At 70.7% G+C, this 111,843-nt stretch carries 108 protein-coding genes, 4 tRNA genes and 1 riboswitch (2 of these 113 running past the window's edge); of the genes, 70 read left to right on the plus strand and 42 right to left on the minus strand.

Features of this window, described 5'->3' with window-relative positions:
- The 4 genes in view from nadB to AC4D2E_RS04305 are tightly spaced (at most 36 nt apart) and all read left to right on the plus strand, a layout consistent with a single transcriptional unit that may run on beyond the window.
- Positions 1 to 1,530, plus strand: the 3' portion of a protein-coding gene (nadB, locus tag AC4D2E_RS04290) for an L-aspartate oxidase (RefSeq protein ID WP_490951753.1). 129 nt of this gene lie to the left of the window's left edge; only the last 1,530 of its 1,659 coding nucleotides appear in the window; its start codon lies off the left edge, out of view; it ends in the stop codon at positions 1,528 to 1,530.
- Positions 1,527 to 2,468: a carboxylating nicotinate-nucleotide diphosphorylase gene (gene nadC, locus AC4D2E_RS04295; protein ID WP_490951754.1), complete on the plus strand. Its 942-nt coding sequence runs from the start codon at positions 1,527 to 1,529 to the stop codon at positions 2,466 to 2,468. The genes nadB and nadC overlap by 4 nt, the downstream gene beginning before the upstream one ends.
- On the plus strand, positions 2,465 to 3,634 hold the full coding sequence (locus AC4D2E_RS04300; RefSeq protein ID WP_490951755.1) for a cysteine desulfurase family protein: 1,170 nt from the start codon (positions 2,465 to 2,467) through the stop codon (positions 3,632 to 3,634). The genes nadC and AC4D2E_RS04300 overlap by 4 nt, the downstream gene beginning before the upstream one ends.
- 36 nt (positions 3,635 to 3,670) lie before the next feature.
- A complete protein-coding gene (locus tag AC4D2E_RS04305) occupies positions 3,671 to 4,456 on the plus strand; it encodes a hypothetical protein (RefSeq protein ID WP_490951756.1) in 786 nt (261 codons plus the stop codon).
- Between the two features lie 20 nt (positions 4,457 to 4,476).
- Here the strand turns inward: AC4D2E_RS04305 and AC4D2E_RS04310 are convergent, their stop codons facing one another.
- From AC4D2E_RS04310 to AC4D2E_RS04340, 7 genes are all read right to left on the minus strand, one after another.
- Positions 4,477 to 5,400 carry an oxidoreductase gene (locus AC4D2E_RS04310; protein ID WP_490951757.1) on the minus strand — a complete coding sequence of 308 codons (924 nt, stop codon included), beginning with the start codon at positions 5,398 to 5,400 and terminating at the stop codon, positions 4,477 to 4,479.
- A 51-nt stretch (positions 5,401 to 5,451) separates the two neighbouring features.
- A complete protein-coding gene (locus tag AC4D2E_RS04315) occupies positions 5,452 to 5,973 on the minus strand; it encodes a MarR family winged helix-turn-helix transcriptional regulator (protein ID WP_104165579.1) in 522 nt (173 codons plus the stop codon).
- Between the two features lie 86 nt (positions 5,974 to 6,059).
- Positions 6,060 to 9,233 (minus strand): efflux RND transporter permease subunit, encoded by a 3,174-nt coding sequence (locus tag AC4D2E_RS04320; RefSeq protein WP_490951758.1) that lies wholly within the window; start codon positions 9,231 to 9,233, stop codon positions 6,060 to 6,062.
- A gap of 51 nt (positions 9,234 to 9,284) precedes the next feature.
- Positions 9,285 to 10,769, minus strand: a complete 1,485-nt coding sequence (locus AC4D2E_RS04325) for a malate:quinone oxidoreductase (RefSeq protein WP_490952317.1) — start codon at positions 10,767 to 10,769, stop codon at positions 9,285 to 9,287.
- 119 nt (positions 10,770 to 10,888) lie between these two features.
- Positions 10,889 to 12,619, minus strand: a complete 1,731-nt coding sequence (locus AC4D2E_RS04330; RefSeq protein WP_490951759.1) for an ABC transporter substrate-binding protein — start codon at positions 12,617 to 12,619, stop codon at positions 10,889 to 10,891.
- A 206-nt stretch (positions 12,620 to 12,825) separates the two neighbouring features.
- Positions 12,826 to 13,527 (minus strand): fasciclin domain-containing protein, encoded by a 702-nt coding sequence (locus tag AC4D2E_RS04335; protein WP_104165574.1) that lies wholly within the window; start codon positions 13,525 to 13,527, stop codon positions 12,826 to 12,828.
- Positions 13,528 to 13,826: 299 nt separating this feature from the next.
- Positions 13,827 to 14,489 carry an ANTAR domain-containing protein gene (locus tag AC4D2E_RS04340; protein ID WP_490951760.1) on the minus strand — a complete coding sequence of 221 codons (663 nt, stop codon included), beginning with the start codon at positions 14,487 to 14,489 and terminating at the stop codon, positions 13,827 to 13,829.
- A 112-nt stretch (positions 14,490 to 14,601) separates the two neighbouring features.
- Between AC4D2E_RS04340 and AC4D2E_RS04345 the strand changes: the two genes are divergently transcribed.
- From AC4D2E_RS04345 to AC4D2E_RS04360, 4 genes are all read left to right on the plus strand, one after another.
- A complete protein-coding gene (locus AC4D2E_RS04345) occupies positions 14,602 to 15,204 on the plus strand; it encodes a DUF3263 domain-containing protein (RefSeq protein ID WP_490951761.1) in 603 nt (200 codons plus the stop codon).
- Positions 15,205 to 15,526: 322 nt separating this feature from the next.
- Positions 15,527 to 15,757 (plus strand): DUF3263 domain-containing protein, encoded by a 231-nt coding sequence (locus tag AC4D2E_RS04350; protein WP_490951762.1) that lies wholly within the window; start codon positions 15,527 to 15,529, stop codon positions 15,755 to 15,757.
- Positions 15,758 to 15,768: 11 nt separating this feature from the next.
- A complete protein-coding gene (locus tag AC4D2E_RS04355; protein ID WP_490951763.1) occupies positions 15,769 to 16,554 on the plus strand; it encodes a hypothetical protein in 786 nt (261 codons plus the stop codon).
- Positions 16,551 to 16,745: a hypothetical protein gene (locus tag AC4D2E_RS04360; RefSeq protein WP_490951764.1), complete on the plus strand. Its 195-nt coding sequence runs from the start codon at positions 16,551 to 16,553 to the stop codon at positions 16,743 to 16,745. Before AC4D2E_RS04355 ends, AC4D2E_RS04360 begins: the two co-directional genes overlap by 4 nt.
- Before the next feature lie 49 nt (positions 16,746 to 16,794).
- Here AC4D2E_RS04360 and AC4D2E_RS04365 read toward each other — a convergent pair whose 3' ends face one another.
- From AC4D2E_RS04365 to bcp, 4 genes are all read right to left on the minus strand, one after another.
- Positions 16,795 to 17,454, minus strand: coding sequence for a tyrosine-type recombinase/integrase (locus AC4D2E_RS04365; protein ID WP_490952318.1), 660 nt, complete (start codon positions 17,452 to 17,454; stop codon positions 16,795 to 16,797).
- Complete coding sequence (locus AC4D2E_RS04370) at positions 17,396 to 17,905, minus strand: hypothetical protein (protein WP_490951765.1); 510 nt, start codon at positions 17,903 to 17,905, stop codon at positions 17,396 to 17,398. Before AC4D2E_RS04370 ends, AC4D2E_RS04365 begins: the two co-directional genes overlap by 59 nt.
- Positions 17,906 to 17,993: 88 nt before the next feature.
- A tRNA-Leu gene (locus tag AC4D2E_RS04375) sits at positions 17,994 to 18,075 on the minus strand.
- Between the two features lie 83 nt (positions 18,076 to 18,158).
- Positions 18,159 to 18,632 (minus strand): thioredoxin-dependent thiol peroxidase, encoded by a 474-nt coding sequence (gene bcp / locus AC4D2E_RS04380; protein WP_490951766.1) that lies wholly within the window; start codon positions 18,630 to 18,632, stop codon positions 18,159 to 18,161.
- Positions 18,633 to 18,801: 169 nt separating this feature from the next.
- Between bcp and AC4D2E_RS04385 the strand changes: the two genes are divergently transcribed.
- The 4 genes from AC4D2E_RS04385 to AC4D2E_RS04400 all read left to right on the plus strand — a co-directional run bounded on the left by AC4D2E_RS04385 (position 18,802) and on the right by AC4D2E_RS04400 (position 21,197).
- Positions 18,802 to 19,320, plus strand: coding sequence for a MarR family winged helix-turn-helix transcriptional regulator (locus tag AC4D2E_RS04385; RefSeq protein WP_490951767.1), 519 nt, complete (start codon positions 18,802 to 18,804; stop codon positions 19,318 to 19,320).
- Between the two features lie 290 nt (positions 19,321 to 19,610).
- The gene (locus AC4D2E_RS04390) at positions 19,611 to 19,958 is read left to right on the plus strand and encodes a hypothetical protein (RefSeq protein WP_490951768.1); all 348 of its coding nucleotides are present in this window, start codon (positions 19,611 to 19,613) and stop codon (positions 19,956 to 19,958) included.
- A 97-nt stretch (positions 19,959 to 20,055) separates the two neighbouring features.
- Positions 20,056 to 20,736: an SGNH/GDSL hydrolase family protein gene (locus tag AC4D2E_RS04395; protein ID WP_490951769.1), complete on the plus strand. Its 681-nt coding sequence runs from the start codon at positions 20,056 to 20,058 to the stop codon at positions 20,734 to 20,736.
- Positions 20,733 to 21,197, plus strand: a complete 465-nt coding sequence (locus AC4D2E_RS04400; protein WP_490951770.1) for a GNAT family N-acetyltransferase — start codon at positions 20,733 to 20,735, stop codon at positions 21,195 to 21,197. The genes AC4D2E_RS04395 and AC4D2E_RS04400 overlap by 4 nt, the downstream gene beginning before the upstream one ends.
- Positions 21,198 to 21,375: 178 nt before the next feature.
- On the opposite strand, the gene AC4D2E_RS04405 is transcribed toward AC4D2E_RS04400, so the two are convergent.
- The gene (locus tag AC4D2E_RS04405) at positions 21,376 to 21,792 is read right to left on the minus strand and encodes a VOC family protein (RefSeq protein ID WP_490909572.1); all 417 of its coding nucleotides are present in this window, start codon (positions 21,790 to 21,792) and stop codon (positions 21,376 to 21,378) included.
- 281 nt (positions 21,793 to 22,073) lie between these two features.
- Here AC4D2E_RS04405 and AC4D2E_RS04410 point away from each other — a divergent pair, with 281 nt between their 5' ends.
- Entirely contained in the window at positions 22,074 to 22,901 is an 828-nt protein-coding gene (locus tag AC4D2E_RS04410; RefSeq protein WP_490951771.1) for a sigma-70 family RNA polymerase sigma factor, read from the plus strand.
- Here the strand turns inward: AC4D2E_RS04410 and AC4D2E_RS04415 are convergent.
- Positions 22,898 to 23,926, minus strand: coding sequence for a glycosyltransferase family 9 protein (locus AC4D2E_RS04415; protein WP_490951772.1), 1,029 nt, complete (start codon positions 23,924 to 23,926; stop codon positions 22,898 to 22,900). The genes AC4D2E_RS04410 and AC4D2E_RS04415 overlap by 4 nt on opposite strands.
- Before the next feature lie 117 nt (positions 23,927 to 24,043).
- On the opposite strand from AC4D2E_RS04415, the gene AC4D2E_RS04420 reads away from it, so the two are divergent.
- The 7 genes from AC4D2E_RS04420 (at position 24,044) to AC4D2E_RS04450 (ending at position 30,796) form a co-directional block, all read left to right on the plus strand.
- Complete coding sequence (locus tag AC4D2E_RS04420) at positions 24,044 to 24,592, plus strand: D-glycero-alpha-D-manno-heptose-1,7-bisphosphate 7-phosphatase (protein WP_104165556.1); 549 nt, start codon at positions 24,044 to 24,046, stop codon at positions 24,590 to 24,592.
- Positions 24,589 to 25,692: a glycosyltransferase family 9 protein gene (locus tag AC4D2E_RS04425; RefSeq protein ID WP_490951773.1), complete on the plus strand. Its 1,104-nt coding sequence runs from the start codon at positions 24,589 to 24,591 to the stop codon at positions 25,690 to 25,692. The genes AC4D2E_RS04420 and AC4D2E_RS04425 overlap by 4 nt, the downstream gene beginning before the upstream one ends.
- Positions 25,689 to 26,690: a glycosyltransferase gene (locus tag AC4D2E_RS04430; RefSeq protein WP_490951774.1), complete on the plus strand. Its 1,002-nt coding sequence runs from the start codon at positions 25,689 to 25,691 to the stop codon at positions 26,688 to 26,690. The genes AC4D2E_RS04425 and AC4D2E_RS04430 overlap by 4 nt, the downstream gene beginning before the upstream one ends.
- Complete coding sequence (locus tag AC4D2E_RS04435; RefSeq protein ID WP_490951775.1) at positions 26,687 to 27,979, plus strand: glycosyltransferase; 1,293 nt, start codon at positions 26,687 to 26,689, stop codon at positions 27,977 to 27,979. Before AC4D2E_RS04430 ends, AC4D2E_RS04435 begins: the two co-directional genes overlap by 4 nt.
- 29 nt (positions 27,980 to 28,008) lie before the next feature.
- Positions 28,009 to 28,632, plus strand: a complete 624-nt coding sequence (locus AC4D2E_RS04440) for a D-sedoheptulose-7-phosphate isomerase (RefSeq protein ID WP_258069795.1) — start codon at positions 28,009 to 28,011, stop codon at positions 28,630 to 28,632.
- On the plus strand, positions 28,629 to 29,996 hold the full coding sequence (locus AC4D2E_RS04445; RefSeq protein WP_490951776.1) for a PfkB family carbohydrate kinase: 1,368 nt from the start codon (positions 28,629 to 28,631) through the stop codon (positions 29,994 to 29,996). The genes AC4D2E_RS04440 and AC4D2E_RS04445 overlap by 4 nt, the downstream gene beginning before the upstream one ends.
- 89 nt (positions 29,997 to 30,085) lie before the next feature.
- On the plus strand, positions 30,086 to 30,796 hold the full coding sequence (locus tag AC4D2E_RS04450; RefSeq protein ID WP_104166716.1) for an SDR family oxidoreductase: 711 nt from the start codon (positions 30,086 to 30,088) through the stop codon (positions 30,794 to 30,796).
- On the opposite strand, the gene AC4D2E_RS04455 is transcribed toward AC4D2E_RS04450, so the two are convergent.
- A complete protein-coding gene (locus AC4D2E_RS04455; protein WP_490951777.1) occupies positions 30,762 to 31,913 on the minus strand; it encodes a glycosyltransferase family 9 protein in 1,152 nt (383 codons plus the stop codon). The two genes, AC4D2E_RS04450 and AC4D2E_RS04455, sit on opposite strands and share 35 nt — an antisense overlap.
- A 223-nt stretch (positions 31,914 to 32,136) precedes the next feature.
- On the opposite strand from AC4D2E_RS04455, the gene AC4D2E_RS04460 reads away from it, so the two are divergent.
- The 4 genes from AC4D2E_RS04460 to AC4D2E_RS04475 all read left to right on the plus strand — a co-directional run bounded on the left by AC4D2E_RS04460 (position 32,137) and on the right by AC4D2E_RS04475 (position 36,219).
- Entirely contained in the window at positions 32,137 to 33,546 is a 1,410-nt protein-coding gene (locus AC4D2E_RS04460; RefSeq protein WP_490951778.1) for an aldehyde dehydrogenase family protein, read from the plus strand.
- On the plus strand, positions 33,546 to 35,105 hold the full coding sequence (locus AC4D2E_RS04465) for a PfkB family carbohydrate kinase (RefSeq protein ID WP_490951779.1): 1,560 nt from the start codon (positions 33,546 to 33,548) through the stop codon (positions 35,103 to 35,105). The genes AC4D2E_RS04460 and AC4D2E_RS04465 overlap by 1 nt, the downstream gene beginning before the upstream one ends.
- Positions 35,102 to 35,962 (plus strand): glycosyltransferase family 2 protein, encoded by an 861-nt coding sequence (locus AC4D2E_RS04470; RefSeq protein ID WP_490951780.1) that lies wholly within the window; start codon positions 35,102 to 35,104, stop codon positions 35,960 to 35,962. Before AC4D2E_RS04465 ends, AC4D2E_RS04470 begins: the two co-directional genes overlap by 4 nt.
- 68 nt (positions 35,963 to 36,030) lie before the next feature.
- Positions 36,031 to 36,219, plus strand: coding sequence for a DUF2795 domain-containing protein (locus tag AC4D2E_RS04475; RefSeq protein WP_490951781.1), 189 nt, complete (start codon positions 36,031 to 36,033; stop codon positions 36,217 to 36,219).
- Between the two features lie 71 nt (positions 36,220 to 36,290).
- Here the strand turns inward: AC4D2E_RS04475 and AC4D2E_RS04480 are convergent, their stop codons facing one another.
- From AC4D2E_RS04480 to AC4D2E_RS04490, 3 genes are all read right to left on the minus strand, one after another.
- Positions 36,291 to 36,761, minus strand: coding sequence for a VOC family protein (locus AC4D2E_RS04480; protein ID WP_490951782.1), 471 nt, complete (start codon positions 36,759 to 36,761; stop codon positions 36,291 to 36,293).
- A 98-nt stretch (positions 36,762 to 36,859) separates the two neighbouring features.
- Positions 36,860 to 37,570 (minus strand): hypothetical protein, encoded by a 711-nt coding sequence (locus AC4D2E_RS04485; RefSeq protein WP_490951783.1) that lies wholly within the window; start codon positions 37,568 to 37,570, stop codon positions 36,860 to 36,862.
- A 110-nt stretch (positions 37,571 to 37,680) separates the two neighbouring features.
- Positions 37,681 to 37,753: transfer RNA gene (locus AC4D2E_RS04490), tRNA-Lys, on the minus strand.
- 152 nt (positions 37,754 to 37,905) lie between these two features.
- Between AC4D2E_RS04490 and AC4D2E_RS04495 the strand changes: the two genes are divergently transcribed.
- Entirely contained in the window at positions 37,906 to 38,874 is a 969-nt protein-coding gene (locus tag AC4D2E_RS04495) for a 2-hydroxyacid dehydrogenase (protein ID WP_490951784.1), read from the plus strand.
- 52 nt (positions 38,875 to 38,926) lie between these two features.
- Here AC4D2E_RS04495 and AC4D2E_RS04500 read toward each other — a convergent pair whose 3' ends face one another.
- Complete coding sequence (locus AC4D2E_RS04500) at positions 38,927 to 39,379, minus strand: hypothetical protein (RefSeq protein ID WP_104165534.1); 453 nt, start codon at positions 39,377 to 39,379, stop codon at positions 38,927 to 38,929.
- Between the two features lie 232 nt (positions 39,380 to 39,611).
- On the opposite strand from AC4D2E_RS04500, the gene ilvD reads away from it, so the two are divergent.
- From ilvD to metG, 7 genes are all read left to right on the plus strand, one after another.
- The gene (ilvD, locus tag AC4D2E_RS04505; protein WP_490909558.1) at positions 39,612 to 41,315 is read left to right on the plus strand and encodes a dihydroxy-acid dehydratase; all 1,704 of its coding nucleotides are present in this window, start codon (positions 39,612 to 39,614) and stop codon (positions 41,313 to 41,315) included.
- 350 nt (positions 41,316 to 41,665) lie between these two features.
- Positions 41,666 to 43,546, plus strand: a complete 1,881-nt coding sequence (locus AC4D2E_RS04510) for an acetolactate synthase large subunit (protein ID WP_104165531.1) — start codon at positions 41,666 to 41,668, stop codon at positions 43,544 to 43,546.
- A gap of 2 nt (positions 43,547 to 43,548) precedes the next feature.
- Positions 43,549 to 44,061 (plus strand): acetolactate synthase small subunit, encoded by a 513-nt coding sequence (ilvN, locus tag AC4D2E_RS04515; protein ID WP_104165529.1) that lies wholly within the window; start codon positions 43,549 to 43,551, stop codon positions 44,059 to 44,061.
- 53 nt (positions 44,062 to 44,114) lie between these two features.
- Positions 44,115 to 45,140 carry a ketol-acid reductoisomerase gene (gene ilvC, locus AC4D2E_RS04520; protein ID WP_104165528.1) on the plus strand — a complete coding sequence of 342 codons (1,026 nt, stop codon included), beginning with the start codon at positions 44,115 to 44,117 and terminating at the stop codon, positions 45,138 to 45,140.
- Between the two features lie 137 nt (positions 45,141 to 45,277).
- Positions 45,278 to 46,867 carry a phosphoglycerate dehydrogenase gene (serA, locus tag AC4D2E_RS04525; RefSeq protein ID WP_490909557.1) on the plus strand — a complete coding sequence of 530 codons (1,590 nt, stop codon included), beginning with the start codon at positions 45,278 to 45,280 and terminating at the stop codon, positions 46,865 to 46,867.
- Positions 46,868 to 46,893: 26 nt separating this feature from the next.
- The gene (locus tag AC4D2E_RS04530) at positions 46,894 to 47,823 is read left to right on the plus strand and encodes an acetamidase/formamidase family protein (RefSeq protein ID WP_490951785.1); all 930 of its coding nucleotides are present in this window, start codon (positions 46,894 to 46,896) and stop codon (positions 47,821 to 47,823) included.
- Between the two features lie 59 nt (positions 47,824 to 47,882).
- Positions 47,883 to 49,457, plus strand: a complete 1,575-nt coding sequence (gene metG / locus AC4D2E_RS04535; RefSeq protein WP_104165522.1) for a methionine--tRNA ligase — start codon at positions 47,883 to 47,885, stop codon at positions 49,455 to 49,457.
- Positions 49,458 to 49,475: 18 nt separating this feature from the next.
- Here the strand turns inward: metG and AC4D2E_RS04540 are convergent, their stop codons facing one another.
- From AC4D2E_RS04540 to AC4D2E_RS04565, 6 genes are all read right to left on the minus strand, one after another.
- On the minus strand, positions 49,476 to 50,015 hold the full coding sequence (locus tag AC4D2E_RS04540) for a hypothetical protein (protein ID WP_490951786.1): 540 nt from the start codon (positions 50,013 to 50,015) through the stop codon (positions 49,476 to 49,478).
- 30 nt (positions 50,016 to 50,045) lie between these two features.
- Positions 50,046 to 51,764 (minus strand): sensor histidine kinase, encoded by a 1,719-nt coding sequence (locus AC4D2E_RS04545; RefSeq protein WP_490951787.1) that lies wholly within the window; start codon positions 51,762 to 51,764, stop codon positions 50,046 to 50,048.
- Positions 51,765 to 51,825: 61 nt separating this feature from the next.
- Entirely contained in the window at positions 51,826 to 54,402 is a 2,577-nt protein-coding gene (locus AC4D2E_RS04550; protein WP_490951788.1) for an ABC transporter permease, read from the minus strand.
- A gap of 1 nt (position 54,403) precedes the next feature.
- Positions 54,404 to 55,180 (minus strand): ABC transporter ATP-binding protein, encoded by a 777-nt coding sequence (locus AC4D2E_RS04555; RefSeq protein ID WP_490951789.1) that lies wholly within the window; start codon positions 55,178 to 55,180, stop codon positions 54,404 to 54,406.
- Positions 55,181 to 55,328: 148 nt separating this feature from the next.
- Complete coding sequence (locus tag AC4D2E_RS04560; protein ID WP_490951790.1) at positions 55,329 to 56,078, minus strand: response regulator; 750 nt, start codon at positions 56,076 to 56,078, stop codon at positions 55,329 to 55,331.
- Between the two features lie 62 nt (positions 56,079 to 56,140).
- Positions 56,141 to 57,346 (minus strand): sensor histidine kinase, encoded by a 1,206-nt coding sequence (locus AC4D2E_RS04565; RefSeq protein WP_490951791.1) that lies wholly within the window; start codon positions 57,344 to 57,346, stop codon positions 56,141 to 56,143.
- Positions 57,347 to 57,457: 111 nt separating this feature from the next.
- Here AC4D2E_RS04565 and AC4D2E_RS04570 point away from each other — a divergent pair, with 111 nt between their 5' ends.
- Positions 57,458 to 58,510, plus strand: coding sequence for a 3-isopropylmalate dehydrogenase (locus AC4D2E_RS04570; RefSeq protein ID WP_490951792.1), 1,053 nt, complete (start codon positions 57,458 to 57,460; stop codon positions 58,508 to 58,510).
- A gap of 97 nt (positions 58,511 to 58,607) precedes the next feature.
- Positions 58,608 to 59,714, plus strand: coding sequence for a branched-chain amino acid aminotransferase (locus tag AC4D2E_RS04575; RefSeq protein ID WP_490909549.1), 1,107 nt, complete (start codon positions 58,608 to 58,610; stop codon positions 59,712 to 59,714).
- A 102-nt stretch (positions 59,715 to 59,816) separates the two neighbouring features.
- Here AC4D2E_RS04575 and AC4D2E_RS04580 read toward each other — a convergent pair whose 3' ends face one another.
- Both AC4D2E_RS04580 and AC4D2E_RS04585 read right to left on the minus strand, forming a co-directional pair.
- Positions 59,817 to 61,394 carry a putative bifunctional diguanylate cyclase/phosphodiesterase gene (locus AC4D2E_RS04580; RefSeq protein ID WP_104165506.1) on the minus strand — a complete coding sequence of 526 codons (1,578 nt, stop codon included), beginning with the start codon at positions 61,392 to 61,394 and terminating at the stop codon, positions 59,817 to 59,819.
- A 284-nt stretch (positions 61,395 to 61,678) separates the two neighbouring features.
- Positions 61,679 to 62,710 carry a hypothetical protein gene (locus AC4D2E_RS04585; protein ID WP_490909548.1) on the minus strand — a complete coding sequence of 344 codons (1,032 nt, stop codon included), beginning with the start codon at positions 62,708 to 62,710 and terminating at the stop codon, positions 61,679 to 61,681.
- Positions 62,711 to 62,920: 210 nt separating this feature from the next.
- Between AC4D2E_RS04585 and AC4D2E_RS04590 the strand changes: the two genes are divergently transcribed.
- From AC4D2E_RS04590 to AC4D2E_RS04625, 8 genes are all read left to right on the plus strand, one after another.
- Positions 62,921 to 63,061, plus strand: a complete 141-nt coding sequence (locus tag AC4D2E_RS04590) for a hypothetical protein (RefSeq protein WP_156135178.1) — start codon at positions 62,921 to 62,923, stop codon at positions 63,059 to 63,061.
- Positions 63,062 to 63,240: 179 nt separating this feature from the next.
- A complete protein-coding gene (locus AC4D2E_RS04595) occupies positions 63,241 to 64,014 on the plus strand; it encodes a fumarylacetoacetate hydrolase family protein (protein ID WP_490951793.1) in 774 nt (257 codons plus the stop codon).
- Positions 64,015 to 64,095: 81 nt separating this feature from the next.
- Entirely contained in the window at positions 64,096 to 65,604 is a 1,509-nt protein-coding gene (gene gltX, locus AC4D2E_RS04600) for a glutamate--tRNA ligase (protein ID WP_490951794.1), read from the plus strand.
- Positions 65,604 to 66,419 (plus strand): HAD family hydrolase, encoded by an 816-nt coding sequence (locus tag AC4D2E_RS04605; protein WP_490951795.1) that lies wholly within the window; start codon positions 65,604 to 65,606, stop codon positions 66,417 to 66,419. The genes gltX and AC4D2E_RS04605 overlap by 1 nt, the downstream gene beginning before the upstream one ends.
- Positions 66,420 to 66,488: 69 nt before the next feature.
- Positions 66,489 to 66,560, plus strand: a tRNA-Gln gene (locus AC4D2E_RS04610).
- A gap of 65 nt (positions 66,561 to 66,625) precedes the next feature.
- Positions 66,626 to 66,698: transfer RNA gene (locus AC4D2E_RS04615), tRNA-Glu, on the plus strand.
- A gap of 134 nt (positions 66,699 to 66,832) precedes the next feature.
- On the plus strand, positions 66,833 to 68,623 hold the full coding sequence (locus tag AC4D2E_RS04620) for a dynamin family protein (protein ID WP_490951796.1): 1,791 nt from the start codon (positions 66,833 to 66,835) through the stop codon (positions 68,621 to 68,623).
- Positions 68,620 to 70,581 carry a GTPase gene (locus tag AC4D2E_RS04625; protein WP_490951797.1) on the plus strand — a complete coding sequence of 654 codons (1,962 nt, stop codon included), beginning with the start codon at positions 68,620 to 68,622 and terminating at the stop codon, positions 70,579 to 70,581. The genes AC4D2E_RS04620 and AC4D2E_RS04625 overlap by 4 nt, the downstream gene beginning before the upstream one ends.
- A gap of 20 nt (positions 70,582 to 70,601) precedes the next feature.
- Here AC4D2E_RS04625 and AC4D2E_RS04630 read toward each other — a convergent pair whose 3' ends face one another.
- Positions 70,602 to 71,162, minus strand: a complete 561-nt coding sequence (locus tag AC4D2E_RS04630) for a potassium channel family protein (RefSeq protein ID WP_490909542.1) — start codon at positions 71,160 to 71,162, stop codon at positions 70,602 to 70,604.
- A gap of 183 nt (positions 71,163 to 71,345) precedes the next feature.
- Here AC4D2E_RS04630 and AC4D2E_RS04635 point away from each other — a divergent pair, with 183 nt between their 5' ends.
- Complete coding sequence (locus AC4D2E_RS04635; protein WP_104165495.1) at positions 71,346 to 71,738, plus strand: SHOCT domain-containing protein; 393 nt, start codon at positions 71,346 to 71,348, stop codon at positions 71,736 to 71,738.
- Positions 71,739 to 71,824: 86 nt separating this feature from the next.
- On the opposite strand, the gene AC4D2E_RS04640 is transcribed toward AC4D2E_RS04635, so the two are convergent.
- From AC4D2E_RS04640 to AC4D2E_RS04650, 3 genes are all read right to left on the minus strand, one after another.
- Positions 71,825 to 72,472 (minus strand): MBL fold metallo-hydrolase, encoded by a 648-nt coding sequence (locus AC4D2E_RS04640; RefSeq protein ID WP_490909541.1) that lies wholly within the window; start codon positions 72,470 to 72,472, stop codon positions 71,825 to 71,827.
- 76 nt (positions 72,473 to 72,548) lie between these two features.
- Entirely contained in the window at positions 72,549 to 73,100 is a 552-nt protein-coding gene (locus AC4D2E_RS04645; protein WP_490951798.1) for a DUF1697 domain-containing protein, read from the minus strand.
- Between the two features lies 1 nt (position 73,101).
- Complete coding sequence (locus AC4D2E_RS04650) at positions 73,102 to 73,821, minus strand: IclR family transcriptional regulator (protein ID WP_104119862.1); 720 nt, start codon at positions 73,819 to 73,821, stop codon at positions 73,102 to 73,104.
- Positions 73,822 to 73,965: 144 nt separating this feature from the next.
- Between AC4D2E_RS04650 and leuC the strand changes: the two genes are divergently transcribed.
- The 6 genes from leuC (at position 73,966) to AC4D2E_RS04680 (ending at position 80,654) form a co-directional block, all read left to right on the plus strand.
- A complete protein-coding gene (gene leuC / locus AC4D2E_RS04655) occupies positions 73,966 to 75,450 on the plus strand; it encodes a 3-isopropylmalate dehydratase large subunit (RefSeq protein WP_104165489.1) in 1,485 nt (494 codons plus the stop codon).
- A gap of 9 nt (positions 75,451 to 75,459) precedes the next feature.
- Positions 75,460 to 76,059: a 3-isopropylmalate dehydratase small subunit gene (gene leuD, locus AC4D2E_RS04660; RefSeq protein WP_104165487.1), complete on the plus strand. Its 600-nt coding sequence runs from the start codon at positions 75,460 to 75,462 to the stop codon at positions 76,057 to 76,059.
- Positions 76,060 to 76,287: 228 nt separating this feature from the next.
- Positions 76,288 to 77,637: a UDP-N-acetylglucosamine 1-carboxyvinyltransferase gene (gene murA / locus AC4D2E_RS04665; protein ID WP_104165486.1), complete on the plus strand. Its 1,350-nt coding sequence runs from the start codon at positions 76,288 to 76,290 to the stop codon at positions 77,635 to 77,637.
- Between the two features lie 13 nt (positions 77,638 to 77,650).
- Entirely contained in the window at positions 77,651 to 78,457 is an 807-nt protein-coding gene (locus AC4D2E_RS04670; protein ID WP_490951799.1) for a lysophospholipid acyltransferase family protein, read from the plus strand.
- Entirely contained in the window at positions 78,454 to 79,497 is a 1,044-nt protein-coding gene (locus tag AC4D2E_RS04675) for an NAD(P)H-dependent glycerol-3-phosphate dehydrogenase (RefSeq protein ID WP_490909537.1), read from the plus strand. Before AC4D2E_RS04670 ends, AC4D2E_RS04675 begins: the two co-directional genes overlap by 4 nt.
- A gap of 5 nt (positions 79,498 to 79,502) precedes the next feature.
- Entirely contained in the window at positions 79,503 to 80,654 is a 1,152-nt protein-coding gene (locus AC4D2E_RS04680) for a D-alanine--D-alanine ligase family protein (protein WP_490952319.1), read from the plus strand.
- 62 nt (positions 80,655 to 80,716) lie between these two features.
- Here the strand turns inward: AC4D2E_RS04680 and AC4D2E_RS04685 are convergent, their stop codons facing one another.
- Positions 80,717 to 81,763: a YeiH family protein gene (locus AC4D2E_RS04685; protein ID WP_490951800.1), complete on the minus strand. Its 1,047-nt coding sequence runs from the start codon at positions 81,761 to 81,763 to the stop codon at positions 80,717 to 80,719.
- A gap of 69 nt (positions 81,764 to 81,832) precedes the next feature.
- Positions 81,833 to 81,901, minus strand: coding sequence for a hypothetical protein (locus AC4D2E_RS04690; RefSeq protein WP_490952320.1), 69 nt, complete (start codon positions 81,899 to 81,901; stop codon positions 81,833 to 81,835).
- Here AC4D2E_RS04690 and AC4D2E_RS04695 point away from each other — a divergent pair.
- Positions 81,877 to 82,989 (plus strand): glycosyltransferase, encoded by a 1,113-nt coding sequence (locus tag AC4D2E_RS04695; protein WP_490951801.1) that lies wholly within the window; start codon positions 81,877 to 81,879, stop codon positions 82,987 to 82,989. The genes AC4D2E_RS04690 and AC4D2E_RS04695 overlap by 25 nt on opposite strands.
- A 39-nt stretch (positions 82,990 to 83,028) precedes the next feature.
- Here AC4D2E_RS04695 and AC4D2E_RS04700 read toward each other — a convergent pair whose 3' ends face one another.
- The gene (locus AC4D2E_RS04700) at positions 83,029 to 86,562 is read right to left on the minus strand and encodes a bifunctional proline dehydrogenase/L-glutamate gamma-semialdehyde dehydrogenase (protein ID WP_490951802.1); all 3,534 of its coding nucleotides are present in this window, start codon (positions 86,560 to 86,562) and stop codon (positions 83,029 to 83,031) included.
- Between the two features lie 144 nt (positions 86,563 to 86,706).
- Here AC4D2E_RS04700 and AC4D2E_RS04705 point away from each other — a divergent pair, with 144 nt between their 5' ends.
- Positions 86,707 to 87,636 (plus strand): LysR substrate-binding domain-containing protein, encoded by a 930-nt coding sequence (locus tag AC4D2E_RS04705; protein WP_490951803.1) that lies wholly within the window; start codon positions 86,707 to 86,709, stop codon positions 87,634 to 87,636.
- 73 nt (positions 87,637 to 87,709) lie between these two features.
- Positions 87,710 to 89,098: a GTP cyclohydrolase II gene (gene ribA / locus AC4D2E_RS04710; protein WP_490951804.1), complete on the plus strand. Its 1,389-nt coding sequence runs from the start codon at positions 87,710 to 87,712 to the stop codon at positions 89,096 to 89,098.
- Between the two features lie 96 nt (positions 89,099 to 89,194).
- Here the strand turns inward: ribA and AC4D2E_RS04715 are convergent, their stop codons facing one another.
- Positions 89,195 to 89,422, minus strand: coding sequence for a DUF3072 domain-containing protein (locus AC4D2E_RS04715; protein ID WP_490951805.1), 228 nt, complete (start codon positions 89,420 to 89,422; stop codon positions 89,195 to 89,197).
- Positions 89,423 to 89,641: 219 nt separating this feature from the next.
- Here AC4D2E_RS04715 and AC4D2E_RS04720 point away from each other — a divergent pair, with 219 nt between their 5' ends.
- Entirely contained in the window at positions 89,642 to 90,481 is an 840-nt protein-coding gene (locus AC4D2E_RS04720; protein WP_490951806.1) for an SDR family oxidoreductase, read from the plus strand.
- Between the two features lie 50 nt (positions 90,482 to 90,531).
- Here the strand turns inward: AC4D2E_RS04720 and AC4D2E_RS04725 are convergent, their stop codons facing one another.
- Both AC4D2E_RS04725 and AC4D2E_RS04730 read right to left on the minus strand, forming a co-directional pair.
- Positions 90,532 to 91,389, minus strand: coding sequence for an SMP-30/gluconolactonase/LRE family protein (locus AC4D2E_RS04725; RefSeq protein WP_490951807.1), 858 nt, complete (start codon positions 91,387 to 91,389; stop codon positions 90,532 to 90,534).
- Between the two features lie 40 nt (positions 91,390 to 91,429).
- Positions 91,430 to 91,918, minus strand: coding sequence for a DUF3515 domain-containing protein (locus AC4D2E_RS04730; protein ID WP_490909529.1), 489 nt, complete (start codon positions 91,916 to 91,918; stop codon positions 91,430 to 91,432).
- Between the two features lie 213 nt (positions 91,919 to 92,131).
- Between AC4D2E_RS04730 and AC4D2E_RS04735 the strand changes: the two genes are divergently transcribed.
- The 11 genes from AC4D2E_RS04735 to rsmD all read left to right on the plus strand — a co-directional run bounded on the left by AC4D2E_RS04735 (position 92,132) and on the right by rsmD (position 103,396).
- Positions 92,132 to 92,893, plus strand: a complete 762-nt coding sequence (locus AC4D2E_RS04735) for a hypothetical protein (protein WP_490951808.1) — start codon at positions 92,132 to 92,134, stop codon at positions 92,891 to 92,893.
- 104 nt (positions 92,894 to 92,997) lie between these two features.
- Complete coding sequence (gene rfbB / locus AC4D2E_RS04740) at positions 92,998 to 93,996, plus strand: dTDP-glucose 4,6-dehydratase (protein ID WP_490951809.1); 999 nt, start codon at positions 92,998 to 93,000, stop codon at positions 93,994 to 93,996.
- 4 nt (positions 93,997 to 94,000) lie between these two features.
- A complete protein-coding gene (locus AC4D2E_RS04745) occupies positions 94,001 to 95,419 on the plus strand; it encodes a sugar nucleotide-binding protein (protein ID WP_490951810.1) in 1,419 nt (472 codons plus the stop codon).
- Complete coding sequence (locus AC4D2E_RS04750; RefSeq protein ID WP_490951811.1) at positions 95,394 to 96,467, plus strand: thiamine-phosphate kinase; 1,074 nt, start codon at positions 95,394 to 95,396, stop codon at positions 96,465 to 96,467. The genes AC4D2E_RS04745 and AC4D2E_RS04750 overlap by 26 nt, the downstream gene beginning before the upstream one ends.
- Before the next feature lie 22 nt (positions 96,468 to 96,489).
- On the plus strand, positions 96,490 to 97,434 hold the full coding sequence (locus AC4D2E_RS04755; protein WP_104165437.1) for a DAK2 domain-containing protein: 945 nt from the start codon (positions 96,490 to 96,492) through the stop codon (positions 97,432 to 97,434).
- Positions 97,435 to 97,447: 13 nt separating this feature from the next.
- Positions 97,448 to 99,679 (plus strand): ATP-dependent DNA helicase RecG, encoded by a 2,232-nt coding sequence (locus AC4D2E_RS04760; RefSeq protein WP_490951812.1) that lies wholly within the window; start codon positions 97,448 to 97,450, stop codon positions 99,677 to 99,679.
- A 36-nt stretch (positions 99,680 to 99,715) separates the two neighbouring features.
- Positions 99,716 to 100,120 carry a TOBE domain-containing protein gene (locus AC4D2E_RS04765; protein WP_490951813.1) on the plus strand — a complete coding sequence of 135 codons (405 nt, stop codon included), beginning with the start codon at positions 99,716 to 99,718 and terminating at the stop codon, positions 100,118 to 100,120.
- A gap of 14 nt (positions 100,121 to 100,134) precedes the next feature.
- Positions 100,135 to 100,911 (plus strand): molybdate ABC transporter substrate-binding protein, encoded by a 777-nt coding sequence (gene modA / locus AC4D2E_RS04770; protein ID WP_490951814.1) that lies wholly within the window; start codon positions 100,135 to 100,137, stop codon positions 100,909 to 100,911.
- Complete coding sequence (locus tag AC4D2E_RS04775) at positions 100,901 to 101,746, plus strand: ABC transporter permease (protein WP_490951815.1); 846 nt, start codon at positions 100,901 to 100,903, stop codon at positions 101,744 to 101,746. Before modA ends, AC4D2E_RS04775 begins: the two co-directional genes overlap by 11 nt.
- The gene (locus AC4D2E_RS04780) at positions 101,743 to 102,786 is read left to right on the plus strand and encodes a sulfate/molybdate ABC transporter ATP-binding protein (RefSeq protein ID WP_490951816.1); all 1,044 of its coding nucleotides are present in this window, start codon (positions 101,743 to 101,745) and stop codon (positions 102,784 to 102,786) included. The genes AC4D2E_RS04775 and AC4D2E_RS04780 overlap by 4 nt, the downstream gene beginning before the upstream one ends.
- 37 nt (positions 102,787 to 102,823) lie before the next feature.
- A complete protein-coding gene (gene rsmD / locus AC4D2E_RS04785; protein ID WP_104165430.1) occupies positions 102,824 to 103,396 on the plus strand; it encodes a 16S rRNA (guanine(966)-N(2))-methyltransferase RsmD in 573 nt (190 codons plus the stop codon).
- Between the two features lie 68 nt (positions 103,397 to 103,464).
- Here rsmD and AC4D2E_RS04790 read toward each other — a convergent pair whose 3' ends face one another.
- From AC4D2E_RS04790 to AC4D2E_RS04810, 5 genes are all read right to left on the minus strand, one after another.
- Complete coding sequence (locus tag AC4D2E_RS04790; protein ID WP_490951817.1) at positions 103,465 to 104,235, minus strand: YcnI family copper-binding membrane protein; 771 nt, start codon at positions 104,233 to 104,235, stop codon at positions 103,465 to 103,467.
- Between the two features lie 120 nt (positions 104,236 to 104,355).
- A complete protein-coding gene (locus AC4D2E_RS04795) occupies positions 104,356 to 104,958 on the minus strand; it encodes a hypothetical protein (protein ID WP_490951818.1) in 603 nt (200 codons plus the stop codon).
- A 176-nt stretch (positions 104,959 to 105,134) separates the two neighbouring features.
- The gene (locus AC4D2E_RS04800; protein ID WP_490909519.1) at positions 105,135 to 105,476 is read right to left on the minus strand and encodes a hypothetical protein; all 342 of its coding nucleotides are present in this window, start codon (positions 105,474 to 105,476) and stop codon (positions 105,135 to 105,137) included.
- Positions 105,477 to 105,599: 123 nt separating this feature from the next.
- Positions 105,600 to 106,424: a spermidine synthase gene (locus tag AC4D2E_RS04805; RefSeq protein ID WP_490951819.1), complete on the minus strand. Its 825-nt coding sequence runs from the start codon at positions 106,422 to 106,424 to the stop codon at positions 105,600 to 105,602.
- On the minus strand, positions 106,421 to 107,656 hold the full coding sequence (locus tag AC4D2E_RS04810) for an aminotransferase class I/II-fold pyridoxal phosphate-dependent enzyme (RefSeq protein ID WP_490951820.1): 1,236 nt from the start codon (positions 107,654 to 107,656) through the stop codon (positions 106,421 to 106,423). The genes AC4D2E_RS04805 and AC4D2E_RS04810 overlap by 4 nt, the downstream gene beginning before the upstream one ends.
- A 77-nt stretch (positions 107,657 to 107,733) precedes the next feature.
- On the opposite strand from AC4D2E_RS04810, the gene coaD reads away from it, so the two are divergent.
- Positions 107,734 to 108,204 (plus strand): pantetheine-phosphate adenylyltransferase, encoded by a 471-nt coding sequence (gene coaD, locus AC4D2E_RS04815; protein WP_490951821.1) that lies wholly within the window; start codon positions 107,734 to 107,736, stop codon positions 108,202 to 108,204.
- Between the two features lie 22 nt (positions 108,205 to 108,226).
- Here the strand turns inward: coaD and AC4D2E_RS04820 are convergent, their stop codons facing one another.
- Positions 108,227 to 108,811, minus strand: a complete 585-nt coding sequence (locus AC4D2E_RS04820) for a YdcF family protein (RefSeq protein WP_490952321.1) — start codon at positions 108,809 to 108,811, stop codon at positions 108,227 to 108,229.
- 117 nt (positions 108,812 to 108,928) lie between these two features.
- Here AC4D2E_RS04820 and AC4D2E_RS04825 point away from each other — a divergent pair, with 117 nt between their 5' ends.
- From AC4D2E_RS04825 to AC4D2E_RS04845, 5 genes are all read left to right on the plus strand, one after another.
- Positions 108,929 to 109,495 (plus strand): YceD family protein, encoded by a 567-nt coding sequence (locus AC4D2E_RS04825; protein WP_104165416.1) that lies wholly within the window; start codon positions 108,929 to 108,931, stop codon positions 109,493 to 109,495.
- A 2-nt stretch (positions 109,496 to 109,497) separates the two neighbouring features.
- Positions 109,498 to 109,701, plus strand: a complete 204-nt coding sequence (gene rpmF, locus AC4D2E_RS04830; RefSeq protein WP_043445822.1) for a 50S ribosomal protein L32 — start codon at positions 109,498 to 109,500, stop codon at positions 109,699 to 109,701.
- Positions 109,702 to 109,774: 73 nt separating this feature from the next.
- A complete protein-coding gene (gene rnc, locus AC4D2E_RS04835; protein WP_104165414.1) occupies positions 109,775 to 110,521 on the plus strand; it encodes a ribonuclease III in 747 nt (248 codons plus the stop codon).
- On the plus strand, positions 110,522 to 111,484 hold the full coding sequence (gene mutM, locus AC4D2E_RS04840) for a bifunctional DNA-formamidopyrimidine glycosylase/DNA-(apurinic or apyrimidinic site) lyase (RefSeq protein WP_490951822.1): 963 nt from the start codon (positions 110,522 to 110,524) through the stop codon (positions 111,482 to 111,484). It abuts the gene before it with no gap.
- 110 nt (positions 111,485 to 111,594) lie between these two features.
- Positions 111,595 to 111,802: riboswitch (cyclic di-AMP (ydaO/yuaA leader) on the plus strand.
- A 2-nt stretch (positions 111,803 to 111,804) separates the two neighbouring features.
- On the plus strand, positions 111,805 to 111,843 hold the beginning of the coding sequence (locus AC4D2E_RS04845; RefSeq protein ID WP_490951823.1) for a C40 family peptidase. It continues 804 nt past the right edge of the window; 39 of the gene's 843 nt are visible here — the first part of the coding sequence; it begins with the start codon at positions 111,805 to 111,807; its stop codon lies off the right edge, out of view.

Below are 111,843 nucleotides of genomic sequence, written 5' to 3' on the forward strand. Positions count from 1 at the left end.
GAGAGCAACACCCGGTACGCGCAGGGGGGTATCGCCGCCGTCGTCCCGGACGCGGCTGCCGCCGGCGCGCACGACTCCGTCGCCGATCACATCGCCGACACCCTGGCCGCGGGTGCGGGCCTGGCCGAGCCCGAGGCCGCCGCCGTGCTCTGCGAGGGGGCGGCACAGGGGATCGCCGCCCTCCAGGCCGCGGGCGTCGTCTTCGACGCCTCCCCGGCCGACGCGGCGGTGCCGGCCAGGGGCCGGGAAGCCGCCCACTCCGCGCCGAGGGTCCTGCACCTCGGCGGCGACGCCACCGGGGCGGGGCTCGTCGCGGCGCTCACCGCCGCGGTGCGCCGCGACGCCGGCATCGAGGTCCTCGAGGACACCCTCGTGACGCACGTGCTGCTGCACGACAGTTCTACCCAGGACGGCGATGGCGGCGAGGCGGCCCCGTCCTCCAAGGACGACCGGCGCGCCTCGGGCGTCGAGGTGCTCCACGGCGGAGTCGCGCGGACCCTCCGGGCGGACGCCGTCGTCCTTGCGACCGGCGGGGCGGGTCAGCTCTTCGAATCCACCACCAACCCGCGGATCGCCACGGGCGACGGCGTCGCACTGGCCTGGCGTGCCGGGGCCGCGGTGACGGACCTCGAGTTCTTCCAGTTCCATCCCACCTCCCTCGACGTCCCCGGCAACCCGCTGATCTCGGAGGCGGTCCGGGGCGAGGGGGCACGCCTGGTCGACGCCGACGGTCACCGCTTCATGGCCGACTACCACCCGGACGGAGACCTCGCGCCGCGGGACGTCGTCTCGCGCAGCATCGCGCAGCACCTCGTCGGGAGCCGCTCCCGCAACGCCTCCGGCGACGGCACACCGGAAGGGCGTCGGCGTACCGGCGTCTACCTGGACGCAACGGCGCTCGGCCGTGCGTTCCTGACCCGGCGCTTCCCCACCCTCACGGCCCTGACCGTGCAACACGGCTTCGACTGGTCCTCCGCGCCCGTCCCGGTGGTGCCGGCCGCCCACTACTGGATGGGCGGCGTGCGGACGGACACCTCGGGGCGGACGTCGGTCCCGGGCCTCTTCGCGGTCGGTGAGGTGGCCCGCACCGGAGTGCACGGCGCGAACCGGCTCGCCTCCAACAGCCTGCTCGAAGGAGTGGTGTTCGGTGCCCGCTGTGCCGCCGCGCTGGCCGCCGGCGGAGGGAGGGCGCCGTCCTTCGACGTGGAACACCTCGACCTCGAGGCGGAGGAGACGGCCACGCAGTCGTTCACGCGCGGCGACCTGCAGGCCGTCATGACCGACCACGCGGGAGTGCTGCGCACGGGCACCGGCCTCGACCTCGCCCGCAAGCACCTCGCCTCCTACCGTCCGGACACCGACCCCGAGCTGGCCAACCTGCTGCTGTGTGCGCGGCTGCTCGTGCACGCGGCGTCCCGACGCTCCGCGTCCTGCGGGGCGCACCACCGCTCGGACCAGCCCGATGCCGCCCCTCCGGCTCCCGCCCCGAGCCGGTCCTACGTTCGAGCCACCGAAGGAACCCACCCATGACCGAGACCGCCACCGTCCCACCCGTCCGGCAGGACGCCGTCGAGCCCGTGCGGCCACCGCAGCACCTGATCGACGCCGTCGTCGCCGCCGCCCTCGCCGAGGACGCGCCGTGGGGGGATCTCACCTGCCAGGCCCTGATCGGCCCGGACCAGCGGGCGACGGCGACCATTACGGCCCGCGAGCCGGGCGTCCTCTGCGGGACGGCCGCCATCGAGGCCGCGATGCGCCTCACCGATCCGCGGATCCGCGTTGCGTTCCCCCGCTCCGACGGGAGCGCCTTCACCGCGGGGGACACCATCGCGGAGATCGAGGGACCGGCCGCCGGCATCCTCACCGCCGAGAGGACCGCCCTCAACATCGCCCAGCGGCTCAGCGGGATCGCCACGATGACCCGCGCCTTCGTCGATGCCGCCGCCGGCACCCGCGCGCGCATCACCGACACCCGCAAGACGACGCCGGGGCTCAGGGTCCTGGAGCGCTGGGCCGTCCGGTGCGGGGGTGGCTCGAACCACCGCTCGGGCCTGTCCGACGCCGTCATGGTCAAGGACAACCACCTGGCGCTCCTCGCCGTGGACGGCCCGGAGGCCCTCACCGAGGCGCTCCGCGCGGCGCGGTCGAGGCTCCCGCACACCGTGCACGTCGAGGTGGAGGTGGATCGCCTGGACCAGATCGAGCCCGTGCTCGCCGCCGGGGTGGACACCGTCATGCTCGACAACTTCACGCTGGATGACCTCGCCGAGGGCGTGCGGCGGATCGGCGGCCGCGCGCTCGTCGAAGCCAGCGGCAACGTCCGCCTCGACACGGTACGGGCGATCGCGGCCACCGGCGTCGACATCATCTCCGCGGGAGCGCTCACCCACAGCGTGCGGTCCCTCGATCTGGGCCTGGACTTCGTCGCGCAGCGGGCGGCGATCATGGACCCGGGAGGGCGGTCATGATCTACCTCGACGCCGCTGCCACCGCGCCCGCCCGGCGTGAGGTCCTCGAGGAGATGTGGCCCCTGCTGACCACGACGTTCGGCAACCCCTCGAGCCACCACACCTACGGCGAGGCCGCGGCGTCGGACTACGCCCGCGCCCGGTCCCGCATCGCCGCGCTGCTCGGCTGCAGGCCGGGGGAGATCATCTTCACCTCGGGCGGTACGGAGGCGGACAACCTGGCCCTCAAGGGCATGGCGCTCGCCGCCCCGCGCGGTCGGCACCTCGTCACCAGCGCGATCGAACACCCGGCGGTGCTGGAGGTCCTGGCCTACCTGCGGGAGTTCCACGGCTTCCGGATCACGGTGCTGCCCGTGTCCGCCGCTGGCCGGATCTCGCCGTCGGACCTTGCCGCCGCGCTCGAGGAGGGAACCACGCTGTGCACCGTGATGTATGCGAACAACGAGGTGGGCACCGTCCAGGACGTCCCCGCCCTCGCGGAGGTCTGCCGGCGCGCAGGCGTACCCTTCCACACCGACGCCGTGCAGGCGGCGGGATGGCTTCCCCTGGACGTCGACCGCCTCGGCGTCACAGCGCTCAGCATCTCGGGGCACAAGCTCGGCACACCCAAGGGCATCGGCCTGCTGTACCTGCGCTCCGGCACGCCGTGCGAACCCGTGCTCCACGGCGGCGGCCAGGAGCGCGGGCGCAGGTCGGGTACGGAGAACGTGGCCGGCGCGGTGGGGCTCGCCCGCGCCCTGGAGCTCGCCCGGGCAGCCCTGCCCGGTGCCGCCGACCGGTCGGCGACCGCCCGCGACGCCCTGACCGCGCGGGTACTCGCCGATGTGCCCGGGGCGCTCCTCACGGGCGACGCCGTGCGCCGGCTCCCGAATCTCGCCTCCTTCTGCTTCCCCGGCGTCAGCGGGGAGGCGATCCTCCTGGAACTCGAGCGCCGCGGCGTCGTCTGCTCGAGCGGGTCCGCGTGCGCGGCGGGATCCTCCGAACCCTCCGGCGTCCTGCTGGCCCTCGGCCTGGACGGCGAGACGGCGCAGAGCGCCGTGCGGCTCTCTTGGACGCAGGACACGTCCTCCGCCGATCTGGCCCAGGCGGCCCGCGCCGTCGTCGATGCCGTGGAGGCCGTCCGGTCCCTCGGCGCGGCACACGCGGGCAGCCCCGCCGGAGCCTAGACTGGCCGCACCGAGCCACACCCAGGGAGGGACGCCATGGAGCACGGACCGTCCGGAGGGCCGGGTGGGCGACTGCCGCAGGCCCTCGCCGCTGCCGCTCTGACGCTGATGCTGGCCACCGCGTGTACGGGCCCCGGGGGCGACGGCGGCGCGCCGTCGTCGCCCGCGACGACCGCCGTGACCGCGACGGCCGAACCGGCCGAGGCCGCGGCGGCACCCCTGCGTGAGGCACGCGAGGGCTGGAAGGTCTTCACCGATCCGGGGCGGCTTCTGAGCTTCGAGCTCCCCGAGGCGTGGGTGGTGCAGCTCCTGGAGCCGGAACCCGGGGTCTACGCCCCCGATTCGCTGCACTATGCGGTCCGCACGCCGGAGGGCGTGACGACCGCCGAGCTGCACACCGGCATCCAGACGCCGGAGGCGCCCTGCCCCGAGGCGGAGCGGACCCCCTACTACGTCATCGGCAGCGAACCGCTCGAACTCACGGGTGAAGCATCCGCGGATGCGGATGTCGAGCCGCGCTTCGTGATCCGGCTCATCACGGGCTTCCGGTTCTTCGCGGCCTACGGCATCACCGATCAGGCCGGCGGCGCGGACGGTCTGGCCTGCACGCTGTCCAACACCGTCGAGGGCGGCGACGCCCTCGGCCGGGTCAGCTTCGGCGACCTCGAGGTGCTGGCACCGAAGGCGCCCGCGAACACCGGACCGCAGACGGTCACCTTCGGGACGATCGGGGAGGCCCAGGCCTTCTACGACACCCCGGACTTCGCGACCATCCGCGAGATGCTCCGCTCCCTCCGGATCGCCCCGGGCACCACCGGCTGATCTCCTCGCGCAGCGAGTCCTCAGTCGACGGGCTGCAGGGCCCCGAAGTCCACCCCGGTGAGCTCGGCGCTGCGGTTCCACAGGCGCACCGCGACGTCGCGGTCCAGCACGCGGGGCACAGGGGCGACGAGGCGGGGTGCGCCGCGGGTCTCGCCGAAACCGGACGGCCCGTAGTAGTCCCCGCCCCGGACGTCGGCAGCCGTTGATGCGTAGAGGACGGGCAGCGCGCCGGCCGCGGCGGACTGGCCCATCAGTGCGACGAACCCCGAGAGCACGTCGAGTACCGCGGGCATCTTCATGCCGGCCGTCAGGTTCGTGGTGGCCCCGCCCGGATGCGCTGCCACCGACGTGAGGTCCCAGCCTGCGGCACGGGCGCGCCGGTCGAGCTCGACCATGAAGTAGAGATTGGCGATCTTGCTCTGTCCGTAGGCGGCCCACCGGCGGTAGCGGCGCTCGGACTGCAGGTCGTCGAAGTCGATGCGCCCCCGCTTGTGGGCGAGGCTCGAGAGCGTGACGACGCGGGAGGACCCTGCCTCGCGCAGGTTCGGCAGCAGCAGGCCCGTCAGGGCGAAGTGGCCGAGGTGGTTGGTGCCGAACTGCAGTTCGAAGCCGTCGGCCGTCGTGGACCGCGGCGTCGCCATCACCCCGGCGTTGTTGACGAGGAGGTGCACGGGACCGCTGAGCCCGGCCGCGAACTCGCGGATGGACTGCTGGCTGGCGAGATCGAGGAGGCGCAGCTCGACCCTCTCGCTGCCCGTGATCGAGCGGACCCGCTGCTCGGCCTCGCGCCCGCGCTGCTCGCTGCGGCAGGCGAGGATGACCTCGGCGCCCTTCCTCGCGAGCCCGACGGCGGTCTGGAGACCGAGCCCGCTGTTGGCCCCGGTGATGACCGCGCGCCTGCCCGTGAGATCGCCGATCGCGTCCGCTGTGAAGTCGTCGTTCATCCTGGTCCTTACTGTTCGTGCATCCTGCCCCGGGGTCCGCGGGGTTCGGTGTCAGGCGCCCAGCCGGGCGTTGATCTTGTCCGTGAGGGCCTTGAGCTGGTCCATCTCCTCGGGGTCCAGGACGGGCGCGAGGACCTCCCGGATACGCTGCACATGGCCCGAGCCGATCCGCCGCTGGAGCGCCCTGCCCTCCTCGGTCAGCGCGAGTTCGATGCCCCGGTGATCGGTCGCGGCAGGCCGCCTGCGCACGAGGTTCCTGGCCTCGAGCCGATCGACCATGCGGCTGAGGCTGGGCTGGCTGATCAGGAGGTGGTGGTTCAGCTCGTTGAGGCGCGTCCAGCCCGTAGGGCACCGGCTGAGGTTGAACAGGACGTCGTACTCGCGGATGGGCAGGTCTTTGAAGGAGGGGTCCTGCCGGATGCGCTGCATGATGCCCACCTGCGCACGGAAGAGCGACTCCCAGGTCTCCGAGGCCTGGCGGACGGAAGCCGTCGACTCGGCGCCCCCGACGCTCGCCGGGCCGTCGGCGGGCTCGTCGGCGGGGTCGACGGCGGTGGGCAAGCGGTCAGCCATGGCGGTTTCGGGCCTCCTGCCGGGGCACCGGCAACTAGATACGGACGCATCGAGTCTACGCCGTCCTCCTCCCGCCGGCCCACCGGTCAGGCGGTGGCCGCGGCCTCCCGGCGCAGCGCCCGCTGCTCGCGCCGGCCCTCGACGAGCCGGTACAGGACAGGGACCAGGACGAGGGTCAGCGCGGTGGAGGAGACGAGTCCGCCGATCACCACGATGGCGAGGGGCTGCGAGATGAAGCCACCCTTCCCCGTCAGACCGAGGGCCAGCGGCGTCAGGGCGAAGATGGTCGCCAGCGCGGTCATGAGGATCGGCCGCAGGCGCTGACGGGCGCCTTCGCGGATCGCGTCGGCGACGGGCATCCCCGGTCGGCCGTCGTGGGGGAGGCGGTACTGGTTGATGAGGTCGATCAGCACGATCGCGTTCGTGACCACGATGCCCACGAGCATCAGCATGCCGATCAGGGAGGGCAGTCCGAGGGGGGTCCCGGTGATCAGCAGCAGGGCGATGGCGCCGGTGGCCGCGAACGGGATGGACACGAGCAGGATCAGGGGCTGGAGGAGGCTCTTGAACGTCGCGACCATGATCACGTACACGATGGCGACGGCGGCCCACAGCGCGAGGAACAGCTGGTCGAACGATTCCGCCTGCTGGCTGGAGGCACCGCCGATGGTCGCGGTGGCACCGGGTGGCAGGTCGATGCCGGCCAGGCGCTCGTCCACCGCCCCCGTCAGGGTGCCGAGATCGTCACCGGACGGCGTGATCGAGATCCGGGCAGTGCGCTCACCGTTGGAGCTCGTCACCGACAGCGGCACCTGGACCTCCTCGACGGACGCCACGTCGGTCAGGGGGACCGGCCCCGTCGCCGTCGGGATCCGCAGGTCCCGGAGCTGGTCGAGGCTCGAGATCGTGGTCCCCTCGCCGATCAGCACCGGGAAATCGTCGGTATCGAAGCGCACCGAACCGGCCGGGACCGGGCTGATGCTGCCACCGAGGAGGCCCGCGATCTGGCTTTCGCTCAGGCCCGCCTCGACGGCCGCCGTGCGGTCCACGTCGATCTGGACCTGCGGCTGGGCCGCCGCCAGGTTGCTCGTGATCTCGCCAGCGCCGTCGAGCCCCTGGAGCCCCTCGAGGACGGCGCGGTCCGCGGCCTGCAGATCCGCGGTGACGGGCGCCGTGATGTCGATGTCGATGGTACTGGAGGTCCCGAAGCCGCCCTGCTGGCTGGACAGGGAGATGGTGCCCGCGTCATCGAGGCCCTCGAGGTCCTGGCGCACGGACTCCTGCAGGCCTTCCTGATCCGCGTCCTGGTCGGTGATGACGGTGAAGGTCGCCACCGAGGCGCCGCCGGAGAACTGCGCCGCGAATGCCCCGTCGGCGTTGCCGACCGTCAGTTGCACGTCGCGGATCTCCGGGTTGTCCATGAGGGTATCCTCCGTCCGGGCCGCCGTCTCCGCCGTCGTCGCCAGGCTGGTGCCCGGGGCGAGGGTCTGCGTGATGGAGAAGCTGTTCTGGCCCGAGGAGCCGAGCAGGTTGGTCGGCAGGAACGGGACCATGGCGGCCGTGGCGCCCAGGACGATCACACCGCTGATGAGGGTGATCACCGGGTGGCGCTGGGTGCCGGTGAGGATCGGGAGGTAACCGCGCTGGAGGAGGGACGGCCGATCGTACGGCTCCGCCCGGGAGGCGGGGGATGTGGCGGCGGCCAGGGAGGTGGAGGGAACGGCGGAGGCGGCCGGGGCCGCGACGTGGCGGGCCTCGTGGGGTGCCGGGGGTGTGCGCCTCAGGAACCAGTAGGCGAGCACCGGGATGATGGTAAGGGACACGGCGAGGGAGGCCAGCAGGGCGATCCCGGTGGTGATGGCGAAGGGGCGGAAGAGCTCTCCGGCGAGGCCGCCGACGAAGCCGATCGGAGCGAAGACGGCCACCGTGGTGAGCGTCGAGGCGGTGATGGCTCCGGCCACCTCGCGCACCGCCGTGAGGATGGCCTCCCGTTTCTCCTCCCCGTACCCGAGGTGCCGCTTGATGTTCTCGATGACGACGATCGAGTCGTCGACCACGCGCCCGACTGCGATCGTCAGGGCGCCGAGGGTCAGCAGGTTGAGGGAGTACCCCGCGACGTACAGCCCGATGAACGTGATGAGCAGGGACAGCGGGATCGAGATCGCGGTGACCAGGGTGGAGCGGACCGAGAGCAGGAACACGAGGATGATCAGCACGGCGAAGCCGAGGCCCAGCAGCCCCTCGGTGGTGAGGTCGTCGATGCTGCGTTCGATGAACGGGGCCTGGTCGAAGACCACGGTGATGTCCGCGGCGTTGCCCAGTTCGGTCTCGAGCTCGGGAACGAGGCCCACGATCTGCTGGGAGATCTCCACGGTGTCGCCGTCGGGCACCTTGGTCACCGTCAGTGCGAGCGTCTCGATCCCGTTGGTACGCGCGACGGAGGTGGGCTCGTCGTCGGCCAGGCCCACGTCGGCGAGGTCGCCGATCGTGCTGACCGGACCCGGGGAGGGGGTGTCCGAGGAGGGAAGCACCGGGAGCGCCTCGATGTCCTCGAGGGACCCGATGCGGCTGCCCGCCTGGATGGTCAGCGATCGCGGGTCCTCCTCCAGGCTGCCGACGGGGAACAGGGCACCGTTGTCCTCGAGGGTGCTGCTGATGTCGCCGACCGTCAGGTCCGCGGCCGCGAGGGCACCCTCGCGCGGAAGGATCGCGACGTGCTGGGTGGATCCTCCGGAGACGTCGGCGGTCCGCACGCCGTCGATCTTCTGCAGGCGGGGGACGGTCAACCGGGCCAGGTCGCCGTTCAGTTCGCTCAGCGACTGGTCGGAGGAGACCGCCATGAACACGATCGGGAGGTCGCTGATGCTGCCGGCGAGGGCCTGCGGCTCGACGTCCTCCGGCAGGGTGGGGCGCACCGTGGAGATCGCGCGGTCCACCTGCGCCCGGGCCCGGTCGAGGTTCGTGCCGTACACGAAGACGAGGCTGACGGTCGAGATGCCGGAGCGCGAGGTGGACGACGACGACTCGAGGCCCTCGACGCCGCTCAGCGCCGCCTCCAGCGGCCCGCCGACCTGCTGGTCGAGGTACTCCGGGGACGCCCCGGGCAGCGCGGAGATGACCGTGATCTGCGGGAACTCGAGGGACGGGATGAGTTCCTGCTTGAGGGAGCCGAGGGTGATGACGCCGAAGACGGAAGCGAGGATGGTGATCAGCGCGATCAGCGCCCTGTTGCCCAGGGAGAAGTGAGCCAGACGGAACAAGGAACCTGCCTTTGATGCTGAGGTCGACCGGCCGGCTGGCTCCGTCGGACGTTATGCGAGCTTGAGGACCCGGTCGGTCATCGACTGCACCTCGGCTGCCAGGGACGCAGTCTCATTGAGCTTGACGCCGTACCCGGGCAGCATCTCCTTGAGCTTCGGCTCCCAGCCGGACATCTTGGCCGGGAAGCATCGCCTGAGCAGTTCCACCATGATCGGCGCCGCCGTGGACGCTCCGGGAGAGGCGCCGAGGAGCGCACCGACCGAGCCGTCCGAGGAGGTGATGACCTCGGTGCCGAACTGCAGCACGCCGCCCTTCCCGGGAGCCTTCTTGATGACCTGTACACGCTGGCCCGCGGAGATCAGTTCCCAGCTTCCGCCCTCGGCCATCGGCAGGAAGTCGGTGAGGGCGTCGTTCTTGGCATCGCGGTTCTTGAGGACCTCCGTGATGAGGTACTTCGTCAGGGACATGTTGTCCTTGGCGACCGCGAGCATCGGCACGAGGTTCGACGGGCGGATCGACGTCGGCAGGTCCAGGTAGGAACCGCTCTTGAGGAACTTGGTGGAGAAACCGGCGTAGGGGCCGAACAGCAGGGAGCGCTCGCTCTTAACGAAGCGCGTGTCCAGGTGCGGGACGGACATCGGCGGGGCACCCACCGACGCCTGGCCGTAGACCTTCGCGTTGTGCCGGCCCACGAGGTCCGGATCGGTGCAGCGCAGGAACTGGCCGGAGACCGGGAAGCCCGCGAACCCGCGGCCCTCGGGAATGCCACTGCGCTGCAGCAGGTGCAGGGCGCCTCCGCCGGCGCCGATGAAGACGAACTTCGTGGTGACGGTGCTGGTCTCGCCGGTCGCCTTGTTCCTGACCTTCACGTCCCAGCGGCCGTCGGTCGCCCGAGCGACGTCGAGGACATCGAATCCGTAGTGCAGGTCGACGCCGGTTCCCTCGAGGTAGGTGGTGAGGTGGCGCGTGAGGGCACCGAAGTCGACGTCGGTGCCGCCTTCGACGCGCGAGGCGGCGACGGGCTGGGAGGGGTTGCGGCCCTGCATCACGAGGGGGGTCCATCCCGCGATGGTGTCGTGGTCCTCGCTGTGCTCCATGGTGCTGAACAGCGGTTGCGGGCTGAGTGCCTCGTAGCGCCGGCGCAGGTACTCGGCGTTGGCCTGGCCCCATACGAAGCTCATGTGAGGCACCGGGTTGATGAAGGTGCGGGGGTCGCCGATGAACCCCTCGGACACCATGTGCGACCAGAACTGGCGCGAGACCTGGAACTGCTCGTTGATCGCCACGGCCTTCGCCGGATCGACGGAACCGTCCTTCCCCGCGGGGGAGTAGTTCAGCTCGCAGAGGGCCGAGTGGCCGGTGCCGGCGTTGTTCCAGGGGTCGGAGCTCTCGAGGCCCGCGACGTCGAGCCGTTCGAAGAGGGAGATGTCCCACTCGGGCTGCAGTTGCCGGAGGAACGCGCCGAGGGTGGCGCTCATGATCCCGCCGCCGATCAGGACGACGTCGGTGGTCTTGGCGGGCGTGCCCTGATGGATTGTGGTCAACGGAGTCTCCAGTCGCGAGGTCACTAGGAGACAAACACTAGCGTCTGGTGGTGACCGAACTTAAATCGTCCTGAGGTCGCGGCCGCCCCCGGGATGCCGTGCCGGGCAGCTCAGTCCGACGGCGTCGGCCGGGGTTCGACATCGGCCAGGTCGATGCGGTTGAAGACCTCGTTCATGACGGGGCTCACGGGGTAGGTCGTCACGCGCGGGCTCATCGCCAGCGCGGAGATCGGGAACGCGAGCGGGACGGCCGGGATCCGGTCGGAGACCTGCGCGCTGATGTCCGCATAGGCCTCGGTGCGGTCCTCGCCCGCAGGCAGTCCCCGTGCCCGGTTGATCTTGCTGAACAGCTGCGGGTCCTCATAGGCGAACTCCTCCGAGTACATGCCGAAGAGTGCACCCACGAAGTTGTCGGGGTCCTGGTAGCTGCCGCTCCATCCGAGCAGGTGGAACGCCCGGTCCCCGGACTGCTGGACCGCCTCGACGTAGCCTTCGCTCCAGTCGACGGGTACCGGCTTGATGTTGAAGCCGGCCTCGGTCAGCTGCCGGCTCAGCTCCGCGTAGGCCTTCTCGGGGGAGGGCAGGTAGGCCCTGGAGACGTTGCGGGGATAGTAGAAGGGCAGCTCGCGCCCGTCGTACCCGGAGCGCTCGAGCAGGTCCTTGGCGAGCTCGACGTCGTAGCCGTAATCCTCGACCGTCTCGTTGCTCACACCGAGCTTCTCGGGGATGAACTGACGGGCCGGCTTCGTCCCGTTGAGGAAACGGCCGTCGATGAGGGCGCTCTTGTCGATGGCGTGCGCCACGGCTTCGCGGAACAGGGGGTCGTCGACGCCGGGGAAGCCCTGGTTCATGCCCAGGTAGAGCACGGAGTACGGATCGCGCTGCAGGAACTGGAGACCGTTGCGGGCGAGGTCGACGGCGCTGTCGACGGACACGAAGTCGTAGCCGTCGATCCGGCCCGAGGTCAGGGCGCGCGCCCGGGAGTCGGGGTTCGCGATGGTGGTGAAGACCACGCGATCCACCTCGCCGCGCTCACCCCAGTAGTCGTCGAAGAACGCGAGCTCCACATACCCTTCCTCCCAGGAGACGAGTCGGAACGGTCCGGTTCCGACGGGCGCCTGGCCGTAGCGGGAGATGGGGGCGCCGTCCCGTGTCCCGGTCAACTCGTCCGCAGCACCGGCCTCGAGCGCGGCGGGCGAGGACATGGCGAAGGCGGGTGTGGCGAGCGCCGGGATCAGCCCCGTGATCCGGGAGGTGAGTTGGAGGTCCAGGGTGTGCGCCGAGGTCGCGGTGCAGTCCTCGTAGAGGCTCACCTCGGGGGTGTCGGAGTATCCCTTGAACACGTTCTCGAAGGGCAGCCGGTTCGTAGCGGCTCGCGCGCTCTCGGGGAGCGTGTACCAGCGGTCGAAATTGGCGCACACGGCGGCGGCGTCGAACGCCTCGCCGTCCTGGAAGACGACGTCGTCGCGCAGGGTGAACTCGTAGGTCCGCCCGTCGTCCGACTCGTCCCAGGATTCCGCCAGGAGCGGCGTCGGCTCGGAGGTCAGCGGATCGACGCCCACGAGTCCCTGGAGGATCTGCTGGCTCACGCGGTAGGACTCGGTGTCGTTCGCGAGCGCCGGGTCCAGCGTGCGGGGATGCGCGGCCGTGCCGAACGTGAACGTGGCGGCGTCCGAGGCCGGGGCCGACGTCGTCGTCACGGGTTCGGGGGACGGAACCTGGCCCACCGTGCAGGAGGCGAGCGATACCGCTGAGACGAGGGCGGCTGCCATAGCGGCGACGCGTTTCACACCGTGGGTCGCCCGTGCGTGGCTGGTGCGGCGCGCGGCAGGGTTGTTCACTGGCGTCGGTCTCCGAAGGGCAGGGGGCCGGTCCGTCATGGGCCGGTGGCTGGAATGCCCCAGTGTAGGCGATGGTCCTGTCCGGCCCGCCCAGGGACTGGCCGGTCCGGACACACGAACGGGCCCCCTCACCCCGAGGGGTGCGAGGGCCCGTCCGTGATCCCTGGGACATGTTAGAGGGATGCGCCAGGGAGGCGGGGGAGTCCTCAGCCGGCGGGGGGCGTGAGGACGGTGTCGATCAGGTACACGACGGCGTTGGCGGTCTGGACGCCGCCGCAGATCACGTTGGCACCGTTGACCTGGAGTTCGTCGCCCGAACCGGTGACCTCCAGCTCCGCGCCCTGGACCGTGGTCTGCATGGTGCCCTCGAGCTCGGACGGCTGGATCTTGCCCGGGACCACGTGGTAGGTGAGGATGCTGTTGAGGCCGTCGGTGTCGGTCTTCAGGCCCTCGACGGTCTCGGCCGGCAGTGCCGCGAAGGCGTCGTCGACCGGTGCGAAGACGGTGAACTCGCCGCCGTTGAGGGTGTCCACGAGGTCTACCTCGGGGTTGATGCCGCCGGAGACGGCAGCGGTCAGCTGGGTCAGGAGGGGGTTGTTGCCGGCGGCGGTCGCCACGGGATCGAGCGCCATGCCGGCCACCGATCCGTCGCCCTCGGGAACTTCAGCGGCGTAGCCCTCGCAACCGGGGCCGACGAGGTTCGCTGCGGGGTCCATCATGGCGTCAGCGGAGGGGCTCATGCTGGCCTCCATCGAGGGGGACTCACTGGCCATGGTGGTCTCCTCGGCCATGCTGCTCGAGTCCGAACCGGACGCTGCTTCGTCGCCTCCGCCACAGGCCGCGAGGCCGAACATCGAGACTGCCGCGATACCCAGGATGGACAGGTTCCTACGCTTGGTGATCTGCATGAAATTCCTCCATAGTTACGACCCGGCATCTGCCTCGGTCTGTGACTGTCGTGTGAAACACATCGTGTCGATGTCTCGGAGGTACTTCGGGCGTGCCGGAGAGGTGGATGGGTCGGATTTCTCGGGAAGGTATCCCAGGCCGATTCCGTGACCGGGCCGTGACCTGCGACGATGCGGGCGGATGCGGCGTCGGTCCGGTCCGGTGCGTGGTGGTGATGGTGCGCAAGAGGGGGGAGGCTGGCACCTTCCACCGCCGGCTGCTTGAGGGGATCAGCAAGCGCTGGCGCCCCGATCACGACTTACAGTGCGCGGAATAGGTCCAGCAGGGCTTGGTCGCGAGATTGAGGCTGGTTTACCCTGATTAGCTTCCCCGCGCGATCAACTATCTCCTGCGCGACGACGACGACCTTACGGTGCGTCCGTTGGCTGTATGAGCTGATCCATTCGAAGGCTTCCGCAGCGTCCAGGCCCGCGTGGCCCATGAGGACGCCTTTGGCCTGCTCGATGACTGCGCGGCGCAACGCAGACGCAGCGACGGCTTCGTTGGCGGTCTGCTGCGTATCGCCATAGACCGACCGCGTGAGGTCCACGACCAGGGCCCACCGCCCGATAACTTCGGCACCCTCAACGATGCTGTCACCGCAGATGAGGATCTTGTGGACTCGACCATTGACGTCGCGGATGGACGTATACACCGACATGGGCGCGCCCGTTCTGGAGATACCTTCCCAGAAGTGGCGAGCGGCATCACGGTCGGCGGGTTCGATGTGGGACAAGCCCAGATCGAGCGTCGGAACTATGTCGCCGCGCTCGTAGCCGTGGATGCGGTACAGCTCGTCCGACCATCGGAGCACGCCATCGGCAAAGTACTGCTCGACGGTGCCGGTCGGGCAACCAATTAAGTGCTCGATATTGTATGAAGTCCCAGAAGGGGGGATCAGGTGCTCGTTTGCAGAGCTCATGGCGGGCCGTCCGACGAGCTTTGAGCCAGGCTGTTTACTCAACCCGACTCCCAAAATCAACAGACTAACAAGTCAGTGCAAGTCTTGACACGGCGGTAGGTCCTCAAGTCCCTTGACTGAACGAGATCAGCACATGCTGACCATGGCCGTTGCCCACTACAAGTGCCTAGGCGCCCGCGAAACCGACATCGGCCAGCTCTTCAACATGACGGCCACCGCGTTCTACCAGCGCGTCAACCAGCTCGTCGACACCGAGGCGGCCCTCGCCTGGAACCCCATGCTCGCCTGCCGGCTCCGCGACATGCGCGCCGGCCTCGAGCGGAGGCTTACTCGGCTCGGCGCGATCCGCTGGCGTGCTACCGCGAAGCGTTATAGGACGAGAGGGCGCGACGTATCGGGGTCAGCTTCGCGGAGATCGCCGTGTTCTGTGAGCAACCAGGACACGCCGTTGCTATCCGTGAAGGCCACTTCGCGGTGCTGGCCTGGCTCCTTTCTCGCGGTAGCACCCGTCGACTCAGTCCCGTTACCTGCAATCATCGGCCACCGCTCAATGACCCCAACTTCCTGCCCCGTGCTCGTGTCGACAATGAGCACGCTGACGCTCCTGATCGGTTCCTCTCCGCCGTTGGTCACTACGAGCACTTTCCAAGAAAGGACACGGCGCTCATCTTGGTACCTGACTTCACTGGTTAGAGACACGCGACCTGCTCTATGACGGCGCTCGGCCGCTAGCTCGCGATCATGCTGAGCGCGGAACCGTTTCCGGTCCTCAGCCGCTTCCCTGCGTTCAATCACTGCGGCTTCTCGTTCATCATGCAGTTGTCGGCGTGTGCTCCAGCTAGCCCCTAGGGCTACGGCTACTGCTGCAATCGTTCCTGCTGCTCCGAACCATTCTGGAACGGATCCCCAGTCAGCTCGCGACGCTATTTCTCCCCAGTTCATGCTCCGATCCTAGGGTGCATTCTTGCCCGAGCAGATCGGCCGCCATCGAGTCAGCATCGATCGCTAGATGCCCGTATGTGTCGACCATCGTCGTGATGGTCTCGTGCCCAAGCCTCAACTACAAGTGTCAAGGCGCCCGCGAGAATGACATCGGGCAGCTCTTCAACGTGACGGCGACCGCCTTCTACCAGCGCGTGAACCAGCTGCTCGACACCGAGGCCGCACGGGCGTGGAATCCAATGCTCGTTCGCCGACTCCGGGATGCGCGGGGGAGCCGTGCGCGCAGGGCCCCCGGCTCGGTGCACTCCTGTGATGCACTCCACTAGGGTTGACCCTCGTGTCCCTTCTTAAATTTTGGCTGTACTGGCGAACGACGATCTTCGTTGTCGCTGGAGGGATATCCTCCTTCTTCTTCCAGCACCTGTTCCGCCAGGATCCAAGCTACTGGCTCTGGTTCGTCCTAGCGTTGCTTGCCGCAATCATTGCGGCCGGGGCCGCTCCGTTCTTCAAGAGCCTCGATGAGAAGCGTGATGCCTCCCTTCTCGACAAGTTCCAGGCTCAGCTTGGTGACGGTCTTGAGCCGCTCCTCCACGCCTTGGTGAAGGTCAGCGAGGCGGGCAACGGCCATCTTCAGAACAAGTACCTGGGGGAGCTAGTGAACGTTGCCATCGTCACGGCGCGGCATGTCGCCGGCCAGAACCGACTACGCGCGACCTACTACCGGGTCTACCCCCAGCACTACAAGCTGAAGGAGCGGCTCATTCCGCAGATCCACACCGGACGAGGTACGCAGCCCCAAACGGAGTTCCATAAGGGGACAGCTTCTGGCGACCACATCTTTAAGACCATGGCGGGCAACCGGTCGGTCACGGTGCTCGACACAGCCGACTGCAAACTGCCCGGATGGGACCCCACGCGCGAGCGGGACTACCAGACTTTTATCAGCGTTCCGGTACGCACGAAGAAAAAGATCTATGGCATGCTGACAGTAGACGCACCGGATGTCGGGGAGCTCGACGACAACGACGAAGTGCTCATCCGATGCGTTGGTCTTTTACTGGCATCCGGAATCGCAATGGTGCTCAACAACCCGATTCCGGCGAACGGGAGGACTGAAAAATGACCGCACATGCTTACAACGCAGGCATCAGCTACGTACCCGCGCCGAAGTGGGACGATCGAGCTGAGGAACTGTTGAAGGATCCGGACGCCTACTACCGCCGCTCAGACGAACGAGCAGCGCAGGTCATCCGGAAGCGCAAGATGTACGAGCGCAAAAGCCTCCTTCAGAGGCTGAACCGAAGCAAGAAGTAGTCGTCGCCGAGAAAGGCCGTCACCCATGCGGGTGGCGGCCTTCTCTTTGTCATCCCAGGAGATCGGCGGCGTTAGAGTCCGCGTCGATCGCAAGATGGCCGTATGTGCCCACGGTCGTGGTGATGGTCTCGTGCCCCAGCCGTACCTGGATGACGGGCAGCGGGACGCCTGCGGCGATCAGCCAGCTCGCGTGTGTGTGCCGCAGGTCGTGCGGGGTGGGTGCCTGGTCAAAATACCGTTCGGCCTCCCTGTCGAACAGGAGCTGCATCGCGGGCAGCCAGTGCACGCGGCGGCAGAGGTCGGAGCGCAGTGGATCACCCTTCGTGTTCTGAAAGACGAGGTCGTCGGGTCCGAGACCTCGGTGCTGCTCGGCGACCGCTGGCGTCAGCGACCGCTGCAGTGCCACCGTGCGGCGACTCTTCGGGCTCTTCGGGCCGCCGAGCTCGTAGCCCTTCTCGATCTTCTTCCACGCCCGCGTGACGTGGACGACGTAGCGGCCGTCCTCGTGCTTGCGGACGTCCCGCCGGCGGAGGGCTGTGGCCTCGCTGTAGCGAAGCCCGGAGGCAGCGAAGAAGCGGATGAGCGTCGAGTACCGCGGGTCGATCGTGTCGGCGAGGACCTCGACCTGCGCCTTGCTTATGAAGACTGGCTCACGGGTTCTGACGGGTGACTTCGGGCCCCGGATGCCCTTGGCCACGTTCTCGGCCACGAGGCGGCGGCGCAGGGCTGTCTCCAGCGAGGCGGAGAGCAGGGCGTGGATGTTCTTCCGGGTCTTGTCCGCCACAGGCCATGCCCTCGAACCAAGCGAGCACCTGCGAGCGCTTCAGCCGGTCGACGGGGATGCTGCCGAGCTGGACGTCGATGTGATTCTCAAGGAGCTTCCGGTATCGGAACCGGGTGCCGGCCTCGATGCCGGTCAGGTTGTCGATGTGCTCCTTCACGACCTCGCGCACCCGCGGCGCCGTCGAGCGGAGATCCGCCGCAGCCTCGGCAGCGAGCGCGAAGCTCTGCCCGTTGGCGTTGAGGAAGTTTTTCAGCGTCTCCGCGGCGGACGGATCGTCGAAGGATTGCGAGCGCTGCTTGCGCGTCTCGGGGTCCCGCCACATCACCTGGTGGCGGGTCGACCCGTCCGATCGAACCTCGTGTTTGATGCTCGCCATGACCGGAATAGTACGGTCCTCATCAACACATTTGCCAACTTCATCAACACCAACCCGACCAATGTGCCTCTGACTAGGCGTTTTACTGTGCGCAAGAGGGGACTTGAACCCCTACGTCCGAAGACACTGGAACCTAAATCCAGCGCGTCTGCCAATTCCGCCACTCGCGCTCGGGATGCCGCTCACGCGGAGGGCATTCCATGTCCTTCACTGTAACGCCAATGGATCGGCGTCCGTGGTTCCTGGAGGCTTCCTACCGGTCGATCCCGAGGTCGCGCCGCAGCTTCGCGACGTGACCGGTGGCGCGCACGTTGTACTGGGCCATCGCGATCCTGCCCTCGGGGTCCACCACCACCGTGGAGCGGATGAGGCCCTCGTAGGTCTTCCCGTAGTTCTTCTTCTCGCCCCACGCCCCGTACGCTTCGGCGACCGCGTGGTCCTCGTCCGAGAGGAGGGGGAAGGTGAGCGATTCCTTCTCGGAGAAGGCGGCCAGCTTACCCACCGGGTCCGGGGAGATTCCCAGCACCTTGTAACCGGCCGCGCCGAGCGAGGCCAGGTTGTCGCGGAAGTCGCAGGCCTCGGTGGTGCAGCCCGGAGTGGCGGCGGCCGGGTAGAAGTACACGACGACGTTGGTGCCCCTGAGGGAGGACAGCGTCACGTCCTGGCCCGAGGCATCCCTGAGCGTGAAATCGGGGGCACCAGCGCCCGTGGTCAGTCGTTGCGACATGCATGCTCCTGAGAATCGATGGGACGGCGGCGTCGCGGGACGCGCCGCAGGGCCGGGGCCCTGGTGGCCGGAATGGAGAGATCGGGCAGCCAGCCTAGCTATCATAGATGGAAGGTCCGACGCCGATGGAGGCCGCCGGTCTCGTGAGCGAGAGGAAGTGCACGGTTCTATGCCCGATCTGGAGCAATGGCCCACCGGTCGACTGCTGACGACAGCGGCGCGTCTGGTCGAGCACGCATGGAATGAGCGTCTGGTCGACATCGGAGTGACCCACGCCGGAGTGATAGCCCTCGGTGTCCTCGCTGATCAGGGAGCAATGACGCAGGCGAGTCTCGCCCAGATCGTGCGTGTGCAGGCGCAGACGATGGGCAAGACCCTCTCCCGGCTGGAATCCAGGGGCCATGTCACGCGTGTGCGGAACGATCTGGACCGGCGCTCCCACATGGTCTCGATCTCGCCCGCGGGGCGCCAGGTCCTCGAGGCCTCCGAGGACATCGAGCGCACCCTGGTGGCCGGCGGGGGTCTGGTCTCCGAGGAGCTGCGGAGCCACCTGAAGACCGTCATCCGGGAACTCGGTGCGCCGCGCTGGAACTACACGGCGGCGGGCGCGGCCTCGAGCGAGGGTGTCGCAGCCGAGGGCTCCAACGCTGCCGGGCCCGCTGCCACCGTCCCTACCGTGCCCAGCTGACCCGCCTGCGGGACCCAGTGTCCTGATGAAAGCCCCTCGCCCGGGAGGCAGAGACCTCTTGCAACTCCGGACGCCGCACTCCCGGCCGCCTCGAAGCGAGCCGACCCGTACCAACAACCCAGTTCCGATCGACCCTCGACCGCCACATGGGCAATCACCCGACCGATCCCCGACAACGATCGTCGCACCCACCGGCGAAACGTCCGACGGGCGACCGCTCGGCGGGAGGGCCGGGCTCGGTACGGGCAGGGTGGCACCGTATCGCCGGGAATGCATCTGGAAGGATGGCCATGACCTTGCTTCCGGTTCCTGACCTCACAACACTTTCCCGAGGGTGGCGTGACTGGATTCTTTTCGCTGAAGTCGAAGAGCACCTCCGGGACCGCGGTTCGATGAACGTCAGGCGAGACTCCATCGAGTGGGCCGTGCTCCACCAAGCGGCGGACTACGTCCGCGTCGGTGTGATACTTCCCGATCGAATCCAATGGTGGGATCAAGCGGGCGCCGCCCTGTCCTCCCGACTGCAGGCGTGGCTCGACGGCGCCCCCGTAGAAGACCCCCTGGGCCCGGTGATGAACCTGTTCTTCGACATCACGGATCGTGCCGAAGAACTGATTCCGGAGAATCTCCGGTTCTGAACCCGCCGGGTATCGTCAAGGATCCTCTGCCGGCCACTCGCGGCGATGGCAGGGCATCGGCCCGGTGCGTTGCTAGCGTGAGCCGATGACTACAAGAATGGGGATCTACGGAGACAGTATCGGCACAGGATGGCGGGGGATCTCGGACCCGAGCAAGCGCTGGACGAGCATCACCTGTGCCGGCCTGAATCTGGAGGAGCACAATTTCTCCGTGGACGGCCTGGGCTTCATCCGTCGGCGCGACACAGACGCGTTTCCATTGCACCCCTTGCAGATGGTCATCAACGCTCAACCGCAGATTGCTCTGGTCGCTCTGGGGCAGAACGACTACGAGTGCATCCCTGACCGGGAGAGCGAACTCCGCCGCGTGATGATCCAGGACATGACCACGCTCCGGGACGCCCTGCCCGAGTCTCAGGTCCTCGTCGTGGAACCGTACTGGCCGTCGACGCTCCAGGAACCACCGAAAGGCCGGCGGGTTTTCGATCTGCACGGCGAATGTGCCGAGGAAACAGGACTGCCATTCATCAAGGGACAGCGGGGCATCTTCGGTGAGGACCACCTCCCATACCTCTACCCCGAAGAAGGCCAACTCCACCCCAACGACCAGGGGCATGCGGTCCTGGCCGCCGTCATGACGGCGGCTCTGTCGCCCTACGTCCAGCAGGCCCTCGTCCAGCACGCCTCGTTATCCCGGTATGGATCGTCTGAAGCACCTGTTCCTGTTCGCCGATCAGGACCGCACGTGACCGCAACTGCACCTATCGTCGGTTCATGAAACTTGTGCCGTTGACTCCGGAGAACCTCGGCAAGGCCGTCGGCATCACGCTCCGGCCCGAACAGGAGGCCTTCGTCGCACCGGTTGTGCAATCGATCGCCGAAGCTTACGTGAACCCCACGGCCTGGCCACGGGTCGTGGTTGACGGCGACGACGTGCTGGGCTTCATCATGGGTAACTTCGATCCCGACCACGAACTCGAAGCATTCCGTGCCGGCATCTGGCGACTCAGCGTGGCCGCGTCCGCTCAAGGACGCGGCGTGGGACGGTTCGCCGTGAATGCCCTGGAAGAGGAGGCCCGTGACCGCGGCGTGGAGCGCATCTCCGTCCTGTGGGAGCGAGGCGAGCATGGTCCGGAAGGGTTCTACCTCAAGCTCGGCTTCGTTCCCACCGGAGAGGAACTCTTCGGTGAGGTGGTCGCGTTCAAGGACCTCAGCATGCGAGGGAAGGCATTCCCGTAGGTGGGTCGTCGATCGGCCGCGGTTCTGATGGGAGCGCCCTGAAGCGTTTCGCCGGCCCTCCGCATGCGGACGGCGGCGCCGGCGTAGCAGCGAGCATTCCCTACCGGGGAAGGGGGGCAATTCGACAGAGCTGCACTGAACCCGTCAGTGGCACCTCCATGCGGCTCCTGACGCCCCATCAGGCCCGCGCGGAGATCTGCTGCACCGCCCAGCCGTTGCCGTCCGGGTCGCTGAAGAACACGAACCCGACGTTGTCGAGGGCCGTCCCGCCCTGCCGCACCGCATCCGGGTCACCGCCCATCACCTGGATATCGCCGACGTCGACGCCGCGCTCCACGAGCTGCGCGTGCGCCTCGACCACGTCCGGGACGACCAGCTGCAGTCCCTGGAGGGAGCCAGGGGGCATCCGCGGTACGACCCCCTCGCCGATCACGACCGAGCAGCCGGAGCCCGGCGGCGTGAGCTGAACGAGCCGGTGGCCGGGACCCATGGTGATGTCGTGGTCGACCACGAAGCCAAGCTTGTCGGAATAGAAGGCCTTGGCGCGGTCGATGTCGGCCACCGGCACGACCACGACCTCCAGCGTCCAGTTCATGAACAACTCCTCGATGCGCTCGTGTGCGATGACTTCACGGGGGTCCCAGGGTGACCCCGCTGTGATCCTGCCACCACGCACCCGCCGTGACAACGGTCCGAAGCCATCGGAAGGGACGATGCCCGGCGGCGGCCGGCACGGACCACCGTGCTGTACCTCCACGCGGCGGAAAAGGGAAGACCCCCGGCTGATTGTGCTTTTCTTGCCGAGCACCCTTGCTTACTAAGCGTGCTGATGTTTGGTTGAGACACGTGAGTGTCCAGCGCCCATCGGAGAACAGCATGCAGACCACCGCCGAAGCCCGGCCGACCGTCCTGGCGCGCCCGAGCCGTTCCGCCGATGCAGCTGCCGTGGATGCTCAGGCCGGTCCTGCACCTCGGGACAGGCCCCTCAAAGCCGCCCTGCAGGACGACATCGCCCTGCGGCACCTGGACATCGCCGAATCGGTCGCGCGGTCCTTCGCGGTCAGCGGCCCCGAAGCAGCCGACATCCGTCAGGTCGCCTATCTGGGACTGATCAAGGCAGTGCAGCGATTCGACCCTTCGCGTGGCATCGCGTTCGCCTCGTTCGCCGTCCCCACCATCAGCGGTGAGATCAAGCGCTACCTCCGTGACTCCTGCTGGGTCGTCAGGCCGCCGCGGGAGGTGCAGGACCTCCGCACGGAGATCGCCCGGACGGCTCCCGCCCTGGCACAGCGGCTCGGCCGGGAGCCCACCGCCCGGGAGCTGGCGCTCGAGCTCGGCCGGCCCGAGGGCAGGGTCCTCGAAGCGCAGGCCTGCTCGTCGAGCCTCCGGCCGGTGTCGCTCGACGCGCCCGTCGAGGGGCGCACGTGGGCCGATACCCTGGCGAGCGATACCTGGGGCGCGGAGCGCAGCGACGACCTGATCTCCCTGCGCGGTGCGGTCAACGAACTGAGCGGCAGCGAGAAGGAACTCCTCTACCGCCGGTACTTCATGGAGCAGACCCAGCAGGGCATCGGCGACGACCTCCGTATGTCCCAGATGCAGGTCTCGCGGGCGCTGGCACGCATCCTGGTGAAGCTGCAGAAGAGGCTCCTGGGCGCCCCCGTCGCCGAGGCCGAGCACCCCGTGCGGTCCGGTATCGCCTAGGAGATCCCGTGGTCCGCCGCCGCGGCCAGCACCTGGTCCAGGGTGACGGCGAGGAGGGCCGGATCCGGTGTGGCGGAGAACGTCTCACCGACCCGCACCGATTCGTCCGTCAGGACGGTGTGGGGTCCGGGCGGCGGGCCCCACTCCGAGGGCGGCGCGGGCCCGAACAGCACCACGGAGGGCCGCGCATAGGCCGAGGCGAGATGTGCCGCCCCCGTGTCCGCGGAGATCACGAGGGAAGCGCCGGCCACCAGTCCCGCAAAGACGTCGAGCGGCAGGGCCCCGGCGGCGACCGAAGCCTCCGGCAGGCCCGCGGCGTCGGCGACCGCGAGGGCGCGCGGACGCTCCTTGGCGCTACCCGTGAACACCACCCGGTGTCCGGCGGCGGCCAGGGTGCGTGCAACCTCGGCGAACCGTTCCACAGGCCAGAGCCGGCTCCCGTAGGCGGCCCCGACATGCACGACGACCGCGCCCGGCGCCGGATTCCCGACTTCGGGCACACGGAGCCTGCAGTCCAGGGGGTCGGCGGGGACCCCGTGCCAGGTCATGAGCGACGCCCACCGCTCACGCTCGAGGATGCCGGTGCGCCACTCGGGGCCGTCCCAGCCCGGGGAGCGGTGCCCCATCCGGCGTCGTGCGCCGATCTCCTCGAGACGCCCCCGGCTCTCCCCGCCGCTCCCGTGGAGGTTCACGGCGAGGTCGATCCGGCCGTGCTCGATGGGCAGGGGGTCGTCCAGACCATGGGTGGGCAGCAGGTCGTCGACGGCGTCCGTGAGCGGAATGATCGGACGGAGCCATTCCTGGGCGGCATAGAGGATGCGGTGCTCCGGGAAGGCACGCCGCAACCCCTTCAGCGCGGGCACCGCCACGAGGAGGTCCCCGAGCTTAAGGGCCCGCAGCGCCAGGATCTCGGGGCGCCCGTCCGGTGCGGGGGTCGAGGCCGGCACCGGCCGCGGACCGGGCCCCGAATCGGGCCCGGACGGTCGAGCGGACGTGCCTGTGGTGCTGGTGCCCTCGGGAGTCATGGGAATGATCCTGCCAGAGGATGAGTGCTGCACCTCGCTGGGCATGCGAGAGCGCCTCCCGAGAAGAAGTTCGACGGAAAGTGTTTAGCAGTGCTCCTGTCCGGGAACTAAGCCTGTATGCATACTTCGGCCGGACCCACGCGGACAGCTCCCCGGGCTGTCCTGTTCGACCGCGACGGGACGATCGTCGTGGACGTCCCCTACAACGGCGATCCCGCGCTCGTCCGGCCCATGCCCGGGGCGCGCGAGGTGCTCGACGGCCTGCGCTCCCGCGGCATCCCGGTGGGAGTGGTGACCAACCAGTCGGGGATCGCGAGGGGACTCATCACCCGTGACCAGGTGGACGCCGTCAACGCCCGCGTCGAGGAACTGCTCGGACCGTTCGACGTCTGGGAACTGTGCCCCCACGGGTCCGACGACGGCTGCGCGTGCCGCAAGCCCGCTCCGGGGATGGTCCTGGCGGCCAGCTCCCGCCTGGGGCTCGAGGCCCGGGACGTCGCCGTGATCGGGGACATCGGGGCGGACATGGGAGCCGCGGCCGCCGCGGGTGCGCGGGCCGTCCTCGTCCCGACGAGCGTCACGCTCGAGGACGAGATCCGGTCGGCTCCCGCCGTCGCACGGACCCTCGCCGAGGCCGTCGACACGCTGTGGACGGGGGCGCCGTGAGGCGCCGGGTCCTCGTCGCCCGCCTGGACAGCGCCGGCGACGTCCTCCTCGCCGGGCCCGCCGTCCGTGCCATCGCCGCGGGGGACCACGGGGACTCCCCGAACGACGTCGTCATGCTGTGCGGGCCGCAGGGCGCCGCCGCCGCGCGGCTGCTGCCCGGCGTCGTCGACGTCATCACCTGGTCCGCCCCCTGGATCGTGGACCCGGCCCCCGAGCCCACGCCGCAGCTGATGACCGAGCTGAACGATGCCGTGGTGGCGCTCGCCGTGGACGAGGCCGTGCTCCTGACCTCGTTCCACCAGTCGCCGCTGCCGCTCGCGTTGCTGCTCCGGCTCGCCGGGGTCCGCCGGATCGCGGGGGCGTCCGTCGACTACGCCGGATCGCTCCTCGACGTCCGGCTCAAGCCGGGCGAGGATTTCCCGGAGGACCAGCCGGAAGCGGAACGGGCGCTCGGCATCGCCGAGGCGGCGGGCTACGCCCTGCCCCCGGAGGACGACGGCCGGCTGCAGGTCACGGGCCTCACCGACGCCTCCGGCCTCGTCGGTAGCGGACCCTATGTCGTCGTCCACCCGGGTGCCACCGTGCCCGCGCGCGCCTGGCCCCCGCTCCACCACGCGGCCGCCGTCGAGCTCCTGACCGCCGCGGGCTTCCGCGTGGTCGTCACCGGCGGGCCGAACGAGACCGACCTGACGTCCACGGTCGCGGGCCCCGAGGCACTGGACCTCGGAGGCAGGACGGACCTCGCCACGCTGGGCTCCGTCATCGCCGGGGCGTCCGTCATCGTCACCGGCAACACCGGGCCGGCGCACCTGGCGGCCGCCGTCGGCACGCCCGTCGTCTGCCTGTTCTCGCCCGTGGTCCCGGCGGTACGCTGGGCGCCCTACCGTGTGCCCGTGGAACTGCTCGGCGACCAGGACGCGGCCTGCGCGCTCAGCCGGGCCCGCGTCTGCCCCGTGCAGGGGCATCCCTGCCTGTCCGGCGTCTCCCCGGAGGACGTCATGGACGCCGTGCTCCGGCTCAGCTCCGGGATATCGTCACTCGGCTCACGCCGCAGCATCGGCCGCACCGAGGGCCGCCGACCAACGAGGGGACACCGATGAGGATCCTGTTATGGCACGTGCACGGAGGGTGGACCGACGCCTTCGTGCGGGGGGAGCACACCTATGTGCTGCCGACCACGCCGGACGGCGGAGCCTGGGGCCTCGGCCGTGCGGGCCGCGACTGGCCGGCCTCCGTCATCGAAGTGGCACCTCATGACCTCGCCGACGCCGACATCGACGTCGTCGTCCTGCAGAGGGTCGCGGAGATCGCCGAGTGCGAGCGGCTCCTGCGGCGCACCCCGGGCTGCGACCTCCCCGCGGTCTTCCTCGAGCACAACACACCGCGCCGCGACATCGTCGGCACGGTCCATCCGCTGGCGGGCCAGACCACCATCCCGATCGTCCACGTCACGCACTTCAACGCCCTCTTCTGGGACAACGGCCGTGCAGACACCACCGTGATCGAACACGGCATCGTGGACCCGGGCTACCTCTACACGGGCGAGCTGGAGCAGCTCGCCGCCGTCATCAACGAGCCGGTGCGCCGCGGCCGGATCACCGGCACCGACCTGCTGCCGCGCTTCGCGGGCGTCGCGCCCCTGGAGGTCTTCGGGATGGGGACCGATGGGCTCGCCGATGCCCTCGATCTCGCACCCGGAGAGCTGCGCATCGGCGGCGACCTGCCCATGGCGCAGCTGCACGCACGGCTGGGACGGTCCCGGGCCTACGTCCACCCGCTGCGCTGGACGTCCCTCGGGCTCTCGCTCCTCGAAGCGATGCACGTGGGGCTCCCCGTGCTCGCGCTGGCGACCACGGAGGCGGCACGCGCGGTGCCCCCCGAGGCGGGGGCGATCTCGACGAGCGTCGACGACCTCGTCCGCATGGCGGCACGGCTCATCGACGACCCCGACGAGGCCCGGACCCGGGGACGGGCAGCACGGGAGGCGGTGCTGGCGCGGTACGGGTTGGCCCGGTTCCTGGCCGACTGGGACGACATCCTGGAGCAGGAACCCACGCGGCACCGCGTCCTGGCGGTAACAGAGAGGAAAGCCCAGTGAGGATTTCTATGGTGTCGGAGCACGCGAGTCCGCTCGCCGCGCTGGGGGGTGTCGACGCCGGGGGGCAGAACGTCCACGTCGCCGAGCTGTCCCTCGCGCTGGCACGCCGGGGACACGACGTGACGGTCTACACGCGCCGCGACGACCCGGCCCTGCCGGACCGGGTGCGCACCGATCCGCACCTGGAGGTCGTGCACATCACCGCGGGCCCCGTGCGGAACGTCCCGAAGGACCTGCTGCTGCCCTACATGGGCGAGCTGGCCGAAGGCATCATGGCGGACTGGGGGCCGGAACCGCCGGACATCGTGCACGGGCACTTCTGGATGTCCGGGCTCGCCGCCCTCGATGCCGCCGGACGGTCGCGCGCCGCAGGCCGGCCCGTGCAGGTCATCCAGACCTTCCACGCCCTCGGTACGGTGAAGCGCCGCCACCAGGGCGCCGAGGACACCAGCCCGTCCGAGCGGCTCATGCTCGAGGCCATGGTGGGACGCAGCGCCGACCGCATCGTCGCGACCTGCTCGGACGAGGTGTTCGAGCTCAAGGCCATGGGGGTCCCGGGGAGCCGCGTGTCGATCGCCCCGTGCGGCGTCGACGTCGAGCTGTTCACGCCGCACGGGCCGGTGGAGGGCCGCGGACGCGAGCACCGCATCGTGAGCGTGGGACGGCTCGTCCCGCGCAAGGGCATGGACCTCGTCATCCGGGCGATGCGCGAACTCGCCGACCTGGGCCGCGACGACGTCGAACTCCACATCGTGGGCGGCGCCGGCAGCTCGACCGGACTCGACGACGACCCGGAGGCGCAGCGCCTCCGCGCGCTCGCCGTCGATCTCGGCGTCGCCGACCGCGTGGTGCTGCGCGGGCAGGTGTCGCGGGTGGAGATGCCCGCGGTGCTGCGCAGCGCCGACGCGGTGGTCTGCGCCCCCTGGTACGAGCCGTTCGGGATCGTCCCGCTCGAAGCGATGGCGTGCGGCGTCCCGGTGATCGCCGCGGCCGTCGGCGGCCTCGTCGACACCGTGGTGGACGGCACCACCGGACTGCACGTGCCGCCGCAGGATCCGGCGGCCATCGCCGCCGCGATCTCCGACATCGTGGGCCAGCCCGACTGGGCCCGCGAGCTCGGCGCCAGCGGCTACCGCCGCGTCAAGGCACGGTACTCGTGGAGCCGCATCGCGGCCGACACGGAGAAGGCCTACCAGGCGGCCCTCGCCGCCGCAGCACCCGCAGAACCGGCCACCGCGCGGCGTAGTGCCGCGCGTCGACTCGAAAGCACAGGAGGCAGGGCACTGTGACCACGCATCTCACGGACATCCAGTCCGACATCCGTCCGAACCTCGTCCCGGACACCGTGCAGGAGGACTCGCGGCGACTCGTCCTGGACCACCTCCGGGCGGTCACACCGGCCCTCGAATCCCTCGCGCTCAACGCCGGCACCCTGGCCGGCTGGGGCGTGGAGATGGCGGACCGGCTCCTGGCCGGCCGGCGGCTGCTCGCGGCCGGCAACGGCGGTTCCGCCGCAGAGGCCCAGCACCTGACGGCGGAACTCGTCGGCCGGTTCGACGGCGAGCGCGAGCCGTTCTCGGCGATCTCCCTCCATGCGGAGAGTTCCGCGGTCACGGCGATCGCCAACGACTACGGGTTCGACCACCTGTACGCCCGTCAGGTGAGTGCTCACGGCCGGGCGGGGGACATCCTGGTGCTCCTGAGCACGAGCGGCAGGAGCCCCAACCTGCTGCGCGCCGTCGAGGCCGCCCGTTCGGCGGGCATCACCACCTGGGCGCTCACCGGGGCGGGACCCAACCCGCTCACCGAGTGCGTCGACGACTTCGTCGCGGTGGACGCGCAGTCGGCCAACGCCCAGGAGGGCCACCTCATCGCGCTGCACGCGATCTGCCGGGCCTTCGACGCCGAGGTGCACCGCCGCCGTCGGGAGGAGCAGCGATGAGGATCGTGGTGGTCGGGGACGTCCTCCTCGACACGGACCTCTCCGGCGGGGCCGGACGGCTGTCGCCGGACGCGCCCGTGCCCGTCGTCGACGTCGACGACGTCCAGCGCCGCGCCGGCGGCGCGGGCCTCGTGGCCCGCATGCTGCACGCCGACGGACACGACGCCGTCCTGGTCACCGTCCTGTCGGACGACGAGGCATCGGGACTCCTGCGGGCCGAGCTCGACGGCGTGACCCTCGTCGCGGGCCCCTCCGGCGCGCCCACCCCCGTCAAGACGAGGGTCCGGGCCTCGGGCCAGGCGATCGTCCGGTTCGACGAGGGCTGCGCGACGCCTCCCGTGCCGGGATCCACGGACGAGATGCTGGCCGCCCTCGACGGGGCCGATGCGATCATCGCGGCGGACTACGGCCGCGGCCTGCTCGCCAACGAGGACCTGCGCGCGCGCCTCGGGATGCTCGCCCGGACGATCCCGGTGGTGTGGGATCCCCATCCCGCCGGCGCCCTGCCGGTCCCGGGCGTGGCCGCGGTGACGCCGAACCTCGGGGAGGCCCTGCGCTTCGCCGACGTCCAGGGGTCGGGGACGCAGGCCGCGGCAGCAGCCGCCGACGTCCTGCTGGCCGCGTGGGGGAGCAGGGCCGTGCTCGTCACCATGGGCGACCACGGGGCCCTCGTCGCCGCGGCGGGCCTCCTGCCGCAGGTGGTGCCCGCGCCCCGGGTCAGCGCACCCGATCCCTGCGGGGCCGGTGACCGCTTCGCCTCGGCGCTCGCCGTCGGGCTCGCCGCGGGGTCGCCGATCGACGCGGCCGCCCAGCAGGCGACCGAGGCCGCCGCGCACTTCCTCGCCTCCGGGGGTGTCGGCGCGCTGGGCCGGCAGCGCGAGGACGCGCCGCAGCATCTGCCGGTCGACGGGCTCGACGCCCTGACCGTCGCACGGCGGACGCGTGAGGCCGGGGGGACCGTCGTCGCGACCGGCGGATGCTTCGACCTGCTGCATGCCGGGCACGCGCGGACCCTCGCCGCGGCACGGCAGCTCGGCGACTGCCTGATCGTCTGCCTCAACTCGGACGAATCGGTGCGCGGGCTCAAGGGGGACAGTCGTCCCATCATCAAGCAGGAGGACAGGGCGGAGCTGCTCTCGGCCCTCGGATGCGTGGACGCCGTCCTGGTGTTCTCCGAGTCGACGCCGGAGAACGCCATCTCCCGCCTGCAGCCCGACATCTGGGTCAAGGGCGGTGACTACGCCGCCGAGGACCTCCCCGAGGCCGCACTCGTGAGCAGCTGGGGCGGCAGGACCGTCACCGTCCCCTACATCCCCGCACGCTCCACCACCACCCTGGCAGCCGCGCTCGCCCGCGTCGGCTGACCCACACAGATCTTCCGGCCCGTCCGGCCGGCCCCATGCAAGCTACGAAAGGAACGCACATGACCGAGAACACCATGACGGAGAACACCATGACCACCACGACCGGCAACGGCTTCAACCCGGGGCGCGTCCTGGTGACCGGCGGAGGCTCCGGTCTCGGCGCGGCCATCGTCCAGGGCGTCCTCGCCGCCGGCGGCACCCCCGTGGTGCTTGACCGCGACATCAGCCGCGTCACCGGCGTCAAGGCCTTCGAGGTCGACGTCGCGGACCGCGAGGCCGTCGAGGCCGCGGTCCGTGAGGCCGCGGAGATGATGGACGGGCTCGACGCCGTCGTCACGGCCGCCGGGATCGACCGGTGCGGTGCGCTCGACACCGTGCCCGCCGACCAGTGGGAGAAGGTGATCGGCGTGAACCTGATGGGGACGGCATCCACCGCCCGCGCCGCCCTGCCGTACCTCAAGAAGACCCACGGCCGCGTGGTCACCATCGCCTCGACCCTCGGCATCAAGGCCGTGGGCGACGCGACGGCCTACTGCGCCTCGAAGTTCGGGGTCATGGGCTTCTCCCAGGCCCTCGCCGCGGAGACCGCCGGGCAGATCGGTGTCACGACGATCATCCCCGGCGGCATGAAGACGCGCTTCTTCGACGACCGCGACGAGCAGTACAAGCCGCAGGACGACTCCCGCCTGAACGATCCCGAGCGCGTCGCCGAGGCGATCCTCTTCGCGCTCTCACAGCCCAGGAGCTGCGAGATCCGCGAGATGGTCATCGCCCACGCAGAAGAAGGCTCGTGGCCCTGAGTTCGGCGACGTCCGCGTAGACGGCCCCGGGCTGGACGGTGGCGACGATCGAGTCATCGTGCTCGCAGCGTTCCGCCGTCCAGCCCACCTGGGTGATGTCCACGCCGCACACCGGGCAATGAGTCATCCAGGAGAAGTGCACGCGGTGCAGGGTCCGCCCGATGGCCCCCGCGTTGATCACGTTGCCGAGCCAGTACACGCCGACCGTGGGCGTCCCGACGGCCTGTGCCAGGTGCCGGGGCCCGCTGTCGTTGCCGACCAGGACGGCGCTGCGGTGGAGCATGCCGGCCAGCTCACCGAGCGAGAGCTGCCCCGCGAGCGACCGGACGTCCGCCGCCGGATCCTGCGCGAGCGCCAGGCGGACGATCTCCTCCGCCGCCGGCACGTCCGTCGCGTCCCCGACCACCACCACCTGGCAGCCGTCTGCGGCCGCGCGCACCGCGACCTCCGCGAACGACGACGGCGGCCACCGGCGGCGCGGATCCGTGGCGCCGGGATGCAGGGCGACGACGGCGCCCGCGCCGGTCAGCTGCGCCGCCCGGTCCACCTCCTCCGGGAGGACCGTCACCCGCGGTTCCAGGCCGAGGGGTGAGGCCCCGGCCAGCCCCACGACCTCGAGGGCACGGAACACCTCGTGCTGGTAGTAGACGTAGGGGATGGTGCGTTCCAGCGCCACGGCGTCCGGCGTGCGGGTGCCGACCGTGTGGCGGGCCTCCAGCCGCAGGAGGAACGGGTTCGAGTTGCGGCCGCCACCGTGCAGCTGGACGGCGAGGTCGAAGGACCCCCGGACCCCGTCGAAGAAGGCGTCCACCGCTCCCGGATCCTCGTCCCCGGGGCGGACACCGGGGGCGACGGGCAGCTCCACGACCGAGGACACCGGTCCCGGCCTGCCCTGGAGCAGGGCTGCGTGGCCGGGCATGCCGAGCAGGGTGATCACGGCGTCGGGGTAGCGGGCCCCCAGGGCGGAGATCGCAGGCATCGCGAACATGAGGTCCCCGAGCCCGCCCCCGCGCAGGACGGCGATCCGCCGGATGTCCCGGAACGGTTCGAGCACGGGGCCCACCGCCCGCGCCGTGTCCTGCCGCCCGCCGAAATCCGCCGTCGTGCCGTCCCGCATGGATGTCCTCTCCGTCCGTCTGCCGAGTCCTGCGACCCACCGCTGTCCAGCTGTTTCCCGTCGAAGGAAAAGGCCGGTCCCACTCCTCCTGCCACCATATGCTAAGCGTGCTGATGGCTGCGGGACGGAGGAGAGAAAGCGGCCCTCCGCCTGTGTGAACGCGCGGAAGCCGGGTACGGGATGAGTAGATCAGCCGTTACGGCCTTCGACCTCGAGGAGCACCATGCCCATCAACTCCCAGACACCCACGATGCCCGACGTGCTCGGCGACGAGTCCATCACCATCGTCGATCCCCGGGACGGCAGCGCGGTGGGCACCCTGCCCTGCGCCGTGCGGGAGCAGGTCTCGCTCGCCGTCGCCCTGTCCCGGTCCGTGCAGCCGGAGTGGGCGGCAACGAGCCCGGCGGAGCGCGGCTCCGCCCTGCGGCGGGCGGCCGCGGCGCTGCGCGACGGCGCCCGGGAACTGGCCGACCTCAACACCCGGGAGACGGGCAAGCCGCCCGAGGACGCGCTCGGTGGCGTCGAGGCGGCCATCTCCACGCTCGAGCAGTACGCGGAACTCGGTCCCGTCCACCGCGGGCTCAGCCTGCGCGGGGCCGTCACGGCCACCGACTACACGGTGGCCGAGCCGCGGGGCGTCGCGGTCCTCCTGACACCCTGGAACGACCCCGTGGCGGTGGCGGCCGGCCTGATCGGGGCGGCGCTCGTCACGGGCAACACGGTGATCCACAAGCCCAGCGAACGCTGCCCGCACGTGGGCGAGCTCCTCGGCCGGTTGCTCCAGCCGGCGTTCCCGGACGGCGTCCTCGTCACCCTGACGGGCGGCGCCGCGGTGGGGCAGCAGCTCACCACGGAGACGGATGTCGACGTGGTGGCGCACGTGGGCTCCAGTGACACCGGCGCCAGGATCGCCCGGGCGGCGGTCCTCACCGACGCCCACGTCATCCGTGAGAACGGCGGCAAAGACCCCCTGATCGTCGACGCCGACGTCGACCCGGTGTGGGCGGCCGGCCAGGCGGCACTCGGCGCCTTCGCCAACGCCGGGCAGATCTGCACCTCGGTGGAACGGATCTACGTGTGCAGGCCGATCGCGGAGCCGTTCCTCGCCGCCCTCGCGGCCGAGGCCCGCAGCCGGAATGCGAGCGGGTCCTTCCCCCCGCTCGTGGACCGCCGCATGCGGGACGCCGTCGAGGGGCAGGTCGGCGAGGCCCTCGAGCAGGGCGCCGTGTGCCTCGAGGGCGGCGCCGTACCCGACGGGCCGGGTGCCCACTACCCGGCCACGGTGCTCTCGGAGTGCACCGGGACCATGACCGTCATGACGGAGGAGACCTTCGGCCCGGTGGCGCCGGTGACCGTCGTCGACAGCTTCGACGACGCCCTGCGCCTCGCTGCCGCCGGCCCGTACGGGCTCGCCGCGTCCGTCCTGACCGGGAGCATCGCCCACGCCCAGCGGGCCATCGCCGGGCTCGCCGTCGGCACCGTCAAGGTCAACGCGGTGTTCGGGGGCGCTCCGGGCGGTTCCGCGCAGCCCCGCGGCATCAGCGGGGCGGGATTCGGCTACGGCCCCGAACTGCTGGACGAGTTCTCCCTCGTGAAGGTCGTGCACATCAGCGCTCCACCGCAGGAGGGCTGATGGACGACGCCCTGCAGCGCCACCCCGCCGACGCCGCGCCCTCGGATCGGGACGGCACGGCGGATCTGGCGCAGGTGCGTGGGCTCGCGGCCTGGGTGCCCGCTGCCATCGCCGATCGCGCTCCGTCCGTCACCGTGGTAGGGGACGCGATGCTGGACGGCTGGTGGAGCGGCACCATCGAGCGCTTCTGCCGGGAGGCACCCGCCCCGGTGGTCGACATCGCGCGCCGCGAGTACGCCGCCGGGGGTGCGGCGAACACGGCCGTGAACCTCGCGGCGCTCGGCGCCCGCGTGCGGATGTGCGGGTTGATCGGGGACGACGACGCCGGCCGCCGCCTGCGCGACATCCTGGCGGACGCGGGCGTGGACACCACCGACCTCGTCCAGGACCCGCGCGTCTCCACCACCACCAAGTACCGCATCCTCGCCGGGGACCAGGTGATGCTGCGGCTCGACGACACCTCTGACGGACTGCCTCCGGCCTCGATCGCCGCCCTGGCCGCGCGGATCCCCGACGCCGTGACGGGCGCCGACGCGATCATCGTCTGCGACTACGGCTCGGGGGCGCTCGACGGGGAGGTCCGTGCCGCCCTGGCGCGCCGCGCGACCCTCGATCCCGGTGCGGTGGTCGTGGTCGACGCCCACGACACCGCGGCGTGGTCCGCCCTGCACCCGGACATCGTCACCCCGAACGCGCAGGAGACCGCCCAGGTCCTCGGCATGCGCCTGGATACCCGGACCGATCGCGCCGCCGCCGTCGCGGCGCGCCGCAGCGAACTGCTCACGGCGACCAACGCGGTGAACGTCGTCGTGACGCTGGACCGCGACGGCACGGTCCTGCTCGGGCCGGACGGCGAGGAGCACCGCACGTATGCCAAGCCCGCCACCGAGCGGCAGGCCTCCGGTGCGGGGGACACGTTCGTGGCGAGCCTCACCGCAGCCCGCGCCGCCGGACTGCCCCTCACGACGAGCCTGGACCTCGCGCAGGCCGCGGCGGACGTCGTCGTCCACCGTCCCGGCACGTCCGTGTGCACGACGGCGGACCTGACGGGCCACCTGCAGCAGTTCGCGGACACCGCCCTCGCCACGGACGAGCTGCTGCGGAAGGTGGAGGCGGACCGCGCCGCGGGCAAGCGGATCGTCCTCACGAACGGCTGCTTCGACGTGCTCCACCGCGGACACACGCGCTACCTCAACCAGGCGAAGCAGCTCGGGGACGTCCTCGTGGTCGCCCTGAACGACGACGACGGCGTGCGCCGGCTCAAGGGTCCGGACCGCCCCATCAACCCGATCGCCGACCGCGCGGGCGTCATCGCCTCCCTCAGCTGCGTCGACTACGTCACGGTCTTCGCGACGGACACCCTCGTCCCGCTGATCGAACTGCTGAAGCCCGACGTCTACGCCAAGGGCGGTGATTACACCGCGCAGATGCTGGAGGAAGCGCCCGCCGTGGAGGCCTGCGGCGGACGCGTCAGCATCCTCGACTACGTCCCCGAACGCTCCACCGCGGAGGTGGTCCGCCGGATCCGCGCCACGCCCTCGGCGGGTGAGGCGCCGTGACGTCGCAGTGGTCGGGGGAGTGGGCGCTGAAGCCTCCGGGGGAGGAGCCCGAGGTGGACGTGCTGATCCCCTCGTTCGGGCGTCCCGCGGAACTCGCGGTGACGCTCGCGGGCCTCGCCGCGCAGGCGGGGCCGGCGTTCCGCGTCATCCTCAGCGACCAGACCGAGGGGGCCGCCGCCCTCGACCAGCCGGCCGTCCGCGCGATGGTGCGGGTCCTCGAGGCGCAGGGCCGGCCGGTCCGGCTGGAACGCCATCTGCCGCGCCGGGGACTCGCCGAGCACCGGAGCTACCTGCTGGGACTGGCCGAGGCCCCGTCCGTCCTCTTCCTGGACAACGACATCTGGCTCGAGCCCGGAGCGCTGGACCGCATGAACCGGGCGCTGCGGGCCACCGGGTGCGGGTTCGTGGGCTCCGCGGTGCAGGGCCTGTCCTACCTCGACGACTCCCGGCCGCACGAGCGGGGCGAGCTCGTCCTCTGGCCGGACAACGAGGTGCAGCCCGAGCGCGTCCGCCCGGGGACCGACGGCTTCGACCGCTGGCCGCTGCACAACGCGGCCAACCTGGCCCACGCCGCCGCCGAGCTCGCCATCCCGCCCGGCCAGTGGCGGCTCTACCGTGTCGCATGGGTGGGCGGCTGCGTGCTCTTCGACCGCCGCGCCCTCGTGGACTGCGGCGGATTCGACTTCTGGGACCGATTGCCGTCCGAGCACGCAGGGGAGGACGTGGCCGCCCAGTGGCGCGTCATGGAGCGCTACGGCGGCGCCGGCATCATCCCCTCCGGGGCCGTGCACCTGGAGGCCCCCACCACGGTGGTCCACCGTGACACAGACGCTGCCCAGGAGATCCTGGACCAGTGACGGTGCTTCGGCACCGGCAGGCACCACCAGCAACCCGACCGGATACACCCGAACCGAAGGAGCACCACATGGCAGATCCGAGCCCGATCGACATCCAGAAGGCCCTGGGCGGCATGGACTACCCGGCGTCCAAGGACGACCTCGTGAAGCACGCGAAGGACAAGGGGGCCGAGGACACGGTCCTCGACGCCCTCGGGAACCTGCCCGACCGCGAGTACGACTCGCCGACGGACGTGAACAAGGAAGCGTCCAGGTAGGCCGGATCCGGCGGCGGTGTCCCTGCGGGGGCACCGCCGCCGGTTGTGCCTATGCGGGCCGGTTCACGGGGCTAGCCCTGTACCGTCTCCCGTGCCGATCCCTGGCCCGCCGCCTGCGCGCCGTCGTTCCCGGACGCCCCGGCGATGTTCACCATCCAGCTGATCCCGAAGCGGTCCACGCACATGCCGAAGCTGCCGCCCCAGGGCGACGGCGCGAGGGGCATCACCTCGGTGCCGCTGCCCGCGAGGGCGTCCCAGTAGCCGCGGAGCTCCTGCTCGTCGTCGCCGCTGATCGACAGCGAGTGTCCGGCGGGAGCGGTGTATTCCATGCTGTTGGGGGTGTCGGCCGCCATCAGGACCTGCCCCGACGGGGTGGTGAGCATGGAGTGCATGATCTTGTCCTGCTCTCCCGGATCCTCGCTCACCTGGTAGTCCGCGAAGGTGCTGCTGGTGAGCTCGCCGCCGAACACGGACTGGTAGAAGGCCATGGCCTCCCTCGCCGTGTCCTTGAAGCTGAGATACGTGTTGATCGTCGCTGCCATGAGGTCGCCTCTCGTCGGGTGGCTCGCCGGCCACTCCCTTGTGCTGGACGGACCGATTATCGTCCCCGGGAGCGGAACCGGGAAGGGCCCCACGGACCTCAGGGCGGTGGGGGCTCCGGCCGCTGTCCGATCGCCCCGGCGACCTTCTCCTCCAGTGAGCTGACCGTGGCGTCCGGCAGCACGATCAGGCCGTCGAGCTCACGGCGGGCGCGGCGGTAGGCGGTCTGGCGCTCCGCCGCCGTGGCGGCGTCGTCGATGGCCACGGTCACGAGCCGGCGTGCCGTCTCCAGCCGCTGCCGCTCCTCGGCGGTGAATCCGCTGGCACGGACCCGCCGGGCCTCGGTCTCGGCGATCTGGAAGGCGACGTCGTAGGAGGTGACGGCGGAGCGGTACGCCGCGAGGTCCTCGGGCGTCATCGAGGCGGGGTCCTCCGGCCGCAGCGAGTCCGCCTCCCGCTTGGCCCGGAGGAACGCCACGGTGAGCGGCTCGCGGACGTCGGTCATCATCGGGTAGTCGATGAGCTTCGCGGCATCGAGTTCGTAGGCCAGCCACTTGCGGTCGACCTCGTCGTGCATGCGCCGTACGTGGTCGCCCTGGCTCCTCGTCGGGACGGCCTTCCTCGCCGCGGGCGTCGGGGCCTCGAGCGGCGCCGGAAGGCCGGCGGGATGCTTCAACCGGTACAGCTCCATCTTGCGCTGGTGCCGCCGCTCCGTCGCCTCGGAGAAGGACTTGCCCCAGATGGCGAAAACACCCGAGAGCGGGAAGACCAGCCACCAGTAGCTCCCGGCGAAGGAGAGGATATCGTTCACGCGTCCATCGTAGGCCCGGCCGTTGCTGCCCCACGAGGACGAGGGAGCCGCTTAAAAGAAACGAAACCCCGCCCCCCAGGCGGCGAGACCTGAAGGGCGGGGCTTCGATGTGCACCCCTCGGGACTTGAACCCGAAACCCATTGATTAAGAGTCAATTGCTCTGCCAATTGAGCTAGAGGTGCGTAACGTTTTCCCGGCTTCCTCATGCCGTCCGGGTCATCCGCAACAGCATGAAACTCTACCAGCACTTTGCCCGAAACCTGAAACCGGGGGATCGATGCCGCACCGGAGGGTCCGGCGGATCCCGGCGCCGGGGCGGCGCTAGGCTGGCGCCATGACGACCCCCGCCGCCACGGCGCCCCTTACCGTCCGCATCCTCAGCGTCCCGTCCGCCGATCTGCGGGACGCCCTGTCCGGCGTCTCGCCGGGCGTCGACGTCGTGCTCTGGGACTTCCACACGCCGCCCGAGGGCTGCGACCCGGCCGACCTCGACGCCGTCGTCCTCCCGTACACTGGCCGCGCGCACCTCGACGGGGCGCTCGACGCCGCCCCGAACCTCAAGATCGTGCAGACACAGTCCACGGGCTACGACGGCGTGGCGGACCTCGTCGGCCCCGGCGTCGCCATCGCCACGGCTGCCGGCGTCCATGCGGCGGCCACGGCCGAACTCGCCGTCGGCCTCGCCCTCGCGTCGTTGCGCGGGATCGACGACGCCGTGCGGCAGCAGGCCGAGGGTCGCTGGCACAGCGCACGCTACCCGGGCCTCGCGGACCGGCGGGTCCTGCTGGTGGGCGTCGGCGGGATCGGCGAGGAGATCCGCCGGAGGCTCGAGACGTTCGAGGCGATCGTCACGCGCGTCGGCAGTTCGGCGCGCGACGACGCCCTGGGCCACGTCCACGGCAGCGACGAACTCGTCCGGCTCGCACCGGAGCACGACGTCGTCATCGTGATCACGCCGCTCACGGACGCCACACGCGGGCTGATCGGGGCGGAGGTGCTCGCGGCCCTGCCCGACGGCGCACTCGTCGTCAACGTCGCCCGCGGCGCCGTCGTCGACACCGCGGCGCTGACCCGCGAGGTGCTGGCGGGCCGGCTACGGGCGGCGCTCGACGTCGTCGACCCGGAACCGCTGCCCGCGGGGCACCCGCTGTGGAGCGCGCCGGGGGTGATCATCACCCCGCACGTCGGCGGCAACACCGGGGCCTTCCCGCCCCGGATCCTCGCGCTGCTCCGCCGGCAGGTCGAGCTGCTCGGCCGGGGTGCGGAACCGGCCAACCTCGTGCGGCGCGGGCCCTGGACCTGACGCCCCTGACGGACAGGACGGGCCTGCCGCCCTGCGGCGTGCCGGCAGGCGCTCAGGCCATGCTGATGAAGGCCGCCATGAAGGATGTGAAGTCCGTCACGTCGTCGTGCTGGGCGAGGAGCAGGGCCGTGCCGGGGCCGACGTCGAGCACGGGAGCCGCCGTCACGCCGAACCGGAAGATCCGACCGGTGCTGGTCCCCACCTCGAAGCTGCCGTCCTCGTCCCACTGCAGCGCGTGCGCCAGGTTGGTCATGTTGACCTCGACGGGTACGCCGGCGCCCGTGATACCGGCGAGGTCCACCGGGGCGATCATCAGTTCGGCCGGCTTCCACCGGTACCCCACGACGTAGGCCGTCCGGGCGCCGGGCGCGGCGGCCTGCACCGCGAACACGAGGTTGTAATCGCCGTAGTTGGGGATCTGCGAGTCGAAGACCCTGCGCAGGGCGTTCTTCAGGCCCTGCCCGCCGTCGAGCGGTCGGCTGGAGGAGGGCTCATCGGGGGTCATATCACGGCCATTGCGGTAGGAGGCTGTCGGACTCGGCCCCTCACGGGACTGCTCGCGGTGCGCCCGGCGGGCTGTCGATTCGCCCGCGAAGTCCACACTGTACCGGAGCGGACGCCTGCCGGACGAGGCACGGCGCGCACGTGCGGGCCCGCCGCCACCGGGCCCGCGGACGGCTGTAACAGGCCGGTCACATGGCGAAACCTGCCCGCGACGCGGGCCTAGACTCTCCCCTATGAGCGCGGACACCACCCCAGACATCAAGCCAAGAAGCCGTATCGTCACCGACGGCATCCACGCGGCCCCCTCACGCGGGATGCTTCGTGCGGTGGGCATGGGAGACGACGACTTCGCGAAACCGCAGGTCGGCGTCGCGAGTTCCTGGAACGAGATCACCCCCTGCAATCTCTCCCTGAACCGTCTGGCCCAGGGTGCCAAGGAAGGCGTCCACTCCGCGGGCGGGTTCCCCATGCAGTTCGGCACCATCTCCGTCTCCGACGGCATCTCCATGGGACACGAGGGCATGCACTTCTCCCTCGTCTCCCGGGAGGTCATCGCGGACTCGGTCGAGACCGTCATGCAGGCCGAGCGCATCGACGGGTCCGTGCTCCTTGCCGGCTGCGACAAGTCCCTGCCGGGCATGCTCATGGCGGCCGCCCGCCTCGACCTCGCCTCCGTGTTCCTCTACGCGGGCACCATCATGCCGGGCTTCGCCAAGCTCGAGGACGGCACCGAGAAGGAAGTCACCCTGATCGACGCCTTCGAGGCCGTGGGAGCCTGTGCAGCAGGCACGATGAGCCTGAAGGACCTCGACAGTATCGAACGCGCTGTCTGTCCCGGGGAAGGCGCGTGCGGCGGTATGTACACCGCCAACACCATGGCCTGCATCGGCGAGGCCCTCGGAATGTCACTGCCCGGGTCCGCTGCCCCTCCCTCCGTCGATCGCCGACGCGACGCATTCGCTCAGAAGTCCGGCGAGGCTGTCGTCAACCTCCTGCGTCTCGGCATCACGGCGCGCGACATCATGACCAAGAAGGCCTTCGAGAACGCCATCGCCGTCACCATGGCCTTCGGCGGCTCCACGAACGCCGTCCTGCACCTGCTCGCCATCGCCCGCGAGGCCGAGGTGGACCTGAGCCTCGACGACTTCAGCCGGATCGGCGACACGATCCCGCACCTCGGCGACCTCAAGCCGTTCGGCCGCTACGTCATGTTCGACGTCGACAAGGTGGGCGGCGTCCCCGTGATCATGAAGGCACTGCTCGACGCCGGACTGCTGCACGGCGACTGCCTCACCGTTACCGGCAAGACGCTCGCGGAGAATCTCGCGGACATCGATCCGCCGGATCTCGACGGCAAGATCCTCCGGGCCCTCGACAACCCGCTGCACAAGACCGGCGGTATCACCATCCTGCACGGGTCCATGGCCCCTGAGGGCGCCGTGGTGAAGAGCGCCGGGTTCGACGCCGACATCTTCGAGGGAACGGCACGCGTGTTCGAGCGCGAGCAGGGCGCCCTGGACGCGCTCGACGCCGGGCAGATCCACGCAGGGGACGTCGTCGTCATCCGCTACGAAGGCCCGAAGGGCGGCCCCGGCATGCGGGAGATGCTCGCCATCACCGGCGCGATCAAGGGCGCCGGCCTGGGCAAGGACGTGCTGCTGCTGACCGACGGCCGCTTCTCCGGCGGCACCACGGGCCTCTGCATCGGGCACGTGGCGCCGGAGGCCGTGGACGGCGGACCCATCGCCTTCGTGCGCGACGGCGACCGCATCCGCGTGGACATCGCCGCGAAGAGCTTCGACCTCCTGGTCGACGACGCCGAGCTCGAGGAGCGCAGGATCGGCTGGGAGCCCCTTCCCGCCCGCTACACCAAGGGCGTCCTGGCGAAGTACGCCAAGCTCGTCCACTCGGCCTCCGAAGGGGCCTACTGCGGCTGAGGCCCCACCCGCCGGGAAGTCGCGACCTCCCGGTGGGCCCCGGCCCAGGGGTTAATGTCCACTAACTGGACTGCTTGTCCATAATGTGAGACGGGAAGGGGTCCGGTTGACACCCTTTCCCGGGGGCGTGGAAACTACAGGTATGCAGCCCGAACCCGTAGTCGTCATTCTTATGCAGCGCGTGGCCTGAAGCCCGTCTTGTAGACGACTGCAGTCACGCGCAACCCCTCGTAGAGCCCCACCAGGCTGAGGGGTTTTTTTGTTGACACAACCCGTCAATACAGAAGAGTGCGCGGAAGCCCGCAGTCACAGCTGCAGCAGTGCAGCGAACGTTCCAAAGGAAGTCTGAGATGTCCAAGGGATCGCCCATCAGCCCAGCGCTGTTGGCAGCAAGGCCAGCACCTCCCGCAGCACCCGCGCGCGAGTCGGCGCCCGTCGCTCCGGCGAGCTCCGTCCGCGGCCCCAACCGGGTCGTGGCCCCCACCGAGATGCTCGGATCGGCGGCGATCGTCCGCTCCCTCGAGGAACTCGGCGTCGACGACGTCTTCGGCCTTCCCGGCGGAGCCATCCTCCCCACCTACGATCCCCTCCTGGCGTCCACGAAGCTCCGGCACATCCTCGTCCGGCACGAGCAGGGAGCCGGCCACGCGGCCCAGGGCTACGCCATGGTCACCGGCCGTCCCGGCGTGTGCATCGCGACCTCGGGACCGGGTGCCACCAATCTCGTGACCGCCATCGCGGACGCGCACATGGACTCCGTCCCCATGGTGGCCATCACCGGCCAGGTCTCGAGCGCGTTCATCGGCTCCGACGCCTTCCAGGAGGCGGACATCGTCGGCATCACCATGCCGATCACCAAGCACTCCTACCTCGTCACCAACGCCCAGGACATCCCCCGCGTGCTCGCCGAGGCGTTCCACATCGCCACCACCGGCCGCCCGGGCCCGGTGCTCGTGGACATCGCCAAGGACGCCCAGCAGTCGTCGATGACCTTCTCCTGGCCGCCCCGGATCGACATCCCCGGCTACCGGCCCGTGCTGCGCGGACACGCCAAGCAGGTCCGTGAGGCCGCACGGCTGATCAGCGGATCGCAGCGTCCCGTCTTCTACGTGGGCGGTGGCGTGGTCAAGGGGCACGCCTCCCAGGAACTGCGGGAGCTCGCCGAGCTCGTCGGCGCGCCCGTGGTCACCACCCTCATGGCCCGCGGCGTCTTCCCCGACTCCCATCAGCAGCACGTCGGCATGCCGGGCATGCACGGCTCGGTCTCGGCCGTCACCGCGCTCCAGCAGGCGGACCTGCTGATCACGCTCGGTGCGCGGTTCGACGACCGCGTGACCGGCGTGCTCGCGAGCTTCGCGCCGCACGCGAAGGTGATCCACGCCGACATCGACCCGGCCGAGATCTCCAAGAACCGCGCGGCCGACGTGCCGATCGTCGGCTCGGTGAAGGAGATCATCCCCGAACTGACCGCCGCCGTCCGCGAGTCCTTCGCGGCGCAGGAGCGTCCGGACATCTCCGCCTGGTGGAGGACCATCGACCACCTCCGCGAGACCTACCCGGTGGGCTTCACCCGGCCCGACGACGGCCTGTCGGCCCCGCAGCAGGTCATCAAGCGCATCGGCGAGCTGACCGGACCCGAGGGCGTCTTCGTCTCCGGCGTCGGCCAGCACCAGATGTGGGCCGCACAGTTCATCCAGTACGAGCGCCCGCACGCCTGGCTCAACTCCGGCGGCCTCGGCACCATGGGCTACTCCGTCCCGGCCGCCATGGGCGCCAAGGTGGGCAATCCGGATCGCGTGGTCTGGGCCATCGACGGCGACGGCTGCTTCCAGATGACCAACCAGGAGCTGGCCACCTGCGTCATCAACAACATCCCCATCAAGGTCGCGGTCATCAACAACTCCTCGCTCGGCATGGTCCGGCAGTGGCAGACCCTCTTCTACGAGGGCCGCTACTCCAACACCGACCTCAACACGGGCCATGACACCGTCCGCGTGCCGGACTTCGTGAAGCTCGCCGACGCGTACGGCTGCGTGGGCCTGCGGTGCGAGCGGGACGAGGACATCGACGCCACCATCGAGCAGGCGCTGGCGATCAACGACCGCCCCGTCGTCATCGACTTCGTGGTCAGCCGCGACTCCATGGTGTGGCCGATGGTGCCCTCGGGCGTCAGCAACGACCTCATCCAGATCGCCCGCAACATGACCCCGACCTGGGAACAGGAGGACTGACCATGGCACGCCATACCCTGTCCGTGCTCGTCGAGGACGTCCCCGGCGTCCTGACCCGCGTCGCCAGCCTGTTCGCGCGGCGCGCGTTCAACATCAACTCCCTCGCCGTCGGACCGACCGAGGTCGCGGGCATGTCCCGCATCACCGTTGTGGTGGAAGCCGAGGGCGATCTCCTCGAGCAGGTCACCAAGCAGCTGAACAAGCTCATCAACGTCATCAAGATCGTCGAGCTGACCACCGAGCAGTCCGTGCAGCGCGACCACGTCCTGATCAAGGTCAGGGCCGACGCCGCCACGCGCCTCCAGGTGACCCAGGCCGCGGACCTGTTCCGCGCGTCCGTCGTCGACGTGGCGATCGACTCGCTGATCATCGAGGCGACGGGCACGGCCGAGAAGCTCGCGGCGCTCCTGTCCGTCCTCGAGCCGTTCGGTATCCGCGAGATCGTGCAGTCGGGCACGCTCGCGATCGGCCGGGGCGCCAAGTCGATGAGCGACCGCGCGCTGCGCAGCGCCTGACCCCCGACCCACCAGACCTTTCCAGCAGCATCCACCCCAAGGAGAAAACACCCGTGACCGAGATGTTCTATGACGACGATGCAGATCTTTCGATCATCCAGGGCCGCACCGTGGCCGTCATCGGCTACGGCAGCCAGGGCCACGCCCACGCGTTGAGCCTGCGGGACTCCGGCGTCGATGTGCGCGTCGGACTGAAGGAGGGCTCGGCGTCGCGTGCGAAGGCCGAGGCCGAGGGCCTGCGGGTGCTCTCCGTGGCCGAGGCGACCGCGGAGGCGGACCTCATCATGGTCCTCACCCCGGACCAGGTGCAGCGGCACGTGTACAAGGACGAGATCGCGCCGAACCTGCAGGCCGGCGACGCCCTGTTCTTCGGGCACGGCTTCAACATCCGCTACGGCTACATCCAGCCGCCGGCAGACGTCGACGTCGCCCTCGTGGCACCCAAGGGCCCCGGGCACATCGTCCGCCGCGAGTTCGAGGCCGGCCGCGGCGTCCCCGACCTCATCGCGGTCGAGCAGGATGCCTCGGGCAAGGCCCGCGACCTGGCGCTGTCCTACGCGAAGGCGATCGGCGGCACCCGCGCGGGCGTCATCGAGACCACGTTCACCGAGGAGACCGAGACGGACCTCTTCGGCGAGCAGGCCGTGCTCTGCGGTGGCGCTTCGCAGCTCATCCAGTACGGGTTCGAGACGCTGACCGAGGCCGGCTACAAGCCGGAGGTCGCGTACTTCGAGGTGCTGCACGAGCTCAAGCTCATCGTCGACCTCATGGTCGAGGGCGGCATCGCCAAGCAGCGCTGGAGCGTCTCCGACACCGCCGAGTACGGCGACTACGTCTCCGGGCCCCGCGTCATCACGCCCGAGGTGAAGGAGAACATGAAGGCCGTCCTCGCGGACATCCAGAACGGTGCCTTCGCCAAGCGGTTCATCGACGACCAGGACGCCGGTGCGCCCGAGTTCACCGCACTCCGCAAGAAGGGCGAGGACCACCCGATCGAGAGCACGGGCCGGGAGCTCCGCAAGCTCTTCTCGTGGATCAAGACGAACGACGACTACACCGAGGGCTCCGTAGCGCGCTAGCGCCGCCCGCCCCCGTCCCGGCAGGACACGTGTTCGATGCTCAGCGACGAGCAGGTGTCCTGCCGGACCTGTGTCCGCCTCCGAGCACGGTCCGTCCCGCCCCGTCCGCACTCCCGCCCACCCCGAAGGAACCCCCAGTGACCAAGCCCGTCGTCCTCCTCGCCGAAGAACTCTCGCCCGCCACCGTCGACGCGCTGGGCCCCGACTTCGAGATCCGCAGCACCGACGGCGCCGACCGCTCCCAGCTGCTCGGCGCGCTGGCCGACGTCGACGCCGTCCTCGTCCGCTCGGCCACCCGCATGGACGAGGAAGCCATCCGGGCCGCGCCGAAGCTGAAGGTCATCGCCCGCGCGGGGGTGGGCCTGGACAACGTGGACATCAAGGCCGCCACGCAGGCCGGCGTCATGGTCGTGAACGCCCCGACGTCGAACATCATCTCCGCCGCCGAACTGACCGTCGGCCACATCCTCAGCCTCGCGCGGAACATCCCGCAGGCCAGCGCGGCACTCAAGGCGGGGGAGTGGAAGCGCTCGAAGTACTCGGGCACGGAACTTTACGAGAAGAACATCGGCATCATCGGCCTCGGCCGGATCGGGGCCCTCGTCGCGGCCCGCCTGCAGGGCTTCGGCACGCAGATCCTCGCCTACGACCCCTACGTGACCTCGGCCCGGGCCGCCCAGCTCGGGGTGCGCCTCGTGTCCCTCGAGGAACTGCTCCGCGAGTCCGACTTCGTCACCATCCACATGCCCAAGACCCCCGAGACCGTCGGGATGCTCGGCGCCGACGCCTTCGCGCTCATGAAGGACACCGCCTACGTCGTCAACGTGGCCCGGGGCGGGCTGGTCGACGAGGAGGCCCTCCACACCGCGCTGGAGCAGGGGCGGATCGCCGGCGCCGGCGTCGACGTCTTCGTCCGGGAGCCCAGCACCGACCTCCCCTTCTTCGCGCACGACAGCGTCGTGGTGACCCCCCACCTCGGGGCGTCGACGGAGGAGGCCCAGGAGAAGGCCGGGATCTCCGTGGCGAAATCGGTGCGGCTCGCCCTCGCGGGGGAGCTCGTGCCCGACGCCGTCAACGTGGCCGGCGGCGTGATTGATCCGGCCGTGCGGCCCGGCATCCCGCTCATGGAGAAGCTCGGCCGGATATTCACGGCCCTCACGCACGCCTCCCTGACGCAGATCGACATCGAGGTGGCGGGCGAGATCGCGTCCCTCGACGTCAAGGCCCTGGAACTGGCCGCCCTCAAGGGCGTCTTCACCGACGTCGTCTCCGAGCAGGTGTCCTACGTCAACGCGCCCATCCTGGCCGAGCAGCGCGGCATCACCTCGCGCCTGATCACCACGCCCGAGTCCGAGGAGTACCGCAACGTGCTCAGGCTCCGCGGGGCGCTGTCCGACGGCAGCCAGATCTCGGTGGCCGGGACGCTCACGGGACCGAAGCAGGTGGAGAAGCTCGTGGGCGTCAACGGCTACGACCTCGAGATCCCCATCAGCGAGCACCTCCTCGTGCTCCTCTACACCGACCGCCCCGGCGTGATCGGCGCCCTCGGCCGGCTCCTCGGCGAGCGGGACATCAACATCGCCGGCATGCAGGTGGCCCGGAACAAGGAGGGCGGCCAGGCGTTGTCCCTCCTCACCGTGGACAGCGCGGTGCCGCAGGACGTCCTGGACGCCATCCGGACCGAGATCGGTGCCACCGTGGCGCGGGAAGTGGACCTGCAGGACTGAGTGCCGGCACCCGCGAGAGGACGAGCATGCCCACCCACCATCTCCCGGCGACGCAGGCGACCGCCACGCAGGTCCTGTCGCGGGGCACCCCGCCCGTGCTGAGGATCGAACCCGGCGACCGCGTGGTCGTCGAGTCCCTCGACGCGTCCGGCCACCTCGAGCGGCAGGCCACGCCGGGGGCGGTGACGCCCTACCGCTTCCCGGACCGGCGCGGCCACGCCCTCACCGGGCCGATCGACGTCGCCGGGACCGTACCCGGCGACGTCCTCGCGGTGCGCTTCGACGCGCTGGAGCCCGCGGACTGGGGCTTCACGGTGGCCGGTCGGCGGGACGACGCCTTCGCGCGGAGCCTCGGCCTCGACGGGGCGGAGCCCGCGTGGCTGCTCTGGGACCTCGACCGGGTGGCCGGGACCGGCACCAACCAGCACGGGCACGTCGTCCGGCTGGCGCCCTTCCTCGGCGTGGTGGGGCTGCCGCCGGCGGAGCCGGGCGAGCACTCGACCACCCCGCCGCGCGCGGAGGGCGGCGGGAACATCGACTGCCGGGAACTCACGGCAGGATCCACGCTCTTCCTCCCGGTGACGGTGCCCGGCGCCCTTCTCCACCTCGGCGACGGGCACGCCGCCCAGGGCGACGGCGAGGTGGGCGGCACCGCCATCGAGTGCGGCATGACGACGACGGTCACCGTCGACGTCCTCCGCGACGCCCCCGTCCCCGGCATCCATGCGGTGACGGCGACCGCACGGATCACCTTCGGCTTCGACGCGGACCTCAACCGGGCGACGGCGGAGGCGCTCGGTGCCATGCTCACCTGGCTGCAGCACCTGCACGGGCTGGAACGGAAAGCCGCGCTGGCCCTGGCGAGTGCCGTCGTCGACCTCCGGGTCACGCAGATCGCGAACCAGACCTGGGGGGTCCACGCGGTGCTGGGGCTCGACGCCGTGGGGACCGCCTGAGGTGCTGACCTGCGCTGCACGCTTGGGCAAATGCGGTCCGCGCGGGGTAATTTCATAGGGTGACTCCCGCAGCCGACGAGAAGCCCTCGTTCTACATCACCACGGCCATCTCCTACCCCAACGGCGTGCCGCACATCGGCCACGCCTACGAGACGATCGCCGTGGACGCCATGGCCCGTTTCAAGCGCCTCGACGGCTACGACGTCATGTACCTGACGGGCACCGACGAGCACGGGCTGAAGATGCAGCAGTCCGCGGACAAGGAGGGCGTCCCGGTCCGGGAGCTCGCCACCCGTAATGCGCAGGCGTTCCGGGACATGAACGACGTCGTCGGCACCTCCTACGACCGCTTCATCCGCACCACGGACGAGGACCACTACGCCGCCGCGACCGAGATCTGGAAGCGGATGGAGGCCAACGGCGACATCTACCTCGACAAGTACGCCGGCTGGTACTCGGTGCGCGACGAATCGTTCTGGGGCGAGGACGAGACGGAGGTCCGCGAGGACGGCGTGCGGTATGCGACGGAGACCGACACCGAGGTCACCTGGACCGAGGAGGAGAGCTACTTCTTCCGGCTCTCGGCCTACCAGCAGAAGCTGCTGGACCTCTACGAGGCGCAGCCCGAGTTCGGTGCGCCCCAGTCCCGCTTCAACGAGGTCATCTCCTTCGTGCGCCGCGGCCTCGAGGACCTGTCCATCAGCCGCACCACCTTCGACTGGGGCGTCCCGGTGCCCGGCAACCCCCGGCACGTCATGTACGTCTGGGTGGACGCACTCACCAACTACCTGACCGGCATCGGCTTCCCCGATACCGCGTCCGAGCGCTTCCGGAAGTTCTGGCCCGCGGACGTCCACGTGATCGGCAAGGACATCTCCCGCTTCCACGCCATCTACTGGCCGGCCTTCCTGCTGTCCGCCGGGCTCGAGGTCCCCAAGCGCGTCATGATCCACGGGTTCCTGCACAACAAGGGCGTGAAGATGTCGAAGTCGCTCGGCAACACCGTGGCGCCGGCCGACTGGGTGGACCAGTACGGCCTGGACCAGGTGCGCTTCTTCCTCCTCCGCGAGGTGCCGTTCGGTGCGGACGGCTCCTACAGCCACGAGGCCGTGGTGGGGCGCATGAACTCCGACCTCGCCAACAACTTCGGGAACCTCGCGCAGCGGTCGCTGTCGATGGTCGCGAAGAACTGCGGGGGCGCCGTGCCGCAGCCGGGGGAGTTCGCCCCCGCCGACACGGCGATCCTCGACAGGGCACACGCACTGCTCGACACGAGCCGTGCCGCGTACGGGAAGCAGGAGTTCTCCCGCGCCCTCGAGGCCGTGTGGACCGTCCTCGGCGAGACGAACGCGTACTTCGCCGACCAGCAGCCGTGGGTGCTGCGGAAGACGGATCCGGAGCGCATGGCGACCGTGCTCTACGTGACGCTGGAGGTGCTCCGCGTGGTCGCCGTCCTCGCCCAGCCGGTCATGCCGACCAGCGCCGCGCGGATCCTCACGGCCCTCGGCCAGGGGGACGCGAGCGACGACGCCCGCCGGCTCTTCACCGCCCTGGACGAGCGGATCGAACCGGGGACGCCCCTCCCCGCGCCGACGCCGGTGTTCCCCAAGTACGAGGAGCCCGTCACGGCGTGACCGCCGGCCCCGAGGGGTCTACTGGAGCAGGAAGCGGGCCGGGGCGGTCTCCGTCATGACGCGGCCCACGGTGTCCTGCTGCTGCTTCGACGCGACCAGCAGGCGCTCGAGTTCTGTGCGGTCGAAGCCCTGGTGCCTGGGGCCGGCGGTCGCGTCCGGCGGCAGGGCGAGGAGTGTGGACCACAGCGCCTCCTTGCCCCTGAGCAGGGACTGGAGGGCCTCGAGTTCCAGCTGCGCCCCGGCGGTCGCCTTGCGGCGCAGGGGGTTCAGGGGATCGAACTCGGCGACCACGGACGCGACGTGCGCGAGGCCCATCTTGAGGCGGCTGGGACGGTGTCCCAGGCCCTTGATGAGTTTCTTCAGAAAGGTGCGCTCCTCGCTGATCTCCTTGCGCAACCGGGTGAACTCCGCCTCGTGCGGTGTGTTCGCCCAGGAGATCCGGGCCGCGTTGAACAGCCGGACGCCGTTCGTGGCGCCGGCGAGGTGGAGGTCCAGGTAGGGCAGGAGCGTTTCGGGGTCCAGCCGGCTTCCCGGGGTGCCGTTCGTGGCGCTCGTCATGGGTGTTCCTTCCATCGGATGATCAGCACCTCACCCTACGGCAGCGTGTTCCAGCAGCGGTAGCGTGATGGCGACGGCGGTCCCGACATCCAGGGTGGACTCGACCGTGATGCTCCCGCGGTGCGCCTCGAACGTCTTCTTGGCGACGGAGAGCCCGACGCCGGCCCCGGGCAGCGCCCGGTCCGCGTTGGCAGCCCGGTGGAACGAGTCGAAGAGGCGCGGCACGTCGTCCGCAGGGATCCCGATACCGGTGTCCCGCACGACGACGACCACGCGTCCGTGGTCCGGTTCGTGGGCCAGCCCGATCGAGACGGTGCCTCCCTCCCGCGTGAACTTGACGGCGTTGGACAGCACGATCGCCAGGGCCGCCGAGAGCTGTCCGCGGTCCCCGGACACCGTCACCGGATGATCCGGCAGCGTGCACTCGAGCACGACGCGGCCGGCGGAGGCCTGCAGGACGGCACGCGCGGCGAGCTCCGAGAGGAGGTGCACGAGGTCCACGGGTCCGTGCTCGGGCGCCTCGGATTCCCGGGAGGAGAGCGCGGAGATGTTCTCGATCAGGTCGCTGAGCTTGGCGGTGTTGCGCTCGACGGCCTGCAGCATGGTGCTCGCTTCCGGCGGCAGTTCCCCGCCGACGCCGTCGAGGATCATCTCGAGGTACCCGGCGATCGAGGCGAGCGGGGTGCGGAGTTCGTGGTTCACGGTCCCGACGAAGTCGCTCTTGGCCTGGTTGAGCGCCTGCAGCTTCCGGACCGCCTGCTGCTGACGCGAGATGAGCTGGGCCTGGATCAGTCCGTGCGCGAGATTCCCGAGCACGTGCTGGGTCAGGGCACCTTCCACCCCGGAGAAGGCCTGCGGCTGCTCCTCGCGCATGATCCACAGGAGGCCGAACGGTGTGTCTCCCTCGCCCAGTGCCGCCACGACGCCGTGCACGGTGCGTCGCCCGGCGTCGCCCTCCCGCAGCCACCCTGGGACCGGGACCTCTCCGGCGTCGGGCACGGCCCCGGGACCGGTGCTGAAGGTGCCGGTCGCGCTGTCCTCCCAGAGGGCCAGCGCAAGGGGGAGTGCGTCCTGCTCGTGCTCGCGCCGGGGTGCGGCCAGAGGCGTCCGCGTGCCCTCCGCGGGGTCGGTCCAGCTGCTGCCGTGGGCGGCGACGCGCTCGTCGTCGAAGACCTGCAGTGCCACGTGGTGTGCGCCGAGCGCGCGTCCCACGCCGGGAAGGAAGTGATCGATCATGGCCGCCGGGTCGTTCGTGGCGCGGATGCGGGCGGAGATGGCCCGCATGGCCTCCCGCAGCCGGGCGGCGGACGCCCGCTGCGCCCGGCGCCGACGTCGTCGTGCGATCGCCGCGTGGGCGCGGTGCAGCAGCTCGGCGGGGTGCACGGGAGGGAAGACGACGTCGGAGGCATATCTGCCGACGGCTCCCGGTATCTCCCCGGTCCAGCCCTCGGGGAGGAGGAGGATCACGGGCAGGCTCGCGAGCGCCGGGTGCCGGGTGAGGACGTCCGGCAGCGCGTCCGCATGGGCGAGGGCCGTGGGCAGGTCGACCAGCAGGAGGTCCGGGGCGGCCTCGAGGATCTCGTCGAGCACGGACGCCCCGGGGACGACGGTCCTCACCCGACACCCGCCCTCGGCGAGCACCCGGTGCACGGCCGCGCCGTCCTCGGCGGACGCGGAGGCGACGACGGCGAGCGCCCCGCCGCCGTTCCCTGCTGCTTCGTCCTGCCCCACGGTGTCCTCTCCGATCACGACTGCGTTGCTCCCAATATAGGTGGCACGGGAGCAGTCGGAGAGGACGGCGCGACGGGCGTCAGTCGGTTGCCAGCCCGGCGACCGGTGACAGGCGGGCCGCCCGGCGCGCCGGGAGCACGGAGGCCAGCAGGCCCGCCCCGACCGCCACCGCGAGGACCGCCGCGATCTGCCCGACCGGAACGGCGAGGCTGACGGGGGCCAGCCCGCCCAGGGCGGACTGCGCGCCGAGCCAGCCGTAGAGGATGCCCAGACCGGCCCCGAGCAGCGCCGCGACACCGGCCATGAGCACGGCCTCGACGGCGAGCATCCCACGCAGCTGGCCCCGGGTGAGGCCGAGCGCCCGCAGCAGCGAATTCTCCCGGCGTCTCTCCAGCACGGACAGGGAGAGCGTGTTGGCGACGCCGATCAGCGCGATGAGCACCGCGACGGCCAGCAGTGCCGTCACGATCAGGAGCAGGACGTCGATGACCTGGTTGTACGCCACCCGTTCCAGCGCCGCCCCCGTGACCTGGTACTCGGACACGCCCGTGGCATCCACGATCCGCGCCTGGATGTCCGTCACCGACTCCGCATCGGCGGCGTCGTCGAGTTTCAGCCAGTACGTCGTCCCCAGATGGTCCTCGAGGGTCGCCCCCGGCACCCGGTCCGCCGCGGGGTCCCCGGTCATGTCCAGGTAGGCGGAGAGGGCTCCGTCCGGGGTGCCGCCGAGGCGTTCCGCCGTGTCGGTGGTGATCAGGGGCTGGAAGTAGTCGGCGTCGACGGACGCGACGGGGAGCGTCGTGGGGCCGTCGCCCCCCTCGAGCGTCACGTCGGTGTGCGTCCACGTCTGGGGGGCGAGGACCACCCCGTCGGTCAGGGCGGCGCCCTCCGCGCGCAGGACGCCGGCGAGCTCCGCGGGGTCCACGGCGTAGACCACCTGCTCGCCGTCCTGCGTGCTCGTGAGCATCACGGGCGTGAGCTCGACGGCGGTCCGCACGCCGTCCACCTCCAGCAGCGTCGGTCCGTCGACGCGGGGTGGCTCGCCTCCTGGTGCATCGGTCGCCGCTGCGGTGCCGGGGACCGAGACCGCGAGGTCGACGGCGTAGTTCTCGGCCAGTTCCCGTTCCAGGGCCGTCCGGGAGCTCTGGGCGCCAGCCATCATCATGGTGACGAGGGTGACGCCGATCATCAGGGCCGCCGAGGACGCCGTCGTGCGGGCGGGGTTGCGCACCGCGTTCAGCGACGCGAGGGTGCCGGGCACGCCCAGCGGTCGGGCGATCCTGCCGACGGCGGCGACACAGCGGGGCACGAAGAAGGGTGCGAGGAGCATGACGCCGAGGAAGGAGGCGGCGCCGCCCGCGACGGCCGGGACGAGGGCGACGGACACCGCGCCCAGCAGCAGCAGGCCCCCGCCCACGAGGACGGCCACGAGGCCCGCGACCAGGCGGACCCGGCCGCTGCCGCTCCCGAGGACCGGCGGTTCCACCGGCCGGAGTGCGGCGAGGGGGGCCACGCGTGTGGCGGCCCGCGCCGGGACGAGCGCGGCCAGGAGGGTCATCAGCACGCCCACGGTGATACCGGTGACGACGGCGGACACCGGCACGGCGAGGACCGCGAAGGAGCCGTACTCGGTCTGCCGGGCCAGGGCCACGAGCGCGCCCATGACCCCCGCGGCCAGCAGCACGCCGAGCACCGAGGACACGGCGCCCACGATCGCGGCCTCGGCGAGGACCGAGGCGCGGACCTGACGCCGCTCGGCGCCGATGCAGCGCAGGAGGGCGAGTTCGCGGGTGCGCTGGGCCACCAGGACCGAGAAGGTGTTCGAGATGACGAGCCCGGCGACGAGGACGGCTACGGCCGCGAAGGCGAGCAGGACCCCGGTGAGCACGTCGCTGCCGTTCGAGAACTCGGCGACCTCCGCGACGGTCTGCTCCGCCGCCGTCCGGACCACCAGCGGGCCACGTTCGTCCGCGGGTGCGGCGGCGACGGCCGAGGAGGCAGCGGCGCGTACCCCGGCCGGATCGGCCCCGGGCGTCAGGGCGAGCTGCACGTTGCGGTACAGGGTCTCGCCGTCGTTCAGTTCCCGCACCACGGTCGGGGAGGCGAGGACCTGCACCGCGCCGGCGAGGGCGGGGTCCGTACTCGGCACCGTGAGACCGGTGACGGTCAGTGCGTTGCCCGGCGAGGTGGCGGGAGCGCCGGCGTCGAGCGCCACGGTGTCGCCGGGGACGACGTCGAGGCGGGCCGCCGAGTCCTCGTCCAGGGCCACGTGGCCGGGTTCCGACGGGTAGGACCCCGCGGTCATGATCGCGGTCTCGAGCCGCGAGGGGGCCGTCGTGGTCAGGACGGCGAGCGAGTCGTCGGAGCCCGTGCTGAGCTGACCGTAGGCGCGTTCGAGGCCGTGGACGGCGTCCACGCCGGGGAGGGCGGCGAGGTCGGCTGCCACCCCGGTGGGAACGGAGCCGCCGTCCTGCGCGGTCACCACGAGGTCGGCGCCGGCGTAGGAGGCACCGATGCTCTCCTGGAGGCTGGCTTTCGTCGTCGCGCCCACCATGAGGGTCGCGGAGAGGAACGCGACGCCGAGCATCACGGCGAGGCCGACGGCGAGGAAGCGCCGGGCATGGACCCGGACCTGGGCGAGGGCTACCTGCAGCACGTCAGCCCCCCAGCGCCGCGAGCGCGCCGAGAATGGCGTCGGGGGTGGACTGCTCGAGTTCGCCCACCAGTGCGCCGTCCTTCATGAGGACCACGCGGTCGGCGTAGGACGCCGCGACGGGGTCGTGCGTGACCATGATGATGCTCTGGCCCATCTCGGTGCAGCTCCGCCGGAGCAGGGACAGCACCTCGGCGCCCGTGGCCGAGTCGAGGTTGCCGGTGGGTTCGTCACCGAAGATGACATCTGGCCGGGTCAGCAGGGCGCGGGCGACGGCGACCCGCTGCTGCTGGCCACCGGAGAGCTCGTGCGGACGGTGGGTGAGGCGGTCACCGAGGCCCAGTGACGACGAGATCTGCTGCAGCCAGGCCGTGTCCACCGTGCCGCCGGCCAGCGCGACGGGCAGGGTGATGTTCTGCTCGGCGGTGAGGGTCGGAACGAGGTTGAAGGCCTGGAAGACGAAGCCGACGCGCTCGCGCCGGAGCCGCGTCAGGGCGGCGTCGGGGAGCCCGGTGATCTCGGTGCCCCCGATCCAGAGCCGGCCGGTGTCGATGCTGTCCAGTCCGGCCAGGCAGTGCATGAGGGTGGACTTGCCGGACCCGGACGGTCCCATGATGGCGGTGAAGTGTTCCGGCTCGAAGTCGAGGGTGACGTCGCGGAGGGCGTGGACAGCGGTCTCGCCCCGGCCGTAGCTCTTGGACACGGCGCGCGCGGCGACGGCGCCGGAGGGCGGCGTCGAGGAGCCCGGGATCGCCCCGGGGAGATTCGTCGATAAGGTCATGCTTCCACGCTAGGGACGCCGGCCGTCGGGCGGATCGCCGCCAGGTCGTGGATCGAGGGGCGGAGTCTCCTCCCGTGGGATGAGCCGGACGCGCACGGTCTCCACCCCCGGTCCGCACCCGGGCCAAGGCGGGGTGCGGACGTGCCGGTCACGGCCGGACGATGCCTGTCTCGTACGCCATGACGACGGCCTGCACCCGGTCCCGCGCCTCGAGCTTGGCCAGGATGTGTCCCACATGCGTCTTCACCGTCGCCTCCGAGAGGTAGAGCTTCGCGGCGATCTCCGGATTCGACAGGCCCTGGGCGATGAGCCCGAACACCTCGCGCTCGCGGACGGTGAGCCGCGCCACGGCCTCCGCGTGGGCGTGCTGCTCGGGGGAGGGCTGCCGCAGCAGCGGTGCCACGTGGTCGAGCAGCCGGCGCGTCGTCGAGGGTGCTATCACGGCGTCCCCGCGGTGCACCGTCCGGATCGCCTCGAGCAGTTCCTCCGGCGGTGCATCCTTCAGCAGGAACCCGCTGGCCCCGGCGTGGATCGCCGCCAGGGCGTACTCGTCGAGGTCGAAGGTCGTCAGCACCACGATGCGGGGGCCGGCCGCGGCACCCGCCGACGGGGTGCGGTCGGCGAGGATCCGCCGGGTGGCCTCGATGCCGTCCATGCCCGGCATCCGGACGTCCATCATGACGACGTCGGCGCGCGTGCTCGCGAGCGCCCTCACCGCGGCCTCGCCGTTCGCTGCCTCGCTCACCACCCGCAGGTCGGGCTGGGAGTTGATGAGCATGGCGAAGCCGCTGCGGACGAGGTGCTGGTCGTCGACGATCGCGACGCGGATCGGTGCGGCGGCGTCGGCCGTCCCTGCCGCGAGGCGGTCGCCGGCGGGGGTCTCGGTGATGCTGTCCATGCTCTGTGTCGTCTCCTCTGATCGCCGTGCTGGGATGGTGCCGGTCTCCGGCCCGGAGTGTCTCAGGTCCGGGTGTAGGGGATGAAGGCCTCCACCCGGTAGCCGCCGCCGGTCCGGGGCGCAGCCGCTACGGAACCGTCGTAGAGCCGCACGCGCTCCGTCATCCCCAGGATCCCCTGGCCCGCACCCGCGGTGGCGGGATCCGCCGCGGCGCCCCGGCCGTCGTCGTCGACCGTGATGCTGAGCCCCCGGGGACCGTGGTCGAGCACCACGTCGGCGGTGGTGGCCGCCCCTGCATGGCGGAGCACGTTGGTGAGCGCTTCCTGGACCACGCGGTAGGCGGTCAGTTCCGCTCCGGGTGGCAGGTCGCCGCGCGGTGTCCCCGTGCGGCGGCACGCGACGCGGATCCCGGACCGGCGCACCGACCGGACGAGGGAGTCGACGTCGTCGAGCGTCGGCAGGGGGCGGGTGGATGCACTCTCGTCGCCGCGCAGCACCCCGAGCAGCCGCCGCATCTCGCGGAGGGAGCCCCGCCCGGTATCGGCGATGGTCCCGAGGGTCCGGACGGCGACCTCCGGGGAGTGCGCACTGGCGTACCGGGCACCGTCGGCCTGCGTGATGATCACGGACAGGGAATGGGCCACGATGTCGTGCATCTCGCGGGCGATATGGCTTCGTTCGTCCGCCGCGGCGAGGTCCCGTTCCTGCTGCCGCTCGACCTCGAGCCGGCGCGTCCTGTCCTCGAGGGCCTGGTAGGTCAGGCGGCGTGAGCGCGACAGATCGCCCAGCGTCCAGGCGAGCAGCACGAGCGATTCCACGAGGAACAGCAGGATCAGGAACAGCGGCACGGTGGTGAGGACCGGTTGGCCGGGGCCGAGTCCGATCAGGGTGCCGTACCGCACCAGGCCGATCGATGTGCCGGCGACGGCCAGTCCCAGCCCCCCGAGGCTCGCCCACCGGGGACCGTGGGCGGCGAGGGTGAAGAGCGTGATGAGGATGACGAACTGGGCCGCCACCGGCTCGATCCCGGTGACCAGCTGCATCACGGAGACGCCGGCGACGAGCCCGGCCGAGAGGACGATGCGCGAGCGGCGCCATACCAGCGGGACGGTCAGCGCCGCCGATACGACGACGATCAGCGTGTACCCCTCGATGCCGTCCGCCGCGAAGGGCAGGACGAACAGGAGGAGGATCGCCAGTACCAGGCAGGCATCGACGGTTCGCGGATGCGTGCGGACCCAGCGCGCCAGCCGCAGGTGGATGTCCATGGAGTCCCACTCTAGGCGGGGCGCTCGGCCGCGCACATCAGACCCAGGGTGGAGCCGTCTCACCCTGCGGACGGATTGTTGCCACCCGGAACGCTTTCCTACGCTGGGACCATGACTGATGCATCCCGCCGTCTCGACCTCGCCGTCATCCCGGGAGACGGGATCGGGCCCGAAGTGACCGCCGAGGCTGTCAAGGTGCTGCTCGCGGCGGTGGGTGACGCCGCCGAGCTCTTCCTCACCGAGTACCCGCTCGGCGCCGAGCACTGGCTGGCCACGGGGGAGACGCTGCCGGATGCCACCCTCGACCGGCTCAGGGTGCATGATGCCATCCTCTTCGGAGCGGTGGGCGCCGCCCCCGGCGACACCCGCATCCCGTCGGGGCTGATCGAGCGCGAGCTCCTGCTGAAGCTCCGCTTCTCGCTGGACCACTTCGTGAACCTGCGCCCCTCACGGCTGTTCCCTGGCGTGCCCAGTCCCCTGGCGGATCCCGGGGTGATCGATTTCGTCGTCGTCCGGGAGGGGACCGAGGGCCCCTACACCGGCAACGGCGGGACGCTGCGCGGTGGCACGCCGCACGAGGTGGCCACGGAGGTGTCCCTCAACACCGCGCACGGCGTCGAGCGGGTGGTGCGGGATGCGTTCCGGCGGGCCGCCGCACGGAGGAAGAAGCTCACCCTGGTGCACAAGCACAACGTCCTCGTGTACGCAGGGCACCTGTGGAAGCGCACCGTGGAGGCTGTCGCCGCCGACTTCCCGGACGTGACCCACGACTACCTGCACGTGGACGCCGCGATGATCTTCCTCGTGACCGATCCGTCGCGCTTCGACGTGATCGTCACCGACAACCTCTTCGGGGACATCGTGACGGACCTCGCGGCAGCCGTGACGGGCGGCATCGGCCTCGCGGCGTCGGCGAACCTGAACATGGACCGCACGGCTCCGTCCATGTTCGAACCCGTGCACGGCTCGGCGCCGGACATCGCGGGCCGGCAGGTGGCCGACCCGACCGCCGCGATCCTCTCCGCGGCACTTCTCCTGCACCATCTCGGCCTCCCGGACCGCGCGGCACGGATCGAACGCGCGGTCGAGGAGGACATCGCTGCCCGTTCGGGTGCGCGGAGCACCTCGGCGATCGGCGATGCTATTGCCGCGGCCGTGTCCTAAGGTGGTTACACATCATTAACCCAGTGCCGGAGCACTGACCACCGACGGACGACGGCGGCCGAGCCGCGCGTACAGTCCGTACCAGCGCGGAGGAACCATGACAGCCACGGATACCCATTTCGCCCAGCACCTCTCGACGCAGCGGGCGTCGGCCGAGGAGCGGGAGGCGGTGCTGGCGAACCCCGGCTTCGGCAACTTCTTCACCGACCACACGGCGATCGTCGACTTCAGCGTCGACGAGTCGGGCGTCGGCGGCTGGCACGATGCGCGCGTGGAGCCCTACGGGCCGATCGCCCTGGACCCCGCGGCCGCCGTCCTGCACTATGGCCAGGAGATCTTCGAGGGCATGAAGGCTTACCGCCACGCGGACGGCTCGGTGTGGACCTTCCGCGCGGACGCCAATGCGGCGCGCCTGAACCGCTCGGCGATCCGCCTCGCGCTGCCCCAGCTGCCCGAGGAACTCTTCCTCGAGTCCCTGCGCCGGCTCGTCGCGGTCGACCAGGAGTGGATCCCCTCCGGCGACGGCGAGAGCCTGTACCTCCGGCCGTTCATGATCGCCACGGAGGCGTTCCTCGGTGTCCGTCCCGCCCGCGAGGTGTCCTACCGCGTGATCGCCTCGCCCGCCGGGAACTACTTCGGCGGCGAGGTGAGGCCGGTGGACATCTGGGTGTCCCGCAACTATGCGCGGGCAGGACGCGGAGGCACCGGGGCGGCGAAGGCCGGCGGCAACTACGCCTCCTCGCTCGCGGCCCAGCTCGAGGCGGAGGCCCACGGCTGCAAGCAGGTGCTCTTCCTCGACCAGTTCAACGACAACGCCGTCGAGGAGCTCGGCGGCATGAACGTGTTCTTCGTGTTCCGTGACGGGTCGATCGTCACCCCGGCCCTCTCCGGCACCATCCTCGAAGGCGTCACACGGTCCTCCATCATCCAGCTCGGCCGGGACCGGGGACTGGAGGTCAGCGAGCGCAAGATCACGCTGGACGAGTGGCGCGACGGCGTCGCGAGCGGCGAGATCACCGAGGTGTTCGCCTGCGGCACGGCCGCGGTCATCACGCCCATCGGCCGGCTGCGTGACGGCGACGAGTTCATCGGCGCCGAGGGCGCCCCCGCCGGCGAGGTGACCATGTCCATCCGCAGCGAGCTGCTCGGCATCCAGACCGGCGTCGTCGAGGACACGCACGGCTGGCTCACCCGCCTGGTCTGAACCTCGGGAGAACACGACGGCGTCCGTCCCGCCCCGTCAGGGGTGCGGGAGGGACGCCGTGGTCGTTCACGGGTGCATGGATCCCGTCGGACCGCGGGGAAGTCAGACCGACGACGCCGTCTCCGCGTCGTCGACACCCTCGCCCACCCGCAGGTGCCGCGTGGTGGCGAGCAGGGTCGACGCCTCGTCCGCGGGCATCGGGCGGCTGAAGTAGTAGCCCTGCCCGCTGGCGCATCCCAGTGCCCTGAGCTGGTCGGCCTGCTCGCGGGTCTCGATGCCTTCGAAGACGGCTTCGAGACCCGCTGCCCGGATGAGCTGCAGGATGGCTGCGACGAAGTCGAGCTGACCGGTCCTCGTGTTGAGCTCGACGAGGAGCGACCGGTCCACCTTGACCATGCTGACCGGCAGTTCCCGGAGGTAGCTGATGGAGGAGTAGCCCGTCCCGAAGTCGTCGATCTCGATCCCGACGCCGAGCTGCTGCAGACTCAGCAGGGAGTACATCTCCACCTCTCCGCGCGTCACGATCGCCGTCTCCGTGATCTCCACCACGAGGCTGTGGGCCGGGACCTCGAGCTTCCGGAGCAGTCCCCTGATGTGGTCGACGAGGTCGAGCTGCTTGAGTTCGACGGCGGAGAGGTTGACCCGCAGCTGGAAGTCGTCGTCGAGCGGGAGGTCCTTCCGCCAGGCCGCGAGCTGCTGCAGGGATGCGGACATCACCCAGCGGTCCAGGTCGTGGATGACGCCGATCTCCTCGGCGAGCGGGATGAACGTGTCCGGGGGGATCAGCCCGCGGAGGGGATGCTGCCACCGCACGAGCACCTCGACGCCGAGGATCCGGTTGGTGGCGAGTTCGACGACGGGCTGGTAGTGCAGGACGAGCTGGTCGGAGCTGATGGCGTCCCGGAGTTCCGTGGCCATCTGGCTGCGGAGTTGCCGGGAGTACAGCATCACGGGTTCGAAGACCTTGATGATGCTGCGGCCCTCCCGCTTGGCGGCGTACATGGCGGTGTCCGCGTCCAGGAGGAGTTCGTCCGCCGTCTGGCCGGCGGCGCCGATCCGCACCCCGATGCTCGCGCGGGAGTGGACGTACAGGGAGTCGAGGCGGATCTGCTCCCCGAGTGCGTCGAGTGCCCGGCGGGCGACCTGCATGGCGATCTCCATGGTGGCGCCCGGGAGCAGGATGGCGAACTCGTCGCCGCCGAGTCGTGCCACGAGGTCGCTCTCGCGGACCACCCCGAGGAGGCGGTTGGCGACTTCCCGGAGGACGCGGTCGCCCGCGTCGTGCCCGAAGCGGTCGTTGACGTTCTTGAAGCTGTCGAGGTCGAGGAGCAGGAGTGCCGGCGGCTCGGCGTCGGTGGCGGCGGCCTGGGCGAGTGCCTCCTCGATGCCGTCCATGAGGGCGACGCGGTTCGCGAGGCCGGTCAGGGCGTCGGACATCGCCATCTTCATCATGTCGAGGTGCGCCTGGCGCAGCATCGCCGTGCGGCTCTCGACTCGCTTCTCGAACTGCTCGTAGACCTGCTCCAGTTCCTCGGCCAGGAGGTTCACGCCGGTGATCACGGCGTCGACCTCGTCCCGCGCACTGGAGGGTTCGATGCGGCTGCTCAGTTCACCGCGCGACAGCCGGACGATGCTCTCGACGAGCATCGCGAGGCGGGGATCCTTCTGGTCAGCGCTCATCGGGTCCAGAGTACATTCCGCCGAGCGGCACATCCGGCGAGGTGGCCGACGGCGCGGCGCGTTGTGGGTACCCGGGCGGGGGTGCGCGGGTCGTGGCTGTCACGACCCTGACAGCCGTGCCATGGTCCCGGGACGAAGGAACCCCGACCGGGGTGGGAGTAATGGGGGAAAACGCCCGACCCGGCCGGGGTCTGCTGACCAGCGTACGCCAACCGGACGGGAAGCATGCCCATGTACCGGGAGTAAATTCCGCTTGACGGCAGGCCGGCGAGCTGCTGGCCGGTTCAGCCCCGGATGGAATCGATCAGGGCCCGGGCGGAGGAAGCCCGGTCCTCCGCGCCCGACTGCAGGAAGAGGTCCTCACTCGCTTCGAAGTTGCCGATGGCGCCGGAGTCACCACCGCGTTCCGAAAGAGCCTGACCGAGCAGGAAATGGGCTTGCGCTGCCATGTGCGTGGCCAGGAGGTGCTTCTTCTGGACGATGGACGTGAGTAGTGTCACGGCCGCCTCGACCTGACCGGTCAACACGAGCCACTGTGCCCGGGTGAGGCTCAGTTCGAGACGGTCCCGCTCCGACCCGCCAACGATCGAGCTCGCGAGCTCTGCTCGTTCGATGCACTCGAGGGTCTCGGGCTCGATAACGCCGGCGGTAAGGCGGAGCGACGCCGACGCGCGATTGAAGCGGGCCCACAGATCGAGGTCGTTGGTAGGGGAGAGAGCCTTGGCCGCACGCCCGTGATACTCCACGCCCTCCGGGATGTGTTTGAGGAGAAATGCCACATTGCCGATGGCCCAGTAGCCGACCCCGGTGGTCTGGCTGAGGGGTTCGGAGCGCAGGATCTCGTCGAGAGCCCGGCATTCCTCCCAGGCGGAGTCGAGCTGGTCACTGTCCGCCAGTGCTGCGATGAGCGCATTCCTCGCGCCGACCAGGACGTTGACGTCGTCGACCTCGCCCGAAGCGTCATCGACGGCCTGTCGAGCGGCGATGACAGCGGCGGTGAGGTCTCCGCAGCCCTGGAGGGCGAGGGAGAGGATGGTGGAGACCCGCGCACTCAGGGCTTTGGACTGGGTGGTCAGCGTGTGGCCGGCCAGTGTCTCGGCCACTTCTCTCGACTCCTGCATCAGACCCTGCTTCCGCAAAGTCTCGGACACGAAGAAGGTCGCGTTCCACCAGCCCAGATCGTCGCTGTCGTCGAGGGCGGAGGCTGCCATCTCCTGTGCGAGATGCTGGGCGGTGACGTAGTCACGCTGGCTCCACGCATCGCGTGCCCGGAGTTCGATCAGCAGACGCTGTCCCGCTGCTTCCTGATAGGTCATACTCACCTTCGGCTTTCCGGATCGGTCCAGCTACTGCTCCCCATTATTGGTGCTGCAACGCAATGCGACGAGAGATTCGAAAATTGTAGAAAGAAATTCTGGAAATGTGTTACCAAAGTGACTGGTGTGGCTTACCATGATTCTTGGGCCGCTCGTGGTATGAGAGCTGGACCCTGTCATCACTCGACCACCTGCCAAAGGATCCACATCATGAAGCGCATCACCTCCGCTTTCCTTCTCGCAACACTCCTCGTGACCGGAAGTGCAGCAGCGGCCAACGCTGCTCCCGCGAAGACCGGCGTCGTCGCTCCCGTCTCTTCACTGGACCGCGTCAACAACTGGCCCGGCTAGTCACCAATCGGCAGATGGTGGCGTTCCGTTAGGTCCGCGGAACCATCTGTATGCCGGAACTGATACCGCGGGCACCCTCTCTCTGGGAAGGGAGTGCCCGCGGTATCTCCTTTTGCCCCGCGCGACGAAACCGCATACCCCGACATCGGGACTCGAAGGCCCGCGCTAGGCTTGGCGGCATGCGAATTGCACGCTTTGTCGTAGATGATGACCCAATGTTCGGCGTCGTGGAAGGGAGCGAGGGCAGCGAGGAAGTCGCCGTCATCCAGGGTGACCCCTTCTACGCCGGCATCCAGCTGACCGGAGTACGCCACGCCCTCGAGGACGTCCGCCTCCTGGCGCCCGTCATCCCCCGCAGCAAGGTGGTCGGCGTGGGACGGAACTACGCGGACCACATCCGGGAGATGGGAAGCGAGACGCCGGCCGCGCCGCTCATGTTCCTCAAGCCCAACACCTCGGTGATCGGCCCCGGGGACCCGATCATGCTGCCGTCCTTCGCGGACCAGATCTCGTACGAGGCCGAACTCGCCGTCGTGATCGGCCGGATCTGCAAGGACGTCCCGCTCGAGCGGGTCGACGACGTCGTCTTCGGCTATACCTGCGCGAACGACCTGACCGCACGCGATGTCCAAGAGACCGACGACCAGTGGGCGCGCGCCAAGGGCTTCGACACGTCCTGCCCCATCGGCCCCTGGATCGAGACGGACCTCGACCCGGAGAACCTCACGGTCCGGGGGAGCCTGGACGGCGAACTCCGCCAGGACGGGTCCACGAGCGACATGATCTGGGGTGTGCGCGAACTCGTGGCCTACGTCTCGCAGGCCTTCACCCTGCTGCCGGGAGACATCATCCTCACGGGCACGCCGGCCGGGGTCGGGATGATCACCGACGGACAGCGGTACGACGTCGACATCGAGGGCATCGGACGCCTGTCCAACCCGGCGCGCCGCTGAAGCGTCTCCGCCGTCGGGCCCGCAGTCCGGGTCCGACGGCGCGCGGCCGCCGCTGGTGGTCCCACCTAGAATGGGACCACCATGACTACTGCTGCAGAGTTCCCCACCGTCTCCGATGCCACGCCCGTCCGGGTCCGATTCTGCCCGTCGCCGACGGGAACCCCCCACGTGGGCCTCATCAGGACTGCGCTCTTCAACTGGGCGTACGCCCGCCACACCGGGGGCAAGCTGATCTTCCGCATCGAGGACACCGACGCCGCCCGTGACAGCGAGGAGAGCTACCAGCAGCTGCTCGAGGCCATGACCTGGCTGGGCATCGACTGGGACGAGGGCGTCGAGGTGGGCGGACCGCACGCGCCCTACCGCCAGTCGCAGCGCGGTGAGCTTTACCGGGACGTCATCGACCGCCTCGTCGGGGCGGGCCACCTCTACGAGTCCTTCTCGACGCCCGAGGAGGTGGAGGAGCGCCACCGTGCCGCCGGGCGGGACGTGAAGCTCGGCTACGACAACCACGACCGCACGCTGACCGAGGAGCAGAAGGAGGCGTTCCGGTCGGCCGGACGTCCCGCGGTCCTGCGCCTGCGGATGCCCGACGAGGACATCACCTTCACCGACCTCGTGCGCGGGGAGATCACGTTCCGCGCCGGCGGTGTCCCGGACTTCGCCGTCGTCCGGGCCAACGGTGCGCCCCTCTACACGCTCGTCAATCCGGTCGACGACGCCCTGATGGGCATCACGCACGTCCTGCGCGGCGAGGACCTGCTGTCCTCCACGCCCCGCCAGGTGGCGCTCTACCGGGCGCTGATCGACATCGGAGTGGCCCGGCACATGCCGCTGTTCGGCCACCTGCCCTACGTCATGGGCCAGGGCAACAAGAAGCTGTCCAAGCGCGATCCCGAATCCAACCTGTTCCTGCACCGTGAGCGCGGCTTCATCCGCGAAGGCCTCCTCAACTACCTGTCCCTGCTGGGCTGGAGCATGTCGGCGGACCAGGACATCTTCTCGGTGGAGCAGCTCGTCGAGAAGTTCGACGTGCGCGACGTGCTGGCCAACCCGGCGCGGTTCGACCTGAAGAAGGCCGAGGCGATCAACGGCACCCACGTGCGGCTGCTGGATCCGGGCGAGTTCCGTTCCCGCCTGCTGCCCTATCTCGCGGCGGCAGGCCTCCTCGGTGCCGATCCCACCGAGGAGGAGCTGCGCATCGTCGCCGAGGCCGCCCCGCTCGTCCAGGAACGCATCACCCTGCTCGGCGAGGCCCCCGAGATGCTGGGGTTCCTGTTCAAGGCCGACGACGCCGTGGACATCGCCGACGACGCCCGCAAGGGACTGCCCGAGAATCTCGGCGAGGTGCTCGACGCCACCCTGGCCGCCCTCGAGGGCTGCCCGACGTGGGACGCCGAATCGCTGCAGGCCGCGCTGCGGGCCGCCCTGGTCGACACGCTCGGCCTCAAGCCGCGGCTCGCCTTCGGCCCGGTCCGGACCGCGATCTCCGGGCGCAAGATCTCCCCGCCCTTGTTCGAGTCGATGGTGATCCTCGGGCGCGAGTCCTCGATCGCCCGCGTCCGGGCGCTGCGCGCGACGGCTGCGTGATGGCGACCGGTCGGGGCCCGGCAGGGCCGGCAGCGGCCGGGCAGGGCGTGCCCGACGCGGAGGGCCACGGCGTCGTCGACGGCGTGCTGTTCGACATCGACGACACGCTCGTGGACCTCGAAGGGGCCATGGGGCACACGCTGCAGGCCATCCCGGACCCGTCCCTGAACCACCTGAGCGACGACGACTGGGCACGCTACAAGGCCCTGTACACGACGGACCCCCAGCGGCACTACGACCGGTTCCTGGCGGGGGATGTCACCTTCGAGGAGCAGAGGGTGCACCGGGTCCGGCACGCGCGTGCCGCGTTCACTCCGGAGCCGTTCGTGGGGCACATGGCCGAGGCCTGGGTGCGCGCCTACGAGCAAACCCTGCCGCTGCACTTCCGGGCGTACGACGACGTCGGGCCCCTCCTGGACGAACTGGACGCCCGTGGCATCCCGTACGGCGCGGTCAGCAACAACGTGCACGCCTACCAGCGGGCCAAGCTGGACCACGCCGGCCTGCAGCGCATCGCGACGCTGGTCGGCATCGACACCGTCGGCGTGGCCAAGCCCGACCCGGCCATCTACCACGAGGGTGCACGGCTGCTCGGGACCGCGCCCGCGCGGACGCTCTACGTGGGCGACAATCGGCTGCTCGACGCCGTCGGAGCGCGGTCGGCCGGGCTGGTCGGCGTATGGCTGGACCGCGCGGGAGCCGGCCGGGCAGCGGGCACCGACGGCGGCTCGGCGGCCGATGCCGGGCACGCCCCGGAGGTGCCTCGCATCAGGGGTCTGGAGCCCGTTTTGCAGTTCCTGCCTTCTGTCCGGTAAAGTTATTTCTCGGCGCGGAGCGGTTACGCGACCGGAGCCCAGCACGATCGGGACTCCGAAAAGTGCCATTGGGGTATGGTGTAATTGGCAACACACTGGTTTCTGGTACCAACATTCTAGGTTCGAGTCCTGGTACCCCAGCGCACTTCCGCCCCCGGGCGGAATGGCAAAAGCACACGGCAACACATAGTAAGATGGAAAGTACTGGCCCCATCGTATAGCGGCCTAGTACGCTGCCCTCTCACGGCGGTAACGCGGGTTCGAATCCCGCTGGGGTCACATTCGCCCGCAAGGGCACAGTCCGTCAGGACGCCGGGAAGTCCCGGACATCACCAGGATGTCCGGGACTTTTCCGTTTGCGGAGAGGACGAGGACTTCGGGGCGCGGAGGCGGGGGACTGGCATGATGGTTTCATGAGTGCACCTTCCATGGTCGGCGAAGCCCGCGGGCTCGCCCCGCTGCTGCGCGAAGTGCGTGCCGCACTGGACAGTCTCGCGTTCCCGCTGGAGCTTCCCGGCTCGGACGTTGCGCGGGAATCGGCGGCAGCCGCACGCGCTCAGCTCACCGACTACATCCTTCCGCGACTGGCCAGCCTGGATGCCCCGCTCGTCGCCGTCGTGGGCGGGTCCACGGGCGCCGGGAAATCCACCCTCGTCAACGCCCTCGTGGGGCGTCCCGTCTCGGTCACGGGCGCCGTGCGGCCCACCACCCGCCAGCCGCTCCTGCTCCACCACCCGGATGACGGCGCGTGGTTCGACGACGCGCGGATCCTGCCCACCCTCAGCCGGGTCCGCCTCGCGACCGACGACGACGGTGCCGGCGACCCGCCGACGGCGGGCGCGCCCGCAGCGCTCCATCAGGCCTCAGGGCCTGACACCCTGCTCCTGCGCCCGACGTCGACGCTCCCGCCCGGCCTTGCACTCCTCGATGCCCCTGACGTCGACTCCATCGCGGACGAGAACCGCCGGCTCGCCGGCCAGCTGCTCGCGGCGGCGGACCTCTGGATCTTCGTGACCACGGCCAACCGCTACGCGGACGCCGTCCCCTGGAGGCTGCTCGCGGAGGCAGGCCGCCGGGACGTCCTCGTCGCCGTCGTGCTGGACCGTGTGCCGGCCGGAGTGGAGGAGGAGATCAGGAGCGATCTCCTGACGCTGCTGTCGGCCGAGAACCTCGGGCACGCGCCCATCTTCGTGGTCCCGGAGATGATGCTCGGTCCGTCGCGCATGCTGCCGGCAGACGCCGTCGAGCCGATCACGCGATGGCTGCAGGCCCTGGCAGCCGACGCCGACGGGCGGCGGGACATCGCGCGACGGACGGTGAGCGGTGCGATGCGTGCCCTCGCCGGTCGCATCGACGGCATCGCCGAAGCCGCAGGCCAGGAGCAGTCCGTCGCCGATGCCCTGCGCGCAGCCGTGGAGGGCGCCTACGCGGACGCCCTGGCGGACGTCCTCGCGGCCACGGAGGACGGCAAGCTGCTGCGCGGGGAGGTCCTCGCCCGCTGGCAGGACTTCGTCGGCACCGGTGAGTTCATGCGCGGCCTCGAGACGAGGATCGGACGCGCGCGGGACCGGATGAGTGCGTTCTTCACGGGACGGCCGGCCCCGGCGGCGACCGTCGCCGAAGCCATCGGCAGCGGGTTGCAGACGGTGATCGTCGAGCAGGCGGCCCGCGCGGACGAGACCACGCGCAGGCGGTGGCGTGGGGACCACGCGGGCCGGGTGCTGCTCGGGGACGTGCCGGCGTGGGACGCCGCCGCCGTGTCGGCCGAGGTGGCCCGCGAGATCCGGGAGTGGCAGCAGGACATCCTGCTGCTCGTCCAGGCCGAGGGTGCGGACAAGCGCTTCACGGCCCGCATGCTCTCCTTCGGTGTCAACGGCGTCGCCGTGGCCCTGATGGTGGTGGTCTTCGCGTCCACGGGAGGCCTCACGGGCGGGGAGATCGGCATCGCCGGGGCGTCCGCGGTCGCGGGCCAGAAGCTCCTGGAGGCGGTCTTCGGCGACGACGCCGTCCGGCGACTGGCCGCCACGGCCCGCAGGAACCTCTACCAGCGCGTCGAGGCGCTGCTCCGCCGCGAGCGCGAGCCCTTCGGCCGGTCCCTGCAACCTTTGGCGCTCCAGACCTCGGCCGAGGCGCTCACCGTCCTGGCCAGCCGGCTCCGCACGGCGCTGCCGGCGGAGCCTTCCGCTGCGGGAGACGACGCGTGAGCCGTACCGGGCAGGACACGACGGAGACCGCCGGCTCGCTGGCCGAGGTGCTCGCGCACCTGCACGAGGCCTCCGAGCTCGGTGCTGAACGGCTCCCGCCGGAGGAACTGGAACGGCTCCGCCGGACGCTGGAGCGCGCGGGCCGGCGGCGGTCGCTGTCGGCGGACCACACGGTGGTGGGCATCTTCGGGCCGACCGGCAGCGGCAAGTCCTCGCTCGTGAACGCGCTGAGCGGCACCGGCGCAGCCCGGGTCGCGGTCCGGCGGCCCACGACGTCGGAGCCGCTCGCCCTCGTCTGGGGCAGTAGCGGGAGCGACGAACTGCTCGACTGGCTGGAGGTCCGGCAGCGTGTCGCCCTGCCCGAGGGCGCGCCGCTCGTCGGGGGAGGATCGGCCCGGGAGCCGCGCGTGCTCGAGGTCGTGGCACCCGGCGGAGGGCGGACCGACGCCGCGCTCGACGCGCGCACCGACCTCGGCGGACGGGAGACGCACCCCGGGGCCGAGGGCCCTGACGGTCGGGTCGCGCACGATGCCACGGTCGGCGGAACCGATCGGCCGGACGGCACCGGCCCCGAGGACGGGCACGACGACGGGGCGGCGGCAACGCCCGGTCCGGACTCCGGGGCCCGTGGATCGCGCCGCGGATTCTTCCGCCGGCGCCGCAGGGGATCGACGCCGGCGGCCGGTCAGGAGGCCGCGCAGCACTTGCTGCCCGCGCTGCCGGACACCGCCGGGCTGATCCTCCTGGACCTGCCCGATTTCGATTCCACGGCGGTTGCGCACCGGGAGACCGTCGAGCGCCTGGCGGGGATGGTCGACGTGCTGCTCTGGGTGGTCGACCCCCAGAAGTACGCCGATGCGGCGCTTCACCACGGCTTCCTGCGGGACCTGGCGACCCATGAGGCGGTGATCCTGGTGGCACTCAACCAGGCGGACCGCCTGGACCCGGAGGATCTCGAGGCCGTGCTGTCCTCCCTCGCGGGCATCCTCGCCGGCGAGGGGCTGCCGGGGGTCGACGTCGTCCCGGTGTCCGCGCGGACGGGCCAGGGGGTCGGTGAGCTCGCCAGAGGGATCAGGGAGCTCGCCGAGAGCCGCGCTGCGGCGATGCGCAGGGTCGCGGCGGATGCCGAGCGCGCGGCAGGTGATCTGCTCCCGTTCGTGGCGGAGCACGTCGCGGCGCCGTCCGACGCCGCGCGGGCGGCCCTGTCCGCGGAGCTCGGCATGGCCGCAGGCGTGCCGGTGGTGGTGGACGCCGTCCGCAGCGCCTATCGAAGGGACGTGCACGCCACCACGGGCTGGCCGGTGACCCGCTGGCTGGCGGGGCTCCGCCCCGATCCGCTGCGCCGGTTGAACCTGCGGCGGCAGGACGTCATCCCCGAGCTGCGCCGGTCCTCGCTCCCCGTCGGGGACCCTGCGCAGCAGGCGCGGGTGGGGCAGGCACTGCGGGTGTTCGGGGACGCGGCGGCCGGCGGCCTCCGTGATCCGTGGCGTACGTCCGTCCGGGATGCTGCCCTGAGCACGTCCCCGGAGCTCACGGACGCCCTCGACGCGGCCGTCACCGGCACCGACCTGGAGACCGGTCGGAGCAGGTGGTGGGGTGTTTTCGGTGTCCTGCAGTGGATCGCCTTCGCGGCCCTGGTCGCGGGACTCGCATGGCTCGGTCTCCTGGCGGGTCTCGCGTTCCTGCAGCTGCCCGCCCTCGAGGTGCCCCGGGTGGAGGGCTTCCCCCTGCCCATCCTGCTGATCCTCGGCGGCCTGGTGGCCGGCGTCCTGCTCGCGGTCGTTGCTGCCCTCCTCGCGCGCTGGGGGGCCGGGAGGCGCGCGTCAAGGGTGCGCAGGAAGCTGCTGGCCGCCTGCTCCCGCGTGGCGGCCGACGTCGTCCTGCAGCCCGTCCTGGACGAGGTGGACCGCTGCAACGCCTTCAGCGCCGCCGTGCGTGCGGCCTCGCAGCGCAGCTGAGGGTAGCGCGGGGCCCTGGGCTAGCGGGTCAGCCGCCGGGAGGCTGCCAGGAAGGCGACCTTCCCGATCAGCACCAGGGCGCCGAGGTCTGCCAGCATCTGGACGATCAGCAGGGACCGGGCCAGTTCACTCTTCGGCGTGATGTCCCCGAATCCCACGGTGGCGAAGGTCGACGTCGTGAAGTACAGGGCATCGATCCGGTCGAGGGGTTCGCTGAAGGACGCGGGGTCGGTCTCGGACATGGACACGTAGAGCAGCGCGAAGAGGCACAGCAGGATCAGGATCAGTTCGACGACGGCCTCGGCGGCGCGGATCTGGGGGACCTGCGCCGCCATGATTGTATGCAGTTCGAGGGCCATGGCCGCGAGGAAGACGACGACGACGGCGATCAGACGGATCCAGGCAGCGATGGGATTCTCCTCGTTGAACCCTCCGACGGGGAAAAGGACATAGGCGCCGAGAAGAATTGTGAAGAAAATGGTAAGCCGTATGATCGAATTCGCGACGGCGCGCCGACGGCCGGCCTTGTCGAGTTCACGGAAGAACGCTGGGCTGCTTTGCCCGATGCTTTTCGCACCCATGCTTCATAGTACCGCCGCCCCTCCCGGTGCCACATGGGGCCGGCGCCGATCAGCGGGAGGGTTGCGCGGTCGGGACCTTCGGCCCTTTGCCGCCCATCGTCGGATCACCACACTTGTGATATCCAAGCCGCGCCGGTCCGTCTGTCCTCGCGGCGCTTTTAAAATTCTGACAGGAGTGGACAGATGGAATTCTGGGAGAACATTTGGAACATCATTTGGTTGTCCTTCTCGATCATGGTGTTCTTCGCCTATCTGATCGTGTTGTTTCAGATCATCATCGATCTCTTCCGCGATCGTGAGCTCTCGGGCTGGTTGAAGGCGGTCTGGATGGTGGGCCTCATCTTCATCCCGATGATCACCGCCGTGGTCTACCTCCTGGCGCGCGGGCGTGGCATGGCCGATCGCGAACTGGCCAGCAGGCAGGCCGCTCAGGAGTCGATGGACAACTACGTGCGGAGCGTCGCCGTACCGACGTCGGCCGAGGAGATCGCGAAGGCGAAGGAACTGCTCGAAGCCGGCACCATCACGGAGCCGGAATTCGTGAAGCTGAAGGATCGCGCCCTGGCCTCGGTCTGAGTGCACCCGCTGATCCCGTTCCCCGGGCAGGTCCCGGAGGACGGGATCAGCCATGTGCGGGTCCGGCCGGTCCGGGAGCGCGGACTTCAGGGAGTAGGCGCGGCAGTCCGGGCGATCGGGCTGTGGCCGGAGCAGACCCAGTCCACCGAGCCCGAACGGATGCGCTCGGCCAGGAGCCGGACGGTGCGCGCAGCGACGGGCCGGTCGTCGATGAGGGGCGCGTAGAAGTCCCGGACGCCCCCGTCCGCCGACACCCTGGCGGCATCCCCCGTGAAGAGGACCCCGCGCCACTGGAAGGCGTAGTGGCCGGGGGTGTGACCGGGGGTCGGGAAGTACTCGAGCCCGGGGAAGATCTCGCCGGAGCCGGTGAGCTCCCGTACGTCGTCCGGAAGGCGGACAGGGAAGATCCGCCGCAGCACCCTCCGAAGACGGGTCTTCGGCGTGATCCGGCGGCGCAGCACGTCGGCATCGGCGGAACCGATCCAGACGCTCGCGCCGAGGGCTTCCCGGAGTCGCCGCGCCGCCTGGGCATGGTCGGCGTCGTAGTGGGTGAGGACGATGTCGGTGATCGGGCCGGTCGTCGCCTCGTCGGCCCGCAGCTCGGCGATGACGCCGTCGAACCCCGACGCCAGACCGGGGTCGATCACGGCGGCCCGGCCGGCGCCGACCACCACGAAGCCATGGGAACCCTTCTGCTGCTCGAGTTCGTGGCAGTCCTGGTCGATGAGTCGCATGGTGTGTCCTTCGGCTGGGTCGGCGGCATCGGCGCGGCGTGGTCGAACCCTACCAAGGCGACGGCCCTCCGTGCCGTCACGCCAGGAGGCGCAGCACCTTGTCCACGGTGTTGAGGTTGCGGGTCGTCGAGTTCGCCGCGTGTCGCGTCCTGGCGAGCAGCTTCGCGAGAGGGACGTCGGTCGACCTGCCTTTCGGCGGGAACCAGGCGATCGCCGTGCCGCCGGTGAGGGCCACCGGTTCCTCGCCGAGACCGCGGGCCTCGTCGACGAACGCCGACTGTTCGTCCGGCCCCGTGAACAGCGTGACGTACGTGTGCGTGTCGGCGTTCCCCTGCTGGGGCACCGACGCCGCGATGCCGGCGAGCTCGGCCCGCTCGACGACGATCACGCGCGCCGGATAGCCGAAGCGTGCACGCAGTGCCTCCTCCACACGGCCGGTGAGCTGCTCGGCCGCGAGCGCGGAGGAGCAGGTGGCGTTGCCGCTGGCGAGGACCGTGGCGACGTCGCCCACCGGCAGGCCGGCGAGCAGTTCGCGGAGGTCGGCCATGCGGATGGTGACCCCGCCGACGTTCACGCCCCGCAGGAAGATGGCATACCGACGCCCGGTTCCGGGGGCGTGCTCGCCCATGTCAGTCGGATGCCTTCGCCACGGCGAGCGTCAGCTGGCGCGCGGCGTCCGAGACCACCTCGGCGTGGATGCGGCCGGGCTGGCGGGTGAGGCGTTCCATCGGTCCGGAGATCGACACGGCGGCGATCACGCGGCCGGACGGACCGCGCACCGGGGCGGAGACGGAGGCGACGCCGTTCTCCCGTTCACCGAGGCTCTGCGCCCATCCGCGGCGCCGCACGCCGGCCAGCACGGTCGGCGTGAACCGGGCGTCCTGCAGCCCCTTGAGCAGGCGGTCGTGGTCCTCCCACGCCAGGAGGCACTGCGCGGCCGACCCGGCCTTCATGGACAGCTGGGTCCCGACCGGGATCGTGTCCCGCAGTCCCACGGGGCGCTCGGCGGACGCCACGCAGACGCGCCACTCGCCCTGCCGCCTGAACAGCTGGGCGCTCTCGCCCGTGGCGTCCCGCAGGCCGAGGAGCACCGGTCCCGCCGAGGCGATCAGGCGGTCCTCGCCGGCGGCCGAGGCCAGTTCCACGAGCCTGCTGCCGAGGACGAAGCGGCCCTGCATGTCCCGGCCCACCAGCCGGTGATGGGCCAGGGCGAGGGCGAGCCGATGCACGGTGGGGCGCGCCAGGCCGGTCGAGGCGACCAGCTGGGCGAGGGTGGTGGGCCCGGCCTCGAGGGCGTCGAGCACGAGGGCGGCCTTGTCGATGACTCCGACGCCGCTAGAATTGTCCATAGGATGATATTGCCGTCTCATAATCTGAGACGCAAGCTCTCGGGCTGGCACTCGTCGACGGGCGCTGGTTGAGTTGATGACACGAGGAGTTCAGGCCGCTGCCCCTACCGGGGTCCGGGGCCGGAGCAGAAAAGGACGAGCGTCATGGGCAAGACACTGGCAGAGAAGGTCTGGGACGCACACGTGGTGCGCAAGGGGGACGTCGTCGGCGCCGAAGCGCAGCCGGACCTCCTCTACATCGACCTGCACCTCGTCCACGAGGTCACCTCGCCGCAGGCCTTCGAAGGTCTCCGCCTCGCGGGGAGGCCCCTGCGCCGCCCGGACCTGACGATCGCCACCGAGGACCACAACACGCCCACCCTGGACATCGACAAGCCGATCGCCGACCTCACCAGCCGGACCCAGATCGAGACCCTGCGGGCGAACTGCCGGGAGTTCGGCGTACGGCTCCACTCGCTCGGCGACGCCGAACAGGGCATCGTGCACGTCGTCGGCCCCCAGCTCGGCCTCACCCAGCCGGGACTGACCGTCGTCTGCGGCGATTCGCACACCTCCACGCACGGCGCCTTCGGCGCGCTCGCCATGGGCATCGGCACCTCCGAGGTGGAGCACGTGATGGCCACCCAGACGCTGTCGCTGAAGCCGTTCCGGACCATGGGCATCACGGTCGAGGGGACGCTGAAGCCGGGCGTCACCTCCAAGGACATCATCCTCGCCGTCATCGCCAAGATCGGGACCGGAGGCGGGCAGGGCTACGTGCTCGAGTACCGCGGGTCGGCCATCCGGGCGCTGTCCATGGAAGCGCGCATGACCATCTGCAACATGTCGATCGAAGCGGGAGCGCGCGCCGGGATGGTCGCCCCCGACGAGACGACGTTCGCCTACCTGAAAGGCCGTCCGCATGCGCCGGAGGGTGCGGACTGGGATGCCGCGGTCGCCGAGTGGCGCGAGCTGCGCACCGATGACGACGCCGTCTTCGACGCGGAGGTCTTCCTCGACGCGAACGAGCTGGAGCCCTTCGTCACCTGGGGGACCAACCCGGGGCAGGGCGTCTCCCTCTCGCAGGCCGTGCCGTCGCCGGAGGACTTCGACGACGAGAACGACAAGGCCGCGTGCAGCCGCGCGCTGGACTACATGGCGCTGCAGCCCGGCACCCCCATGAAGGACATCCGGGTGGACACGGTGTTCCTCGGCTCCTGCACGAACAGCCGCATCGAGGACCTCCGCATCGCCGCCGACATCATCAGGGGGCGCGAGAAGGACCCGGCCGTGCGGATGATGGTCGTCCCGGGGTCGGCCCGCGTGCGGCTGCAGGCCGAGGCCGAAGGCCTGGACCGTGTCTTCAAGGACTTCGGGGCGGAATGGCGGTTCGCCGGCTGCTCCATGTGCCTCGGCATGAACCCCGACCAGCTGGCCCCGGGCGAGCGCTGCGCGTCGACGTCGAATCGGAACTTCGAGGGTCGCCAGGGCAAGGGCGGAAGGACGCACCTGGTCTCGCCGGTCGTCGCCGCCGCGACGGCGGTGCGCGGCACGCTCAGTTCGCCGTCGGACCTGCCCCCGCGTCCCGGCGGCACCGAAGCCCACGGCACGGGTGCCCATGCCGCCCCGTCCACCGTCACCGCAGCCTAGGAGCCCGCCATGGAGAAGATCACCACGCACACCGGCATCGGCGTGCCGCTGCGCCAGAGCAACATCGACACCGACCAGATCATCCCGGCCGTCTACCTCAAGCGCATCACCCGGACGGGCTTCGAGGACGCGCTCTTCGCCGGCTGGCGCAAGGACGAGGACTTCATCCTCAACCGTGAGCCCTACGCCCGGGGGTCCGTCCTGGTCGCCGGGCCGGATTTCGGCACCGGGTCCTCCCGGGAGCACGCCGTGTGGGCGCTGAAGGACTACGGGTTCAAAGCCGTCCTGTCATCGCGCTTCGCGGACATCTTCCGCGGCAACTCGGGCAAGCAGGGGCTCGTCGCCGCGCAGGTCGCCCAGGACGACATCGAGCTCATCTGGAAGGTCCTGGAGAACGAGCCGGGTGCGACCGTCACGGTGGATCTCGAGGCGCGCATGGTGCAGTGCGGGTCCGTGACCGCACCCTTCCAGCTCGACGACTACACGCGGTGGCGCCTGCTGGAGGGACTCGACGACATCGGCCTCACGCTCCGGCAGGAGGAGCACATCACGGCGTTCGAGGCCCGCCGTCCGTCCCACAAGCCGACCACCCTTCCCGTGCGCACCTGACCGCTCGCCGGGCGGCCGCGGCCGTCGCGGGATGCCCGCGGCTGTCACGCAGCTCACAGGCCCTGTCCGGGACCGTGAAGGAATGCCGACGCATCCCCCGAGGTTCCTGTAGGGGAGCTGGGAGTGCACCCAGTACCCTTGTTTTTTGTCTGCCGGACGGTGCTCCTATGCTGGGAGGGGGCATTTTCGGGTCCGCGGGGGTTCAACGTATGAGGGAAACAGGTATTCATGGGTAGCGTTCTGACCATTCGAGGCGGCATTCCGCTGACGGGCAAGGTCCTCGTCCGCGGGGCGAAGAATCTGGTGCCGAAGGCGATGGTCGCATCGCTGCTGGGCAACTCACCGTCCGTCCTCCGCAACGTCCCGGAGATCAAGGACGTCGACGTCGTCACCAGCCTGCTGCAGCTGCACGGCGTCACGGTGACGAAGGACCCCATCACCGGCGACCTCACGATGGACCCGAGCGACGCCAAGATGGCGATGTCCAAGGACATCGACGCGCACGCCGGCGACTCGCGCATCCCCATCCTCTTCTGCGGGCCCCTGATGCACAGCATCGGCGAAGCCTTCATCCCGGACCTCGGTGGCTGCAAGATCGGTGACCGGCCGATCGACTACCACATGGAGGTCCTGCGCAACTTCGGCGCCGTCGTCGACAAGCGCCCGGGCGGCATCTCCATCTCCGCGCCCAGGGGCCTCCACGGCGCCAAGCTCACGCTGCCGTACCCCAGCGTCGGGGCGACCGAGCAGGTGCTCCTCACGGCGGTCCGCGCCGACGGCATCACCGAGCTCTCCGGAGCCGCCGTCGAGCCCGAGATCATGGACCTCATCGCCGTCCTGCAGAAGATGGGCGCGATCATCACGGTGCAGACGGATCGCGTCATCCGCATCGAGGGCGTCAAGGAACTGACCGGCTACAACCACAAGGCCATCTCCGACCGCAACGAGACGGCGTCATGGGCGTCCGCCGCTCTCGTCACCAAGGGTGACATCTACGTCGAGGGCGCGCGCCAGCTCGACCTCACGGCGTTCCTCAACACGTACCGCAAGGTCGGCGGCGCCTTCGACGTCGACGACGACGGCATCCGCTTCTACCACCCGGGCGGCCCCCTGAAGCCGCTCGTGCTCGAGACGGACGTGCACCCCGGCTTCATGACGGACTGGCAGCAGCCGCTCGTCGTCGCCCTCACCCAGGCCACCGGCGTCTCGATCGTCCACGAGACGGTGTACGAGAACCGGTTCGGGTTCACCGAGGCCCTCCTGCGCATGGGCGCCAGCATCCAGGTGCACCGCGAGTGCCTCGGCAGCATCCCGTGCCGGTTCGGGCAGCGCAACTTCCTGCACTCGGCGGTGATCTCCGGACCCACGCAGCTGCACGGCACCGATATCGACATCCCCGACCTGCGGGGAGGGTTCAGCCACCTCATCGCGGCCCTCGCCGCCGACGGCGTCTCCCGCGTCACCGGGATCGAGCTCATCAACCGCGGCTACGAGCGCTTCCAGGACAAGCTCGAGGGCCTCGGCGCGGACTTCGATGTCACGGAGGACGCCCCGGCTGTCGCCGTGGCACTCGCGTAGGAGGCCCGGCGGTATGGGGGAGTCACGGGGCTCACGCGCCATGTACACGTTCCTTTCCCTCTGGGTGAGGCCGGTCATGAACGGGCTGATGGCCAAGGAATGGCGGGGGCAGGAGAAACTGCCGCGCGGCACGGGCATGATCGTGTGCCCGAACCACGTCACCGAGATCGACCCGGTGGTCATCTCGCACTTCCTCTATAACCAGGGCGTCATGCCGCGCTTCCTCGCGAAGGCGAGCCTGTTCGAGGTGCCGGTGGTCGGGTTCATCCTGCGCACCATCAAGCAGGTGCCGGTCGAGCGCACCTCCGCGGGGGCGAACCGCTCGCTGGAGGCCGCCCGGGCGGCGCTCGCCGACGGTGGCGGGATCATCATCTATCCCGAGGGCACACTCACGAGGGACCCGGACATGTGGCCCATGAAGGGCCGCACCGGAGCCGCCCGCCTGGCCCTCCAGACCGGCGCGCCAGTGGTGCCCATCGCCCACTGGGGCGCCCAGGAGGTCTTCCCCCGCTACGCGAAGCGCTTCCACCTGTTCCCCCGCAAGCGTGTCCGGGTGCTCGTCGGTGATCCCGTGGACCTCTCCGAGTTCCGGGACGCCCCGCTGACGAGGACCACGCTCGACGCGGCCACTGACCGCATCCTCGTGGCCATCACGGCCCTGCTCGCCGAGCTGAGGGGCGAAGAACCACCCGCCGAGCGCTGGGATCCGGCGCTGAAGCACCAGAAGATGACCGGCCGCGACTTCGAGGGCCGTGCGGACGGCGAGGGCCGCGTCGACGGAGACGACGACGCCGGACCGGTGCCGGGAGGGGAACGATGACGGCCGACGCGCACGCGAGGCGGCCCGCGAAGATCGCCGTCCTCGGGTCCGGCAGCTGGGGGACCACGTTCGCGAAGGTCCTCGCCGATGCCTCCCCGGACACCCCGGTGATGCTCTGGTCCCGCCGGCCCGAGGTGGCCGCCGAGATCACCACCGAGCACCGCAACTCGCGTTACCTCGGGGAGACCCGGCTCCCGGCGAACATCACGGCGTCCGCCGACGTCGGGGCCGTCCTGGCCGGCAGCAGCCTCGTGGTCCTCGCCGTGCCGGCCCAGTCCCTGCGCGCGCAGCTGCCCGCGTGGCGTCCCCTCATCGCTCCCGATGCCGTCGTCGTCTCCCTCATGAAGGGCCTCGAGGTCGGCACCGACGCCCGCATGAGCGAGGTGATCGCGGAGGAACTCGCGCTGCCCGAGCGGCGGATCGCGGTGCTGTCCGGTCCGAACCTCGCCATGGAGATCGCCCGGGAGGAGCCGACGGCGTCCGTCGTCGCCTGTGTCGACCACGACACGGCCGCCTGGATCGCCGCGGCCTGCACGGCCTCCTACTTCCGCCCCTACACGTCCACGGATGTGATCGGCGTGGAGATCGGCGGCATCGTGAAGAACGTGATCGCCCTCGCCGTCGGCATCTGCGAAGGCCGGCGCATGGGCGACAACACCAAGGCCTCCGTCATCACCCGCGGGCTCGCCGAGACGACCCGCCTGGCCGTGTCCCTCGGGGGACGCCGGGAGACGATGGCAGGCCTGGCCGGGATGGGAGACCTCATCGCCACCTGTTCGTCGGCGCTGTCGCGGAACCACACCGCCGGGCACCTGCTGGGACAGGGGCTGAGCCTCGACGAGGTGACGGCGAGGATGAACCAGACCGCCGAGGGCATCAAGTCCGCGCAGGCCGTCCTGGACGCCGCCAACCAGCGCGGCGTCGACATGCCCATCACCGAGAGCGTGGTGGCCGTCCTCCAGGGACGGCTGTCCGTCAACGACCTCGGGCCGCGCCTGCTGGCCCGCAACCTCAAGCCGGAAGGCGATCACACCCCGTGACCACCGTGAGCACCGCGCCCGCCGAGACCCCGGCGAGCTCCGGCAAGCCCCGCGTCCTCGTCCTCTTCGGGGGCCGCTCGAGTGAGCACGCCGTCAGCTGCGTGACCGCCGCCGGCGTCCTCGAGGCGATCGACCGCACCCGCTACGACGTCGTGCCCGTGGGTATCACGCGCTCCGGGCAGTGGTCCCTGGTGTCCGCGGATCCGGCCTCGTGGTCCCTGCGCTCCGATGTCCTGCCCGAGGTCACGGCGACCGAGCACGCCGTGGTCATGGGCTCGGCGGTCGACGGCGGAACGGGCCAGGAACTGCTCATCGCCGCTCCCGGGTCCGTGCCCGAGAGCCTCGGCGGTGTCGACGTCGTCCTGCCGCTCCTGCACGGCCCGTTCGGCGAGGACGGCACCCTGCAGGGCATGCTGGAGATGGCCGACATGCGCTACGTGGGCGCGGGTGTACTGGCCTCCGCCGTCGGCATGGACAAGCACTACATGAAGGTCGTGTTCGAGGCCGCCGGGCTCGACGTCGGCCCGTACGACGTCGTCACCGACCGCCAGTGGCGCACCGACGCCGAGGCCGCCGTGCGTCGCGTCGCGGCGCTCGGGTTCCCGCTGTTCGTGAAGCCGGCCCGCGCCGGCTCGTCCATGGGGATCACGCGGGTGGACGACGTCGACTGCATCCGGGCGGCGATCGAGGCCGCCCGCGTGTTCGACCCGAAGGTGATCGTCGAAGCCGGGATCCACGGGCGCGAGATCGAGGTGGCGGTCCTGCAGGGGCGCGGGCTCGACGCCCCGCGCACCTCGCTGCCCGGTGAGATCGCCATGCAGCCGGGCGACCACGCCTGGTACGACTTCGAGGCGAAGTACGTGGACGGCGCCGCCGCCGAGCTGACCTGCCCGGCGGACCTCCCGGCGGACGTCATCGACCGCGTCCGGCTCCTGGCGGCCGACGCGTTCGACGCGATCGGCGGGGAGGGGCTCTCCCGCGTCGACTTCTTCTACACGGCGGACGGGCGCCTGGTGATCAACGAGATCAACACGATGCCCGGCTTCACGCCCATCAGCATGTACCCGCAGATGTGGGCGAAGTCCGGTCTCGGGTACACCGAGCTGATCGACGAGCTGATCGGGCTGGCGCTCGAGCGGGGTACCGGCCTGCGCTGAGTCTCCGGTCAGGAGGGCCGGTGAGCAGGGCCGGCGGGCGGAACGGCGCGCTGACGCGGCGGTCAGGCCAGCAGGAGCACCCCGAGGAGTGAGCCTCCCGCGAGCAGGACCGTCGAGATGGCACCGACGGCGGCGAAACGTCCTCCGGTCCGCAGCAGGCGGCGGACGTCGATGCCCGCACCGAGCCCGAACATGCCGGCCGCCAGCAGGATCGTGGTGACAGTGCGGCCTGTCTCCAGCACGTGATCCGGCAGGACGCCCAGTGACCGCACCGCCACCATGACCAGGAAGCCCACCACGAAGAGCGGCACCACGGGCGGGCGGGGCGAGCTCCGGGGTGCGGTTCCCGGTCCGGCAGCCGCGCCCCGGGCCACGCTGCGCCGTCGTTCCCCGAGGGATGCCACCGCGGCGACGGGTGCCAGCATCAGCACCCGGCCGAGCTTGACCACCGTCGCGACGGCGAGCGCCGTGACTCCTGCGGTACCCGAGACGGCCACGACCTGCGCCACCTCGTGGACGGCCAGGCCGGCCCACATCCCGAACCGGTCCTCGCTCAGCCTGAGGAGGCCGCCCAGCACGGGGAGGACGACGATCATGAGCGAGCCGTAGAGGGTCACCATCGCGACGGCGCCGGCGGTCTCGTCGTCGTCGGCCTTCACGACGCCCTGGAGACCCGCGATGGCGGAGGCCCCGCAGATCGAGAAGCCGGCGGCCATCAGCGTGGCGCCGGCGCGGGTGAGCCCGAGGCGAAGGCCCAGCTGGAGCGTGAGGACATAGCTCAGTGCCACGCATGCGACGATCAGGCCGAGGACCGGGAGGCCGAGCGCCACGATGTCGGGCAATGCGAGCTGGAGACCCAGCAGGACGACGCCGGCCCGCAGCAGTTTCTTGGTGCCCGCCGTCACGCCGGGCCGGAGAGAAGGGGCATACAGGGAGGAGTTGGCGAGCAGGACACCGAGCACCAGGGCGATCACCAGGGCGCCGAGGACGGACTGTACCGATCCGGCCCAGACGGCGACGGCCACCCCTGCGGCGACCACGGCCAACCCCGGCAGCAGTGACCCGGTCCGTGCCCGCGCGAGGGTGGAGCGGTCGGCGGGAAAGGGCATGGGGCTGCTTTCGGGCTCGGGGGAGGGGACGTTGCTTTCGGACATTGTTCCACGGGGAAGGGAGCAGTATTATTTCCACCCGACTCGGCCTAGCGGCTTCCCGAGGTGCTGCCATGTCCACGTTCCTCTTTGCCACACTCGATGCGGGCGGCAACGTCCCACCGGCGCTCCTCATCGGTCGCGAGTTGATGCGCCAGGGGCACACTGTCCGCTTCCTGGGGCACGCGGAGCAGGCGGAGGCAGTGGAAGCCACCGGTGCGGACTTCACGGCATACCGTTCCATCGCCCCGATGACGCCGACGGTCGAGGTCTCAGCCCTGCGTGACATCATCAACTGGTTCTCCACGATCATGGACCCGGGCATTGCTCGTGACATGGTCAGCGAAGCCCGCCACGATCCGCCGGATCTGCTGGTCATCGACTGCCTGCTGCTCGGCGCCCTCGGGACCGCCGCGAAACAGAAACTCGCCTACGTGTCGCTGGTGCACAGCTTCTATGCCTACTTCGACGGCCCTTTCCGGCGCGACCCGGTCGCGCTACTGGCACGGTTGAAGGGACGGGGGCCGCGACAGGTGACACGACACGCGCTCGCGACGCTCGTCTGCGCGGACCCCGTCCTCGATCCGGCGGCCTCCACTCCTCGTTCGGGCACAGCGGTGTGGGCGGGTGCCGCGGTGGACGTGACCGCGCCGGCGACTCCGCCGGACACACCCCATGTTCTCGTGAGCCTCAGCACCATCGCCTTCCCCGGCCAGCCCGAGGTGCTGCAGCGGATCCTCGACGCCGTCGCGGACCTGCCCGTCGACGTGACAGTGACGACGGGACCGGCCGTCGACCCGGCCCGGCTGTCCGCCCCCGCGAACGTGACCATCCATCGGTACGTCCCGCACACCGAACTGATGCCCCGGTGCTCGGCCGTGGTCGGGCACGGCGGCCACGCCACGACGATGCGGGCCCTCGCCCACGGCCTGCCGATGCTCATCCTGCCCATGCACCCGATGCTCGACCAGCCGATGATCGGGAAGGTGGTCCAGGAGGCGGGCGCCGGCCTGACCCTGAGCCGCAAGTCCTCCGAGGCGCAGGTCGCCGACGCGCTCATGACCGTCCTCAGCACGGACCGCTACGCTGCGGCCGCGGCCCGGATCGGTGAGAGACTCCGGGCCACCGAGGGGGCACGCAAGGGAGCACAGGTGCTCGAGGACGTCGCACGGCGAGCCGCGGTCTAGCCCGCCCGTCGCCGGGAGCCGCCACCACGGAGGGACGAGCTAGAGGATGCTGTCCGTCAGCGCGTCGGGGGTCCCGAACCGGTGCGCCGTGATGCTGATCGCCTGCTCCTGCAGGAACGGCAGCAGCTCGATCCGCCCCGACTCGGTGACGGGCTGCGCGTACACCGCGAGGTCGGGACGCCCGCCGGTCGCCTCGGCGAGGGCCGAGGCCCCGCCGCCGATCAGCCGGACGCGGCGCGCCGTGAGCGACGCCGCCCCGGCCAGCCAGGCGTCGTCGTCCTCGGGGGTGACGCCCTCCGCCTGCGCCAGGACGACGGATCGGAGCGCGACGGGAAGGTCGACGGCACTCGACACCGTCACCGGGGCGCCGGCGGCGCGGGCCGCGAGCAGCACGCGCACGAGGTCGGCGATCGGGGCACCCGCGGCGAGGCGGACCGTCACCGGGTGTGCGAGGTAGCGGAACAGGTTCCGCTCCGCCGCGAGCCCCGAGACGTCCTTCACGCAGCCGAACTCGCTCGTCCATGCTGCCGCATCGGACGCCGCGGCGCGCTCGAGACGGGCGACGTCGGCCGCGGGCAGCCCGGCCGCGCGGGCGGCCGTGAGCAGGGGCTCGACGACGGGCAACGGGCGGTCCTGTGCCTGCGACTGCCTCGGGGCCCACGCGCCGAGGCCCACCAGATAGTTGGGGCCTCCCGCCTTGGTGCCCGCACCGACGGCGGACTTCTTCCAGCCGCCGAAGGGCTGGCGCTGGACGATCGCCCCGGTGATGCCCCGGTTGACGTAGAGGTTGCCGGCCTGCACGCCGTCGATCCAGGTGGCGATCTCCCGGCCGTCGAGGGAGTGGATGCCGGAGGTGAGGCCGTAGTCGATGTCGTTCTGCAGTGCGATGGCCTCCTCGAGCGTGGCCGCGGTCATGATGCCGAGGATCGGGCCGAAGTACTCGGTGAGGTGGTACGTGGACCCGCGCTGCACGCCCGTGCGGACGCCGGGACTCCACAGGCGGCCCGAGTCGTCGAGCTGCCGCGGCTCGATGAACCAGGACTCGCCCGCGCCGAGCGTCGTCAACCCGTCCAGGAGCTTGCCCGCGGCGGGCTCGATGACGGGACCCATCTGCGTGGACGGGTCGGCGGGGTAGCCCACGGACAGGGACGCGACGGCGTCGAGCAGCTGGTTGCGGAAGCGCTGCGACGTGGCCGCGCTGCCCACGAGGATGACCAGGGAGGCCGCGGAGCACTTCTGGCCGGCATGGCCGAAGGCGGACTGCGCCACGTCCCTCGCGGCGAGGTCGAGGTCCGCGCTGGGGGTGACGATGATGGCGTTCTTGCCGGAGGTCTCCGCGAGCAGCGGCAGGTCCGTCCGGAAGGAGCGGAACAGCTCCGCGGTCTCGTACCCGCCGGTGAGGATCACCCGGTCCACGCGGGGATCGGCGAGGAGCTGCCGTCCGAGATCCCCCTCGTCGAGGTGCGCCAGGTGCAGGACCTCGCGCGGCACGCCCGCGGCCCACAGGGCCTCGACCATGACGGAGCCCGAGCGCCGCGCCTGCGGTGCCGGCTTGATGATCACGGAGGACCCGGCGGCGAGGGCCGCCAGGGTGGAGCCTGCGGGGATCGCGACGGGGAAGTTCCACGGCGGTGTCACGACGGTGAGCCGGACGGGGGAGAAGGACGCGCCGTCGACGTCGTCGAGCTCGCGGGCACGCTCGGCGTAGTAGTGGGCGAAGTCCACGGCCTCGGAGATCTCCGGATCGGCCTGGTCGAGCGTCTTGCCGGTCTCGGCGGCCATGACCTCCATGAGATCGGCCCGGCGCGCCTCCAGGGCGTCCCCGGCCCGGTGCAGGACCACGGCGCGCTCGGCCCCGGTCAGCGCGCCCCAGGACGCCGACGCGGCGACGGCGCCCGCGATCGTGTCCTCGAGGTCCTCCCCGCGGGTCAGGGTGCTCGCGGCGGCGACGTCGTTGCCGAGCTCCGAGGTGGCCACCCGGTCGAGGATCGCCCGGCCCCACGCGCGGTTCGCCGGGAGCGAGGGATCGGTGTCTGCGGTGTTGGAGAACCCGGTCCCGGGGTGCGCCGGGGCGGGGACGCTGCGGTCCTGCTGCCGGTTCGGGTTCGGGATGGCCGTGTCGAGCTCCTTCAGGGAGGCCAGGAAACGGTTCTTCTCCCGCTCGAAGAGGGCCTCGTTCTCCGTGAGCTCGAAGACCGCGGACATGAAGTTGTCCTGGCTGGCGCCCTCCTCCAGGCGGCGGATGAGGTACGCGATGGCGACGTCGAACTCGCCCGGGTGCACCACGGGCGTGTAGAGCAGCAGCGAGCCGACGTCGCGCTTCACGGCCTCGGCCTGCCCCTGCGCCATGCCCAGGAGCATCTCGAACTCGATGCCGTGGCGGACGCCGCGCTCGCCGGCGAGCAGCCAGGCGAAGGCGAGGTCGAAGAGGTTGTGGCCGGCGACGCCGATGCGCACGTTGTCGATGCGCCCAGGCTGCAGGGCATAGTTCAGCACGCGCTTGTAGTGCGTGTCCGAGTCCTGCTTCGAGCCCCACGTGGCCAGCGGCCAGTCGTGGAGGGAGGCCTCCACCTGCTCCATCGGGAGGTTGGCCCCCTTGACCACGCGGACCTTGATCCCCGCTCCGCCCCGGGCCCGCCGGGCAGCGGCCCAGTCCTGCAGCCGGATCATCGCGGCCAGGGAGTCGGGGAGGTACGCCTGCAGGACGATGCCCGCCTCGAGGTGCGTGAACTCGGGCCGGTCGAGGATGTCCATGAACACCGCGATCGTGAGGTCGAGGTCCTTGTACTCCTCCATGTCCAGGTTGATGAACTTCGGCGTCCCGGCCTGCGCCGCGATCGTGTACAGGGGGGCGAGCTTCTCGGCGACGTGCCGGACCGCCTCGTCGAAGGCCCAGGCGGGGTGCGGGGCGACCGTCGAGGAGACCTTGATGGAGACGTAGTCGACGTCCGGCCGCTCGAGGAGGCGGACGGTGCCGGCGAGGCGGCGGTCGGCCTCGTGGTCGCCGAGGACGGCCTCGCCCAGCAGGTTGATGTTCAGGCGGATGTCGTCGCGCCTGATCTTCCCGATCGAGCGGCCCAGCCGGGCGTTGGAGGCGTCGATGATGAGGTGCCCCACCATCTCGCGCAGCACGCGGCGGGCGATCGGGATGACGACCTGCGGGAGGACGGGGGCGACGGCGGCGCCCACCTTCACGGCGGAGCGCATGTACCAGGGGAGGAAGGCGGGCACCTTCGGGGCGATGGCCCCAAGGTTCCGGGCCGCGACCGCGAGGTCCTCAGGGCGGATCACGCCGTCGACGAAGCCGACCGTGAACGCCAGTCCGTCCGGGTCCTTGAGGACGCCGGCGAGCTGTTTGGCCGAGGAATCGACCGGGACCTGCGCCGCATCGGTCAGCCACCGCCGCACGAGGGCGACCGCAGCATCCGGCAGCGCTGCCGGGATGTCCGTGGTGCCGCCGGGGCCGGCGGAGAAGGAGGCGGGCTCGACGTCGGCGCTCGGGTCGGCGATCGACGGCTCCGTGGACGCCGGGGTGCCGGCGGTGCCCTCGCGGGGCGGGATCTGGGTTGTCATGGCAACGGCTTTCGGTCGGACGGCTCGCGCCGGGCGCAGGGTGAAGCAGCTACTTCCTCCCCAGTATCGGCCGCACCGTACGATTAGGAAAAGCGATGAATACCGAACGGTATTCGTCAGTAGGCCCGAAGGAATAGGAAGTCGATGCTCGACCTGCGCAGGCTCCGTCTGCTCCGTGAACTGAAGATCCGGGGGACCCTCGCGGATGTCGCTGCGGCCCTGAGCTACAGCCCGTCCTCCGTGTCGCAGCAGCTCGCCCAGCTCGAGAGGGAGGTGGGTGTCCAGCTGCTGCGGAAGACCGGACGCCGCGTGGTCCTCACGCCCCAGGCGGAGGTCCTCGTCGCGCACACCGCGGAGCTGCTGGAGACCCTCGAACGGGCCGAGGCGGACCTCGCCGCCTCGCTGACCACCGTGTCCGGGACGGTCCGCGTCGCGGTGTTCCAGTCGGCCGCGCTCGCGCTGATGCCGGATGCCCTGACCGCCATGACCCTCGACTACCCCGACGTGCGCGTCGAGATGGTGCAGCGCGAGCCGGAGACCGCCCTCTACGAGACGTTCGCCCGGGACTTCGACCTCGTGATCGCGGAGGAGTACCCGGGGCATGCCGCTCCCCGCCACTCCGAACTCGACCACGTGGCGCTGACGCAGGACGCCATCCAGCTCGCCGTGCCCATGGAGGGCCACCGCCATGCCGGCATCTCCTCGGTGGCGGAGGCGGCCGGTGCGGCCTGGGTCATGGAACCCAGGGGAGCGGCGTCGCGGCACTGGGCCGAGCAGGCGTGCCGACGGGCCGGCTTCGAGCCCGACGTCCGCTACGAGACGGCGGACCTGCAGGCGCAGATCCGGCTCATCGAATCAGGTAACGCCGTCGCGCTCATGCCGGAACTGGTCTGGACGGGCCGCGACGTGCCCGTGCAGCTGCTCGATCTCGCCGAGGACCCGCGGCGCTCCATCTTCACCTCCGCGCGGCGAGCGGGTGCCCGCCGTCCCGCCGTCCTCGCCGTCCGCGAGGTCCTCGGCCGCGCCGCCGCCGATGTGCGCCGTCCCTCCTCCCTGCAGCTGGAACAGCAATAAATCGCCGCCACAGCCCGTTGATTCCAGCAGACCTGCTTTTCGCGCCACCACGCTCGGCTCCTAAGGTTGTTCCATGTCCCTGCAGTCCACACACCACGCATCAGCACCCGTCCCGGCGACCGTGGAGAGGGTCGTCGAGACCGTGCTGCCCACGCGGCACGGGACCTTCCGCATGATCGGCTACCGGGACGGCGCGGGCACGGAGCACGTGGCGCTCGCCCAGGGGATCGACGACGGCGCGCACGGCACGGTGGAGGCGCCGCCCCTGGTCCGCGTCCACAGCGAATGCCTCACCGGGGACGCCTTCGGCTCCTGGCGCTGCGACTGCGGGGAACAGCTCGACGCCGCGCTCGCCGTCATCGCCGGGGAAGGGCGCGGCGTCCTGGTCTACGTCCGCGGCCACGAGGGCCGCGGCATCGGACTGCTCGCCAAACTCAAGGCCTACGCCCTGCAGGACCAGGGCGTGGACACCGTGGACGCGAACACCGAGCTGGGACTGCCCGTCGACGCCCGGCGCTACGACCAGGCGGCGGAGATCCTCCAGGACCTCGGCATCCGTGCGGTCCGCCTGCTCTCCGGCAACCCCGCCAAGGAGGAGGCACTGGAGGACCTCGGGATCGACGTCGTCGAGCGCCGCGGCCTCGCCGTGTCCGACCGGTCGGAGAACGCCGGCTACCTCGCGACGAAGCGCGCCCGGATGCGGCACGACACCCCACCATCCGCCGACGCCTGGAGGTCCCTGCTCGACGGCGCCGTCCCCCCGGCGCCCGCGCCGGGCGAGGCGGAGGAACTGACCCACCGGTACGGCTACCTCGCGGCGGCGTCCGGGACGCTCGTCGTCGGACAGCTGCGGCAGAGCCTCGACGGCTTCATCGCCTCACGCTCCGGTGACTCAAGTCTCCACGCGGAACGCGGCGACCACGGACACCTGCAGCGCCTGCGCGCGCTGGTCGACGCCGTCGTCGTCGGAGCGTCGACCGTCCTCACGGAGGACTGCTCGCTGACCGTGCGCGACGTACCCGGCACCAGCCCCGTGCGCGTGGTCCTGGATGCGTCGGCGAAGGTGGCAGCGGAGGCGCGGGTCTTGGCCGACGACGGCGTGCCCACCCTTTGGATCATCGGCACCGACGCCATGGCCCCCGACGGACTGCCGTCCTCCGTGGAGGTGGTGCGGTTGGGCGCGGAGGACTTCGCGCCGCAGCGGATCCTGGGGATCCTGCAGGCGCGCGGACTCGAGAAGGTCCTCATCGAAGGCGGCGGCAACACGGTGTCCCGCTTCCTCGAGGCCGGGCTGCTGGACCGCCTGTACCTCACCACGGCGCCGGTGCTCGTGGGCGACGGCGTCCCCGGCATCCGCTTCACCGGCTCCGACGCGCTCGCCGAGGCACGGACGGCACCCGTGCGGCGCTTCGTCTTCGGCCAGGACATCTGTACGGAGTTCAACTTCGCCGGCGTGCGGTAGGGGACGTCCAACGCTTGGTCCCACTCCCCGGACCGGTCGAGCGGGAGTATTCGAACTTTCCCGGTCGACCGACCCGAGGAGCGGGACCACGTCGGGTCAGGAGTCGCTGAGCCTCTTGCTCTTGCCCTGCAACCGGTCGATGTGCTCGGAGGCCTCGGCCTTGTTGATGTCGGCGGGGATCTCCTCGCCCGCTTCGCGCGCCAGCGTGTCGAGGTAGCTTCGCTGTGCCGCCGTCATCGGCTCGTCGCCGGTGACCCAGTCGGAGGGATCGCGCTCGAAGCCGCCCTCGGGCTCGGATTCCGGACTTCCCAGTGTGTCTGCCATGTGAGTTCCCTTTCGTCGTGAACAGCGTGAACCATCAGTCTACTTAGTGTCTCTGACATCCTCGGGGAGTGTGCGCGACGATCACGTCCACCGGCCCGCCTGGCCCGTCCGCAACGGACAGCTGCATCGGATGTTTGCTTCCCCGGTTTAGTAAGGGTGCTTACGGTAGGGGAGCAAGGACCGCACGCACGGGATCGCCCGCAGACACCAGGAGGAACAGTGACGCAGCCAGCGCAGCAGCAGGAAACACCAGGGACCACCGAGGCTATGGACCCGACGCCGGACCACGGGGAGCAGACCTACCGGGGCTCGGGGCGCCTGACCGGCAAGAAGGCCGTCATCACCGGCGCGGACAGCGGGATCGGCCGTGCCGTCGCCATCGCCTACGCGCGCGAGGGCGCGGATGTTCTGATCAGCTACCTCAACGAGGACGACGACGCCCGCGAGACTGCGCGCTGGGTCGAGGAGGCCGGCCGGAAGGCGGTCCTCTTCCCGGGAGACCTTTCCGACCCGGCGACGTGCCGCGCCGTGATCGACACGGCGGTGCAGGAGTTCGGCAGGGTGGACGTCCTCGTCAGCAACGCCGCCTACCAGATGTCGCATGAGACCATCGAGGAGATTTCGGACGAGGAGTGGGACTATACGCTCGCCACCAACCTCAGCGCGTTCTTCCACCTCACGAAGGCGGTCCTGCCGCACATGAGGCCGGGTGGTTCGATCATCGGCTCGAGTTCCATCAACTCCGATAACCCGGTGCCTACGCTGATGCCCTACTCGGCGACGAAGGCGGGCATCGCCAATATGACGGCAGCCATGGCCCAGCTCCTTGCCGAGCGGGGGATCCGCGCCAACTCGGTCGCCCCGGGCCCCATCTGGACACCGCTCATCCCGGCCACCATGCCCGAGGATCAGGTCGAGACCTTCGGCCAGCAGGTGCCCATGCAGCGCGCGGGTCAGCCTGCAGAGCTCGCCCCGGTGTACGTGATGCTCGCCTCCGACGAGGCCAGCTACGTCTCTGGCGCCCGCATCGCCGTGACCGGCGGCCAACCCATCCTCTGACCCCGTGACCGGGCTCCGTCCGGGTCCGACGACCGCGGGGGGGGCAGTGGTCACCCGCGGAACATCGGCAGGGGAGCGCCGGTGACGCCGGGCTCGACGGCGAACAAGGCGCCGGCCTGCGGCTCCGAGCCCTCGGGGATGTTCTCCTGCGTGGTCGTGATGAACAGTGTTGAGAGGTCCTCCCCGCCGAACGCGCACGCCGTCACGTTGGTGACCGGCAGCGGGATGTGCTCGGCGAGCCGGCCGGAGGCGTCGTACCTGGCGATCGCGCTACCCCCGTACAGAGCCGTCCAGATGCCCCCTTCGGCGTCGATCGCCATGCCGTCCGGCATGCCCAGGGCGGGCTCGACGACGGCGAAGGTGCGCCGGTCGGTGAAGCGGCCGGCGCCGACGTCGTACGCTAGCGCGTCGATGCGGCCCGTCGGGGTGTCGCTGAGGAACGCGGTATCCCCCGAGGGGGAGAAGTGCAGTCCGTTGGACACAGTCAGACCGGTCAGGAGCGTGGAGACCGTGCGGTCGGCGTCGAGCGAGAAGAGGGTCCCCGCGCCGAAGCCGCCCTCCCAACCCATGGACCCGCACAGGAAGCGGCCGGCGGTGTCGCAGCCGCCGTCGTTCATGCGGACCGCGCTGTCGGTGAAGGCGTCGGGACCCTGCTCGATGCTCGAGAAGGAGTCATCGGCGAACACGAAGCCGCGCTCCACACCGATCACGTAGCCACCGGAGGCGCGTCCGCGGAGAACGCCGGCCAGCCGCGGGTGGACGTCGTGCCGGTCGAAGGTCCCGTCCTCGTGGCGGACCAGGACGTCGCCCTCCAGCATGTCGACGAGAAGGAGCTCGCCTCGACGCGGGTCCCAGTACGGGCCCTCTCCGTGGAACGTGCAGACGTCGGAGATTTGCTCGGCTTTCACGGTGCCTCCTGGCAGTCGGTTGATTCGGGGCTGGGGTGCGTCAGCCGTCGGTCGGTGCGGGGGTGGCGTCGGACAGCCCGACGCAGGCGCGCGTCGGGTCGACCCGCGATACGGCGTCGCCGAGCTCCACGAGGACGGTGCTCGACGCCACCTCGTCGGGATCGAACAGGACCTCGACCGCCGGGTCGCGCCCGTAGGTGGTGGCCGTCCACGCCGGGTCCCCTTCGCGAACCACCCAGTCGACGTCGTTCACGGTGACGCAGGGATCGGTGGTGGGCCCCGGAACGTCCACGCCGCACCGCAGCACCACGCGGGACGGGTCACCCCAGGCAGAGGTGGCCTGGCTGTTCGTGTCGCGCTGTTCGTTCTCGGCGACGGTGGGCGGCAGCGCGATCATGACGTCGGCGCACCGGGCGTTCGCGGCGTCCCCGGCCGGGTCCACGTCCACCACTGACGAGCACCCGGTCAACCCTGCCATGAGGGCCATGGCAGGCAGTAGGGAGGTCAGGGCGCGGGGGAGGGCAGGCATGATGCCAGCCTAATCGGTGGTCCTGCGACGCTGCGGCGGGAACAAGTCGAATGCGGGCACGACACGATGGCGGCGGGCCGCGCCGGAAGCAGGGCGGCAGGAGCGGCCGCCAGTAGGATGCAGGAGCCGGCAGCCAGTCTCAGGCTGCTGGTTCCCCCCGCGCACCCGGCGTTGCCCCCAACCCGTGCGTGCGAGATCCCGAGCCGAGGACGAATGACCACGCACCACCGCTTCCCCCCGACCGCTACCGCCCTCAGGACCATGACCGGCACGGTTGCCGTCCTCCTCTCTGCTGCGGTGCTCGCCCCGGTGGCCGCACTGGCCGTCGAATCGGAGCCCTCGTCCGTCCGCCCCGCGGTTGTCGGCCAGCAGCAGCCGCGCGTGGTCGAGCAGCTCCGGCCCGATGCGACCTTCGGCGAACCGGCCCCGCCCATCATCGACCCGTTCGCCGTCTCGGGGACGGACCCGGCCACGGGCTTCGCCATCAACGCCTGGACAGGGTTCCTCGTCCATCCGGGGACCGGCCACCTCATCGAGCCCGGAACCGGCAATCTCGTGTTCGCTGACACCCTCATCTACACGAACTTCCGCTACGACGCGGAGACCCGCGAGGTCGTCGCGATCGGAGACGAGGCACCGGTCCCGGCTCCGACGCCAGCCCCGGGCGTGCCGTCGGCGACGGCATCCCCCTCCGCCGCGCCCGCACCGACGGCGACGGCAACCACTCCCGTCACGGCGGCCCCACCCGCGCCCACGGCCTCGCCCGCCGTGGTCGGCAGTGCCCCGACGCCGGAGACCGCCACGTCGCGCGCCACCCGGTCCGCGACGCCGACCGCGAGCACCACCACGCCGGCCGCCGTCGCCGAGGAGGAGCGTGCCGCTTCGCCGGCGCCGATCGCCTGGATCAGCGCGGGCCTCCTCGCCGCCGCGCTCGCCGTGGTCGCGGTCCTCGCCGTCCGCCGTCGCCGGCACTGATCCGGTAGCACGGATCCGGAGGTGCCGCCGTCCGGGTGGGCGGCGGCACGCCCCGGACGGCGCCGAGCCCGGCGTGGGCGCGGTCGACCGGTAAAGTGCAGGACGTGAAGAATTTATTGGTGACCGGCGGCGCCGGCTTTATCGGGTCCAATTTCGTGCACTACCTGATGGAGCACACGGATGTCTCCGTCACCGTCCTCGACAAGATGACCTACGCGGGCAACGCCGCCTCGCTTCAGGGCCTGCCGGCCGACCGCGTCGAGCTGGTCGTCGGCGACATCGCCGACGCCGCCGTCGTCGACCCCCTGACGGAGCGTGCGGACGCCGTCGTCCACTACGCCGCGGAATCGCACAACGACAACTCGCTGCACGATCCCCGGCCGTTCCTCGACACCAACATCATCGGCACCTACACGCTGCTCGAGGCAGCCCGCCGGTACGGTGCCCGGTTCCACCACATCAGCACTGACGAGGTCTACGGCGACCTCGAGCTGGACGACCCCGGGCGCTTCACCGAGAGCACGCCCTACAACCCGTCGAGCCCCTACTCCTCGACGAAGGCCGGGTCCGACCTCCTCGTGCGCGCGTGGGTCCGCTCCTTCGGCGTGCAGGCGACCATCAGCAACTGCTCCAACAACTACGGGCCCTACCAGCACGTCGAGAAGTTCATCCCCCGTCAGATCACCAACGTGATCGACGGCGTGCGGCCCAAGCTCTACGGCGAGGGACTGAACGTCCGCGACTGGATCCACGCGGACGACCACTCCTCGGCGGTGTGGACCATCCTCGGCCAGGGCGAGATCGGGCAGACCTACCTCATCGGCGCGGACGGGGAGCGCAACAACAAGGACGTCGTCGAACTCATCCTCACCGAGATGGGCCGGCCGGCGGACGCCTACGATCACGTGGTGGACCGGGTGGGACACGACATGCGCTACGCGATAGACTCCACCAGGCTGCGCAGCGAACTCGGCTGGACGCCGGAGTTCGACCACTTCGAGGAGGGCCTGCGCGAGACCATCGCGTGGTACCGCGACAACGAGGACTGGTGGCGACCGCAGAAGTCCGCCACCGAGACCAAGTACGCCGAGCAGGGGCAGTAGCGCCATGGGACCGACCTTCTCCAAGCCGCTCGCCGCCCGTGAGACGCCCATCCCCGGCGTCCTCCTGTTCGATCTCCCCGTGCACGGTGACAACCGGGGCTGGTTCAAGGAGAACTGGCAGCAGGCGAAGATGACCGCCGCGGGACTCGCCGACTTCGGCCCCGTCCAGAACAACATCTCCTTCAACGAGACCGCCGGGACCACGCGCGGCATCCACGCCGAGCCGTGGGACAAGTTCATCTCCGTGGCCACCGGGTGCGTCTTCGGCGCCTGGGTGGACCTGCGCGAGGGGCCGTCCTTCGGTGCCGTGTTCATGGCCGAACTCGATCCCTCGACGGCCATCTTCATCCCGCGCGGCGTGGGTAACGCCTTCCAGACGCTCGAGGACGGCACCGCGTACACGTACCTCGTCAACGACCACTGGTCCGCCGACGCCCAGGACCAGTACGTGTTCCTCAACCTCGCGGACGAGACGGCGGCGATTCCCTGGCCCATCCCGCTGGCCGACGCCGAACTCTCGGACAAGGACCGGAACCACCCGCGCCTGGCCGACGTCACGCCCCTCGCGCCGCGGAAGACGCTCGTCGTCGGGGCGGACGGCCAGCTCGGTAGGGCCCTGCGCGCCGCCCTCGCCGACCACCCGTCAATCGAATTCGCCTCCCGGGGCGAGCTCGACCTGATGGGCGACCTCGACGCCGCCCGCCCGTGGGCGGCGTACGGGACGGTCATCAACGCCGCTGCGTACACAGCCGTCGACGCCGCGGAGACCCCGGAGGGCCGCGCCGCTGCGTGGGCTGTCAACGTGACCGCGGTCGCGGCACTGGCCCGCGTGGCGAGCACGTACCGCCTGACCCTCGTCCACATCTCCAGCGACTACGTCTTCGACGGCACCCGGGACCCCCACACGGAGGAGGAACCCTTCACCCCGCTCGGGGTGTACGGGCAGACAAAGGCCGCCGGTGATGCGATCGTGGCGACGGCGCCCCGGCACTACATCATGCGCACCAGTTGGGTGATCGGCGACGGCGGCAACTTCGTCCGCACGATGGCGGACCTCGCCGGACGGGACATCAAGCCTAATGTGGTCAATGACCAGGTGGGACGCCTGACCTTCACAGAGGACATCACAGCCGCCATCCTGCACCTGCTGGAGGTGGGCGCGCCGTACGGCACCTACAACGTCAGCAACGACGGACAGCCGCAGAGCTGGGCGGACATCGCGGCCGACGTCTACGCCCTGTGCGGCAGGGACCGGGGGGACGTCACGGGCGTGAGCACCGAGGACTACTTCGCCGGCAAGCAGGCCGCACCACGCCCGCTGCAGAGCACACTCGACCTCACCAAGCTGAAGGCCACAGGGTTCGCGCCTGAGCCAGCGGCGGATCGGTTGAGCGCCTATGTGGCCGCACTGGCGACGGCGTGACCCGGGGGCGACGCCTGGTCCCGTCCCGCGACCTGCCACCCCCGGGGGCGCGGCGGACGGAGCCGTCGTCGGTGGCCTGAGTGAGGGCGAGCTCCTCGCCCGCATCTTCCCCCGCCTCCCCGTCCCGGACGCCGTCCTCCTCGGCCCCGGTGACGACGCCGCGCTCCTCGCCGCCCCCGACGGCAGGACCGTGATCAGCATCGACACGCTCGTCGAGGACCACGATTTCCGGCTCCTGCGACCCAGCGGCCACTGCACTACCGGCTACGACGTCGGCTGGAAGTGTGCCGCCCAGAACCTCAGCGACATCAACGCGATGGGGGGCCGTGCAACGTCGCTCGTCGTCAGCCTCACCCTCCCGCCCACCACTCCCGTGGAGTGGGTCGAGGCGCTCGCCGACGGCCTGACCGCGGCGATTCGTGAGCTCGGCGCAACGGGGTGCGGCGTCGTCGGCGGCGACCTCGGGGCCGGGGCGCAGCTCGTCATCACCGCCGCGGTCACCGGGACGCTCGAGGGCCGGGAGCCCGTCCTGCGCTCGGGTGCGGAAGCGGGGGACACCGTCGCGGTCGCCGGCAACCTCGGCCGCGCCGCCGCCGGCCTCGCCCTCCTCGAGGACGGCCGCCCGCTCCAGGATCTCGGTGTATCGGGCGAGGAGCTCGTCGCAGCCCAGCTGCGGCCACGACCACCCCTGGCCGCCGGTCCCGCCGCCGCCGTCGCCGGCGCGTCCGCCATGCTGGACGTCTCCGACGGGCTCATGCGCGATGCCGGACGCATCGCGACGGCGAGCGGCGTGGGGCTCGATCTCGACCCGGCAGCGCTCCAGCAGTACGCAGGCCCGCTGGAGGAGACCGCGGCGCTGCTGGGCATCGATCCGATGGAGTGGGTGCTCGGCGGGGGCGAGGACCACGGACTCCTCGCCACGTTTCCGCCGGGGGTCCTGCTGCCGGCCGGGTTCACTGCGGTAGGCTCGATAGTGCCGGGCGAGCCGCTCGTGACACTGGCGTCGCAGGCCGCAGCTCTCAGGGGATGGGATCACTTTGCACACTAAGGTCACCGCGAACGCGCTCGCGATGAAGCGTTGGTTGAGCAAGGCCGAAGAATCCCTCGGGAACCACAGCGACCGCCTGAACGCGATCAACATCTTCCCGGTGGCAGACGGCGACACCGGCACCAACCTGTACTGCACCGTCCGCACCGCCGCACGCGCCGCGCACGCCACCGACGCCGTCGACCTCGGCGAACTGCTGAGCATCGCGGGCCGCGCCGCCATGGAGGAGGCGCTCGGGAACTCCGGCACCCTCTTCGCCGTCTTCCTCTCCGCGCTCGCCGAACCGCTGCACGGCACCACGCGACTCACCAGCTCGTCGCTCGCGTCAGCGCTGCACCGTGCGGAGATCCGGAGCTGGTCCGCGCTCAGCGACCCCGTGCCGGGCACCATGCTCTCGGTCCTCGAGGCGAGCGCGCGCGGGGCGGCCGAGACCGCCTCCGGGCACGCCGGCGACGACAGCAACCACGCCCTCACTGTCACCCTCCGGGCCTCCGTGCAGTCCGCGCTGCGGGCCGTGGTGGACACGGAGAGCCAGCTCGGCGCGCTGACCGAGGCGAAGGTGGTCGACGCCGGCGGCGTGGGCTTCCTCCTCATCCTCGACGCGCTCCGCGCCGCAGCGCTCGGCGAGGAGCTGCAGGACGAACTCCTCGACGGCCTGCACGGCTACGACATCCAGGCGCCGCACATCCACCGGGGCGGGGACGCCGATGGCGTCGAGGTCATGTGCACTATCAACCTCAGCCCCCTGGACGCCGCCACCCTGCGCCTCCACCTCGACGAGATCGGCGACTCGGTGATCATGAGCGCCGTCACGGAGGTCGAGGAGGGCTACCGCTGGCGCGTCCACGTGCACGTCCCGGACGCGGCACCCGCGCTGGCCCTCATCCACGAGGCGGGAACGCCGGTCAACATCACGGTGACTCAGCTCGCCGTCCCGCCCGTCGGAGTCGAGGCCGGTGAGTCCTGACACGGTGCGGCCCGTGACCGGCACGGAACGGCAGGCGAGCGCGTCCGAGCTCGACGCATCGCTCGGGAAACGCCTCGGCCCGGTGGCGAAGCACCTGGAGAAGTACTTCGGCATCACCACCGTGGGGGAGCTGCTCAACCACTTCCCGCGCACCTACCTCAAGCGCGGCGAACTGACGCCCATCGCGGAGGTCCCCGTGGACGAGGAGGTCACCCTGATCGCCCGCGTGCAGTCCGCCAACTCGCGGCGCATGCACACGCGCAAGGGGACGCTCCTGGAGGTGGTCATCACCGACGACGCCGACGGCAGCCTCGGCGGCATGAACCTCACCTTCTTCAACGGCTTCACCGCAGCCCGGGAGCTCAAGCCCGGTGTGCGGGCCATGTTCTCGGGCAAGGTCACGATCTACCGCGGCCGGCTCTCGCTCACCAACCCGCGCTACTCCCTGCTGGACGAGGGCGACGACGATCCCGCCCGCGCCAAACGCCCCATCCCGGTCTACCCGGCGGTCGAGAAGCTCAGCAGCGAGCAGATCGCCAAGGCCGTGGGCGTGGTCCTCGACACCCTGCGGCTCTCCGACCTCGACGACCCCATCCCGGCGTCGATCGCCCGCCGCGACAAGCTCATGAGCCTCGCCACCGCCTACGAACTCGTGCACCGGCCGCCGCAGATCGAGGACGCCTACCGGGCCCAGCACCGACTCCGCTACCAGGAGGCGTTCGTCCTGCAGGCGGCCCTCGCCCGCCGTCGTGCGCTCGCCGCCCGGGAGGAGGCGACGGCGCGCCCGCCCCAGGCGGGCGGACTGCTCGACCAGTTCGACGCGAGGCTGCCCTTCACCCTGACGCAGGGACAGCACGACGTGGGCCGGACCCTCGCGGAGGACCTCGCGCGGAGCCACCCCATGAACCGGCTGCTGCAGGGTGAGGTGGGCTCGGGCAAGACCCTCGTGGCCCTGCGCGCCATGCTGCAGGTCATCGACGCCGGGGGACAGGCGGCGCTGCTCGCGCCCACCGAGGTGCTCGCCGCCCAGCATCTGCAGTCGATCACCCGGACGCTCGGGCCGCTGGCCGAGGGCGGCATGCTCGGCGGGGCCATGGACGGCACGCGCGTGGTGCTGCTCACCGGGTCCATGTCCACGGCGCAGCGGAAGAGGTCCCTGCTCGACGCCGCCTCGGGGGAGGCCGGGATCGTCATCGGCACCCACGCGCTGCTGTCCGAGAACGTGCAGTTCTTCGACCTGGGCCTGATCGTCGTCGACGAGCAGCACCGCTTCGGCGTGGAACAGCGGGACTCCCTGCGGACCAAGGCCCGCACCTCCCCGCACGTGCTGGTCATGACCGCGACGCCGATCCCGCGGACCGTCGCCATGACGGTCTTCGGCGACCTCGAGACCTCCACGCTCTCCGAGCTGCCGGCCGGTCGGTCGCCGATCACGACGCACGAGGTGGGGCTCACGGAGCACCCGGCGTGGATCGACCGCATCTGGGCGCGCGCCCGGGAGGAGATCGACGCCGGGCGGCAGGTCTACGTGGTGTGCCCGAAGATCGGCGACAACGGCAGGGTCGACGACGACGCCCCCGAGGCGCTCTACGGGGAGCCGGCCGCGGACCGGAAGGCCGGGGGAGCGCAGGAGCTCACCAGCGTCGTCGCGCTCTTCGAATCCCTGGCCGGGATCCCGCAGCTGCAGGGCGTCACGAGCGGCATGCTCCATGGGCGGATGGACCCGCAGGACAAGGCGGACGTCATGACGCGCTTCGCGGACGGCACCGTGCAGCTGCTGATCGCCACCACGGTGATCGAGGTGGGCGTCGACGTCCCCAACGCGACGCTCATGGTCATCATGGACGCGGACCGCTTCGGGATCTCCCAGCTCCACCAGCTGCGCGGGCGCATCGGCCGGGGCGGGCACGCGGGAACCTGCCTGCTCGTCACGAAGCTGGAACCGGAGCACCCGAGCCGGGAGCGGCTGGCGGCCGTCGCGTCCACCACGGACGGCTTCGAGCTCTCCCAGAAGGACCTCGAACTCCGGCGTGAAGGGGACATCCTCGGGGCGTCGCAGTCCGGCGGGCGCTCGGCGCTGCGCTTCCTGAAGATCACCCAGCACGGCAAGGTCATCGAGAAGGCACGCACCGATGCACAGGAGATCGTCGCCGAGGATCCTGACCTGCACGATTCCCCCGGCCTGGCGCTGGCGATCGAGCTGTACCTGAACCCCGAGAAGGAAGCGTTCCTCGAGAAGGGCTGACCTGCCCCCCGCGTCTGAGGAGGTAATCTCTCTTCCATGACGCAGATACGGATCGGAGATGCCGCCCGCTTCCTCGCGGTCAGCGACGACACCGTGCGCCGCTGGATCGACGGCGGCCTCCTCGGCAGCACGAAGGACGCCTCGGGACGGGCCGTAGTGGACGCCCTGGAGCTTGCCGGGCTCGCGCGCCGCAATGCCGTGCTCCCCGGGGACCCCTCGGACATCGGCCGGTCCGCACGCAACCGCTTGGTCGGAATCGTCACGGACATCATTACGGACACCGTCATGGCCCAGGTGGAACTCCAGTGCGGTCAGCACCGCGTGGTGTCCCTCATGAGCAGCGAGGCCGTGCGGGACCTCGGCCTGGAGAAGGGCTCCATCGCCATCGCCGTCGTCAAGGCCACCACGGTCATCATCGAGACCCCGGCGGGCAAGGCGTGACCGGGGTGTACCTGATGCCTGCCCTCCGCCGGACCGCCGCTCTCGCCGGGGCCGCCGTCGTGCTCGCCCTGACCGCGTGCGGCACCGCGGACCCCGACGCCGCCGCGGGCGGTGACGCGGTCGACGGCAGCATCACCGTGTTCGCCGCCGCCTCGCTCACGGACCCCTTCACGGAACTGGCCGGGCAGTTCGAGGAGGCCTACCCGGGGGCCGAGGTCACCCTGAACTTCGCGGGCTCGTCCGATCTCGCCACCCAGATCAGCGAGGGCGCACCGGCCGACGTCTTCGCCTCCGCCGACGCCAGGACCATGGTGAAGGTCGGAGCCCTGCTCGACGGCGACCCCGTGGAAATCGCCACCAACACGCTCCAGCTCGCGGTGCCGCCGGACAACCCGGCGGGGATCACCTCCCTCGTCGACGCTGCGAAGCCCGGCGTCAAGACGGTGGTCTGCGCGCGGCAGGTGCCCTGCGGGGCGGCGGCCGCGAAGCTCGAGGAGGCCGCCGGCGTGGACCTGACGCCCGTCAGCGAGGAATCCTCCGTGACGGATGTGCTGGGGAAGGTCACCTCCGGCGAGGCGGACGCCGGCCTGGTCTATAGGACCGACGTGCGGGCGGCGGGCGACGCCGTGCGCGGCATCGACGTCCCGGAAGCCGCCGGCGCGCCCACCACCTATCCGATCGCGGCCCTCGCCGGCAGCGGTGACGCCGGGACCGCGCGGGAGTTCCTGGAGTTCGCGTCCGGTCCGTTCGGGCAGTCCGTCCTCGGGGCGGCGGGCTTCGGTGCGCCCTGAGGCAGCACCCCTGAACGCCGCACGCCTGCCCCGCTGGGTGGTCGCGGTCGCCGTTCTCGGCAGCCTGTTCGTGGTCCTGCCCGTCGTCGCGATGGCCCTGCGGGTCGACTGGCCGGACTTCGTCCCTCTTATCACGTCGGAGAGCGCGGCGGCGGCCCTGCTGCTGAGCCTGCGGACCTCCCTCACCGCGACGGCGCTCTGCGTCCTGTTCGGCGTTCCCATGGCGCTCGTCCTCGCCCGGACCTCGTTCCGTGGCCAGCGGTTGCTCCGGTCCCTCGTGCTGCTGCCGCTGGTCCTGCCCCCCGTGGTCGGGGGCCTCGCGCTGCTCTACACGTTCGGGCGGCGGGGGCTGCTCGGGAGCAGCCTCAGCGCCCTGGGCATCGAGATCGCCTTCACGACCACCGCCGTCGTCCTGTCGCAGGCCTTCGTCGCGCTGCCGTTCCTGGTGCTCAGCCTCGAGGGCGCCCTGCGGACGGTCGGCACCCGGTACGAGGCCGTGGGCGCCACCCTCGGCGCCGGACGCTGGACCGTGCTGCGGCGTATCACCCTGCCCCTGGTGCTGCCGGCGCTCGTGTCCGGGGCGGTGCTCTCCTTCGCGCGGGCCCTCGGGGAGTTCGGTGCCACGCTGACCTTCGCCGGCAGCCTCCAGGGCACCACGAGGACGCTCCCGCTCGAGGTGTACCTCCAGCGGGAGACCGACCCGGGCGCCGCCGTCGCCCTCTCCTTCATCCTCGTGCTGGTGGCCATCGCCGTCGTCGGTGTGGCCCACCGTGTCCGGCCCCTCGGCGACCTCGCACCGCCGCGGGCGCCGTCCCGGGAGGCGGCCCGCGCATGAGCCTCACCTTCACCGCGACCCTGGCCGAGCGCGGCTTCGACGTGGCCTTCGAGCTCGCCCCGGGGGAGATCCTCGCCGTCCTGGGGCCCAACGGTGCCGGGAAGTCCACGCTGCTCACCCTGCTCGCCGGTCTGCTCGCACCGTCCACAGGGCGGGCGGAGCTGGACGGGACCGTCCTCTTCGACGTCGGCGCCGACCGGCGCACGCTCGTGGAACCTCGCCACCGCGGTGTATCCCTGCTCGCGCAGGAGGCGCTGCTGTTCCCGCACCTCACCGCGCTGGAGAACGTCGCGTTCGGCCCTCGGAGCCGCGGCGTGGACCGGACCGCCGCCCGCGCGACAGCCCTGTCCTGGCTGGACCGCGTCGGCGCCGCGGATCTCGCGGGAAGGCGGCCCGGCCGGCTCTCGGGCGGGCAGGCGCAGCGCGTCGCCGTCGCCCGCGCGCTCGCAGCGGACCCGTCGCTGCTTCTCCTGGACGAACCGCTGTCCGCCCTCGACGTCACCGTGGCCCCGGCCATCCGGACCCTCCTGCGGGATGTCCTGGTGGACCGCTCGGCGATCATCGTGACGCACGACCCCCTCGACGCCTTCCTCCTCGCCGACCGCGTGCTCATCCTCGACGGCGGCAGGGTGGTGGAGTCCGGGGCCACCGCAGCCGTCCTGACGCGGCCCGTCACCTCCTTCGGCGCGCACCTGGCCGGCCTGAACCTCGTGACGGGACTCCGGACCGCGAAGGGCTTCCGGTCGGGGGAGGGGTGGATCGTCCCGTTCGCCGACACGGCGCCGGAGGGGGCGTCCCTCGCGCTCGCCGTCCGGCCGGGCCGGGTCACCGTGTCCCACAGCGCCGCGACCGCGCCGGGAACGGCCTGCATCGCAGCGGAGGTCGACGACGTCGAGCACCGTGGCGACCTCGTCCGCCTGCATGCCGGCGGCATGGCGGCGGACGTGGCCCCGTCCGACGTCGTCGCCCTCGGGATCGTGCCCGGCAGCCGGCTGTTCCTGAGGTTCCGCCATGAGGACGCAAGCATCTACCCGCTGTAGGACCTGCGCGTGCCGGACGGGCGATAGAGTCGACGGCATGACCCGTATCATCGCCGGAGCCGCGGGCGGCTCGACCCTCACCAGCGTCGAGGGGAACGGCACCCGGCCCACGACGGACCGCGTGAAGGAAGCCCTCTTCTCGAGCCTCGAGTCCTACGGGGTGGTGCACGGTGCGCACGTGCTGGACCTCTACGCCGGCTCGGGCTCCCTCGGGGTCGAGAGCGCGAGCCGCGGCGCGGCCACCGTGGACCTCGTCGAATCCGCCGACCGCGCCGCCGCCGTCGCGCAGAAGAACGCCGACCTCGTGAACAGGGTGCTGGGCTGGACTGCGGTGCGCGTGCACCGGTCCAAGGTGGAGACGTACCTCGAACGCGTGGCGCCGGACGTGACGTGGGACCTCGTCCTGATGGATCCGCCGTACACGGTCATGGCGGACGGCGTGCTCGCGGTCCTGGGCGCCCTGGAGTCGCGGCTGGCCGAGGGTGCCGTGGTCGTCGTCGAGCGGTCGTCGCGCTCTCCGGAACCGGACTGGCCCGTATGGCTCGAACGGTTCGCGGACAAGAAGTACGGCGAGACGCGCCTCTGGTTCCTGGAGCCCGCCGTCGACTGACGTGCGGACCCGGCTGGGGCCGGGCTCCGATCACCCTTGGGGTCGGAGCCCGGCCCGAGCTGCGGGGACTAGGCCCGGCGCCTCGTCCTGACCAGCGCCGTCACGCCCGCGGCGAGCCCGAGCAGACCGGCGACCAGTCCGGCCCAGCCGACCGCCGACGTCGAGCCGGTGTCGGTGCCGGCCGCGGCATCGGTGGTCGACCCCGCCTGCTCGGTGTCGACGGCCTCGTCGGTCGCCTCGCTGTCAGCCGTTCCGTGGGAGCCGTGCGCGTCCTCGCCCTCGGCAGCGGCGGTGGTCACGAAGGACGGTGCGGGCTTCTCGGGCTCCTCCTCGCCCTCGACGGTCTCCTGGGTCCACTCCGAGACCTCGCCGTCCGTGTAGGACTGCGTGGTCGGCAGCAGTACGGTGGAGCCTGCCTCCGGGAGGCGGCCCACGGAGATCGAGAACGTCTGGTACTCCTGCTGGGAGATCTCGGCGCCGGCGTCCGCCGTCCACACGACGGACAGGGGCGCCTCGCTCAGGGTGGCGCCGTCGGCGGTGGTGACGGGCTCCGGCAGGGCGCCGGTGACCACCTCGGCCGTCCAGCCCTCGACCGGCTTGACCCGCACCGAGGTGAAGGGCTGCTCGGTGGGAAGCTGCACCTCGAGCTTGTTCGTGCCGGCGGTCTCGGATTCGTTGGGGACGCTGAAGGTGAGCTGCGCGTAGCCGTCCTCCGTGGTGGACGTGGGTGCGACGCTGACGTGGGCGGCCGCGGCGCCGAGGCCGACGGTCATCAGGCCGGCGGTGGCGAGGGCGACGGCGCCGGTGGTGAGGGCGCGGGATGCATGGGAGGAGGTCATGGGACTGCCTTTCGGGGGTGCGCTCCGGCCCGCGGCGGGGAGACGGGGAGCGGCGAGGATCTGGGGAGGGTGGTGCGCAGGACGCGCCGCCGTCGCCCGGGGGTCCGCAGGACGTCCGGGTCAGATCGGCAGCGCGGAGGTGCGCGGCGGCCCGCGCAGCGTCGGCACCGAGGCATGCACCGACAGCGGGGCGACGGGCGCCGGGACGTCCTGGACGGGGCGGCGGCGCGCCGGAGCCGGCGGGGCGAGCGCCGGGCGGACGAACAGCGGACGGAGCCATGCGCGGAGGAGCTCGAGGGCGTGGTCGCTGCGGGACACCGCGACGGCCAGGATCACCGTGGCGAGTGCGTGCAGCAGCAGCATCGCGAGGCCCCCGGAGGCGGCGCCCAGCTGGTCCTGCACGGCCGGCGAGCAGGCGAGCTCGAAGGCCGCGTGGTGGCCGGGCATCGCGGAGGAGCTCCGGCAGACGGCGGGCGCGGCCGTCATGCCGAAGAGGGTGTGCAGGAGCAGCTGCCCGGCGCCCATGGCGAGCAGCGCCGCACGGAAGGAGAGCGCACGCCGGGTGAGCAGCATCACCGGGACCAGGAGGAGCGCGCCGAGCAGCAGGATCACCCCGAGGTGCGGCAGGTGCCCGGCGGCGACGACGTGGGATGCCGCGGACACCGACAGGATGAGCGAGACGAGGGTGATGGCCCGGAGATAGGGGAGGCCGCCGTCGGCCATGCGCGTCTCCTCCCCGTCATGCAGTGCTTCGAATCATCGGTGGAGCTACCGGCGCTCCTGGAACGCCCACCTTCCCGACCAGCGTACCGCCGTCGTCCGCGCCACCCTTGTTCGGGTGCTTCGTGCGGGCGCGGCCTGCGGATGGGCCTTGCGGGAAGGCGCCGACGGGCCGCCGGTCATGACGCGTATCGGTGGCTGCCGTGGAACCGGGGGGCACGGGCGGGGCATACCGGGAGGTCGTCCGGTACCACCAGGGAGCAGGACCCGGGGAAGTCGAAGGCAGCCTGGTCGGCCCGGCCGACGCCCAGGCGGCGGAGCGCGTCGATGCCCTCGGTGTCGATGTGCTGGGCCTTGCTCGTATCGATCACGACGCAGGGCTCCTGCAGGATGCGGAAGCAGCGCCTGACGACCGGCAGGAGTGCCCGGTGGTTCTCCTCCGTGAGGCACCCATGGATCTCCATGTGCGCCAGGCGGAGCTCGAGGTCGAGGTGGATGGTGATGCGCAGTTTGTGGCTCATGGCCAGGTCTCCCAGGGACGGGAAGGGTCCGAGCCAAACTGCTTCAGCCTCTTCAGGCTACGAGGAACGCCGGGACGGTGCAGCGCGGAATTCCCCTTGACAGCCCCGTCCTCCCGTGGCGAGCTAGGTTGGAAGCTGCTCGAAATGCGCGAGGTCCGGGCCCACCAGGACGGCCGCGGGATGGGGTCCGGCGGCACGCAGCGCCCGGGTCCAGGAGGCCGGCCACGCCGCGCGGCGGGCGGCCACGACGACGTTCCCCGCCTGCTCGCCGCCCACCATGGCGGCCTCCGTGAGGACCGCGGTGGCCGGCGCGAGGGAGGAGAGCTGGCGGCTCTGGGCGCGGGCGAAGGCGAGCGGGGGGTCGTCGCCGACATTCACCAGCACCACGCCGTCCTCGGCGGACACCCGCAGCAGATGCGCCGCGAAGTCCGGGCCGGTCAGGTGGGCGGGCGCGTCCGCTCCGGCGAAGATGTCCAGCACGACGACGTCGAAGGCCGCGTCGGGCTGCTCGAGCACCGCGTCTGCGGCGTCTCCGACGACGATCTCGCAGGACGTGCCCTCCGGCAGCGGCATCGCCTCGAGGACGAAGTCGATCAGCTCGGCCTCCAGGTCCACGGCCACCTGCCGGGAGCCGGGCCGGGTGGCGTGGACGTAGCGGACGAGGGTCAGGGCCCCGGCGCCGAGGTGCAGGACCCGCAGGGGAGCACCCGGGGGTGCCGCGAGGTCGATGACGTTGGCGATGCGCTGCAGGTACTCGTAGAAGACCCGGCCGGGATGCAGCATGTCCACATGGGACTGCTGCGCGCCGCCGATGCTGAGGATCAGGGCGCCCTCGATGTAGGCGTCCTCGTCGATCTCCGCGTACGCGCTTGTCCCGGGAAGCCAGCGGGTGGGCACCTCGAATTCCCCGTCCCCCTCTGCGTGCTCCGGTGCCGACCCGCTGCTCACACCCGCTCCCGCAGGGTCGCCAGGCGCCGTGCGCCCTCCTCGATGACCTCGAACTTCTTGCAGAACGCGAAGCGGAGCAGGGACCGGGTCTGCCCGGCGCCCTCGGGGTGGCAGAACATCGCCACGGGGATCGCCGCGACGCCGATCAGGGCGGGCAGGCGGCGCGCGAGGTCCGTGGCGTCCTCGATGCCCAGCGGTGCGGCGTCCACCATGGTGAAGAAGGTGCCCTCCGGCTCGAACACGTCGAAGCCGGCCGCGCGGAGGCCCTCGCCCAGCAGATCGCGCTTCTTCCGCAGGGTGCCCGCGATCGAGGCGAAGAACGCGTCGGGCAGCGCCAGGCCCTGCGCGACCGCGCCCTGGAACGGCGTGCCCGAGGTGTAGGTGAGGAAGGTCTTGACGGTGCGCACCTGGGCCACGAGCTCGGCCGGACCGCTGAGCCAGCCGATCTTCCAGCCCGTCACGGAGAACGTCTTGCCGGCGGAGGAGATGCTCAGGGTGCGTCCGGCCGCCCCGGGCAGGGACGCGATCGGCACGTGCTCCACACCGAAGGTGAGGTGCTCGTACACCTCGTCGGTCACGATGATCGCGTCGTAGCGCTCCGCCAGCCGCACGATCAGCTCCAGGGCGGGGCGGGTGAAGACGCTGCCCGTCGGGTTGTGGGGATTGTTGACGACGACGATCCTCGTGCGCTCGCTGAACGCCGCCTCGAGGCTCGCGGCGTCGGGCTGGAAGTCGGGCGCGCGCAGCGGGGCCGTGGTGTGTGTCGCGCCGGAGAGGCCGATCACGGCGCCGTAGGAGTCGTAGAACGGTTCGAAGGTCAGCACCTCGTCCCCGGGGCCGGCGAACGCGAGGATCGCGGCGGCGATGGACTCGGTGGCACCCGTGCTGACGATCACCTCGGTCCGGGGGTCCACCGTGAGGCCGTAGAAGCGCTCCTGGTGTGCGGCGATCGCGTCGCGCAGCACCGCGAGCCCCTGGCCCGGTGCGTACTGGTTGGCCCCGCCGGCGATGGCGGCCCGCGCCGCGTCCAGGATCTCCCGCGGACCGTCCTCGTCCGGGAAGCCCTGGCCGAGGTTGACCGCGTCATGCTGCTGGGCGAGGGCCGTGACCTCCTCGAAGATGGTGATGCCGAGCCGGCCGTCGTCGCCGAGCAGGTTCGCGCCGCGCGCCGCCCGCATCCACGGCGCCCCGCCGATACCCCGCGGGGAAGGAGTCTGAGCGTCTGTCGTCATCCCACCAGTATCACCGCTCCCACCGCCGGGGGCCCGCCCGGTCCGCCGAGGAACCCGGGACTGGGTACCGTGGGGGGATGAGCCGCGCCGTCTGCCCCGGATCCTTCGACCCCCTCCACAATGGCCACCTCGAGGTCATCAGCCGTGCCGCGCGGCTGTTCGACGAGGTGATCGTCGCGGTCTCGACGAACTACGCGAAGACGTACCGCTTCGCCCTCGAACAGCGCATGGCCTTCTGCGCGGAGAGCCTGGCGCACCTGCCCGGGGTGACGGTGCTCCCGATGGGTGAGGGCCTGCTCGCGGACTTCTGCCGGGAGCACGGGGCCGGCGCCCTCGTGAAGGGGCTGCGGTCCGGCCTCGACTTCGACTACGAGCTCCCCATGGCCACCATGAACCGTCACTTGGCGGATATCGACACCGTGTTCCTGCCGACGGACACCGAGTTCGCGCACGTCTCCTCGACCCTCCTGAAGGAGGTGGCGTCACTCGGCGGGGACGTCACGCCCTTCGTCCCGGACGCGGTGAACAAGCACCTGCGGACGTCCTGATCCCGGCCCGCGGGCCCGGTCCTCAGACGGGGCGGGCGCAGGCCGGCCGCACGACCGACGCCACGAGCGCCGTGCTCTCCTCGACGAACCGCGCGAGCCAGCCGGAGGCTCCGAGCTCGGGCTGCGACCCGGCCATGGTGACGTCCGCCTCGGAGCACTGCCCCAGGTTCGTCGACGCCCGGGTCACGTGGTAGGTCGAGGTGACGACGACGATCTCGTCCCAGCCGTTGTCCCGGGCCAGCGCGGCCACCGCACGCGCCTCACCGCGCGTGGTGAGCGGATCCGGGACGAAGCAGGTGGTCTGGGGGTTCTGCTCGGCGCAGACGGCGTCGGTCACCGCATTGCCCGGCAGCCCGGTGGAGGAGAGGACCAGTTCGTCGGCGACGCCGTCGTCGATCAGCTCCTGGCCGAGCGGAAGCCGTTCCGCTGCCGCCCCGGCGAGGACGACGACGGCGTCGGCTTTGCCCGCCGGGCGGAGCGGGGGATCGTAGAACAGCGTCCAGGCGAGGATCAGCCAAGCCGTCAGGCCCACCGCCAGCAGCACACCCGCCGTGCACAGGACCTGCGGGAGGCGTCGACGCCGTGCAGGGGGCGGGGATTCGGACATCACGGTCCGAGCCTAGACGTCCCGCCCGTTTTGGGCCTGCCCGCCGGATCAGGCTAGGATGGTACGTCGGTCATATGTTCTACAGGAGTCACCATTAAAAGCGATCTCAGTTCGCCTTTGACTTTCAGTGTCAAGGATCTCGGGCGCAGTCCGGGAAGCATGCGGACAATCGAAGAACATGCACCGGTACCCAAGGATTTCGGCGTAGCCCTGATCGGGGTGCAGGAGGGTTCCGACATGGAACTGGATCTGCGCTTCGAATCGGTGCACGAGGGAATCCTGGTATCGGGAACGGCGAACGTCGAAGTAACCGGCGAGTGCGGCCGGTGCCTGGAGCCACTGCGGTTCGACCGCGACGTGGAGATCCAGGAGCTCTTCTTCTACAGCGACTCCGCGTCGCTGTCGGTGGAAGAGGAAGAAGAACAGCACAGGGTGGAGAACGATTCGGTCGATCTGGAACCCGTGTTGAGGGATGCTGTGGTTACGTCACTGCCATTCCAGCCGGTGTGCCGGGAGGATTGCCAGGGTCTCTGCTCCGAATGCGGAGCACGGCTCAATGACGATCCTGACCACCACCATGAAGTTTTGGATCCTCGCTGGTCAGCCCTCGCCGGGCTGACGGGCACCGCCGCCGAGCAGAACGCGGCACCCAAGTCAGAGTCAGACGAGAAGGAAGAGAGTTAGCCGTGGCTGTCCCGAAACGGAAAATGTCCCGCGCGAATACCCGCGCACGCCGGTCCCAGTGGAAGGCAACCGCCCCCAAGCTGGTCAAGACCCTCGAGAACGGCCGCGTCACCTACAGCCTCGCCCACCAGGCCAAGGTTGTCACCGACTCCGCCGGCACCCCGCTGTTCCTCGAGTACAAGGGCCGCAAGGTAGCCGACGTCTGACAACGGACCCGCGCCGCAGGGCAGGCCTCGAGCCTGCCGGCGCCCGTCCGATGCTGGATCGGTTGATGCAGTTGTGAAGAATACGGAAGACCTCACGAAGCGTCTCGGTGTCGATATCGATGCCGGGACGCTTCGTCTTGCCCTCACGCACCGCTCCTACGCCTACGAGAAGGGCGGGATCCCGACGAACGAGCGCCTGGAGTTCCTCGGCGACTCGGTGCTCGGGCTGGCGGTCACCGACGCGCTGTACCGGGACCACCCGGATCTGTCCGAGGGGGACCTCGCCAAGAGGCGCTCAGCCGTCGTCAGCACGAAGGCACTCGCGGGGGTGGCCCGCACCCTGGACCTCGGCAGCTACGTGCTGCTGGGCCAGGGGGAGAAGCTGACGAACGGGCGGGACAAGGCCTCGATCCTGGCGGACACCATGGAGGCCGTCATCGGGGCCGCCTACCTCAGCCACGGCATCGAGACGGCCCGCGCCATGGTCATGCGGCTCATCGGACCGCTGTTGCGCGATGCGGCGGTGCTCGGTGAGGGGACCGACTGGAAGACCCGCATCCAGGAGACCGCGGCCGCCCGGCGGCTCGGGACGATCGACTACCGGGTCGACGGGACGGGACCCGATCACGCCCGGACGTTCACGGCCCGCCTGCTGATCGGTGGCATCGAGTACGGCTCCGGGTGCGGGAACTCCAAGAAGGAAGCCGAGCAGGCGGCCGCGGCCGAGTCCTGGAAGACGCTCGCGGTGCCCCTGGACCCCCTACCGCCCGGCGGCCCCGCCGACAGCACCGGCACCACTGCGGTGCCCGACGGACCCTGAGTGCCTGAACTCCCCGAGGTCGAGGTCGTCCGACGCGGCCTCGCACGCTGGGTGGCGGGCCGCACCATCGGATCCGTGGATGTCCTGGATCCCCGATCCCTCCGGCGGCACGTCGACGGCGTCGAGGACTTCGTGGGCACCCTCGAGGGTGCCCGCGTCAGCGACGTCGTGCGCCGGGGCAAGTTCCTGTGGATGATCCTCGAGGACGCGGCCCGGCCCGGTGATCGCCCGCACGTCGCATTGATGGCGCACCTCGGGATGAGCGGGCAACTCCTCGTCGAGGAACCCGACGCCCCCCTCGAGAAGCACCTGAAGGTCCGCCTCGCGCTCTCCCCGGCGGTCGACGACGACGGCGCCGCCCTGCCGGGCGAGCTGCGGTTCGTCGACCAGCGGATCTTCGGCGGGATGTTCGTCGCGGAGCTGGAGCCGACACCGGACGGCCTGCCCGGCGGGCTCGGCGCCTCCGACCTGCCACTCGTTCCCCACCAGGCCGCGCACATCGCGCGCGATCCCCTCGACCCCGGCTTCTCCACGGATGCCTTCCACGAACGCCTCCGCGGGCGCAGGACGGGCCTGAAACGGGCCCTGCTCGACCAGGGGCTCATCTCCGGGATCGGCAACATCTACGCGGACGAGGCGCTCTGGGCGGCCGGATTCCACTACGCGCGCCCCACGGACACCATGCGCCGGCCCGATACCCGGCGCATCGTCCACGCCGTCACCTCCGTGATGGAACGGGCGCTGGCGGCCGGTGGCACCAGCTTCGACTCCCTGTACGTCAACGTGAACGGTGCATCGGGCTACTTCGCGCGCGATCTGGAGACCTACGGGCGGGAGGGCCGGCCATGCCGCCGCTGCGCGTCCGAGGGGCGGACCACGCTGCTGCGCCGCGAATCGTTCATGAACAGGTCGTCCTACCTGTGCCCGATCTGCCAGCCGCGCCCGCGCAATGCACGGTTCTAATCCGTTAGGCAGAAAAAGGTGATATTCGCCTCGTGATCTAAATGTGACAACAGGGGTTACCAACCGGTACGGTTAGTCTCGCGTCCGATCCACAACGGATGGGCGCCCATCCTCACACTGCCTAACCCTGTCGATGAGGACGGACCGTTCGCACTACACATTCGACAGGGGCGGGGGAACCACTAGCGGACCCGATCACGGGTCCTAGGGGTAAAGACACGCGCAGACCAGCGCTGGGGGCGATGGTCTGTAGCAAGCGTGTCCGGATGTCCCATCCGAACCCGACAGCTAACTTCGCAGGCATTGGGAAAGGCATCAACATGTCCAAGAGCACTTTCGCGCGCCACCGGGCCGTCCCC

Source organism: Arthrobacter sp. TJ-265 (assembly GCF_058269135.1).

What these genes read in the sequence shown, in the direction of transcription:
- AC4D2E_RS04360 (WP_490951764.1), top strand. Translation starts at nt 16,551, where the DNA reads ATGACCGCACATGCTTACAACGCAGGCATCAGCTACGTACCCGCGCCG.
- AC4D2E_RS04810 (WP_490951820.1), bottom strand. Translation starts at nt 107,656, where the DNA reads ATGACGACAGACGCTCAGACTCCTTCCCCGCGGGGTATCGGCGGGGCG.
- AC4D2E_RS04700 (WP_490951802.1), bottom strand. Translation starts at nt 86,562, where the DNA reads ATGACAACCCAGATCCCGCCCCGCGAGGGCACCGCCGGCACCCCGGCG.
- AC4D2E_RS04635 (WP_104165495.1), top strand. Translation starts at nt 71,346, where the DNA reads ATGGAATTCTGGGAGAACATTTGGAACATCATTTGGTTGTCCTTCTCG.
- ilvD (WP_490909558.1), top strand. Translation starts at nt 39,612, where the DNA reads ATGAGCGCGGACACCACCCCAGACATCAAGCCAAGAAGCCGTATCGTC.
- AC4D2E_RS04685 (WP_490951800.1), bottom strand. Translation starts at nt 81,763, where the DNA reads ATGCCCTTTCCCGCCGACCGCTCCACCCTCGCGCGGGCACGGACCGGG.
- AC4D2E_RS04630 (WP_490909542.1), bottom strand. Translation starts at nt 71,162, where the DNA reads ATGGGTGCGAAAAGCATCGGGCAAAGCAGCCCAGCGTTCTTCCGTGAA.
- AC4D2E_RS04475 (WP_490951781.1), top strand. Translation starts at nt 36,031, where the DNA reads ATGGCAGATCCGAGCCCGATCGACATCCAGAAGGCCCTGGGCGGCATG.
- AC4D2E_RS04585 (WP_490909548.1), bottom strand. Translation starts at nt 62,710, where the DNA reads ATGACCTATCAGGAAGCAGCGGGACAGCGTCTGCTGATCGAACTCCGG.
- modA (WP_490951814.1), top strand. Translation starts at nt 100,135, where the DNA reads ATGCCTGCCCTCCGCCGGACCGCCGCTCTCGCCGGGGCCGCCGTCGTG.
- AC4D2E_RS04405 (WP_490909572.1), bottom strand. Translation starts at nt 21,792, where the DNA reads ATGAACTGGACGCTGGAGGTCGTGGTCGTGCCGGTGGCCGACATCGAC.
- AC4D2E_RS04735 (WP_490951808.1), top strand. Translation starts at nt 92,132, where the DNA reads ATGACCACGCACCACCGCTTCCCCCCGACCGCTACCGCCCTCAGGACC.
- AC4D2E_RS04430 (WP_490951774.1), top strand. Translation starts at nt 25,689, where the DNA reads ATGAGGATCCTGTTATGGCACGTGCACGGAGGGTGGACCGACGCCTTC.
- AC4D2E_RS04385 (WP_490951767.1), top strand. Translation starts at nt 18,802, where the DNA reads ATGCCCGATCTGGAGCAATGGCCCACCGGTCGACTGCTGACGACAGCG.
- AC4D2E_RS04340 (WP_490951760.1), bottom strand. Translation starts at nt 14,489, where the DNA reads ATGAGCTCTGCAAACGAGCACCTGATCCCCCCTTCTGGGACTTCATAC.
- AC4D2E_RS04445 (WP_490951776.1), top strand. Translation starts at nt 28,629, where the DNA reads ATGAGGATCGTGGTGGTCGGGGACGTCCTCCTCGACACGGACCTCTCC.
- AC4D2E_RS04450 (WP_104166716.1), top strand. Translation starts at nt 30,086, where the DNA reads ATGACCACCACGACCGGCAACGGCTTCAACCCGGGGCGCGTCCTGGTG.
- AC4D2E_RS04640 (WP_490909541.1), bottom strand. Translation starts at nt 72,472, where the DNA reads ATGCGACTCATCGACCAGGACTGCCACGAACTCGAGCAGCAGAAGGGT.
- ribA (WP_490951804.1), top strand. Translation starts at nt 87,710, where the DNA reads ATGTCCCTGCAGTCCACACACCACGCATCAGCACCCGTCCCGGCGACC.
- AC4D2E_RS04500 (WP_104165534.1), bottom strand. Translation starts at nt 39,379, where the DNA reads ATGACCCCCGATGAGCCCTCCTCCAGCCGACCGCTCGACGGCGGGCAG.
- AC4D2E_RS04350 (WP_490951762.1), top strand. Translation starts at nt 15,527, where the DNA reads ATGGTCTCGTGCCCAAGCCTCAACTACAAGTGTCAAGGCGCCCGCGAG.
- AC4D2E_RS04300 (WP_490951755.1), top strand. Translation starts at nt 2,465, where the DNA reads ATGATCTACCTCGACGCCGCTGCCACCGCGCCCGCCCGGCGTGAGGTC.
- AC4D2E_RS04730 (WP_490909529.1), bottom strand. Translation starts at nt 91,918, where the DNA reads ATGCCTGCCCTCCCCCGCGCCCTGACCTCCCTACTGCCTGCCATGGCC.
- AC4D2E_RS04575 (WP_490909549.1), top strand. Translation starts at nt 58,608, where the DNA reads ATGACAGCCACGGATACCCATTTCGCCCAGCACCTCTCGACGCAGCGG.
- AC4D2E_RS04565 (WP_490951791.1), bottom strand. Translation starts at nt 57,346, where the DNA reads ATGGACATCCACCTGCGGCTGGCGCGCTGGGTCCGCACGCATCCGCGA.
- AC4D2E_RS04540 (WP_490951786.1), bottom strand. Translation starts at nt 50,015, where the DNA reads ATGACGAGCGCCACGAACGGCACCCCGGGAAGCCGGCTGGACCCCGAA.
- AC4D2E_RS04410 (WP_490951771.1), top strand. Translation starts at nt 22,074, where the DNA reads ATGCAGACCACCGCCGAAGCCCGGCCGACCGTCCTGGCGCGCCCGAGC.
- AC4D2E_RS04415 (WP_490951772.1), bottom strand. Translation starts at nt 23,926, where the DNA reads ATGACTCCCGAGGGCACCAGCACCACAGGCACGTCCGCTCGACCGTCC.
- AC4D2E_RS04590 (WP_156135178.1), top strand. Translation starts at nt 62,921, where the DNA reads ATGAAGCGCATCACCTCCGCTTTCCTTCTCGCAACACTCCTCGTGACC.
- AC4D2E_RS04675 (WP_490909537.1), top strand. Translation starts at nt 78,454, where the DNA reads ATGACGGCCGACGCGCACGCGAGGCGGCCCGCGAAGATCGCCGTCCTC.
- leuC (WP_104165489.1), top strand. Translation starts at nt 73,966, where the DNA reads ATGGGCAAGACACTGGCAGAGAAGGTCTGGGACGCACACGTGGTGCGC.
- AC4D2E_RS04560 (WP_490951790.1), bottom strand. Translation starts at nt 56,078, where the DNA reads ATGGACAGCATCACCGAGACCCCCGCCGGCGACCGCCTCGCGGCAGGG.
- AC4D2E_RS04395 (WP_490951769.1), top strand. Translation starts at nt 20,056, where the DNA reads ATGGGGATCTACGGAGACAGTATCGGCACAGGATGGCGGGGGATCTCG.
- AC4D2E_RS04315 (WP_104165579.1), bottom strand. Translation starts at nt 5,973, where the DNA reads ATGGCTGACCGCTTGCCCACCGCCGTCGACCCCGCCGACGAGCCCGCC.
- AC4D2E_RS04390 (WP_490951768.1), top strand. Translation starts at nt 19,611, where the DNA reads ATGACCTTGCTTCCGGTTCCTGACCTCACAACACTTTCCCGAGGGTGG.
- bcp (WP_490951766.1), bottom strand. Translation starts at nt 18,632, where the DNA reads ATGTCGCAACGACTGACCACGGGCGCTGGTGCCCCCGATTTCACGCTC.
- AC4D2E_RS04695 (WP_490951801.1), top strand. Translation starts at nt 81,877, where the DNA reads ATGTCCACGTTCCTCTTTGCCACACTCGATGCGGGCGGCAACGTCCCA.
- AC4D2E_RS04420 (WP_104165556.1), top strand. Translation starts at nt 24,044, where the DNA reads ATGCATACTTCGGCCGGACCCACGCGGACAGCTCCCCGGGCTGTCCTG.
- AC4D2E_RS04780 (WP_490951816.1), top strand. Translation starts at nt 101,743, where the DNA reads ATGAGCCTCACCTTCACCGCGACCCTGGCCGAGCGCGGCTTCGACGTG.
- AC4D2E_RS04605 (WP_490951795.1), top strand. Translation starts at nt 65,604, where the DNA reads ATGGCGACCGGTCGGGGCCCGGCAGGGCCGGCAGCGGCCGGGCAGGGC.
- AC4D2E_RS04455 (WP_490951777.1), bottom strand. Translation starts at nt 31,913, where the DNA reads ATGCGGGACGGCACGACGGCGGATTTCGGCGGGCGGCAGGACACGGCG.
- AC4D2E_RS04765 (WP_490951813.1), top strand. Translation starts at nt 99,716, where the DNA reads ATGACGCAGATACGGATCGGAGATGCCGCCCGCTTCCTCGCGGTCAGC.
- nadC (WP_490951754.1), top strand. Translation starts at nt 1,527, where the DNA reads ATGACCGAGACCGCCACCGTCCCACCCGTCCGGCAGGACGCCGTCGAG.
- ilvN (WP_104165529.1), top strand. Translation starts at nt 43,549, where the DNA reads ATGGCACGCCATACCCTGTCCGTGCTCGTCGAGGACGTCCCCGGCGTC.
- AC4D2E_RS04555 (WP_490951789.1), bottom strand. Translation starts at nt 55,180, where the DNA reads ATGACCTTATCGACGAATCTCCCCGGGGCGATCCCGGGCTCCTCGACG.
- AC4D2E_RS04745 (WP_490951810.1), top strand. Translation starts at nt 94,001, where the DNA reads ATGGGACCGACCTTCTCCAAGCCGCTCGCCGCCCGTGAGACGCCCATC.
- AC4D2E_RS04800 (WP_490909519.1), bottom strand. Translation starts at nt 105,476, where the DNA reads ATGAGCCACAAACTGCGCATCACCATCCACCTCGACCTCGAGCTCCGC.
- AC4D2E_RS04570 (WP_490951792.1), top strand. Translation starts at nt 57,458, where the DNA reads ATGACTGATGCATCCCGCCGTCTCGACCTCGCCGTCATCCCGGGAGAC.
- AC4D2E_RS04530 (WP_490951785.1), top strand. Translation starts at nt 46,894, where the DNA reads ATGCCCACCCACCATCTCCCGGCGACGCAGGCGACCGCCACGCAGGTC.
- leuD (WP_104165487.1), top strand. Translation starts at nt 75,460, where the DNA reads ATGGAGAAGATCACCACGCACACCGGCATCGGCGTGCCGCTGCGCCAG.
- AC4D2E_RS04400 (WP_490951770.1), top strand. Translation starts at nt 20,733, where the DNA reads ATGAAACTTGTGCCGTTGACTCCGGAGAACCTCGGCAAGGCCGTCGGC.
- AC4D2E_RS04620 (WP_490951796.1), top strand. Translation starts at nt 66,833, where the DNA reads ATGAGTGCACCTTCCATGGTCGGCGAAGCCCGCGGGCTCGCCCCGCTG.
- AC4D2E_RS04715 (WP_490951805.1), bottom strand. Translation starts at nt 89,422, where the DNA reads ATGGCAGACACACTGGGAAGTCCGGAATCCGAGCCCGAGGGCGGCTTC.
- AC4D2E_RS04650 (WP_104119862.1), bottom strand. Translation starts at nt 73,821, where the DNA reads ATGGACAATTCTAGCGGCGTCGGAGTCATCGACAAGGCCGCCCTCGTG.
- AC4D2E_RS04480 (WP_490951782.1), bottom strand. Translation starts at nt 36,761, where the DNA reads ATGGCAGCGACGATCAACACGTATCTCAGCTTCAAGGACACGGCGAGG.
- AC4D2E_RS04460 (WP_490951778.1), top strand. Translation starts at nt 32,137, where the DNA reads ATGCCCATCAACTCCCAGACACCCACGATGCCCGACGTGCTCGGCGAC.
- AC4D2E_RS04670 (WP_490951799.1), top strand. Translation starts at nt 77,651, where the DNA reads ATGGGGGAGTCACGGGGCTCACGCGCCATGTACACGTTCCTTTCCCTC.
- AC4D2E_RS04510 (WP_104165531.1), top strand. Translation starts at nt 41,666, where the DNA reads ATGTCCAAGGGATCGCCCATCAGCCCAGCGCTGTTGGCAGCAAGGCCA.
- AC4D2E_RS04705 (WP_490951803.1), top strand. Translation starts at nt 86,707, where the DNA reads ATGCTCGACCTGCGCAGGCTCCGTCTGCTCCGTGAACTGAAGATCCGG.
- AC4D2E_RS04790 (WP_490951817.1), bottom strand. Translation starts at nt 104,235, where the DNA reads ATGACCTCCTCCCATGCATCCCGCGCCCTCACCACCGGCGCCGTCGCC.
- rsmD (WP_104165430.1), top strand. Translation starts at nt 102,824, where the DNA reads ATGACCCGTATCATCGCCGGAGCCGCGGGCGGCTCGACCCTCACCAGC.
- AC4D2E_RS04335 (WP_104165574.1), bottom strand. Translation starts at nt 13,527, where the DNA reads ATGCAGATCACCAAGCGTAGGAACCTGTCCATCCTGGGTATCGCGGCA.
- AC4D2E_RS04305 (WP_490951756.1), top strand. Translation starts at nt 3,671, where the DNA reads ATGGAGCACGGACCGTCCGGAGGGCCGGGTGGGCGACTGCCGCAGGCC.
- AC4D2E_RS04645 (WP_490951798.1), bottom strand. Translation starts at nt 73,100, where the DNA reads ATGGGCGAGCACGCCCCCGGAACCGGGCGTCGGTATGCCATCTTCCTG.
- AC4D2E_RS04495 (WP_490951784.1), top strand. Translation starts at nt 37,906, where the DNA reads ATGACGACCCCCGCCGCCACGGCGCCCCTTACCGTCCGCATCCTCAGC.
- AC4D2E_RS04595 (WP_490951793.1), top strand. Translation starts at nt 63,241, where the DNA reads ATGCGAATTGCACGCTTTGTCGTAGATGATGACCCAATGTTCGGCGTC.
- AC4D2E_RS04820 (WP_490952321.1), bottom strand. Translation starts at nt 108,811, where the DNA reads ATGTCCGAATCCCCGCCCCCTGCACGGCGTCGACGCCTCCCGCAGGTC.
- AC4D2E_RS04310 (WP_490951757.1), bottom strand. Translation starts at nt 5,400, where the DNA reads ATGAACGACGACTTCACAGCGGACGCGATCGGCGATCTCACGGGCAGG.
- AC4D2E_RS04750 (WP_490951811.1), top strand. Translation starts at nt 95,394, where the DNA reads ATGTGGCCGCACTGGCGACGGCGTGACCCGGGGGCGACGCCTGGTCCC.
- AC4D2E_RS04795 (WP_490951818.1), bottom strand. Translation starts at nt 104,958, where the DNA reads ATGGCCGACGGCGGCCTCCCCTATCTCCGGGCCATCACCCTCGTCTCG.
- AC4D2E_RS04755 (WP_104165437.1), top strand. Translation starts at nt 96,490, where the DNA reads ATGAAGCGTTGGTTGAGCAAGGCCGAAGAATCCCTCGGGAACCACAGC.
- AC4D2E_RS04580 (WP_104165506.1), bottom strand. Translation starts at nt 61,394, where the DNA reads ATGAGCGCTGACCAGAAGGATCCCCGCCTCGCGATGCTCGTCGAGAGC.
- coaD (WP_490951821.1), top strand. Translation starts at nt 107,734, where the DNA reads ATGAGCCGCGCCGTCTGCCCCGGATCCTTCGACCCCCTCCACAATGGC.
- gltX (WP_490951794.1), top strand. Translation starts at nt 64,096, where the DNA reads ATGACTACTGCTGCAGAGTTCCCCACCGTCTCCGATGCCACGCCCGTC.
- AC4D2E_RS04465 (WP_490951779.1), top strand. Translation starts at nt 33,546, where the DNA reads ATGGACGACGCCCTGCAGCGCCACCCCGCCGACGCCGCGCCCTCGGAT.
- murA (WP_104165486.1), top strand. Translation starts at nt 76,288, where the DNA reads ATGGGTAGCGTTCTGACCATTCGAGGCGGCATTCCGCTGACGGGCAAG.
- AC4D2E_RS04370 (WP_490951765.1), bottom strand. Translation starts at nt 17,905, where the DNA reads ATGGCGAGCATCAAACACGAGGTTCGATCGGACGGGTCGACCCGCCAC.